This window comes from Cobetia sp. MB87 (genome assembly GCF_011319755.1).
Taxonomy (GTDB): domain Bacteria; phylum Pseudomonadota; class Gammaproteobacteria; order Pseudomonadales; family Halomonadaceae; genus Cobetia.
Genome location: NZ_VFBC01000012.1, coordinates 1 through 114,430, shown reverse-complemented (window position 1 = coordinate 114,430; position 114,430 = coordinate 1). Strand labels below are relative to the sequence as shown.

Annotated in this window: 94 protein-coding genes, 3 tRNA genes and 1 pseudogene (1 of these 98 cut by a window edge); 58 read left to right on the top strand and 40 right to left on the bottom strand. The window is 63.8% G+C overall.

Annotation, left to right across the window (positions count from 1 at the left end; all coding sequences use genetic code 11):
* The 9 genes and pseudogenes from CDPAHKCJ_RS13235 to nadA all read left to right on the top strand — a co-directional run.
* Window positions 1-380, top strand: the 3' portion of a protein-coding gene (locus CDPAHKCJ_RS13235; protein ID WP_166020216.1) for a crotonase/enoyl-CoA hydratase family protein. 442 nt of this gene lie to the left of the window's left edge; the window shows 380 of its 822 coding nt (coding positions 443-822); its start codon lies off the left edge, out of view; the stop codon is at window positions 378-380.
* A 215-nt stretch (window positions 381-595) separates the two neighbouring features.
* Window positions 596-2,386, top strand: a complete 1,791-nt coding sequence (locus tag CDPAHKCJ_RS13230; RefSeq protein WP_166020214.1) for a DEAD/DEAH box helicase — start codon at window positions 596-598, stop codon at window positions 2,384-2,386.
* A 130-nt stretch (window positions 2,387-2,516) separates the two neighbouring features.
* Window positions 2,517-3,731, top strand: a complete 1,215-nt coding sequence (locus CDPAHKCJ_RS13225) for a tryptophan--tRNA ligase (protein ID WP_166020212.1) — start codon at window positions 2,517-2,519, stop codon at window positions 3,729-3,731.
* Between the two features lie 126 nt (window positions 3,732-3,857).
* Window positions 3,858-4,895, top strand: coding sequence for a ScpA family protein (locus CDPAHKCJ_RS13220; RefSeq protein ID WP_166020210.1), 1,038 nt, complete (start codon window positions 3,858-3,860; stop codon window positions 4,893-4,895).
* Window positions 4,892-5,419 (top strand): annotated as a pseudogene (scpB, locus tag CDPAHKCJ_RS13440) (SMC-Scp complex subunit ScpB); the annotation flags it as partial. The gene CDPAHKCJ_RS13220 and the pseudogene scpB, both read left to right, overlap by 4 nt.
* Window positions 5,420-6,291: 872 nt before the next feature.
* On the top strand, window positions 6,292-7,152 hold the full coding sequence (gene rluB / locus CDPAHKCJ_RS13210) for a 23S rRNA pseudouridine(2605) synthase RluB (RefSeq protein WP_043336411.1): 861 nt from the start codon (window positions 6,292-6,294) through the stop codon (window positions 7,150-7,152).
* 256 nt (window positions 7,153-7,408) lie between these two features.
* Window positions 7,409-7,483, top strand: a tRNA-Lys gene (locus CDPAHKCJ_RS13205).
* Between the two features lie 36 nt (window positions 7,484-7,519).
* A tRNA-Lys gene (locus tag CDPAHKCJ_RS13200) sits at window positions 7,520-7,594 on the top strand.
* A gap of 316 nt (window positions 7,595-7,910) precedes the next feature.
* The gene (nadA, locus tag CDPAHKCJ_RS13195; RefSeq protein WP_166020244.1) at window positions 7,911-8,969 is read left to right on the top strand and encodes a quinolinate synthase NadA; all 1,059 of its coding nucleotides are present in this window, start codon (window positions 7,911-7,913) and stop codon (window positions 8,967-8,969) included.
* Window positions 8,970-9,079: 110 nt separating this feature from the next.
* Here nadA and CDPAHKCJ_RS13190 read toward each other — a convergent pair whose 3' ends face one another.
* Window positions 9,080-10,582 carry a M48 family metalloprotease gene (locus CDPAHKCJ_RS13190; protein ID WP_166020206.1) on the bottom strand — a complete coding sequence of 501 codons (1,503 nt, stop codon included), beginning with the start codon at window positions 10,580-10,582 and terminating at the stop codon, window positions 9,080-9,082.
* 255 nt (window positions 10,583-10,837) lie between these two features.
* Between CDPAHKCJ_RS13190 and CDPAHKCJ_RS13185 the strand changes: the two genes are divergently transcribed.
* Complete coding sequence (locus CDPAHKCJ_RS13185; RefSeq protein ID WP_166020204.1) at window positions 10,838-11,104, top strand: sulfurtransferase TusA family protein; 267 nt, start codon at window positions 10,838-10,840, stop codon at window positions 11,102-11,104.
* Entirely contained in the window at window positions 11,101-12,192 is a 1,092-nt protein-coding gene (locus CDPAHKCJ_RS13180) for an AI-2E family transporter (RefSeq protein WP_043336373.1), read from the top strand. The genes CDPAHKCJ_RS13185 and CDPAHKCJ_RS13180 overlap by 4 nt, the downstream gene beginning before the upstream one ends.
* 126 nt (window positions 12,193-12,318) lie before the next feature.
* On the opposite strand, the gene CDPAHKCJ_RS13175 is transcribed toward CDPAHKCJ_RS13180, so the two are convergent.
* Window positions 12,319-12,795, bottom strand: coding sequence for a peroxiredoxin (locus tag CDPAHKCJ_RS13175; protein WP_166020202.1), 477 nt, complete (start codon window positions 12,793-12,795; stop codon window positions 12,319-12,321).
* A gap of 447 nt (window positions 12,796-13,242) precedes the next feature.
* Between CDPAHKCJ_RS13175 and dapA the strand changes: the two genes are divergently transcribed.
* The 4 genes from dapA to purC all read left to right on the top strand — a co-directional run bounded on the left by dapA (window position 13,243) and on the right by purC (window position 16,914).
* Window positions 13,243-14,127: a 4-hydroxy-tetrahydrodipicolinate synthase gene (gene dapA / locus CDPAHKCJ_RS13170; RefSeq protein WP_043336386.1), complete on the top strand. Its 885-nt coding sequence runs from the start codon at window positions 13,243-13,245 to the stop codon at window positions 14,125-14,127.
* Window positions 14,127-15,065, top strand: a complete 939-nt coding sequence (locus CDPAHKCJ_RS13165) for a hypothetical protein (RefSeq protein ID WP_054556839.1) — start codon at window positions 14,127-14,129, stop codon at window positions 15,063-15,065. Before dapA ends, CDPAHKCJ_RS13165 begins: the two co-directional genes overlap by 1 nt.
* 155 nt (window positions 15,066-15,220) lie before the next feature.
* The gene (locus tag CDPAHKCJ_RS13160; protein ID WP_166020199.1) at window positions 15,221-16,003 is read left to right on the top strand and encodes an MBL fold metallo-hydrolase; all 783 of its coding nucleotides are present in this window, start codon (window positions 15,221-15,223) and stop codon (window positions 16,001-16,003) included.
* A gap of 194 nt (window positions 16,004-16,197) precedes the next feature.
* Window positions 16,198-16,914, top strand: coding sequence for a phosphoribosylaminoimidazolesuccinocarboxamide synthase (gene purC, locus CDPAHKCJ_RS13155; RefSeq protein ID WP_043333774.1), 717 nt, complete (start codon window positions 16,198-16,200; stop codon window positions 16,912-16,914).
* A 161-nt stretch (window positions 16,915-17,075) separates the two neighbouring features.
* Here purC and CDPAHKCJ_RS13150 read toward each other — a convergent pair whose 3' ends face one another.
* Window positions 17,076-17,654, bottom strand: coding sequence for an NAD(P)H-dependent oxidoreductase (locus CDPAHKCJ_RS13150; protein ID WP_043333775.1), 579 nt, complete (start codon window positions 17,652-17,654; stop codon window positions 17,076-17,078).
* Between the two features lie 186 nt (window positions 17,655-17,840).
* Window positions 17,841-18,581 (bottom strand): tRNA (N6-threonylcarbamoyladenosine(37)-N6)-methyltransferase TrmO, encoded by a 741-nt coding sequence (gene tsaA / locus CDPAHKCJ_RS13145; RefSeq protein WP_166020243.1) that lies wholly within the window; start codon window positions 18,579-18,581, stop codon window positions 17,841-17,843.
* 359 nt (window positions 18,582-18,940) lie between these two features.
* On the opposite strand from tsaA, the gene CDPAHKCJ_RS13140 reads away from it, so the two are divergent.
* The 4 genes from CDPAHKCJ_RS13140 to CDPAHKCJ_RS13125 all read left to right on the top strand — a co-directional run bounded on the left by CDPAHKCJ_RS13140 (window position 18,941) and on the right by CDPAHKCJ_RS13125 (window position 21,491).
* On the top strand, window positions 18,941-19,606 hold the full coding sequence (locus tag CDPAHKCJ_RS13140; protein ID WP_166020197.1) for a methylthioribulose 1-phosphate dehydratase: 666 nt from the start codon (window positions 18,941-18,943) through the stop codon (window positions 19,604-19,606).
* Window positions 19,603-20,199 carry a cupin gene (locus CDPAHKCJ_RS13135; RefSeq protein WP_166020195.1) on the top strand — a complete coding sequence of 199 codons (597 nt, stop codon included), beginning with the start codon at window positions 19,603-19,605 and terminating at the stop codon, window positions 20,197-20,199. The genes CDPAHKCJ_RS13140 and CDPAHKCJ_RS13135 overlap by 4 nt, the downstream gene beginning before the upstream one ends.
* On the top strand, window positions 20,196-20,876 hold the full coding sequence (gene mtnC, locus CDPAHKCJ_RS13130; protein WP_166020193.1) for an acireductone synthase: 681 nt from the start codon (window positions 20,196-20,198) through the stop codon (window positions 20,874-20,876). Before CDPAHKCJ_RS13135 ends, mtnC begins: the two co-directional genes overlap by 4 nt.
* A gap of 93 nt (window positions 20,877-20,969) precedes the next feature.
* Complete coding sequence (locus CDPAHKCJ_RS13125; protein ID WP_240916811.1) at window positions 20,970-21,491, top strand: GNAT family N-acetyltransferase; 522 nt, start codon at window positions 20,970-20,972, stop codon at window positions 21,489-21,491.
* Window positions 21,492-21,630: 139 nt separating this feature from the next.
* Here the strand turns inward: CDPAHKCJ_RS13125 and CDPAHKCJ_RS13120 are convergent, their stop codons facing one another.
* From CDPAHKCJ_RS13120 to nadC, 3 genes are all read right to left on the bottom strand, one after another.
* On the bottom strand, window positions 21,631-22,425 hold the full coding sequence (locus CDPAHKCJ_RS13120) for an SDR family oxidoreductase (RefSeq protein ID WP_166020191.1): 795 nt from the start codon (window positions 22,423-22,425) through the stop codon (window positions 21,631-21,633).
* A gap of 137 nt (window positions 22,426-22,562) precedes the next feature.
* Window positions 22,563-23,222, bottom strand: a complete 660-nt coding sequence (locus tag CDPAHKCJ_RS13115; RefSeq protein ID WP_166020189.1) for a class I SAM-dependent methyltransferase — start codon at window positions 23,220-23,222, stop codon at window positions 22,563-22,565.
* Window positions 23,223-23,332: 110 nt separating this feature from the next.
* Window positions 23,333-24,196 (bottom strand): carboxylating nicotinate-nucleotide diphosphorylase, encoded by an 864-nt coding sequence (gene nadC, locus CDPAHKCJ_RS13110; protein WP_166020186.1) that lies wholly within the window; start codon window positions 24,194-24,196, stop codon window positions 23,333-23,335.
* A 171-nt stretch (window positions 24,197-24,367) separates the two neighbouring features.
* Between nadC and ampD the strand changes: the two genes are divergently transcribed.
* The 8 genes from ampD (at window position 24,368) to CDPAHKCJ_RS13070 (ending at window position 35,442) form a co-directional block, all read left to right on the top strand.
* Window positions 24,368-24,979, top strand: a complete 612-nt coding sequence (gene ampD, locus CDPAHKCJ_RS13105) for a 1,6-anhydro-N-acetylmuramyl-L-alanine amidase AmpD (protein WP_052384569.1) — start codon at window positions 24,368-24,370, stop codon at window positions 24,977-24,979.
* Between the two features lie 448 nt (window positions 24,980-25,427).
* On the top strand, window positions 25,428-28,103 hold the full coding sequence (gene aceE, locus CDPAHKCJ_RS13100; RefSeq protein ID WP_166020184.1) for a pyruvate dehydrogenase (acetyl-transferring), homodimeric type: 2,676 nt from the start codon (window positions 25,428-25,430) through the stop codon (window positions 28,101-28,103).
* A gap of 105 nt (window positions 28,104-28,208) precedes the next feature.
* Window positions 28,209-30,242, top strand: coding sequence for a pyruvate dehydrogenase complex dihydrolipoyllysine-residue acetyltransferase (gene aceF / locus CDPAHKCJ_RS13095; protein ID WP_166020182.1), 2,034 nt, complete (start codon window positions 28,209-28,211; stop codon window positions 30,240-30,242).
* 223 nt (window positions 30,243-30,465) lie between these two features.
* Window positions 30,466-31,227 carry a TerC family protein gene (locus CDPAHKCJ_RS13090; protein ID WP_043333781.1) on the top strand — a complete coding sequence of 254 codons (762 nt, stop codon included), beginning with the start codon at window positions 30,466-30,468 and terminating at the stop codon, window positions 31,225-31,227.
* A gap of 554 nt (window positions 31,228-31,781) precedes the next feature.
* Entirely contained in the window at window positions 31,782-32,438 is a 657-nt protein-coding gene (adk, locus tag CDPAHKCJ_RS13085; RefSeq protein WP_131432716.1) for an adenylate kinase, read from the top strand.
* A gap of 289 nt (window positions 32,439-32,727) precedes the next feature.
* A complete protein-coding gene (tsaB, locus tag CDPAHKCJ_RS13080; RefSeq protein ID WP_166020180.1) occupies window positions 32,728-33,423 on the top strand; it encodes a tRNA (adenosine(37)-N6)-threonylcarbamoyltransferase complex dimerization subunit type 1 TsaB in 696 nt (231 codons plus the stop codon).
* Window positions 33,424-33,628: 205 nt separating this feature from the next.
* Window positions 33,629-34,447 carry an undecaprenyl-diphosphate phosphatase gene (locus CDPAHKCJ_RS13075; RefSeq protein ID WP_166020178.1) on the top strand — a complete coding sequence of 273 codons (819 nt, stop codon included), beginning with the start codon at window positions 33,629-33,631 and terminating at the stop codon, window positions 34,445-34,447.
* Between the two features lie 296 nt (window positions 34,448-34,743).
* Window positions 34,744-35,442, top strand: a complete 699-nt coding sequence (locus CDPAHKCJ_RS13070; protein WP_240916813.1) for a class I SAM-dependent methyltransferase — start codon at window positions 34,744-34,746, stop codon at window positions 35,440-35,442.
* A 126-nt stretch (window positions 35,443-35,568) separates the two neighbouring features.
* Here CDPAHKCJ_RS13070 and plsB read toward each other — a convergent pair whose 3' ends face one another.
* On the bottom strand, window positions 35,569-38,169 hold the full coding sequence (plsB, locus tag CDPAHKCJ_RS13065) for a glycerol-3-phosphate 1-O-acyltransferase PlsB (RefSeq protein ID WP_166020176.1): 2,601 nt from the start codon (window positions 38,167-38,169) through the stop codon (window positions 35,569-35,571).
* A 288-nt stretch (window positions 38,170-38,457) separates the two neighbouring features.
* Between plsB and CDPAHKCJ_RS13060 the strand changes: the two genes are divergently transcribed.
* Window positions 38,458-39,579 (top strand): phospholipase D-like domain-containing protein, encoded by a 1,122-nt coding sequence (locus CDPAHKCJ_RS13060; RefSeq protein ID WP_166020174.1) that lies wholly within the window; start codon window positions 38,458-38,460, stop codon window positions 39,577-39,579.
* Window positions 39,580-39,696: 117 nt separating this feature from the next.
* On the opposite strand, the gene CDPAHKCJ_RS13055 is transcribed toward CDPAHKCJ_RS13060, so the two are convergent.
* Window positions 39,697-40,425 carry a YecA family protein gene (locus CDPAHKCJ_RS13055; protein WP_166020172.1) on the bottom strand — a complete coding sequence of 243 codons (729 nt, stop codon included), beginning with the start codon at window positions 40,423-40,425 and terminating at the stop codon, window positions 39,697-39,699.
* Between the two features lie 181 nt (window positions 40,426-40,606).
* Between CDPAHKCJ_RS13055 and CDPAHKCJ_RS13050 the strand changes: the two genes are divergently transcribed.
* The 4 genes from CDPAHKCJ_RS13050 (at window position 40,607) to CDPAHKCJ_RS13035 (ending at window position 45,617) form a co-directional block, all read left to right on the top strand.
* Entirely contained in the window at window positions 40,607-41,263 is a 657-nt protein-coding gene (locus CDPAHKCJ_RS13050) for a SprT-like domain-containing protein (RefSeq protein WP_166020170.1), read from the top strand.
* 276 nt (window positions 41,264-41,539) lie between these two features.
* On the top strand, window positions 41,540-43,486 hold the full coding sequence (gene acs, locus CDPAHKCJ_RS13045; RefSeq protein ID WP_166020168.1) for an acetate--CoA ligase: 1,947 nt from the start codon (window positions 41,540-41,542) through the stop codon (window positions 43,484-43,486).
* A gap of 283 nt (window positions 43,487-43,769) precedes the next feature.
* A complete protein-coding gene (locus CDPAHKCJ_RS13040; RefSeq protein ID WP_240916810.1) occupies window positions 43,770-44,726 on the top strand; it encodes a DMT family transporter in 957 nt (318 codons plus the stop codon).
* A 228-nt stretch (window positions 44,727-44,954) separates the two neighbouring features.
* Window positions 44,955-45,617, top strand: a complete 663-nt coding sequence (locus CDPAHKCJ_RS13035) for a response regulator transcription factor (protein ID WP_043333788.1) — start codon at window positions 44,955-44,957, stop codon at window positions 45,615-45,617.
* 178 nt (window positions 45,618-45,795) lie between these two features.
* Here the strand turns inward: CDPAHKCJ_RS13035 and CDPAHKCJ_RS13030 are convergent, their stop codons facing one another.
* Entirely contained in the window at window positions 45,796-49,794 is a 3,999-nt protein-coding gene (locus CDPAHKCJ_RS13030; RefSeq protein WP_166020166.1) for a NahK/ErcS family hybrid sensor histidine kinase/response regulator, read from the bottom strand.
* 553 nt (window positions 49,795-50,347) lie between these two features.
* Between CDPAHKCJ_RS13030 and CDPAHKCJ_RS13025 the strand changes: the two genes are divergently transcribed.
* The 10 genes from CDPAHKCJ_RS13025 (at window position 50,348) to CDPAHKCJ_RS12980 (ending at window position 62,032) form a co-directional block, all read left to right on the top strand.
* Complete coding sequence (locus tag CDPAHKCJ_RS13025; RefSeq protein WP_166020164.1) at window positions 50,348-50,605, top strand: DUF4212 domain-containing protein; 258 nt, start codon at window positions 50,348-50,350, stop codon at window positions 50,603-50,605.
* Between the two features lie 90 nt (window positions 50,606-50,695).
* A complete protein-coding gene (locus CDPAHKCJ_RS13020; protein ID WP_166020162.1) occupies window positions 50,696-52,498 on the top strand; it encodes a sodium:solute symporter family protein in 1,803 nt (600 codons plus the stop codon).
* A gap of 151 nt (window positions 52,499-52,649) precedes the next feature.
* On the top strand, window positions 52,650-54,626 hold the full coding sequence (locus CDPAHKCJ_RS13015; protein WP_240916809.1) for a DUF294 nucleotidyltransferase-like domain-containing protein: 1,977 nt from the start codon (window positions 52,650-52,652) through the stop codon (window positions 54,624-54,626).
* A 28-nt stretch (window positions 54,627-54,654) separates the two neighbouring features.
* Entirely contained in the window at window positions 54,655-55,299 is a 645-nt protein-coding gene (locus CDPAHKCJ_RS13010) for a 3'-5' exonuclease (protein ID WP_166020160.1), read from the top strand.
* 462 nt (window positions 55,300-55,761) lie between these two features.
* On the top strand, window positions 55,762-55,983 hold the full coding sequence (locus CDPAHKCJ_RS13005) for a hypothetical protein (protein ID WP_043333792.1): 222 nt from the start codon (window positions 55,762-55,764) through the stop codon (window positions 55,981-55,983).
* Between the two features lie 244 nt (window positions 55,984-56,227).
* On the top strand, window positions 56,228-57,193 hold the full coding sequence (ttcA, locus tag CDPAHKCJ_RS13000) for a tRNA 2-thiocytidine(32) synthetase TtcA (protein ID WP_166020159.1): 966 nt from the start codon (window positions 56,228-56,230) through the stop codon (window positions 57,191-57,193).
* A 218-nt stretch (window positions 57,194-57,411) separates the two neighbouring features.
* Window positions 57,412-59,190: a bifunctional isocitrate dehydrogenase kinase/phosphatase gene (gene aceK / locus CDPAHKCJ_RS12995; RefSeq protein ID WP_166020157.1), complete on the top strand. Its 1,779-nt coding sequence runs from the start codon at window positions 57,412-57,414 to the stop codon at window positions 59,188-59,190.
* A gap of 54 nt (window positions 59,191-59,244) precedes the next feature.
* A complete protein-coding gene (locus tag CDPAHKCJ_RS12990) occupies window positions 59,245-59,994 on the top strand; it encodes a Sir2 family NAD-dependent protein deacetylase (protein ID WP_052384572.1) in 750 nt (249 codons plus the stop codon).
* 82 nt (window positions 59,995-60,076) lie between these two features.
* On the top strand, window positions 60,077-61,021 hold the full coding sequence (locus CDPAHKCJ_RS12985; RefSeq protein ID WP_166020156.1) for a bile acid:sodium symporter family protein: 945 nt from the start codon (window positions 60,077-60,079) through the stop codon (window positions 61,019-61,021).
* Window positions 61,022-61,120: 99 nt separating this feature from the next.
* A complete protein-coding gene (locus CDPAHKCJ_RS12980; RefSeq protein WP_166020154.1) occupies window positions 61,121-62,032 on the top strand; it encodes a DTW domain-containing protein in 912 nt (303 codons plus the stop codon).
* Between the two features lie 100 nt (window positions 62,033-62,132).
* On the opposite strand, the gene CDPAHKCJ_RS12975 is transcribed toward CDPAHKCJ_RS12980, so the two are convergent.
* The 5 genes from CDPAHKCJ_RS12975 to def all read right to left on the bottom strand — a co-directional run bounded on the left by CDPAHKCJ_RS12975 (window position 62,133) and on the right by def (window position 68,357).
* On the bottom strand, window positions 62,133-63,581 hold the full coding sequence (locus tag CDPAHKCJ_RS12975) for a TrkH family potassium uptake protein (protein WP_043333794.1): 1,449 nt from the start codon (window positions 63,579-63,581) through the stop codon (window positions 62,133-62,135).
* Window positions 63,582-63,675: 94 nt separating this feature from the next.
* Entirely contained in the window at window positions 63,676-65,049 is a 1,374-nt protein-coding gene (gene trkA / locus CDPAHKCJ_RS12970; protein ID WP_043333795.1) for a Trk system potassium transporter TrkA, read from the bottom strand.
* A 160-nt stretch (window positions 65,050-65,209) separates the two neighbouring features.
* Window positions 65,210-66,661: a 16S rRNA (cytosine(967)-C(5))-methyltransferase RsmB gene (gene rsmB / locus CDPAHKCJ_RS12965; protein ID WP_166020152.1), complete on the bottom strand. Its 1,452-nt coding sequence runs from the start codon at window positions 66,659-66,661 to the stop codon at window positions 65,210-65,212.
* Complete coding sequence (gene fmt / locus CDPAHKCJ_RS12960) at window positions 66,658-67,662, bottom strand: methionyl-tRNA formyltransferase (protein ID WP_166020151.1); 1,005 nt, start codon at window positions 67,660-67,662, stop codon at window positions 66,658-66,660. Before fmt ends, rsmB begins: the two co-directional genes overlap by 4 nt.
* A 185-nt stretch (window positions 67,663-67,847) precedes the next feature.
* Window positions 67,848-68,357, bottom strand: a complete 510-nt coding sequence (gene def / locus CDPAHKCJ_RS12955) for a peptide deformylase (RefSeq protein WP_043333797.1) — start codon at window positions 68,355-68,357, stop codon at window positions 67,848-67,850.
* 255 nt (window positions 68,358-68,612) lie between these two features.
* Between def and CDPAHKCJ_RS12950 the strand changes: the two genes are divergently transcribed.
* Window positions 68,613-69,665 (top strand): LysM domain-containing protein, encoded by a 1,053-nt coding sequence (locus CDPAHKCJ_RS12950; protein ID WP_166020149.1) that lies wholly within the window; start codon window positions 68,613-68,615, stop codon window positions 69,663-69,665.
* Between the two features lie 102 nt (window positions 69,666-69,767).
* Window positions 69,768-71,036 (top strand): DNA-processing protein DprA, encoded by a 1,269-nt coding sequence (dprA, locus tag CDPAHKCJ_RS12945; RefSeq protein ID WP_346773927.1) that lies wholly within the window; start codon window positions 69,768-69,770, stop codon window positions 71,034-71,036.
* An 87-nt stretch (window positions 71,037-71,123) separates the two neighbouring features.
* Here the strand turns inward: dprA and CDPAHKCJ_RS12940 are convergent, their stop codons facing one another.
* A complete protein-coding gene (locus CDPAHKCJ_RS12940) occupies window positions 71,124-72,008 on the bottom strand; it encodes a 5'-nucleotidase, lipoprotein e(P4) family (RefSeq protein ID WP_166020148.1) in 885 nt (294 codons plus the stop codon).
* 305 nt (window positions 72,009-72,313) lie between these two features.
* Here CDPAHKCJ_RS12940 and CDPAHKCJ_RS12935 point away from each other — a divergent pair, with 305 nt between their 5' ends.
* The 3 genes from CDPAHKCJ_RS12935 (at window position 72,314) to aroE (ending at window position 74,872) form a co-directional block, all read left to right on the top strand.
* A complete protein-coding gene (locus CDPAHKCJ_RS12935; protein WP_166020146.1) occupies window positions 72,314-72,895 on the top strand; it encodes a Sua5/YciO/YrdC/YwlC family protein in 582 nt (193 codons plus the stop codon).
* 179 nt (window positions 72,896-73,074) lie between these two features.
* Entirely contained in the window at window positions 73,075-73,995 is a 921-nt protein-coding gene (gene hemF, locus CDPAHKCJ_RS12930; protein WP_166020145.1) for an oxygen-dependent coproporphyrinogen oxidase, read from the top strand.
* Window positions 73,996-74,038: 43 nt separating this feature from the next.
* Entirely contained in the window at window positions 74,039-74,872 is an 834-nt protein-coding gene (aroE, locus tag CDPAHKCJ_RS12925) for a shikimate dehydrogenase (protein WP_166020235.1), read from the top strand.
* Window positions 74,873-75,015: 143 nt separating this feature from the next.
* Here the strand turns inward: aroE and CDPAHKCJ_RS12920 are convergent, their stop codons facing one another.
* A complete protein-coding gene (locus tag CDPAHKCJ_RS12920; protein ID WP_166020143.1) occupies window positions 75,016-75,732 on the bottom strand; it encodes a response regulator transcription factor in 717 nt (238 codons plus the stop codon).
* Between the two features lie 276 nt (window positions 75,733-76,008).
* On the opposite strand from CDPAHKCJ_RS12920, the gene CDPAHKCJ_RS12915 reads away from it, so the two are divergent.
* Both CDPAHKCJ_RS12915 and CDPAHKCJ_RS12910 read left to right on the top strand, forming a co-directional pair.
* A complete protein-coding gene (locus CDPAHKCJ_RS12915; RefSeq protein WP_166020142.1) occupies window positions 76,009-76,500 on the top strand; it encodes a molybdopterin-dependent oxidoreductase in 492 nt (163 codons plus the stop codon).
* 48 nt (window positions 76,501-76,548) lie between these two features.
* Window positions 76,549-78,975: an ATP-binding protein gene (locus CDPAHKCJ_RS12910; RefSeq protein ID WP_166020140.1), complete on the top strand. Its 2,427-nt coding sequence runs from the start codon at window positions 76,549-76,551 to the stop codon at window positions 78,973-78,975.
* A gap of 213 nt (window positions 78,976-79,188) precedes the next feature.
* Here the strand turns inward: CDPAHKCJ_RS12910 and CDPAHKCJ_RS12905 are convergent, their stop codons facing one another.
* Window positions 79,189-80,376 carry an EAL domain-containing response regulator gene (locus CDPAHKCJ_RS12905; RefSeq protein WP_166020138.1) on the bottom strand — a complete coding sequence of 396 codons (1,188 nt, stop codon included), beginning with the start codon at window positions 80,374-80,376 and terminating at the stop codon, window positions 79,189-79,191.
* Window positions 80,377-80,734: 358 nt separating this feature from the next.
* Window positions 80,735-81,574, bottom strand: coding sequence for a M48 family metallopeptidase (locus CDPAHKCJ_RS12900; protein ID WP_205700875.1), 840 nt, complete (start codon window positions 81,572-81,574; stop codon window positions 80,735-80,737).
* 239 nt (window positions 81,575-81,813) lie between these two features.
* On the opposite strand from CDPAHKCJ_RS12900, the gene CDPAHKCJ_RS12895 reads away from it, so the two are divergent.
* Window positions 81,814-82,677 carry an ATP-binding protein gene (locus CDPAHKCJ_RS12895; RefSeq protein WP_166020136.1) on the top strand — a complete coding sequence of 288 codons (864 nt, stop codon included), beginning with the start codon at window positions 81,814-81,816 and terminating at the stop codon, window positions 82,675-82,677.
* 147 nt (window positions 82,678-82,824) lie between these two features.
* Here CDPAHKCJ_RS12895 and der read toward each other — a convergent pair whose 3' ends face one another.
* The 14 genes from der to CDPAHKCJ_RS12825 form a co-directional block, all read right to left on the bottom strand.
* Window positions 82,825-84,249 carry a ribosome biogenesis GTPase Der gene (der, locus tag CDPAHKCJ_RS12890; RefSeq protein WP_166020134.1) on the bottom strand — a complete coding sequence of 475 codons (1,425 nt, stop codon included), beginning with the start codon at window positions 84,247-84,249 and terminating at the stop codon, window positions 82,825-82,827.
* Window positions 84,250-84,641: 392 nt separating this feature from the next.
* The gene (bamB, locus tag CDPAHKCJ_RS12885; RefSeq protein ID WP_166020132.1) at window positions 84,642-85,802 is read right to left on the bottom strand and encodes an outer membrane protein assembly factor BamB; all 1,161 of its coding nucleotides are present in this window, start codon (window positions 85,800-85,802) and stop codon (window positions 84,642-84,644) included.
* Complete coding sequence (locus CDPAHKCJ_RS12880) at window positions 85,799-86,455, bottom strand: tetratricopeptide repeat protein (protein ID WP_346773926.1); 657 nt, start codon at window positions 86,453-86,455, stop codon at window positions 85,799-85,801. The genes bamB and CDPAHKCJ_RS12880 overlap by 4 nt, the downstream gene beginning before the upstream one ends.
* A gap of 87 nt (window positions 86,456-86,542) precedes the next feature.
* Window positions 86,543-87,877 (bottom strand): histidine--tRNA ligase, encoded by a 1,335-nt coding sequence (gene hisS / locus CDPAHKCJ_RS12875; RefSeq protein ID WP_166020128.1) that lies wholly within the window; start codon window positions 87,875-87,877, stop codon window positions 86,543-86,545.
* A 60-nt stretch (window positions 87,878-87,937) separates the two neighbouring features.
* Window positions 87,938-89,053 carry a flavodoxin-dependent (E)-4-hydroxy-3-methylbut-2-enyl-diphosphate synthase gene (ispG, locus tag CDPAHKCJ_RS12870; RefSeq protein WP_043333809.1) on the bottom strand — a complete coding sequence of 372 codons (1,116 nt, stop codon included), beginning with the start codon at window positions 89,051-89,053 and terminating at the stop codon, window positions 87,938-87,940.
* An 11-nt stretch (window positions 89,054-89,064) separates the two neighbouring features.
* A complete protein-coding gene (locus CDPAHKCJ_RS12865; RefSeq protein WP_166020126.1) occupies window positions 89,065-90,096 on the bottom strand; it encodes a RodZ domain-containing protein in 1,032 nt (343 codons plus the stop codon).
* Between the two features lie 336 nt (window positions 90,097-90,432).
* Entirely contained in the window at window positions 90,433-91,356 is a 924-nt protein-coding gene (pilW, locus tag CDPAHKCJ_RS12860; protein ID WP_166020125.1) for a type IV pilus biogenesis/stability protein PilW, read from the bottom strand.
* A 131-nt stretch (window positions 91,357-91,487) separates the two neighbouring features.
* A complete protein-coding gene (rlmN, locus tag CDPAHKCJ_RS12855; protein ID WP_107336017.1) occupies window positions 91,488-92,645 on the bottom strand; it encodes a 23S rRNA (adenine(2503)-C(2))-methyltransferase RlmN in 1,158 nt (385 codons plus the stop codon).
* A gap of 354 nt (window positions 92,646-92,999) precedes the next feature.
* Entirely contained in the window at window positions 93,000-93,425 is a 426-nt protein-coding gene (gene ndk, locus CDPAHKCJ_RS12850; RefSeq protein ID WP_043333812.1) for a nucleoside-diphosphate kinase, read from the bottom strand.
* 278 nt (window positions 93,426-93,703) lie between these two features.
* On the bottom strand, window positions 93,704-94,030 hold the full coding sequence (locus CDPAHKCJ_RS12845) for an iron-sulfur cluster assembly accessory protein (RefSeq protein WP_166020123.1): 327 nt from the start codon (window positions 94,028-94,030) through the stop codon (window positions 93,704-93,706).
* Between the two features lie 15 nt (window positions 94,031-94,045).
* Window positions 94,046-95,194 carry an aminotransferase class V-fold PLP-dependent enzyme gene (locus CDPAHKCJ_RS12840; RefSeq protein ID WP_166020121.1) on the bottom strand — a complete coding sequence of 383 codons (1,149 nt, stop codon included), beginning with the start codon at window positions 95,192-95,194 and terminating at the stop codon, window positions 94,046-94,048.
* A 125-nt stretch (window positions 95,195-95,319) separates the two neighbouring features.
* Window positions 95,320-95,793 (bottom strand): Fe-S cluster assembly transcription factor, encoded by a 474-nt coding sequence (locus CDPAHKCJ_RS12835; protein ID WP_043333815.1) that lies wholly within the window; start codon window positions 95,791-95,793, stop codon window positions 95,320-95,322.
* A gap of 142 nt (window positions 95,794-95,935) precedes the next feature.
* Window positions 95,936-96,934 (bottom strand): serine O-acetyltransferase, encoded by a 999-nt coding sequence (cysE, locus tag CDPAHKCJ_RS12830; RefSeq protein WP_240916808.1) that lies wholly within the window; start codon window positions 96,932-96,934, stop codon window positions 95,936-95,938.
* Window positions 96,935-96,943: 9 nt separating this feature from the next.
* A complete protein-coding gene (locus CDPAHKCJ_RS12825) occupies window positions 96,944-97,741 on the bottom strand; it encodes an RNA methyltransferase (RefSeq protein ID WP_166020119.1) in 798 nt (265 codons plus the stop codon).
* 442 nt (window positions 97,742-98,183) lie between these two features.
* On the opposite strand from CDPAHKCJ_RS12825, the gene CDPAHKCJ_RS12820 reads away from it, so the two are divergent.
* Window positions 98,184-98,978 carry an inositol monophosphatase family protein gene (locus tag CDPAHKCJ_RS12820; protein ID WP_043333816.1) on the top strand — a complete coding sequence of 265 codons (795 nt, stop codon included), beginning with the start codon at window positions 98,184-98,186 and terminating at the stop codon, window positions 98,976-98,978.
* 182 nt (window positions 98,979-99,160) lie between these two features.
* Here CDPAHKCJ_RS12820 and secF read toward each other — a convergent pair whose 3' ends face one another.
* The 5 genes from secF to queA form a co-directional block, all read right to left on the bottom strand.
* Window positions 99,161-100,066, bottom strand: coding sequence for a protein translocase subunit SecF (gene secF / locus CDPAHKCJ_RS12815; RefSeq protein WP_107336021.1), 906 nt, complete (start codon window positions 100,064-100,066; stop codon window positions 99,161-99,163).
* A 12-nt stretch (window positions 100,067-100,078) separates the two neighbouring features.
* Window positions 100,079-101,929 (bottom strand): protein translocase subunit SecD, encoded by a 1,851-nt coding sequence (gene secD / locus CDPAHKCJ_RS12810; protein ID WP_166020231.1) that lies wholly within the window; start codon window positions 101,927-101,929, stop codon window positions 100,079-100,081.
* Between the two features lie 71 nt (window positions 101,930-102,000).
* Window positions 102,001-102,336, bottom strand: coding sequence for a preprotein translocase subunit YajC (gene yajC, locus CDPAHKCJ_RS12805; protein WP_153636512.1), 336 nt, complete (start codon window positions 102,334-102,336; stop codon window positions 102,001-102,003).
* Window positions 102,337-102,466: 130 nt separating this feature from the next.
* The gene (tgt, locus tag CDPAHKCJ_RS12800; RefSeq protein WP_166020117.1) at window positions 102,467-103,603 is read right to left on the bottom strand and encodes a tRNA guanosine(34) transglycosylase Tgt; all 1,137 of its coding nucleotides are present in this window, start codon (window positions 103,601-103,603) and stop codon (window positions 102,467-102,469) included.
* Between the two features lie 161 nt (window positions 103,604-103,764).
* Window positions 103,765-104,796 (bottom strand): tRNA preQ1(34) S-adenosylmethionine ribosyltransferase-isomerase QueA, encoded by a 1,032-nt coding sequence (gene queA / locus CDPAHKCJ_RS12795; protein ID WP_166020229.1) that lies wholly within the window; start codon window positions 104,794-104,796, stop codon window positions 103,765-103,767.
* 407 nt (window positions 104,797-105,203) lie between these two features.
* Between queA and CDPAHKCJ_RS12790 the strand changes: the two genes are divergently transcribed.
* Window positions 105,204-105,289, top strand: a tRNA-Leu gene (locus CDPAHKCJ_RS12790).
* A 254-nt stretch (window positions 105,290-105,543) separates the two neighbouring features.
* Here the strand turns inward: CDPAHKCJ_RS12790 and CDPAHKCJ_RS12785 are convergent.
* The gene (locus CDPAHKCJ_RS12785; protein ID WP_166020115.1) at window positions 105,544-105,789 is read right to left on the bottom strand and encodes a hypothetical protein; all 246 of its coding nucleotides are present in this window, start codon (window positions 105,787-105,789) and stop codon (window positions 105,544-105,546) included.
* Window positions 105,790-106,727: 938 nt separating this feature from the next.
* Here CDPAHKCJ_RS12785 and CDPAHKCJ_RS12780 point away from each other — a divergent pair.
* Window positions 106,728-107,339 (top strand): LysE family translocator, encoded by a 612-nt coding sequence (locus tag CDPAHKCJ_RS12780; RefSeq protein WP_166020227.1) that lies wholly within the window; start codon window positions 106,728-106,730, stop codon window positions 107,337-107,339.
* Between the two features lie 223 nt (window positions 107,340-107,562).
* On the opposite strand, the gene CDPAHKCJ_RS12775 is transcribed toward CDPAHKCJ_RS12780, so the two are convergent.
* The gene (locus CDPAHKCJ_RS12775; protein ID WP_166020113.1) at window positions 107,563-108,114 is read right to left on the bottom strand and encodes a copper chaperone PCu(A)C; all 552 of its coding nucleotides are present in this window, start codon (window positions 108,112-108,114) and stop codon (window positions 107,563-107,565) included.
* A gap of 323 nt (window positions 108,115-108,437) precedes the next feature.
* Between CDPAHKCJ_RS12775 and CDPAHKCJ_RS12770 the strand changes: the two genes are divergently transcribed.
* From CDPAHKCJ_RS12770 to CDPAHKCJ_RS12750, 5 genes are all read left to right on the top strand, one after another.
* On the top strand, window positions 108,438-108,941 hold the full coding sequence (locus CDPAHKCJ_RS12770) for an NUDIX domain-containing protein (RefSeq protein ID WP_346773925.1): 504 nt from the start codon (window positions 108,438-108,440) through the stop codon (window positions 108,939-108,941).
* 126 nt (window positions 108,942-109,067) lie between these two features.
* Complete coding sequence (locus CDPAHKCJ_RS12765) at window positions 109,068-109,997, top strand: MoxR family ATPase (protein WP_166020111.1); 930 nt, start codon at window positions 109,068-109,070, stop codon at window positions 109,995-109,997.
* Window positions 109,994-111,013: a DUF58 domain-containing protein gene (locus CDPAHKCJ_RS12760; RefSeq protein ID WP_166020109.1), complete on the top strand. Its 1,020-nt coding sequence runs from the start codon at window positions 109,994-109,996 to the stop codon at window positions 111,011-111,013. Before CDPAHKCJ_RS12765 ends, CDPAHKCJ_RS12760 begins: the two co-directional genes overlap by 4 nt.
* Window positions 111,010-113,166, top strand: a complete 2,157-nt coding sequence (locus CDPAHKCJ_RS12755; protein ID WP_166020106.1) for a DUF3488 and transglutaminase-like domain-containing protein — start codon at window positions 111,010-111,012, stop codon at window positions 113,164-113,166. The genes CDPAHKCJ_RS12760 and CDPAHKCJ_RS12755 overlap by 4 nt, the downstream gene beginning before the upstream one ends.
* A gap of 217 nt (window positions 113,167-113,383) precedes the next feature.
* The coding region (locus tag CDPAHKCJ_RS12750) for a retention module-containing protein (protein WP_166020104.1) at window positions 113,384-114,430 on the top strand (1,047 nt) is incomplete at its 3' end.

The window sequence follows — 114,430 nt, the reverse complement described above, 5'->3', positions numbered from 1 at the left end:
GCCTGGCGGTGCTCGAGATCGACTGGGGCATCATTCCGGACATGGGCATCAGCGTCACTGCACGTGGCGTACGACCGGACTGGCTGCACGAGCTGACGTGGAGCGGACGCAAGATCGAGGCCAACGAGGCGCAGAGCGCCGGGCTGGTGACGCGTATCATCTCCAGCCCGCAGGAAGAGGCGTTGGCCTTGGCGCGCCAGATTGCCGGGCGCTCTCCCAGCGCCATCCGCGCCATCACGCGTCTCTATGACGAGGCCCTCGCTGCGCCGGAAGCCGAGGCGCTGGCGCTTGAGGCACAGCTGCAGTCCTCGTTGCTGGGGCGCGCGGAACAGACCGAGTGCATCAAGGCCAAGCTCGAGGGGCGCGCGCCGCGCTTTTGATCCTGACGGGCCAAGACTGACGGGCTCAGGTTATCCACACCCACTTTGCCGCTGCAGTCGCTGATGCGGATAATGGGGACATTGTCCCTTCCTGCGATTCGGCGGCCCCTTGATGTCAATGTTCCTGTCAGCCCTCACGTCCCTGTCAGCCCTCACTTCCCCGGGGCTGCCTGTCGGCAGCGTTCCCATTTTCCCGTCTTGCGGGACGACGCTGCATGTTTGAGCTGCGTCCGTATCAGCAGGAGGCCGTGCGGCGTACCGTCGAGCATTTTCGCAAGAGTGATGAGGCGGCGGTGATCGTGCTGCCCACCGGCAGCGGCAAGTCACTGGTGATCGCGGAGCTTGCGCGTATCGCACGTGGCCGTGTGCTGGTGCTGGCGCATGTGCGCGAACTGGTCGAGCAGAACCACGCCAAGTACGAATCCTATGGCAAGGAGGCCGACATCTTCAGTGCCGGCCTCAAGCGCAAGCAGGCCTCGCGTCAGGTGGTGTTCGGCTCGGTGCAGTCAGTGGTGCGCAATCTCGATGCCTTCACGCCGCAGGAACAGGCGACTGATGCTCAGGCAGCGCCCTTCACGCTGCTGGTGATCGACGAGTGTCACCGTGTCTCGCTGGAGAAGGACGCCAGCTACCGCAAGGTCATCGATCACCTGCGTGAGCACAACCCGCGCCTCAAGGTGCTGGGGCTGACGGCGACGCCGTACCGCCTCGGGCAGGGCTTCATCTTCCATCGTCACTATCATGGCATGGTGCGCGGTGACGACGACTGCTTCTTCCGTGATTGCGTCTTCGAGCAGCCGCTGCGCCTGATGGTTCGCCAGGGCTTTCTGAGTGAGCCGCGGCGCGTCGATGTCGCGGTGGCGCGCTATGATTTCTCGCAGCTGGCGCCCGGCATCGGTGGCAGCTTCCAGGAGGCGGAGCTCAACGAGGTGGTGCAGGGCTCACGCGCGACGCCGGGCATCGTGCTGGATATCGTCGCCCAGGCACGCGAGCGACGTGGGGTGATGGTGTTCTGTTCCACCGTCGAACATGCCGAGGAGGTCACGGGGCTTCTGCCCGACGGTGAGGCGGCGCTGATCACCGGCGAGACCCCCGGCGAGGAGCGCGAGCGGCTGATCCATGCCTTCAAGGCCCAGCAGCTCAAGTATCTGGTCAATGTCGCGGTGCTCACCACCGGCTTCGATGCGCCGCATGTCGATCTGATCGCCATCCTGCGGCCCACGGAATCCGTCAGTCTCTATCAGCAGATCGTCGGGCGCGGCCTGCGCCTGAGTCCCGGCAAGACGGACTGCCTGATTCTCGACTACGCCGGCAATCCCTGGGACCTCTACGCGCCGGAGGTAGCGACGCCGAAGCCGGCCGGCGACACCGAGATCGTGCAGGTCGAGTGCCCGGTATGCGGCAATGCCAATCTGTTCTGGGGACGCAAGGATGGCGAGCTGGTGATCGAGCACTTCGGGCGCCGCTGTCAGGGGTTGGTCGAGTCACCGGAAGGCGAGGGCAGGCCGCTGGTACAGTGCGACTTCCGTTATCGGGCCAAGGCCTGTCCGCAATGTGGTGAGGCCAACGACATTGCCGCGCGCCATTGTCACGCCTGTCAGGCACGGCTGGTGGACCCGGATGACAAGTTGCGCGATGCGCTCAAGCTGCGCGGCGCACGGGTGCTGCGCGTCAGTGGCTGGCAGCTGGAGGAGGCGCGCAACGGGCGCGGCCTGCCACGCTTGAAGGTGACCTACTACGACGAGGACGGCACCGATCTGTCCGAGTGGTTCGCGCTCGAGACCTCCGCCCAGCGCCACGCCTTCCGCTTGAGCTTCCTCGCGCGTCATCTGCGCGCGCCGGGCAGTGACTGGGCACCGAAGGACATCGCCGAGGTGCTGGCAGGCGAGGAGCGCCTCAAGGCACCGGACTTTGTCATCGGGCGCAAGAGTGGGCGTTACTGGCAGGTCCGCGACAAGCTGTTCGACTATGCCGGGCGCTATCGCACCGGCATCGCCGCCGGCTGACAGGTGCGCTGGCCGCTGCCTGAGCCATCAGCTGGCGCCTGTTGTCAGGGACACGACGTCGCGGGGATGCTGATCGGGGCCTCGGGTTGCTAGACTGACGGCTTCATACGCCTCAGGGAGAACTCACAAGGTGAGTGCCACCGATACCTCGGCCAGGCTGGTGTCCGGCTTACGCCCCACCGGACACCTGCAACTCGGACACTATCAATCAGTGATCCGGCGCTGGACCGAGCTGCAATACCATCACGATGCCTATTTTCTGGTCGCCGACTGGAACGCGCTGGCGGTCAGCGGTCACGCGCCTCACGAGATCGAGCAATACAGCTGGGCGATGGTGATCGATTGTCTCGCCTGTGGGGTCAACCCCAAGGTCGCTACCCTGTTCATCCAGTCCTGGGTGCCGGAGCTGACCGATGTGCACATGATCCTGGCCAGCGTCACGCCCAAGGCATGGCTGGAGCGTCTGCCCAGCTATCGTGAGATGGTCGCCGGGCTCGGTGAGCAGCAGGGAGCCAGCTTCGCGATGCTGGGGGCACCGCTGATGCAGGCGGCCGACATACTGGCGCTGCGGGGGCAGGTGGTGCCCGCCGGCCCTGAGCAGCGTGCGCATATCGAGTTCACCCGTGAGGTCGCCCGGCGCTTCAACCATCGCTATGGCCGCGATGCCGGCTTCGAGGAACAGGCCGAACGCGCCATTGCGCGCCTGGGCAAGAAGAGCGGCCGCCTTTACCGCGAATGGTTGAGCGACTATCAGGAAGAGGGCGATCTCGAGGCCTTCGAGCGTGCGCGCGGTCTGCTGGCCGAGACCAGCAAGCTCAACCGCAACCAGCAGGAGCGCTTGCTGGGCTATCTGGAAGGTGGCGGGCGTCGCATCCTCGGCGAGCCGGAACACTGGCAGGGCGATGTCGAGCCGCTGCTGGGCATGGAGCTCAAAACGCACAAGGCCGCACGCGAAGACGCCATCTTCCTGCGCAGCGGGCGCGACGATATCGCGGCCTGCGTGCGCGAGATGCCCACCGACCCTGCGCGCGTGCGCCGCCAGGACCCCGGTGACCCGCAGCGCTGTCCGCTGTGGACGCTGCATGAAAGCTTCACGCCCGCCTCGGACCGCCAGTGGGCGGCGGAGGGTTGCCGCGATGCCAGCATCGGCTGCCTGGACTGCAAGGGCTGTCTGATCGAGCATGTCGACGCGGCGCTGGCGCCGATTCGTGAACGTGCCGAGGCGCTGGAAGGGGAGCATGGCAAGGTGCGCACCATGATGACAGAAGGGGCCGAGCGGGCCCGCGACACCGTGCGTGACACCCTGGATGAGCTGCGGCGCGTGATCGGCCTGACCTATCGCTAGACACGGGCGGCGCCGAGCGCGGGCCCGGCGTATCACCGGCGGCGTAAAGACTTGGGGGATGGGGCGCGAGCCGCTAGAATGCCCGTCCCCCAGACCCATCTTCACCCGCCTCCTGCAGGAGATGTCATGAGCGACCTGCTCGATGGCGCCAGTTTTGCCCTCACCGATGGGCATCAGCCCGCACCTCTCGTCACGCCCCCGACGGCGTCGTCGACGGTGCTGGCGCGCGTCAACGACACCGCACTCACCGAGATGCCGCAGGATCTGTACATCCCGCCTGAGGCACTGCGGGTCTTTCTCGAGACCTTCGAGGGGCCGCTGGATCTGCTGCTCTACCTCATCCGTCGTCAGAATCTCGATATCCTCGCCATCAATGTCGCGGCCATCACCCATCAGTACATCGAGTATGTCGAGCTGATGCATGCCATGCAGATCGACCTGGCCGGTGAATACCTGCTGATGGCCGCGATGCTGGCGGAGATCAAGTCGCGCAGCCTGCTGCCGCGCCAGCCGAAGGAGAGTGATGATGACGAGGAAGAGGATCCGCGCGCCGAGCTGATCCGTCGTCTGCAGGAATACGAGCAGACCAAGCTGGCCGCCGAAGGGCTGGATGAGATGCCGCGTCAGGGACGCGACTGGTTCGTGGCCACGGCAGACCTGCCCGAGCTCGAGACGCGCGTGGTGCACCCTGATGTCGACCTGTCGGAATTGCTCGGCGCGCTGTCCGGTCTCTTGCGTCAGGCGGACCTCGTCCAGGCGCACACCATCTCGCGTGAGGTGATGTCGACCCGCGAGCGCATGCTGGCGATCATGAATCTGTTGAGTCATGAGCACTTCACGCCCTTCGAGAAGCTGTTCACGCTCGAGGAAGGGCGTGCCGGCGTGGTGGTCAGCTTCATGGCGATTCTGGAGCTGGCCAAGGAGTCGATGATCGAGGTCGTCCAGAATGCGCCGCTGTCACCGATTCACGTGCGCGCGCGCACGCCGGAACCGGATCCCGAGGATGATGAGGACTGGCTGGCGCTGGAATTCGCCGACGAAGATGAGGTGGCGGCCGATCAGGGGGCGTTCGATGACGCAGCGTACGATGACGCAGCGTCCGATGAGGCGCAGACGTCACCTTCCATACCCCCATCCGACGAGCAGGAGAACGCGGCGTCATGAGTTTGCGCGATGTCCCGCTGGACCAGATCATCGAAGCGGCCCTGCTGGCCGCCGGCGAGCCGCTGACGCTAGAGCGCCTGGCCGGTCTGTTCGATGAGTATTCAAGCCCGACCAAGCCTGCGCTGCGCGAGGCATTGGGCAAGCTGGAAGCGCGTCACCCGGCTGACACAAGCGCGCTGGAGCTGATCGAGACCGCCAGTGGCTGGCGGCTGCGCGTTCGCCAGCAGTATTCCCCCTGGGTATCGCGGCTATGGGAAGAGCGTCCGCAACGTTATTCGCGCGCCTTGCTGGAGACCCTGGCGCTGGTGGCCTATCGTCAACCGGTGACCCGCGGTGATATCGAGCAGGTGCGTGGCGTGACGGTCAGCTCCTCGATCATGCGTACCCTGGTCGAGCGCGGCTGGGTGAGGGTGGTCGGCCACCGTGATGTGCCGGGGCGCCCGGCGGTCTTCGCCACCACGCGTCAGTTCCTCGATGACTTCGGGCTCAAGACGCTGGAAGAGCTGCCGCCGGTGCATGAACTGAAAGGCTTCGAAGGACTCGAACAGCTCGAGGCAGACCTGTATGATGTGCCGCCCTCTCAGACCTTGCCATTGCCGGATGACCCGGACGGCGAGGTGGAGGAGGCGCCGGCAGACGGCGCTGATGCGGGGACTGGACCAGAGCATGAGACAGCGCCTGAGTCAGCATCTGACGCAGAGGCAGAGTCAAAGACTGAGTCAGCTCTTGAGACAGGTCTTGAGACAGGTCTCGAGACCGACACTGGCACCCCGGTACCTGATGACTGGCAACCGCCGGACGTCACCGCCGAGCAGCTGGAAGAGGCGCTGAAGATGCGCGCACTCGACACCTCCGGCGCATCGGATGACACACCGAACACAGCAGTACCTTCCGCCTCACAGGCGGAAAATGATCACGCCGGGATGGCGTCCACCGGCTCGGGGTTCGACTTCGCCACACTCGAAGCGCGCCTCAGCCAACGTTTGCGCGGTGCAGACGAGGATGACGACGCTGCCGATGCGCAGCCGCACGACTCCTCCGCTGCCGGGACCGTCGATGATGACGACCCTGCGTAGGCGAAACTCCTATAGATGAAATGGTTCATGTCATGAGCAAGACAGACTCTGATAAGCGCAAGACCTCTCGCCCCGGCAGCAGCCAGGCAGGCAACAAGCAGGCTGGCGGCAAGCACGCCGGTGGCAAGGCCTTTGCGGACAAGAACGTCGCGGACAAAAGCGCGGCAGATTCCGCCGACAAGCGTGGCGAGCAGGCTCGCCCGACCCGTGATACCGGCAAGTCCACGCGCGGCAGCAAGGCCAATGTCGGCAAGAAGCCGGCCGCCGCCGCCGACGCGCCGGAACTGCGTCCGCTGCCGCCGCAGGCCAAGGGTGACAAGCTGGTCGAGGACGAGAAGCTGCAGAAAGTGCTGGCGCGCTCCGGTCTCGGCTCGCGCCGTGAGATGGAAGTCGCCATCAGCGCCGGTCGCGTCAAGGTCAACGGCAAGGTCGCCCAGCTGGGCGATCGCGTCGGCCCGCGTGACCAGGTCAGCCTCGATGATCGCCCGCAGAGCCTGAAGGGCGCCGAAGAGACGGCGCGTCGCGTCATCATGTACAACAAGCCGGAAGGCGAGCTGTGCACGCGCAAGGACCCGGAAGGCCGCCGCACCGTCTTCGAGCGTCTGCCGCGCCTGAAGGGCGAGCGCTGGATCGCGATCGGTCGTCTCGACATCAACACCAGCGGTCTGTTGCTGTTCACCACCGATGGCGAGCTGGCCAACCGTCTGATGCACCCGTCGACCCAGATCGAGCGTGAGTACGCCGTGCGTGTCATGGGGGAGGTCAAGCGCGAGCACGTCGTCAACATGGTCAATGGCGTGATGCTTGAAGATGGTCCGGCACGTTTCACCGATGTGCAGGAATTCGGTGGCGAAGGCATCAATAGCTGGTTCCACGTCGTGATCATGGAAGGCCGCAACCGTGAGGTTCGCCGTCTGTGGGACTCCCAGGGCCTGACCGTCAGCCGCCTGAAGCGCGTGCGCTACGGCAACATCTTCCTCGACAAGCGCGCTCGCGCCGGTGAGTGGGTGGAGATGGAGCAGAGCGAGATCGATGAACTGTCCACGCTGGCAGGTCTCGAGCATCGCAAGGCGCCGGCTCTGACGCCGGACGAGCAGAACCGCTGGAGCCGCGACAAGCAGAAGCGTCGTCCGGTGCGCGCCATGAAGAAGCCGCCGCAGCGGACGCGCAAGCCGCGCTGATGGCGTAGTCGGTGAGGACGGCAACATGTCGTCATTCACTGACATGGCATAAGCTCGTGGACATGCCACAAGCTCGTGCGACCTAAGTGGTAGCCCGCAAGCCCGCGCCCATCGCGGGCTTGCGGGTCTTTGTCTCAGGCACTGGCGCGGGCGTTTCGCGAGGTGCCAGCGGACAAGCTGGTCATTTACTTGAAGTTTTTTTGCAAAAGGCTTGCGTCGAAACGGGATCGGCGGTATCTTACGTCCCGCTTCGCAAGGGTCGTTAGCTCAGTGGTAGAGCAGTTGGCTTTTAACCAATTGGTCGAAGGTTCGAATCCCTCACGACCCACCATTCTCTGGAATGGTCTCTTGCAAAGCACCCGGCGGCGGGTCGTTAGCTCAGTGGTAGAGCAGTTGGCTTTTAACCAATTGGTCGAAGGTTCGAATCCCTCACGACCCACCAGATCTTGCCCCGTGCCTTCATTGGCGCGGGGCAATTTTTGTTACGCGAAAGGAAAGAGTCCGTTGCCCCAGGTCGACTGGAGCCGCGATCGCGCCAGGCGTATCCTTGTGGGCGAGCCAAGGCTCATGTCCGCTCAGTGCGGACGCCGCTGCGGGCGATAGACGCCCAAGGCACACGCCGCAGTCTGGGGAGCCCAGCTGCAGCGCTGGCAGGGCCGCCACGGGCCGTTCGTGTCCGGGCCGAGTCCTGACCCACTCAGCACAGGGGGAGCCCCTGTGGGCTAGGTGAGAGACACATGAACAGCCTGACTAATGCCATGCCGGGTCGTGAGGCCCACAATGCCGTCCGTGAGCAGGTGCGCGAGCATCTGGCCCGCGCTTACTGCCCGACGCGCCTCGCCGCCGAAGATGCCGCGCTGATCGACGAGATCAAGCAGCTGCTCATCGAGCGAGATGCCGCACTGGTCGCGCATTACTACTGCGACGACGCCATCCAGCAGCTGGCCGAGGAAACCGGCGGCTGCGTCGCGGACTCCCTCGAGATGGCGCGTTTCGGCGCTCGCCATGACGCCTCGACGCTGATCGTCGCCGGGGTGCGCTTCATGGGCGAGACCTCCAAGATCCTGTCGCCGGAGAAGCGCGTGCTGATGCCGACGCTGGAGGCGACCTGCTCGCTGGACCTCGGCTGCCCGGAAGACGAGTTCGCGGCCTTCTGTGATGCGCATCCCGACCGCACCGTGGTGGTGTACGCCAACACCTCGGCGGCCGTGAAGGCGCGCGCCGACTGGGTGGTGACCTCCTCGATCGCCGTCGATGTCATCGAGCACCTGCACGCCCGGGGCGAGAAGCTGATCTGGGCGCCGGATAAGCATCTGGGCGCTTACGTGCAGAAGCAGACCGGTGCCGACATGCTGCTGTGGGACGGCGCCTGCATCGTCCACGACGAGTTCCGCGCCCAGGGCATCAGTGACCTGCTCAAGGTCTACCCGGACGCCGCAGTGCTGGTGCACCCGGAATCACCGCAGTCAGTGGTCGAGCTGGCCGATGTGGTCGGTTCTACCTCGCAGCTGATCAAGGCCGCCGTCGAGCTCGACAACCAGCAACTGATCGTCGCGACCGATCGAGGCATCTTCTTCAAGATGCAGCAGGCCGCGCCGCACAAGCAGCTGTACGAGGCGCCGACCGCCGGCAATGGCGCGACCTGCAAGAGCTGCGCGCATTGCCCGTGGATGGCGATGAACGGCCTGGAGAATCTGGCCGCCGTGCTGCGTCGCGATCCGTCGGAAGCGAATGCCGAGGAAGTCTTCGTCGATGATGGCCTGCGTGAGCGCGCCCTGAAGCCGTTGACGCGGATGCTGGAATTCAATCGCGGCTGAGCGCTGACGCTGATCGCGACCGTCTGATGTCTGCATGAACCAGAACCGCCGCTCCCGATTCCTCGGGGCGGCGGTTTTTGTTTACCTGGTGCAGCGATAGGGAAGGTGCCTCAGAACTCCTCGATGGCGTTGCGATAGCGCTTGAAGTCCTCCCGGCGTGAACTGATACGGTTGGCCATGCTGAAGTCGCCGTTCTTGCGCGCGGCCTCGTCGGCCAGCTTGAGCTGCGCGAAGGCCTTGTCCATGCGCCCCTCCAGCTGGTCGAATTCGGCGCGATACAGGAAGGCTTCGGCGGTGTGGCCGCTGCGGCCACTGGCTTCGGCGGCCAGGCTCCATACCTTGGGATCATCGGGATGATCGCGGCGCATGTCCTCCAGCTGCTGGCGCGCAGCGGCGGGGTCCTGTTGCAGCGCGACTTCCGCCATGGCCAGTCGCGTCGGCAGATAGTCGGGTTGCAGGCGCAGCAGGCGTCTGGCGCGCCGGGTCGCCTCCTCATAACGCCGGGCATCCCGCGCGACCTCGACCGCACTGGCGCTGATCAGGGTCAGGTCAGGATGCTTGTCGTGCAGGCGGTCCAGCGCGGCCAGCGCCTTGTCGACCTGGTTGTGCTCCGCCGCGGCCAGCGCCTGATAGTAGGCAATCGCGTCGGGGTCGGGGTTGTCTTCGCGCAGTGTCGTCAGTCCCTGCTCGGGTTGGCGCAGGTTGAGCGCCAGCAGGGCGCGGGCACGGATCATCGCGTAGGCAAGCTGCGCGAGCGGGTCCGGTGTCACCTTCTGCATGGCGTCGGCGCGGGCCTGGGTATCGCCGATACGCGCCTCCGTCACCGGGTGCGTGAGCAGAAATTCCGGGGCATTGCCGCCCTGCAGGCTGGCCATGCGTTGCATGGCGCGGAACATGCGCGGCATGGCTTCGGGGTCGAAGCCGGCGCGTGACAGCGCATCGATGCCGACGCGGTCAGCCTCCTGCTCGAAGCGGCGCGAATAGGCCAGCTGATCGGAAATGGCAGCGGCCTGGGTGCCGGCCATGGTCGCGATGCCCGCTGAGCCACCACCGCCCGCCGCGATCACCATGCCGGCGAGGAAGCCGGCCAGCGTCGGCAGGCGTGTCTCGGCCTGGCGCTCCATGTTGCGCGCGAAGTGATGCTGGGAGAGGTGCCCCAGCTCGTGGGCGAGCACCGATGCGAAGGCATCGCGGTCCGGCGCGAAGGCGAACAGTCCCGTATTGACGCCGACCACGCCGCCGGGCACGGCGAAGGCATTCAGCTGGCTGCTGGCGACCAGAGTAATGATGAAATTGCGGTCATCCAGCTCGCTCCACGGTGCCAGTTGACGCACGATGCTACCGATCCAGTCCAGAGTGATGGGATCATCCCATTCACGCACATGGGCGCGGAACTGACGCAGCCAGGCGCGACCGATACGATATTCATCATTGCTGGAGATGCCGCCGCTCGCACTCCCCAGGTCCGGCAGTCCATAGTCGTTGTGGGACGCGGCTGGCGCACTGGCGACCGGTGCGCCCATCAGCAACAGGCCGAGCAGGGCGCTCGACAGGGTGGCAAGCCCGCGGCGTCCGATGCGGATGCGTCCGCTCAAGGGGGGCAGCAACGACATGCAGGCAATCCTCTTCGATATGGCGCAAGGTGCGGTCGGCCCACAGGATTGCCGGGCGCCGCACTGGCGTTGGCGGCCCTGCGTAAGGCCGGGCAAGACGCAGCCGCGCAGGGCGGAAAGTTGCTTTGTCAGGCAAGGTGCCCTTAAATCGGGGCGTTTTCAAGTTGCACCCTCCATGGCGTGCGGCAGAACATCATAACGAGAACGGAAGGGCAGATGGCATTCGAACGACCTGGCGCTGAGACTGCGAATCCGATGGCTGACTCCACGGCCGATACCCACCTGCAGACGCTGGATGCGCGCGGCCTGCACTGTCCGTTGCCGCTGCTGCGCACCAAGCTCAAACTGGCTGGCATGAGTGCCGGCGAGCAACTCGAGGTCCTCGCCAGCGACGCCGGCGCCTGGGGCGACATTCCTGCCTATCTGGCGCTGAGCGATCACGCGCTGGTCTCGCGGGAAGAGACGCCAGAGGGCGATTATTGCTTCGTGATCAAGGCGCTGTGCGAGGAAGATCCGTCATGACCATGAAGACGTTGTTGCGTGGCTGGATCGAGCGCTATTTCTCCGACGAGGAGGCGGTGGTGCTGTTTCTGGTGCTGGTGCTGGTGTTCGCCGCCGTCATTCTGCTCGGCAGCATGCTGGCGCCATTCTTCACCGCCCTGATCGTCGCCTTCCTGCTGCAGAGCGGCGTGAGCTGGATGGAGCGCCGTGGCCTGCCACGCCTGGCGGCGGTCAGCCTGATGACGCTGGTGTTCATGGGCATCATGCTGGCCAGTGCGCTGATCCTGCTGCCACTGGTCTGGCATCAGCTGGCCAATCTGATCCAGGAGATTCCCGGCATGTTCGCCTCCGGGCAGCGCTGGCTGGGCGAGCTTCAGGAGCGCTTCCCCGGCCTGATCACCCCGGAGCAGGTCCAGCAGTGGGTCGGCGCCGCCGGACGAGAGCTGACCCAGTTCGGGCAGCGCGCGGTATCGCTGTCGCTGGCGTCGCTGGGCAACCTGATGGGCGTGGTGATCTACCTGGTGCTGGTACCGATCCTGGTGTTCTTCATGCTCAAGGACCGCGAGCGGCTGGTGGACTTCACGCTGGCGCTGTTGCCGCGCAAGCGCCTGCTGATGAGTCGGGTCTGGAACGAGATGGATGACCAGATCGCCAACTTCGTGCGCGGCAAGGTGATCGAGATCGTCATCGTCGGCGGCGTCAGCTACGTCACCTTCGTCGCCTTCGGGCTGCCGTATTCGGCGCTGCTGGCGATCGTGGTCGGCTTCTCGGTGCTGATTCCCTACATCGGCGCGGCAGGGGCGACCTTGCCGGTCGCTGCCGTCGCCGGGTTCCATTACGGGCTGGGCGATACCTTCATGTACGTGATGATCGCCTATGGCATCATCCAGGCCCTGGATGGCAACGTGCTGGTGCCGCTGCTGTTCTCTGAAGCGGTCAATCTGCATCCGGTGGCGATCATCCTCGCGGTGCTGTTCTTCGGCGGTATCTGGGGCTTCTGGGGGGTGTTCTTCGCCATCCCGCTGGCGACCCTGATGAAGTCGCTGCTCTACGCCTGGCCGCGCCGGGCGCGCGCCGAGGAGAATCGGGTCGCGGACAAGAGCGCCTGATCGAAAAAGCCCCGCCAATCGGCGGGGCTTTTTCATGGCTGAGGCGGCTGGCACACAGGCGCTCTCTACCCAACTGCTTCCAACCAAGCTGCTGTCACTCGAGCTGCTGCCATTCGAGACTGGCGGTCAGCGGGCAGCGTTGAGCTCGCGGGCGGCTTCCAGCACCTCCTCGACGTGGCCCTTGACCTTCACGCCACGCCATTCGCGCGCCAGATTGCCGTCGGCGTCGATCAGGAAGGTGGAGCGCACCACGCCGAGACTTTCCTTGCCCATGAATTTCTTCATGTGAATGACGTCAAAGATCTTGCACAGGGTCTCGTCCGGGTCGCTGATCAGCTCGAACGGGTAGCCCTGTTTTGCGCGGAAGTTCTCGTGGGTGCGCAGGCTGTCGCGGGAAACGCCGAGGATCACGGTGTTGGCCGCATCGAATTCCTCGAGGTTGTCGCGGAAGTCACCGCCTTCGGTGGTGCAGCCCGGCGTGTGGTCCTTCGGGTAGAAATAGATGACGGCTTGCTTGCCCTTGAGGCTGGCCGGAGTGACTTCGGTGTCACTGGTGGCCTGGGCGGTAAAGTCGGGAATTGGCTGACCGAGGCTGACGCTCATCGTGCTCTCCTGGCGATGACTGACGGCCATGTGGCGGCTGACAGTCAAGAATGATGAAAAAAACCGGCAGTGATGGGCATCGCGCTTGCCCGCTTCTGCGGTGTGTCCTGCATTACACGCAGGGCGTCCTGACTTGTCAAAGACAGGGCAGAACTCTTGTGTTTCACCGTCTTGGCGACCGGCGCCATCGCGCCCATCCGGCGTGCATCCGTCCTGCGGACAGGCGAGGGAATCCACCGCTTTGCACAACCGGTGCAGATGGCGTCTGTACAGGCTTCGATGGTCTTTGTAACATCATCACCCTTGACGCGACTCGCGTGTCGGCGTGCCCACGCAATCAGAGTCCTGCGTCAACCAATTTATGTCAGATGTCTGTCCCCGGAATCTGTTGTTTCAACAGCGCAGGGACACGCCTGGCGCATCAGGCACCAGAGGAGAATTCGAGGGATGATCACAGGTAGCATTGTCGCACTGGCGACCCCGATGAAGGCCACCGGCGAGATCGACTGGGACGCCCTGCGCCAGCTGGTCGCCTTCCACCTCGAAAATGGCACCGATGCCATCGTCGCCGCCGGCACTACCGGCGAGCCGACCACCATGTCCTTCGCGGAGCACTTCGATGTCATCCGCTGTGTGGTCGAGACGGTCGCCGGCAAGATTCCGGTCATCGCCGGCACGGGCGCCAACGCCACTTCCGAAGCGGTCGAACTGGCGCGCTACGCCAAGGAAGTCGGTGCGGATTACTGCCTCTCCGTGGCGCCGTACTACAACAAGCCGACCCAGGAAGGGCTCTACCAGCACTTCAAGGCCGTCGCCGAGCAGGCCGGTATTCCGGTCATTCTCTACAACGTGCCGGGCCGTACCTGTTCCGATATCTACAACGAGACGGTCTTCCGCCTCGCCGAACTCGACAACATCGTCGGCCTCAAGGATGCCACCGGCAACCTGGAGCGCGGTCAGGAACTGATCGACCGCCTCAAGGGCACCGACTTCGCGCTCTACTCCGGCGATGACCCCACCGCCTGCGATTTCATCCTGATGGGCGGTCACGGCGATATCTCCGTGACGGCCAACGTCGCGCCGCGCCTGATGCACGAGATGTGTGAAGCCGCCGTGGCCGGCGATGCCGAACGCGCCCACCAGATCAACACGCGCCTGATGCCGCTGCACTCCGCGATGGGCGTCGAGTCCAACCCGATCCCGGTCAAGTTCGCCATGCACCGCATGGGCCTGTCGCCGGAGTCCGGCGTGCGTCTGCCGCTGACCTGGCTGTCCGAGCAGTATCACTCCACGGTCGAGGAAGCACTGCAACTGGCCGAGGTGCTCAACTAATGAGTCAGCGTTTCGTACCACTGGCCCTGCTGACGGCGCTCGCGGTCGCAGGCTGTTCCAGTGATGGCTACTACTACGATCGCAACAGCGAGTATGCCGATGCCAGCATCGCGCCGCCGCTGGAGCTGCCGGACACGATCAATCGTGGTGATTATCAGGATTCCATGCCGGTGCCGCAGGCCAGCAGTGACTTCCTGGCCAGCGACGACTTCGAGGCACCGCGTCCCCAGCCACTGGCGACCAGCGAGCAGGGTGGGCGTGAGTTCGTCGCCATGCGTCAGAGCGGTGACGCCCGCTGGCTGGCCGTGAACGCCGCGCCGGCGGCGGTATGGACGCGTCTGCAGTCCTTCGTGCGCGATCAGGGCCTCGATGTGCAGAGCATCGATGCCGGCAAGGGCGAGATCACCACGGCCCAGGGCATCATCAGCGTCAGCCAGGGGCTGCGTGCCGATGCCTCCGAAGTGCGTTGTCAGCAGGGCGGCGATGTCGCCGGCAGCTGCCTGAACGCGCTGAGCGGCTATCTGGCCGCGTCTTCCGCCGATAGCGGTGTCTCGCTGGCAGCCCAGTCGCTCAGTCGTGATGACCGCGTGCGCCTGGAAGGCCGCGATGGCACCTGGCAGGTCGATCTGGCGCTGGATACCGAGCGCAGCTGGGCCGAGCTGCTCTATCAGCTGCAGAAGAACTTCAACACCGACTACCAGACGCTGACCGATCAGGACCGCTCGCGTGGCGAGTTCATGGTCGATTACATCCCGCGTGAAGAGCGTGATGGCGGTTGGTTGGGTATCGGCGGCGATGGTGACCCGGTGCCGATGGTACTCAAGCTGCGCGCCGAGAATGACCACACCCTGGTCACGGCGACCCGTGCCGATGGTGAAGAGACCACGCCGGCACTGGCGCGTGAGCTGCTCGACGCCGTGGCGTCGACACTGCGCTGAGCATGTGGCTCGACACGCCTTGCGCCGCCTCATCTGACGACTCGTCGGGTGAGGCGGCCGCGTCGTTTCAGATCCCCCTCCCGGTGGCAGGCAGTGGGACGCTGGCGGCTGGCCTGACGGCCGCCCGTGGGTCGAGTGACGGCGCTCAAGGCGTGATGGCGATGGCTTCGCTGGGCAGCGGCAGCAAGGGCAACGGCACCTTGATCCGCACCCGCGAGGCACTGGTGCTGGTCGATTGCGGCTTCACCCTCAAGGAGACCGAGGCCCGTCTGGCGCGCCTTGGCGTGCATCCCTCGCAGCTGGACGCCGTGCTGGTCACCCATGAACATGGTGATCACCTGAGCGGCGTGGGGCCATTGGCGCGTCGCCACGCTGTGCCGGTGCATCTGACCACCGGCACCTGGCTTGCCGGGCGCGCGAAGAAGCTGGGCACGCTGCCGAGTCGCCATCTGATCACGCCGCAGCAGGAATTCGCGATCAAGGATCTCGAGATTCTGCCGGTCACGGTGCCCCACGATGCGCGCGAGCCGGTGCAGTTCGTGTTCAGTCGACGTGGCGAGACGGCCACGCGGCGTCTGGGCGTGCTGACCGATCTCGGTCACGTCAGCGAGCACGTGCTGAGCTGCTTTGCCGACTGCGATGGTCTGGTGCTGGAGTTCAACCACGACCCGCAGATGCTGGCCAGCGGGCCGTATCCGCCCAGCCTCAAACGGCGGGTCGGGGGGCGGCTCGGCCATCTGGCCAATGCCCAGGCATGCGCCGCCTTGCCCCATCTGGGGCTGTCGCGCCTGCAGCGGCTGGTGGCCTCGCACCTGTCGGAGAGCAACAACCATCCGTCCTTGGCCCGGGAGGCACTGGCCCCCTGGCTTGCGGATGACGATAGTCGCCTGATCATCGCCGCGCAGGACAGCGGCTTTGGCTGGCAGGCCATCGCCTGATATTCATGACGCCCGGTCGCTTCGCGATCGGGCGTTTGTGATTCTGGATGAGCTGACCAGATGGACAGCTCTCGAATCACGCCATACACCAACGCCACGGTCCTTCTCGACTGGGCGTGACAGACTCAAGCGTGATCGATTCATCGTCGACCGCCTCAACACTCGACGCGTCTAGCGTCATCAGGGGGAATCTCATGGAAAAGCGTGAAGAGCTCTACGCTGGCAAGGCCAAATCCGTCTTCGTCACTGACGACCCGGATCTTCTGCTGCTGGAATTCCGCGACGATACCAGCGCCTTCGACGGCAAGCGTATCGAGCAGCTGGATCGCAAGGGCATGGTCAACAACAAGTTCAATGCCTTCATCATGGAGAAACTCAAGGCGGCCGGTATTCCGACCCACTTCGAGCGTCTGGTCAGCGACAACGAGTGTCTGGTCAAGCGTCTCGACATGATGGCGGTGGAGTGCGTGGTGCGTAACATCTCCGCCGGCTCACTGGTGCGTCGTCTGGGTGTCGAGGAAGGCATCGAGCTCAATCCGCCGACCTTCGAGCTGTTCCTCAAGAACGACGAGAAGGGCGACCCGATGATCAACGAGTCGCTGGTCGAGACCTTCGGCTGGGCAGAGCCCAAGCACCTGGCGCGCGCCAAGGAACTGACCTTCCAGGTCAACGATATCCTCAAGCAGCTGTTCCTCGACGGCGGCATCCTGCTGGTCGACTACAAGCTCGAGTTCGGCGTCTTCAAGGGTGAAGTCGTGCTGGGTGACGAATTCTCGCCGGACGGCTGCCGCCTGTGGGATGCCGAAACGCGCGAGAAGCTCGACAAGGACCGCTTCCGTCAGGGCCTGGGCGGCGTGATTGAAGCCTACGAGGAAGTCGGTCGCCGTATCGGTATCGATTTCTCGGCCTGAGCCTGAATCCGAGGCCAGGTCTGAGGTGATGCACTGACGCTCTGACGTCACAGATAGCGCATCAAGGAACGGCCCCCTGCCAATGGCAGGGGGCCGTTCCTGTTTGGCAGGCGCCAAGTGTCTGGCCGGGAACGTAGCTGTGAGGAAAGCGGCGTGGCGCTTCAGGAGGCGCGCAGGCTGGCCAGGTCGATCACCTGGCGGGCGACAGCCGCGAGGGCGTGGTCCTGGCCTTCGTCATCCAGGCTGCCATCCTCGTGGAAGGCGCTGGCGGCACGCGAGACCGCGATCTGCTGGGGCGCGACCAGCATGCCGAGGTTGTTCAGGTACAGGCGCACGAAGGGCAGCGCCCGCATGCCGCCCATGGCACCGGGTGAGGCCGAGACGATGCCGACCGGCATGCCGCGCAGGGCGTCCATGCCGCTCTGGCCATCCGCCGCCGGGCGTGACAGCCAGTCGAAGGTGTTCTTGAGCAGCGGGCTGAAGAAGCCGTTGTACTCCGGCGTCGCCAGCAGCAGCCCCTGATGGCTGGCCAGCATCTCCTGCAGGCGGTCGGCGCTGGCGGGACGGCCATTGGCCTCTTCGCTGTCGCCATCGTAGAGCGGCATCGGGAAGTCGTTGAGGTCGAGCAGACTGACCTCGGCACCTTCCTGTCGGGCGTGGTGTGCCAGGCGCTCGATCAGGCGTCGATTGACGGAGGCCTTGCGGGTACTGGCGGCAAAGGCAAGCAGACGGATACTCATGCGGCGGACTCCCGGTGAAACGAGTGGAGATGAAGGAACGCACGCCCAGTATGGTCGGGTCTCGTGACGGTTTGCCAATCCAATCTGGCATTGTCTTGATCTGGCGCGCGCAATCCTTCGATCCGCTTCATGCAAGGCGTTGACCCCACTGCGCAAGGCGCTGCTCTGACCCGCGCAGGGGCTTGTTCAGACGGCCACGATGGCCGCGACCTCCATCGTCAAGGAGCCATCGGGTTGCGTGCGGGCCGTGAAGCGCACATCCACGTCCACCAGCCGCACGCCATACTGGCGCTTGCCGTCGGCGGGCCTGGCGGCGTGATAGGCGGGGCGCGGGTCCTGGGCGAGCACTTCCTCGATCAGTGCGCGCAGCGTGGCGCTGTCAGCCCGGGCCGCCAGTGTCTGCTCGGCCTGTGCGCTGAAGACGACGCTGTGACGCGGCGGCGACGCAGGCGCATAGCCGGCACGTGCCTGGGGCACGGCATCGACCCACGGCAGATACGGCTTGATGTCCATCACCGGCGTGCCATCGAGCAGGTCATGGCCGCGCAGCAGCAGGCGCACGCCGTTGCGCTTGCCCGACTGCCCGCCATCCGGCGTGGCGTTGACCGCCGTCTCGACGCCTGCCAGTTCGACCACCGACTGCCCCAGCCGGTTGGGGCGGTGGGTGCTGCGTGAGGCGAAGACGCCGGTGCGCGCATTGCCCCCCAGGCGCGGCGGGCGGATCAAGGGCGTCCAGCGTGTGGGGCTGGCGTGGAACAGGAAATGGACCCACAGATGGCTGAAACCCTCGATGTCGCGCACGCAGTCCGGGTCATCGAAGGGCGGCAGCAGATGCAGGATGGCGGTGGCGTGGCGCGCCAGCCCCGGCTGGCGGGGAATGCCGAACTTGTCCGGGTAGCAGCTTTCGATGATGCCCACCGGCTGCATGGCCTGTTGCCCCAGCGCCGCGGCCTGCTCACGCAGATGAGGGGGCAGCAGCGGCAGGCGTCTGGCCAGTGCGGCATCGCTCATCGGGCGCTCGGCCGTGTCGGCGGTCGAGTGGGGGCTGGCGGGCTGATCGGAAGAGGACATGGCAGGACCGTGGCAGAGGCTGAAGTGATGATGGCGCAGAATGTCGTGTGACATTCCAGGCCGCCATGATGCCATGCCTGTCGTCGCACGGCATGACTGGTCTCACTGGGTCGGCTTGTGTAGTCTGCCGCGAGAGCAGCGCCGCATGGCGCTGAATCGTGATGCTGGCGACGGGGCGTGAATGCCCCGCGCGACTCTTGAGGGCAATTTTGATCATGTCAGACCCTATCGCCATTGCCGCTGCCGATGGCCTGCCGTCGACACTGGACCTCGACCGCCTTGCACTGGCGAGCCAACAGCTGATCGAGGCTGGTCAGGCGCTGGACGCTGCCGGGCAGGTGCCGGCCACCGGTGGCAACTTCTCCTGTCGTCTCAGCGATCGCCTGATGGCGGTCACCGCCTCGGGCTGCCACAAGGGCCGCCTGACCAGTGGCGACATTCTGGTCAGCGATTTTGCCGTTAGGCTGCAGGGCACCTCCCGAAAGGCCTCTGACGAGGCGCGCCTGCATGGTCAGCTCTACGAAGACCTGCCCCACGCCCAGGCGATACTGCATACCCACTCCAGGGCTGCCACCGTGCTGTCGCTGTGCCATGAGGGCGACACCCTGAGCCTGGAGGGCTTCGAGCTCAACAAGGCGCTGGAAGGCGTCAAGAGTCATGAGACGGCGGTACGTCTGGCCGTCTTCGACAATACTCAGGATATTGATGCGCTGGCGCTGGACGTGCGTGCTCGCCTGGCCGCTGATGACAACCTGTACGGCTACCTGATCCGCGGCCATGGCCTCTACACCTGGGCCAGCAGCATGACGGCCTGTCGCCGCCATATCGAGGCGCTCGACTTCCTGATGGGTTGTGAACTGGAACTGAGGAGACAGCGATGAGCTTTCTGGCCATCTATGCCGAGCAGGACGCCTCGCGTCCGCAGTTGATCACCAATGATGGCGCGCAGATCGCCAGCGAACTCGAGGCCGAAGGCATTCGCTTCGAGCGCTGGACGGCGGGCTGCGAGATGAGTGATCCCACCGACCAGACGCAGGTGCTGGCGGCCTACGCCGACGATGTCGCGCGCCTCAAGTCCGAGAACGGCTTCGTGACCGCCGACGTGATCGGCCTGACGCCGGATCACCCTGACCGCGACACCCTGCGCGGCAAGTTCCTCGATGAGCACCGCCATGCAGAGCATGAGGTGCGCTTCTTCGTGCGTGGCAGCGGTATCTTCTATCTGCATCTGGGCGAGCGCGTGCTGGCGGTCGGTTGCGAGAAGGATGACCTGATCGCCGTGCCCGCCGGCACGCCGCACTGGTTCGACATGGGGCCGACACCGGACTTCACCGCCATCCGTCTGTTCACCAATCCCGAAGGCTGGATCGCCAACTTCACCGACAATGACATCGCCGTCCGCTTCCCGCGTCATGAAGCGCTGGCCGAGCATTTCACCCAGTCCGCCGCCCCGCATTCCCAGGAGTCCGCATGATTCGCGCCATCGTCACCGACATCGAGGGCACGACCGGCTCGATTCGCTTCGTGCATCAGGTGCTGTTCCCCTATGCGCGCGCCAACCTGGGCGATTTCGTGCGCGCCAATGCCGAGCGTGAGGACGTCGCCGAGCAGCTAGTCGTCACCCGTGAGCTGGCCGAGGCGCCGAAGGCCGATCTCGAGGCCGTGATCGCCATTCTGGAAGGCTGGATCGACGCCGACCGCAAGGCCACGCCGCTCAAGGCGCTGCAGGGCATGGTCTGGGCACAGGGTTACGCGGACGGCGACTTCACCGGCCATGTCTATCCCGATGCCGTGAAGGGATTGCGTGACTGGAAGGAACGCGGACTGTCCTTGTATGTCTACTCTTCAGGCTCCATCCAGGCCCAGAAGCTGCTGTTCGGGCATTCCGATGTCGGCGATCTGACTCCGCTGTTTGCCGGCTACTTCGACACCACCACGGGCCCCAAGCAGGAAGCCGAGAGCTATCGCCGCATTGCCGGTCAGCTGGGCATCCCGGGCGCGGAGATCCTGTTCCTGTCGGATGTCGTCGCCGAGCTGGACGCTGCCGCTGCCGCCGGCTTCCATACCTGGCAGCTGGTGCGGGAGCCGGACATGGTCACGGGCGATCACCCCCGGGCCAGCCGCTTCGATGAGGTTTCCTTCAGCGGTTGAGCGGGACGCTTCAGTGACAGGTGTCTGCCATGAGCCTGTCAGGTTTTCCATGATTACATCGTCCTCGTTCGAGGACACAAGGAGGACGAACGATTGCACAGCCAGACCGATAGCCGTGAAGTGGCCAGGGAGCGTGTTCATATCGTGCCGGCGCAGCCGCAGCATGCCGCGGACCAGGCCGAGGTGTTCTACCAGGCCGTCATGCAGGGCGCTGCCGGCCACTATGATCTGGAGCAGCGACAGCAGTGGGCCGCGCGTGTTCCGCGCGACGCCGAACGCTGGGCCGCGCGTCAGCATCGCTTCGAGGTGCTGGTCGCGGAGCGTGATGGTCGCTGCATCGGCTTCTGCGAGTACGCCCCCGAATGGCCGCTGGCGCGCATCGAGATGCTTTACGTCTATCCGAGTCTGATGGGGCAGGGCATCGGCAGCCAGTTGCTGGCGGCGGCCGAGCGCGATCTGCGCGAGCGCAAGGTGCGCGTGATGAGTCTGGAGGCCAGTCTGACGCTGTCGCCGGGCCTGGCCCGCCGTGGCTGGCACAGCCTGGGGCTTGAGCACGTCAAGCGCGATGGCATCTGCCTCAAGCGCGAGCGCTTCGAGAAACGCCTCGACGAGTGACGCGTGCGTCACGGTGATATCGGAAATGAAGACGCCCCCGCCGGTCATCCGGCGGGGGCGTCTTGTGTCTGGCATGGTGTTGCGTCTGGCACGGTGTTGCGTCTGGCAGTGTGTCAGTCATGCCGCGTGATCAGATCGATCACGCCATGGTATCGACGATGCCGCCTTCCACGCGCAGTGCGGCGCCGGTGGTGGCGCTGGCCTGCTCGGAGGCAGCGTAGACGCTCATGTTGGCGACTTCCTCGGGGCTTGCCAGGCGTTGCAGGATGGAGGTCGGGCGGGCCTGCTTGACGAAATCGGCCTCGACCTCCTCAAGTGCCTTGCCTTGCTCCTCGGCATTCTTCTTGAGCATCTCGAGCACGCCCTCGGAGCGGGTCGGCCCCGGCAGGATGGCGTTGACGGTGACCTGCGTGCCGGACAGCACCTTGGCGAGCCCGCGCGAGACAGACTGGACGGCCGACTTGGTCATGCCGTAGTGGACCATCTCGCTGGGGATGTTGAGCGCCGATTCGCTGGACAGGAACTGGATGCGGCCCCAGTCGCGCTCCTTCATGCCACGTGCATAGTGGCGGGACAGGCGCACTGCCGACATCACGTTGACCTGGAAGAACTGCTCCCAAGTGTCGTCATCGGTGTCGAAGAAATCCTGCGGGGCGAAGATGCCGACATTGTTGATCAGGATATCGGTGTCCGGTACGGCGTGAATCAGCGTGTCACAGCCGTCGCGAGTGCCCAGATCGGCGGCCACGCCCTGTACCTCGCTGCCGGGCACCTTGTCTTTGAGGCTAGCGACGGCCTCATCGACACGCGCCTGGGTGCGGCCGGTCAAGGTGACGCTGGCGCCTGCACGGGCAAGCCCCGTGGCGATGGCGAAGCCGATACCGGCAGTGGAACCACTGATGATGGCGCTGCGGCCGCGTAGATCAATCTGCATGCAAACCTCCTGGCAGGAAGCGACGACGGGGACGAGAGCCCAGGCCGATGCCATGCGCCGTGTCGCTTTCGTCATCCGAGTGTTCTCACTGCGTGGCGATGCCGGGCGCACAATGCAAGGGGGAGTGGCGATGCAGATCAGATCTTGCGCAGGTGCATGTGGCGCAACGCCCCGCCGGGGCCGAGGTCGCGGTCCTCGAGTCGCTGCACCGCATGGCCCTCCAGCAGGTTGTCCAGTGGCACATTGAGATTGGTCGCCACCAGCCGGGCCAGTGGGTTGAGCAGACGACGCAGTCGCCCGGCCGGGCGATTGCCGCGCAGGCCCTTGTCGAGCAGCGACAGCTCGCCATCGCTGGCCAGCACGCGCAGCGCTTCATCGAAGGCGCGCTGAGGCTGGGGCACCACGGCGATGATCAGGTGGGCGATGACCACATCGAAATAGCCATCGGGGAAGTCGAGCGCCATGGCGTCGCCCGGCTTGACGTTGGCATCGAAGCCCAGCGTCTCGGCGCGCTCGCGACAGCGGCTCAGCATGGCGGGGGAGGCGTCGATCACCTCGAGTTCGATGTCGCGGGGCAGGAAAGGCAGGTCGAGCCCGGTGCCGCCGCCGAGCAGCAGCACGCGGGTGCCCGCCTGGATATCCAGGGTCGCGATGGCGTCGCGCCGCGCGGAGCGCAGGATGCGAGCGGCCACACGGTCATAGATCGGCGCGTAGAGACTCCAGCGGCGCGTCTGCCAGCCGCCGCCTGATGCCCTGGGGGCTTCAGACGGCGGCTGATGAGGAGATGGCGGGGACATGGGGCGCCTCCCTGGCGGCATGGCAATGCGTCGTGACAGATGGGCCGGCGTCAGCGGCGATCTCTGCAGGACAGGAGCTGGCCAGCAGGGAGGCATTCCCCTGTCGTTGGCTAGCGGGTCTCGACAGTGTAGATGCGCATCGACAGGTCGATGGAGGTCACGTCCTTGGTCAGCGCGCCGATCGAGATGCAATCCACGCCGGTGGCGGCGATACCCGGCAGGGTCGACTCGCTGACGTTGCCGGAGGCTTCCAGCACGGCCGGCTTGGCATGCGCCTTGTTGCGCGCCACGGCCTCGATGAGCTGATCGTTGTCGAAGTTGTCGAGCATGATGACGTCGGCACCGGCATCCAGTGCCTGGGCCAGCTCCTCGAAATTCTCGACTTCCACTTCGCAGGTGACGTCGGAGGCGATGTCGCGCGCCTCACGCACCGCTGCCGCGATGCTGCCACAGGCGGCGATATGGTTTTCCTTGATCAAGAAGGCGTCATAGAGGCCGATGCGATGATTGTGGCCACCACCGCAGCTGACGGCATACTTCTGCGCGACACGCATGCCCGGCAGGGTCTTGCGGGTATCGAGCAGGCGCACGCCACTGCCCTCGACCAGCGAGGCATAGTGGTTGGCGCGAGTCGCGGTGCCGGAGAGCGTCTGCAGCAGGTTGAGCGCCGCGCGCTCGCCGGTCAGCAGCGAGCGTGCCGGGCCTTCCAGCTCCAGGAAGGGCGCGTCGGCCTCGAGGCGATCACCGTCGCTGGCCAGCCACTTGAGGCTGACGCGCGGATCGAGGCGACGAAACAGCTCATCGACCCAGGGCACACCGCACAGGATGGCCGGTTCACGGCTGATCACGCGCGCCTTGGCCCACTGGCGCTCCGGAATCAATTCGGCAGTGATATCGCCACCGCCGACATCCTCGGCGAGCAGGCGGGCGGCGCTGGTACGGATATCCTCGGCGAGGGCGTCGTGGAAGTTCATGCGCGTCTGATCCTTGTGCGAAGAGTGCTGCCGGTGCAGGGGTCTGTCCGTGTGCCGAGGCAGCGGCACAGACCCGTGGCTGCCGAGCATGCCATAATGTGCGCCATTATAGGAAAAGCCACGCGAGCGGTCAGTCCCCGCGTGCGACGACCTTCCCGTCTGGAGTCTTCGATGCCCCCCTTGTCCTCTTCCCCGCGGTCGGGCCACCTGACGCGTCTGGCGGTCACCCCCGAGCACTGGCTGGAGAGCGCCCGTCAGGTGCCGTCTCCCAATCACAATGCTCGTCCCGAGGGAGAAGTCTCGGCGCTGGTGCTGCATTCCATCAGCCTGCCGCCCGGACGCTTCGGCGGCCCGGCCATCGAGCAGCTGTTCACCAACCAGCTCGATCCCGGCGCCCATCCCTACTTTGCCGATATCCATCAGCTGCGCGTCTCGGCGCATGTGCTGATCCAGCGCGACGGTCGCCTGGTGCAGTTCGTGCCCTTCGACCGCCGTGCCTGGCACGCCGGTCGCTCGCGCTGGCATGACGGTCAGCGTGAGCGTGTCGAGCTCAATGACTTCACCATCGGCATCGAGCTCGAGGGCGATGAGGTGCATCCCTATCGTGATGTCCAATATCGCACCCTGGCACGCACCGTGGCCGGTCTGATGGCGAGCTATCCCGCGCTGACGCGCGAGCGCATCACCTCGCATGCGCGGATTGCGCCGTTGCGCAAGACGGATCCTGGCCCGGCCTTCGATTGGGCTTACTTCGATCGCCTGCTGGACGACATTCAGGACTAAGGTCGCAGGTGCCTCGCGATGGTGCATTGCAGCATCGCGAGGCCTCTCCAGGCAGGAAACGCCCAGTGGCGGGGCGCGTTGGTAGTTTTACTACATCATGGCCGTCGAGGGCGGCTCAGTCTGGGGTATGAGTGCCGACCGCAAGGCGCATGAGGCCAGTGCTGCCGCGGGGCAGCCAAGCGTTGCACCTGCCCGGTGAGTCTTGCTGCCCTGAATTGGCACGCGGGGGTGTTTGCGGTATCTTTCACGCCAAATGACTGCATCTTGTGCCCTGCTTTGGCGCAGGATGCGCGTCGAGATTGACGGCCGGCAAGACCCGGTCACGACAGGTCTATCGGAGATGCGACCCACTCAGAAGGTCGTGCCCACACTGAAGAGCGCCACTGGTTTCGATATCGCTGTTCGTCGAAACGTTTGACAAAAAATTTCTTCACTCGGAGAGACGTCTATGAGTCTGGAGGCAAGAGAAGATCTCGATCCGATCGAAACCACGGAATGGTTGGACTCCCTGGAATCGGTTCTGGATCGTGAGGGTGAGGATCGTGCCCAGTACCTGATGTCACGCCTGGCCGACCGCCTGCGTCGTGATGGCCATCAGGTGCCCTTCTCGGTGACCACGCCCCATCGCAACAGTATCCCCGTGCACCGCGAAGCGCGCATGCCGGGCGACCTGTTCATGGAGCGTCGTATCCGTTCGCTTATCCGTTACAACGCCATCGCTCAGGTGATCCGCAACAACCGTGCCCACAAGGGCCTGGGCGGTCACATCTCGAGCTTCATGTCCAGTGCGACGCTTTATGACGTAGGTTTCAACCACTTCTTCCGTGCACCGGAAGGAGATTTCGAAGGCGATCTGCTTTACATCCAGGGTCACGTGGCGCCGGGCATCTACGCCCGTTCCTTCCTGGAAGGTCGTCTCAGCCAGGAGCAGATGGACAGCTTCCGTCAGGAAGTCGACGGCAACGGCCTGTCTTCCTATCCGCACCCGTGGCTGATGCCGGATTACTGGCAGTTCCCGACCGTCTCCATGGGTCTGGGTCCGATCCAGGCGATCTACCAGGCGCACGTCATGAAGTACCTCAACTCGCGTGAGTTGAAGTCCATGTACGACCGCAAGGTGTGGTGCTTCATGGGTGACGGCGAGTGTGACGAGCCGGAATCCCTCGGTGCCATCTCGCTGGCTGGCCGCGAGAACCTCGACAACCTGATCTTCGTCATCAACTGCAACCTGCAGCGTCTTGACGGTCCGGTGCGCGGCAACGGCCGTATCATGGACGAGCTGGAAGGCGTCTTCCGTGGTGCCGACTGGAACGTGCTCAAGGTCACCTGGGGTCGTTTCTGGGATCCGCTCTTCGAACAGGACAAGAAAGGCATCCTGCAGAAGCGCATGGACGAAGCGGTTGACGGCGACTACCAGAACTACAAGGCCAATGGCGGCGCGTACACGCGCGAGCACTTCTTCGGCAAGTACCCGGAGACGGCCGATCTGGTCAAGGACATGTCAGACGACGATATCTGGCGTCTGAACCGTGGTGGCCATGACCCGTACAAGGTCTACGCGGCGTATCACGAGGCGGTCAACAACGCCAATGGTCGTCCGACCGTCATCCTGGCGCACACCGTCAAGGGTTACGGCATGGGCATGGGCGATGGCGAAGCGGCCAACGAAGCCCACCAGGTCAAGACCATGGAACACGAAGCGCTGAAGACATTCCGCGATCGCTTCGGTATTCCGCTGACCGACGAACAGCTCGAGGAAGTGCCGTACTACAAGCCGGCGGACGACAGCCCGGAAATGAAGTACATGCACCTCATGCGCGAACGTCTGAACGGCTACCTGCCGCAGCGTCGCACCGAGTACGAAACGCTGGAAATCCCGCCGCTGGACGACAAGATCTTCGCGTCCCAGCTCAAGGGTTCCAACGGGCGTGAGGTGTCCACCACCATGGCCTTCGTGCGCGTGCTCAACGGTCTGGTCAAGCACAAGACCCTCGGCGAGCGTGTCGTGCCGATCATTCCTGACGAAGCGCGTACCTTCGGCATGGAAGGCATGTTCCGTCAGCTGGGCATCTACACCGCGGCAGGCCAGAAGTATGAGCCGGTCGACAAGGGTCAGATCATGTATTACCGCGAGGACCAGAAAGGTCAGGTCCTCGAGGAAGGTATCTCCGAAGCAGGCGCCATGTCTGCGTGGGTGGCGGCGGCTACGTCCTACGCCAACCACAACCTGCCGCTGATGCCGTTCTACGTCTACTACTCGATGTTCGGCTTCCAGCGCATCGGTGACCTGGCGTGGGCCGCAGGCGACCTGCAGGCACGTGGCTTCCTGGTCGGCGGTACTGCCGGTCGTACCACCCTGAACGGTGAAGGTCTGCAGCACCAGGATGGTCACAGCCATATCCTGGCCTCGACCATCCCGAACTGCCGTACCTACGACCCGACCTACGCTCACGAAGTGGCGGTCATCGTGCAGGACGGCATGAAGCGCATGTTCGAGCAGCACGAGCCGGTCTTCTACTACCTGGCGGTGATGAACGAGAACTACGAGCAGCCGGCACTCGAGTCGGTGCCCGCAGAGGACATCATCAAGGGGATGTACCTGCTCAAGGAAGGCGGCAAGGACGGCAAGGCACGCGTTCAGCTGCTGGGTTCCGGCACCATCCTGCGTGAAGTCGAGGCAGCCGCCGAGATGCTCAAGCAGGACTACGGTGTTGACGCCGACATCTGGAGCGTCACCAGCTTCAACGAGCTGCGTCGCGAAGCGCTGGAACTGGATCGTCAGGCCTTCCTCAAGCCGGAAGAGACCCCGGCCAAGCCGCACATTACCCAGTGCCTGGAAGGACGTGACGGCCCGGTCGTGGCTGCCACTGACTACATGAAGCTGTTTGCTGATCAGGTTCGTGCCTGGGTGCCGGCTGACTATCACGTGCTCGGTACCGACGGTTTCGGTCGTTCCGATACCCGCGAGAAGCTGCGTCACTTCTTCGAAGTCGACCGCAACTTCGTCACCGTCCAGGCGCTGAAGGCGCTGGCGGATCGTGGTGAGATCGACCGCAAGGTGGTCGCGGAAGCGATCAAGACCTACGGCATCGACCCCAACAAGCCGAATCCGCTGAACGTCTGAGCGGAGATCGCGGAACAGGCGAGCGGCACTCCCTCCTCGACATCATGATGATGCGAAGGTGAATCGGGTGCCGCTCCCCGTGCACGTTTTGGAAGGAGCACGATCTTGAGCAGCGAAATCATCAAGGTTCCCGACATTGGCGGTAGTTCCGATGTCGAGATCATCGAGATAGCGGTGGCGGTCGGAGATGTCATCTCCGCCGAAGACACCATGATCACTCTTGAGTCCGACAAGGCCAGCATGGATGTGCCGGCACCGAAGGGCGGCAAGGTGGTGAAGATTCTCGTCAAGGAAGGCGACACCGTCTCCGAAGGCGACGATATCCTGGAGCTGGAAGCCGAAGGCGGTGGTGACACCTCCTCTGACGCTTCTGACGAGCAGGAAGCGCCCAAGGAAGAGGCTCCCAAGCAGGAAGCCTCTGAGCAGCAAGCGTCGAAAGAAGAAGCTTCTGCACCGAAGGCCGCTTCCAGTGGCACCCGGACCGTCGACATCGTCGTGCCGGACCTGGGCGACTCCGAGGCCGTGCCGATCATCGAGATGGCCGTCTCCGAAGGCGACGAAGTCGACGCCGAAGATGCGCTGATCACGCTGGAATCCGACAAGGCCAGCATGGACGTCCCGAGCCCGCACAAGGGCAAGATCGTCAAGCTGACCGTCAAGGAAGGCGACAGCGTCTCTTCCGGTGATGTCATCGGTCAGATGGAAATCGCCGGTGAAGGCGGCGACAGCGCGTCTGATTCCGCGCCGGCCGAGCAGGCGTCTTCGTCCGAGTCCACCTCTGAAGACACGTCCTCCGAAGCGCCGGCTGCTGAAGAAGAACAGGCCTCCGGTGAGCCGGAGCGCAAGGAACTGCGTGTTCCGGATCTGTCCGGCAGCGACAGCGTGCCGATCATCGAGATGGCCGTGGCCGTCGGTGATGAGGTCAACGAAGAAGACGCGCTGATCACGCTCGAGTCCGACAAGGCGACCATGGACATCCCGAGCCCCTACAAGGGCAAGGTGGTGGAGCTTTCCGTCAAGGAAGGTGACACCGTCTCCGAGGGTGACCTGATCGGTTACATCGAGGTCGCGGGTGCCGCGCCTGCGCCGAAGGCTGCCAAGTCCGAAGCGCCGGCTGCTCCCAAGGCGGAGAAGAGCGAGCAGAAGCCGGCTCCGACACCGGCCGGTGCGCCGAGTCCGGAAGCCCAGATGGCCGCTCACAAGCCGAGCAAGGGTGCCAAGGTCCACGCAGGGCCTGCGGTTCGCCTGCTGGCACGTGAGTTCGGTGTCGATCTGGCAGACGTCTCCGGCAGCGGCCCGAAGGGCCGTGTGGTGAAGGAAGATGTCCAGGCCTACGTCAAGCAGATGATGCAGAAGGCCAAGTCCGCACCGGCAGCCCCTGCCGCGCAGGCCACCGGCGGTGCCGGTATCCCGCAGGTGCCGGATCAGGACTTCAGTCAGTTCGGTGAGATCGAAGAGAAGAAGATGGGCCGCCTGATGAAGGCCGGTGCCACCAATCTGCATCGCAGCTGGCTCAACGTCCCGCACGTGACCCAGTTCGATGAAGCTGACATCACCGAGCTCGAGGCCTTCCGCAAGTCCATGAAGGCCGAGGCGGAAGCGGCAGGTGCCAAGCTCACGCCGCTGCCGTTCATGATCAAGGCGGCGGCTCACGCGCTGGCCAAGTATCCGCAGTTCAACGTCAGCCTCAAATCTGACGGCGAGACCCTGGTGCACAAGAAGTACGTGCACATCGGTATCGCGGTGGATACGCCGGACGGCCTGATGGTGCCGGTGATCCGCAATGCGGATCAGAAGAGCCTGCTGGAGCTGGCCCGCGAATCCGTGGAACTGGCCAAGAAGGCGCAGACCAAGAAGCTCAAGCGCGAAGAGATGACCGGTGGTTGCTTCACCATCTCGAGCCTTGGCTCCATTGGCGGTACTGCCTTCACACCGATCGTCAACACGCCGGAAGTCGCCATCCTGGGCGTCTCCAAGGCGCAGATGAAGCCGGTGTGGGACGGCGCTGCCTTCCAGCCGCGTCTGATGATGCCGCTGTCACTGTCCTACGATCACCGTGCGGTGAACGGGGCGGATGCAGCACGCTTCACGGCGTATCTGGCTCAGGTGCTGACCGACGTGCGTCGTCTGCTGCTCTGATCCGTACCTTGCATGACAAGGGCAGGTGCCAGATGGCCTGTCGACAGAACGGCCTCCTTCGGGAGGCCGTTTTTTTGTGCGTGTGCGTTGGCGTGGCAGGGCGGCGACGGCTGTTGCTGCCCTGCACAACATGCGATGCTTCCCGCCAACCTGCCGCGATCTGCCGCATCGTGCTGGCACGACCCGGGAAGGCCGGTTCTCGCAACACACAAGGAGCAAGACAATGGAATGGTTGATGGACCCTTCGGCATGGGTGGCTCTGGCGACCCTGACCGCGCTCGAGATCGTGCTGGGCATCGACAACATCATCTTCCTGTCGATACTGGTCGCGCGGCTGCCCGAGTCCCAGCGTCAGCGCGGGCGCATGATCGGCCTGGGCCTGGCGATGGGCATGCGCATCGTGCTGTTGATGTCGTTGTCATGGCTGATGTCGCTGACCGCGCCCCTGTTCAGCGTGGCCGACTTCAGCTTCTCGGGACGTGATCTGATTCTGGTCTTCGGGGGCCTGTTCCTGCTCGGCAAGAGCACCCACGAGATACACGCCAATCTGGAAGGCGAAGACCCCGCCGAAGAGGGCGCGAAGAAGGGCAGCGCCAGCTTCATGGCGATCATGGTCCAGATCGCCTTGATCGATATCGTCTTCTCGCTGGATTCGGTGATCACGGCGGTGGGCATGGTCGATCACCTGATGGTGATGGTCATCGCCATCGTCATCTCGGTGGGCATCATGATGGTGGCTGCCAAGCCCATCGGTGATTTCGTCGATCGTCATCCGACCATCAAGATGCTGGCGCTGTCCTTCCTGATCATGGTCGGCATGATGCTGATGGTCGAAGGCTTCGGTGTTCACGTGCCCAAGGGCTACATCTACGTGGCGATGGCCTTCTCGCTGGCGGTGGAAATGCTCAACATCCGTCTGCGCAGCAAGCGCGCCAAGGCCGTGCGCCTGCGTCGCAGCAGCCAGGCGGAAGACGTGACCGAGTGAGGCATTGGCACACCAACGGCTGACATGACTCAGCCTGATCACGCCATGGCGACTGAGCAAGGTGGCCCGGCGTGAGTGGAAAGACGCCCTCTGCGACCGCGTGCCGCAGGGGGCGTTTTCGTGTCATGACAGCCGTGTATGGCAGGTCGTGAACCGGCGAGGAGGACGACAGGCCCTCCTGCGCGCCAAAACAGTGCCAAAGGGCGGCATACGCGCCTTTGGTGTGCTTGTGCCGGCGTCGTGTGAACGGTATCGTCAGCTCTACATTGCATGGCGATGACATAATGAGATCATCCGTGCGCGCCGTCGCTTCGCGCAGCACATATTGGTCCGCTACCCATATTCATCCTGGTCATCGATACGCTCGATGCGTTCGGCCCTCATGAGGTAGTCGAGCGTCTCGACGCCGCGAGCTTCGCCGCTTCACCTCGATCGTGTCGACGACCAGAGCGCCTTGGATGGCTATCTGCCGCCGAGGGCAAGGTGCACCAGCGCCAGATGACCCTTTACACCCGTTTGATGCTTTTCATCTGCACACTCAAGGAGCAGTACCGATGCGTTTGATCCTGTTGGGCGCCCCCGGCGCCGGCAAGGGCACCCAGGCCCAGTTCATCTGCGAGCGTTTCAATATCCCGCAGATCTCCACCGGAGACATGCTGCGCGCCGCGGTCAAGGCCGGCAGCGAGCTGGGACTCAAGGTCAAGGAGATCATGAATACCGGCGGACTGGTGTCCGACGAGATCATCATCGCCCTGGTCAAGGAGCGCATCAGCCAGCCCGATTGCGAGAACGGCTTCCTGTTCGACGGCTTCCCGCGCACCATTCCGCAGGCTGACGCCATGAAGGAAGCAGGCGTGAAGCTGGACCACGTGGTCGAGATCGCCGTCGCTGACGAAGAGATCGTCAAGCGTCTGTCCGGTCGTCGTGTGCACCCGGATTCCGGTCGCGTCTATCACATCGAGTACAACCCGCCGCGCGAAGAAGGCAAGGACGACGTCACCGGCGAAGCCCTGATCCAGCGTGAAGACGATCGCGAAGCCACCGTACGCAACCGTCTGTCCGTCTATCACGAGCAGACGGAACCGCTGGTCGAGTACTACTCCAGCTGGTCTGCCACTGGCGATGCCCAGGCACCGGCCTACCACCGCATCGAAGGCGTCGGCTCGGTCGACGACATTCGTGCCCAGCTGGTCAGCGCACTGGAGCACTGATTGCCTGGCACGTTTCAGGTGGCTCAGATGGAACAGGTCTGATCGCGCTGGTGAAGCCGGCCGCCTGACGAAGAACGCCCGCAGACATTGTCTGCGGGCGTTTTTTGTTCTTCGCATACTGGCGCGAATCAGGAATCAGGCGTTGCGGCAGGCCGCTTGCCGGCGTGGGCTTGGGGGTTGCAGCAGGAGTGACGCCCGTGGCCGACACCTGCCGTGGACAGCCTGCGTCTTTTGCTGCCCGCGGGGGACGGGTAGAATCGCGTCACATTTTTCTGACGACGAACCGCCCATGACCACGCTTCTGGCCATCGATGCATCCTCTTCCGCCTGTTCCGTTGCCCTGTGGCAAGACGGCGTTGTTACTGCCGAGCGCTGTGAGGCTCCCCGTCAGCACACCCAGCGCATGATGCCGATGATCGAGGCGCTGCTGGATGCCGCCGGTCTGACTCTCAACGACCTCGATGCCCTGGCCTATGGCCACGGACCGGGTTCGTTCACCGGATTGCGCATCGCTGCTGGCACCATCCAGGGGCTCGCCTTCGGTCTCGATGTACCGGTGATCGGCGTCTCGACGCTGGCGGCCCTGACACTGCAGGCCCACCGCCTGCATCACGCGCGTTTCGTGCTGCCGATGCTGGATGCACGCATGGGCGAGCTCTACACCGGCGCCTATCGCGTCGTGACGCGCGCTGACGGCGAGATCGAGGTCGAGCAGGTGCTGCCCGAGCAGGTCTGCGCTCCGGGCCTGCTGGAGCTGCCTGCGGCGCTGCGTGAGCATGACTGGCTGGCGGTCGGCTCGGGTCTGGTGATGCACGACGAGCTGTCCCAGAGCGTGCGCGCCAGCCTGGCACTGCAACTGCCCGAGCCGCAACCGGATGCCGAGGCCATGGTGATGCTGGCCGCCCAGGCGTATGCCCGCGGTGAAGCGGTGTCGGCGGTCGAGGCCCAGCCGGTCTATCTGCGCAATGAGGTGGCATGGCGCTGATGGCATCAGGGATTGCCATCTCGTTGCGTCATCGTGGGTTCAGCCAAGGCTGACATAAGGTTCACGCATCATCATGTCGCGCCCGACACTCGCGGCGCGGCTTGATGCAAAGCGTTGTCCTGTCACTACGGCACGTGCAGTGCCACAGACGATGTCTGTCGTCCGTGTGGGCCAATGAGGCCCGTCTCTCTTAAAAGGATGTTTCATGGAACTCATGCATGTGGTGGCGTTGGCCGTCATTCAAGGTCTGACGGAATTTCTGCCGATTTCCTCCTCCGCTCACCTGATTCTGCCCTCCCAGGTGTTCGGCTGGCCGGACCAGGGGTTGGCGTTTGATGTCGCGGTACACGTCGGTACCTTGCTGGCCGTGGTGATGGCCTTCCGCAAGGACGTCGCCAATATTCTCGTTGGCTGGTTTGGTCAGTTCAGTGGCGGCGGCACGCTGGCGGCGCGCCAGACCGAAGACAGCCGCCTGGGCTGGGCGGTGTTGCTGGCGACGCTGCCGGCCGTGATCTTCGGCGGCCTGCTGGGCGATGTGGTGGAAACGGCCGGGCGCTCGATCGCGGTGATCGGCACCACCACCATCGTCTTCGGTCTGCTGCTGTGGTGGGCGGACGTCAAGGGCACACGCACGCGTGATCTGGCGACGCTGACGCTCAAGGGCGCGTTGATCATCGGCCTGTTCCAGGCACTGGCCCTGATTCCCGGCACCTCGCGTTCGGGCATCACCATCACTGCCGCGCTGCTGCTGGGCTTCGAGCGTCAGAGCGCCGCGCGCTTCTCCTTCCTGCTGTCGATTCCGCTGATCGTCGCGGCCGGCCTGCTCAAGGGCCTGGAGCTGATCGAGACCGGCAGCGAGGCCCAGTTGTTCGATGTCGCCCTCGGCGTGGTGCTGTCCTTCGTCTCCGCTCTGGTGTGCATAAAGCTGTTCCTCAAGGCCATCGACAGCATCGGTATGTTGCCCTTCGTCATCTACCGCCTGCTGCTGGGCATGATGCTGTTCGGCATGCTGTTGCTGCTGTAAGCCGTGCACGCGATGACGTAAGCTTGTCCACTGACGGCGTCGCTCTTGCGGCGCCGTCGGCGTTTGTCATCCTGATCGCATGCCATGCGAGTTTCCCTTTCCCTGCGTTCACCGTTTCTCTTCACCGTTTCTCATAGAGCCCATCCATGCTGCCACCCGAAGACTCCCTTGCTGCCCATGATGCAGCGGCCGATGCCGCTCCCGTGATCGCCATTGCCCGTTCACGGCTGCAGGCGCGCCCGGAACTCGCCATGCTGGCGGCGCATTTCGGTATCGCGCTGCGGGAAGATGACGAGATGCCGGCGCTCAGACTTGAGGTGGCGCTGGACGAGCAGGGCGCCCCGCGCCTGGTGATCGCCGGAGACGAGCGCGAATACGGCAAGCCGTTGTGCGTCGATTTCGTCGCCGGTCGTGCCGATCATCGCCGGCGTTTCGGCGGGGGGCGCAACCAGCTGATCGCACGCGCCTGTGGCCTGAATCGTGGCGCACTGCCGAGCATCGTCGATGCCACCGCAGGGCTCGGGCGTGATGCCTTCGTGCTGGCGAGTCTCGGGGCGCCGGTATTGATGATCGAACGCGTGGCAGCCACGGCGGCGATCCTGGTCGATGGTCTCACCCGAGCACAGTGCTGTGCGGATGACGAGATTCGCCAGATCGCGCTGCGCATGCAGGCGCTGCACGGTGATGCCACGCGGGAGTTCGGGGCGCTGATAGCGCAGTGGGACCAGCCGCCTCAGGTGGTGCATCTCGACCCGATGTACCCGCACCGTGACAAGTCGGCACTGGTCAAGAAGGAGATGCGTGTCTTCCGCGCTCTGGCCGGCGATGATGCGGATGCCCCGGCGCTGCTTGAGGCAGCGCTGGAGGTCGCGACGCATCGCGTGGTGGTCAAGCGACCGCGCAAGGCGGAGCCGATCGGCGGGCTCGCGCCGAGTCATGTGGTGGAGGAGAAGACCAGTCGCTACGACGTCTATGTGAAGCAGGCGCTGCGCTGATAGCTGATAGCGCTGATGCCTGACGATGGCGGTCCCAGCGCGCTCTCCCGCCAAACGAAAAAGCCCCCGCTCGCGATCTGATCGCGGCGGGGGCTTTTTTGCATCAAGGGGCCTCGGCCCTTCATCTCATTCGCGCTGAGAGGAGGTGTCGGACGGCTTGCGGTCTACTGACACGGGGTCGCCAGCGGTCTCGCTGTCGTCGAGGGCTGGATGCTGCTCCTCGGCCATGCCTTCAGTCGGGGCATCGTTCTCGCTGTCGCGCAGGCGCACATGCTGCAGGCGATGGCGCAGGGCGGGATCGAACAGGTCGCGGCCGTGCACCTGCAGGTCTTCCAGCGCATCGCCAAAGCACAGCTGGCCGCTCTCCAGCCAGATGAAATCCAATTCCAGCAGGGTATCGAGCAGGCCGCTGAACAGACGCTTGTCGAAGAACTCCGGCGCATTGAGGCCCGACAGCAGGGTCAGGCGTTCGGCCAGGGCGCCGGAATGGCTCTCGAGAGACTCGCGGTCCAGCGTGCCACTGCCGTGCTGCAACAGGGCGGCGATCAGCAGATAGCCGCGTTCCAGCGTCGGTTGTACCGGCTGAGCCAGCAGGCGCAGCTGCTCGGAAGGCTCCTGACTGGCCACCGGTCGTGACCAGCGCTGTGGAGTGTCGCCAGTTGCCGCTTGATGCTCCAGCAGGCCTTCTTCGCTCATCAGAGCCAGCGTGGCGGCGATATCCGCCTTCAGCTCAGGGGCCTCGGGGACGAACAGCTCGCGCACCAGCAGCGGCCAGGCGGGACTGATCTGGTCTTCCAGTGCCTCGAGGGTGTACTGGGCCGTATTGCGAAAGGCGAAGGCGATCAGCGCCGGCAGCGCCAGCAGGTGCAGCACGTTGTTGCGATACCAGGTCAGCAGACTGGCCTGCTCCGGGGTGGCGATCACCAGCTCGCCAAGGCTCTGCGGACGCAGGGTGACCAGCCCCAGATGCGCGCAGTGTGCGACCCACTCATCCGGCGTGCCCTCGGGCAGGCTGTGGTCATGGCGGCCCGGCAGCTTGTCGGCGAGACGCACCAGCATCGCCAGCTGGCGTTGCAGCAGGCTGGCCTCGATGGCGTGGTGGGCGGTGGACAGCAGCACCAGCGCCGTCAGTGAGACCGGGTTGAGCGCCGCGGCGGCATTGATGCGCGTGGCGATCTCATGCCCCAGTTGCGGCACCGCCTGGGTCAGCCATTCTGGGCGGCGCTGATGACGGCTGGCCTTCCAGTCCGGCGCGGTCTGATCCAGCCATTCGCCCAGCTTGAGCGGCTCACCGATGTTCAGGTAGACCTTGCCGAAGGGCTGCTTGAGCTGGCCGAGCACGCGGATGAGGTCCAGCGGTGATTCCTTCTTCTTGCTGGCCCCCGACAGTTCGCGCTGATAGCTCAGGCTCTCGAAGACTTTCTCGTAGCCGATGTAGACCGGCACGAAGGCCACTTCGCGGTGTGTATCCCGCAGGAAGGAGCGCAGGGTCATCGCCAGCATGCCCGGGCGCGGAGGCAGCATGCGGCCGGTGCGTGAACGGCCACCCTCGATGAAGTATTCCAGCGGATGGCCGCGGGTGATCAGCTGATGCACGTACTCGTCGAAGACGGTGGCGTACAGGCGATTGCCGCGGAAGCTTCTGCGCAGGAAGAAGGCACCGCCACGGCGCAGGATCGGGCCGATGATCGGCATGTCGAGATTCTTGCCCGCCGCGACGTGGGGCGTCATCAGGCCCTCGTGGAACAGCACGTAGGACAGCAGCAGGTAGTCGATATGGCTGCGATGACAGGGCACGTAGATCAGCTCGCAGTCGCCGGCGATGGCCTTGACCTGCGACATGCCACGCACCTCGACGCCGTCGTAGAGCTTGTGCCACAGCCGCTTGAGGGCATGCGCCAGAAAGCGCTGTACCGGATAGCCCATGTTGGAGGCGATCTCGCGACCATACTGCAGGGCGCGCTTCTCCAGACGTGCCGGTGGCTGATTCTGCTCGCGTGCCAGCTCGCTGATCACGTCCTGCACGGCGGGCGCCTTCTGCAGGTTGCGAATCATGGTGTGGCGGTGGGAGAGGTCTGGCCCCAGCAGGCGGGTACGCACGCGCCGGAAATGCACGCGCAACAGGCGGGAGATGCGGCGGTGCGCCAGCGCCGAGTCCTGCGGGCCTTCCCTGAGCGCTTCATGCAGCTTGAGTGGCTGTCCGAAATGCACATCCACCGAGCGGCCATGGGCCAGAATCGCGATGGCGCGGCGCAACACGCCCGTCACCCGCCAGCTATCGGCGGAGATGAACTTCCAGAAGCCGAATTCCTTGCCCGGGGCGCGTCCCCAGAACACGCTGACCGGCACCAACTGCACCTCGACATCACTCGGGGCATCTTCCAGTGCGGCGATCAACTTCTCGAGCCGGCGAGACAGCAGACGCCTGTCGCTGCGCGAGCGTCGCAGCAGACGAAGACGAGAGTGCCTCAGACGCAGGTCGCCTATGCTCAGAGACAGGGTCGGAGAGGGCAGGCCGCGCGCCTCGCACAGCTGCTCGACCACCAGCTCGTCGGACAGCGCCTGGTACGGGAAGACGTAGACCACCGGCAATGTCGGATCGAGATTCAGGGCGCTATGGTCCAACGCATTGATATCGGGCTCCACCGCACGCAGCTCCACCCACTTGTCGAGCAGGCGGCGACTGACATTGCGCAACGGGCGCAAGACTAAGGTGACTGGCGACATGGTGAGGCTCTCGAAGGTGTGGACAAGGACGGACTACCGGGAACGACAATCTGTCGGCGTTCACGAATAAAGCATCGGGACGATGAATGAGGGTTGATTGCGACGTTTTCATGGTCTGGCTGGTAGTGCTCAGCGCGAGCATGATATTGAACATTATACGCATTCTGCCCGCAGACGCCGTGGCAGGGTACGTAATGACAGAGCGCACAGTGGCAGCATCTGGCGGTGCATCGTCATGAGCACCGACATGGGCATCGTGTCGTGCAGGGGAATGACGGGAGGCAAGGCATGCTGGGGATGTGGCGATCAGGCAATCGATTCACCTTGCTGCCGGAAGGCGCGCGTTTTCTGCCCAGCATGCTGGAGGCAGTGGAGTCCGCGCGCCATTCCATTCTGCTGGAGCTGTATCTGGCCGAGAGCGGCCACCTCAGTCGCGTACTGATCGATGCCCTATGTGGCGCGCGCCGCCGCGGCGTGACGGTGCTGGTGCTGCTGGATGGCTTCGGCTCGCTGGGCCTTGAGGCAGCTGACCGCCAGCGCATGATCGAGGCGGACATCCAGCTGCGGATCTACAATCCGCTCTCCTGGTGGCGGCTGGGGCGCAATCTGACACGTGACCATCGCAAGCTTTTGGTGGTCGACGGGGAGGTGGGGTTTACCGGCGGCTTCGGTGCGGTGGATGTCTTCGCCGAAGCCTGGTCGGAAGTCGCGATACGCATCGAAGGGCCGTGCATCAGTGACTGGGTGCGCCTGTTCGCACGCGTGTGGGACTCCGCGGCCAGTCGTGGCCATGGCAGCCGACTGGCGGTGCGCAGCATCAATGTGCGTGCGTGCCGGGTCGAGGGCTATCTGAGCATGCGTGGGCGGGTGGTCTGGGGGCATGGTTTCCGCTATCAGGCCATCCGTCATTCCCTGCAGCATCAGGCCAGCAGCTCACGCAAGCGGCTGTGGATCTGCACGCCATACTTCGTGCCGACCTTCAGCATGCGGCGGCGTCTCAAGCGTGCGGCGCGCCGGGGTGTCGATGTCCGGTTGCTGATCGCCGGCCAATATCATGATCACCCGGGCGTGCGCTCGGCGGGACAACGCTTCTATGCCGGGCTGCTCAAGGCGGGCGTGCGCATCCATGAATTCCAGCCACGCTTTCTGCACGCCAAGTTCTCGCTGGCGGATGATTGGGTGACGCTGGGATCGTGCAACTTCGATCATTGGAGCCTGCAGTGGAATCTGGAGGCCAATCAGGAGGTACAGGACCATCGCTTCGCCGCCGACGTCGCCACGCTGTTCGAGCATCACTTCGCCCACAGTGTCGAGATCACCCAGGCTGCCTGGCAGCGTCGGCCGCTGATGCAGCGCTGTCGCGAGTGGGGCTATGGCACCCTGGATAGCCTGGTGACGCGGCTGCGCTGACCGGCTCTCAGCCGTTCCAACAGGCGCGGCTGCGTGGAACCAAAACGCCGGACGACCCATGAGGCCGCCCGGCGTTGTCGTTTTCAAGGCTGCATGGCGAAAAGCACCATGGCGGGCTCAGCGTTTCTTGCCGCCGCCCTTGCCACCGTTCTTGTTGCCACCCTTGCCACCGTTCTTGTTGCCGGCATGCTTGCTGCGCGGAATGCCGGCCGCACCCGGTGCGGCGGAACCCTTGCGACGCGGCGACGGCTTGGGGCTCTCCGGCGGGACACGGTAGAGCAGGTAGAGATCCAGCAGCAGTTCCGGCAGCTGGTTGACGAAGCGCTGGGCACCGATCGGGTCGGCAATCAGTTCGCCGATTTCCGGGTCTTCATCGTCGAACACGCCGGAGATGGCCATGAACGGCAGCAGCAGTTCGGCGGCCGCCTCTTCCTGGGGGCCGAACCAGGCCTCCTCGTCCATGAACACGCCTTCCATGAAGCCGGCACACCAGTCGCCGATCGGCGTCTCGACCGGGTCGGCACCGCCCAGTTCCAGCTCGAACAGCAGTTCCGGCAGCACGCCGTGCTCGAGGGCATCGATGGCGTTGGCGCGCATCTGCTCGAACAGGGAGACGACTTCCGCTTCCTGCTGCGGGCTTTCATAGCTTGGCTGTCCCTGGAAGAGTTCCGGCAGCCACAGGCTGGAGGGCACTTCGCGCGGCGCGATGGCCAGTGCCAGCATGAAGCCATGCGCACTGATGATATCGAGAGCTTCCGGGCCGACGATGTCGGACTCGAGGAATTCGTCGAGGATGTCGAGGGATTCATCATCCAGCAGCGGCTGGGTCTGGACAGGCTCGGCCATGGGGGAGTCTCACGTGCGATAAGGGGAGAAGTCGAACAGTGCCACCAGGCTACCGGGGTGAATCAAGGGGAACCGGGCAGGCGTGAATGGCGCTAGTGTATCATTTCACGCCTCGAGGAGTGGTACGCTCGCTCATCATCAGCTCATCCGTTTCTTCGCTCTGCCGTCTGGTCATCGTGTCATGTCATCATCCACTCGTCGTGTCGTCAGTCGTCACCGCTTTCCGCCCGATCATGCCCTGGCCTGTCTGGGGGAGACCCCCGCGACGCCGCTGCCGCTGGCCGATGCCGCGGCGCTCGAGGCGCTGACGGCGCCAGCCCTGCACGCGACGCTGGAGGCGCAGGTACTGGCATGTCTGGCACGCGCGCGTGTCCTGTTCCCAGAGCTGCGCATGCCATCGGTCTCCTGCCGCCTCAAGGGGCGCACGGCGGGCACGGCGGATTCGGCGCGCCAGCGGCTGCGCTTCAATTGGCAACTGCTCAGCGAGAACCGCCATCACTTCCTCAGCCAGACCGTCCCTCATGAGGTCGCGCACTGGGTGGTGATGGAGGTGGTCGAGCGCGCCGGCAAGACACGCGTCAAACCGCATGGCCCCGAGTGGCAGCAGGTGATGACCAACCTCTACGGCATCCCGCCGGAGGTGACGCATCGCATGGATGTCTCGACTGCCAGCCCGACGCCCTGGGCCTATGGTTGTGGCTGCGATACCGCGCACTATTTCAGCTCGCGACGCCATGCCAATGCCCAGCGCGGTCACCGCTATCGCTGTCGACGCTGTGGCCAGGAATTGAGCGGGCCATTGAATGACCCGGCGCGCAATACGTCGACTGCGCGTTGACGCGCATTTCGCTCGCCAGGGCGTCATTGCAAAGTGCGAGTCGTGCCAGTAGGTGTCTTTTCAGGCGGTTTCTGTCCTCCGAACGTCGCTGTGACCTTGGTGTAATTTGTTGATAAACAGTTGAAATAATTAACAAAAATTTATCTACCAAGGTCTAGTGTGTGGCCCCCCCATGCTTGGGTTTAAGCTGAAATGGACTTGCCTCGGCTCGCTTGCGCTTCACGCATGCCGCGTGGGACAGCGAGTCGCCAGCCAATCCGTCAGAGGTCACGCCACATGAGCGAACATGCCAAGGTTCATCCGGTCACTCCCGATGTCGCCGCCCACGCCTGGGCAGACCGCGAGCGTTATCAGGCCATGTATCAGCAGTCCGTCGAGGCGCCGGAGACATTTTGGGCTGAGCAGGCCCAGTCACTGGACTGGTTCGATGCGCCATCGGTGATCCGCAATACCAACTTCGGTCCCGGTGATGTCGATGTGCGCTGGTTCGAGGACGGCAAGCTCAACGTGGCGCACAACTGTCTCGATCGCCATCTGGCCGAGCGTGGCGATCAGGTCGCCATCATCTGGGAAGGGGATGACCCGAACGAGTCCCAGTCGATCACCTATCGCGAGCTGCATGCGCGTGTCAGCCAGTTTGCCAATGGCCTCAAGGAGTTGGGCGTCAAGCGGGGCGATGTGGTCACGCTGTACATGCCGATGATTCCCGAAGCCGCGATGGCGATGCTGGCCTGTACGCGCATCGGTGCCGTGCACTCAGTGGTGTTCGGTGGTTTCTCGCCGGACGCGCTGGCGGGGCGTATCGTCGATTCCAGCTCGCGCATCGTGATTACCGCCGATGAGTCACTGCGGGGTGGCAAGCGCGTACCGCTCAAGGAGAACGTCGATGAGGCGCTGGAGCGTGATGGCACCGACTGTGTCGACCACGTGCTGGTGGTGCGGCGTACTGGCGGTGAGGTGAGCTGGGGCAGTCGCGATGCCTGGTTCCATGAGCTGGTGGACCGTCAGTCCAGTGACTGCCCGGCCGAGGCGATGGGCGCGGAAGACCCGCTGTTCATCCTCTACACCTCCGGTTCCACCGGCACGCCCAAGGGTCTGAAGCACACTACGGGTGGTTATCTGCTCTATGCCGCGATGACCCATCGTTACGTGTTCGATTATCACGATGGCGATATCTACTGGTGCACGGCGGATGTCGGCTGGGTGACGGGCCACAGCTACATCGTCTACGGACCGCTGGCCAATGGCGCGACCACGCTGATGTTCGAGGGCGTGCCCAGCTATCCGACCCACGGGCGCATCGGTGAGATCGTCGACAAGCACCAGGTCAACATTCTCTATACCGCCCCGACCGCCGTGCGCGCGCTGATGGCACACGGTGACAGCGTGATGGACTCAAGCTCGCGCACGAGCCTGCGGCTGCTCGGCTCGGTGGGCGAGCCGATCAACCCCGAGGCCTGGGAGTGGTTCCACCGCGTGATCGGCAATGGCAATTGCCCGCTGGTGGACACCTGGTGGCAGACCGAGACCGGCGGCATCATGATCGCGCCGCTGCCGGGCGCGACCGATCTCAAGCCTGGCTCCGCCACGCTGCCGTTCTTCGGTGTGCAGCCGGCGCTGGTCGACAACGAGGGCAATATCCTCGAGGGCGCGACCGAAGGCAACCTGGTGATTCTCGACAGCTGGCCGGGGCAGGCACGCTCGATCTGGGGCAATCACGAACGCTACGTGCAGACCTACTTCTCCACCTATGCGGGCATGTACTTCACCGGCGATGGCTGTCGTCGTGACGAGGATGGTTACTACTGGATCACCGGACGCGTGGATGATGTGCTCAACGTCTCTGGCCACCGCATGGGCACCGCCGAGATCGAGTCCTCGCTGGTGGCGCATGAGGCGGTCGCGGAGGCGGCGGTGGTGGGTTATCCGCACGACATCAAGGGCCAGGGCATCTACATCTACGTGACGCTCAACGACGGCATCGAAGCCAGTGATGAGCTCAAGAAGACGCTGACCCAGTGGGTACGCAAGGACATCGGCCCGATCGCCTCGCCGGATGTCATCCAGTGGGCGCCGGGGCTGCCCAAGACGCGTTCCGGCAAGATCATGCGCCGCATTCTCAGGAAGATCGCCGCCAACGAGACCGACGGCCTCGGCGATACCTCGACCCTGGCGGACCCGTCAGTGGTGGACGACCTGATCGAGCAGCGCGCCAACCGCTGAACGCGTCGGGTGACGGTCATCGAGGCCTGACAAGACACGCAGCGACAGCGAAGCGCGGGAGCCTGGCTCCCGCGCTTTTTTGTGCGCGTCTGTCTATTCATGTCTGCCTGTGGGGATCGGCCAGTTCACTTTCATAGCCCGCGCTTTTGCGCCGTGCGAGACGTGAAAGGTTGGCCATCTGGGAGGCGCTGGCTTGATAATGACGCGGCAGCGCATGTGTCAGCGGAGGCCGTTCGCGCCTCGCTGCGCATTTCCCCATCAATTCAAGATCAAGGCCGCCCCCATGTCAGCAGGCAAGTCGGATGCATCCTGCCCCGCCTCTCAGCCAGCCAGTTCTCCCGCCGCGTCGTCATCCCATGAGGGCGAGAATCGTCCTCGCGCCGTCGTCCTGATGTGCCTGTCGGCGATCTCGTTCGCGCTGATGGGAGCGATGGTCAAGCTGAGCGGCGACCTGCCGCTGTTCGAGAAGGTCTTCGTGCGCAACCTGGTCAGTCTCGGCGTGGCGGTGGTGATGGTGCGCATGGCGGGCGCGCGCCTGCTGGGCCAATGGCATCACCAGCCGATGTTGATGGCGCGGTCACTGATCGGGCTTGGCGGCGTGATGAGCTTCTTCTACGCCATCGATCACCTGCTGCTAGCAGATGCGACTATTCTGAATAAGCTATCACCGTTCTTCGTCAGCCTGTTCGCCGGCCTCTTCCTGGCCGAGCGCCTTGGTGGCTGGCGGCTGGTCGGCATGCTGGTCGCCTTCTCCGGCGCGGCGTTGGTCATCAAGCCGCAACTGGCATTTGCCGAGGGCGGCGTGGAGGCATTGTTGCCCGCCATGGTCGGGTTGGGTTCGGCAATGCTGGCGGGGGCGGCCTATACGCTCATCCGTGCGATGAGAGGGCGCGAAGCCTCGGCGACCATCGTGCTGCATTTCTCGCTGGTCTCCAGCGTGGTGACATTGGTGCCGATGTTGATGAATCCGGTGATGCCGAGCGGTCCTCAGGCGCTGGCCTTGCTGGGTATCGGCATCTTTGCCGCCGGCGGTCAGATTCTGATGACCACGGCCTATCGCCTTGCACCGGCGGGGGAAGTGTCGATCTATTCCTATCTGACCATCGTGTTTTCGGCGTTGGCGGGCTGGGCCATCTGGGGGGAGGTGCCGGATATCGCCAGTCTGATCGGCTTCGTGCTGATTGCCGGTGTCGCACTGATCGGCTGGCATGCCAGTCGCGTTGCGGGTAGGGTTGTCTGACTCACCATCCCCAGGATGCTGTCAGAATCAGCGCACGGATTGTTCGCTCGCCGGGCATCAATCCGTGCGATACTCGTGTTCCCCGAGCGAAACATCAGTACATCTTCCGATGGTGGGCTGCTTTGTTAAACGCACGTTTTATGGGGTAACATGCCAGAAAATAACGGCGATTGTTGACCGGCCAGGAAGGTCGGTGATGATCACCATCGGGGTTTTGGAGGAGACTCAATGGCCTTTGCCCAGAAGTTCATCGTTGCAGACGATCACCCGCTCTTTCGTGCCGCACTGACCCAGGCGCTTAGACAAGTCGCCTCTCAGGCGGAGATCGTCGAGGCTGACAGCATGGAAGCGACCAACGAAGTCGTTGCCCGCCATCCCGATGCCGACCTGATCCTGTTGGACCTGCACATGCCGGGAGCCCACGGCTTCTCCGGTCTGATCCAGTTGCGTGGCCAGACACCGGACATCCCGGTGGCGGTCGTGTCCGGTAGCGAGGAGCCTTACGTGGTGCGCCGCGCCATCGATTATGGCGCCTCCGGCTTCATTCCCAAGTCCGCCAGCCTGGATGTCATCGCCGAAGCCATCGGCGAGATCCTCGAAGGTGAGGTCTGGCTGCCGACGGACATCGCCGAGGCCATGGGCGAGTCTTCCGAAGATGAATCGCGCTTCGCCGAGGCGATCGCGTCACTGACGCCGCAGCAGTTCCGCGTGCTCAACATGCTGACGGAAGGTCTGCTCAACAAGCAGATCGCCTATGAGCTGAATGTGTCCGAGGCCACCATCAAGGCCCACGTGACCGCCATTCTGCGCAAGCTGGGCGTGCATTCGCGCACCCAGGCCGTCATCGCGGCCCAGCGTCTGGAAGTCGAGCCGCCGAAAGTCCGCTCCTGATCCTGCGTCAGTGCTTGAGCTGAGGCTCTTCACGAGAGTCGCGCCTTCAAGCCACAAAAAGCCCGCCCTGTCGCTGACAGGGCGGGCTTTTTGTGGCTTGGATGAAAGGGCTAGAAGGCTAAAGAGCTAAAGGGTGAAAGAGCTGAAGGTCGAAAGAGCGACAGGCCAGCCCACCTGATCAGGGGGCTGGGGCATCCGTCTCGGCGTCGGGGGCATCACTCGCGCCACTGGTGTGCTTCTCGGCGCGGTTGGCCTGCAGGGTGCGCGTCAGCAGCGCACGCAGCGCGGCGGGTCGCACCGGCTTGAGCAGCAGATGATAGCCCGCACGGCGCACTTCCTCGGCGACCTCATCGGTGCGGTCGGCGGTGATCACGATGCCCGGCACCGAGCCCGCCAGACGTTCATCCAGCGCGTCCAGCGCCATCAGGCCAGTCACCTCGTTGTCGAGGTGGTAGTCGGCGAGGATGGCATCCGGATCACCATCCAGGTTGCGGATCACCGACTTGGCGCCGCCGATCGAGGTCGCCGTGAACACCTCGCACCCCCAGCCGGACAACATCGCCTTCATGCCCTCGAGAATCAGGCTCTCGTTGTCGATGCACAGGACGCGAGTGCCGGTCAGCTTGTTGCCGGCGCGCTTGCGAGCCGGGATGGCATCCGGCAGCTCGGCCGCCGGCAGCTCCTTGCTGATCGGCACGCTGACGGCGAAGACGGTGCCGATGCCGACCCAGCTGCGCACCGTGATCGGGTGGTCGAGCACCCGGCTCATGCGTTCGGCGATCGACAGTCCCAGGCCGAGGCCCTTCTCGCTCTCCTTGTGACGCTCGGTCTGATCGAGACGCCGGAATTCCTGGAAGATCTCGGTCAGCTTCGACTCGGGAATACCGGGTCCGGTGTCCCAGACCTCGATGCGAATGCGATCACCCAGGCGGCGACAGCCCAGCAGCACATGGCCCTGGCGGGTATAGCGCACCGCGTTGGAAAGGAAGTTCTGCACGATGCGTCTGAGCATCTGGCCGTCGGAATCCACCGCCAGCTGCGTCATCACCACTTTCAGGTCCAGCCCGCGGTCTTCCGCCATCACCTCGAACTCGGCCTTGAGCGGCTTGAGGATGTCGGAGAGGCGGAACACGCTGCGGCGTGGTGCCAGCGCCCCGGCATCCAGCTTGGAGATGTCGAGCAGGGTGCTGAGCAGTTCCTCGGCGGCCTGCAGCGAGTTGTCGATGTGGTTGGTGGTGGTCTTCATCTCGCCTTCGACCTGCTGGGCGAGGGCGGAGGTGAACAGACGCGCCGCATTCAGTGGCTGCAGCAGGTCGTGGCTGGCCGCGGCCAGGAAGCGTGTCTTGGAGGCGTTGGCATCCTCGGCCAGCTGCTTGGCCTGACGCAGTGCCTGCTCGGCCTCGGCGCGCACGCGGTTCTCGGTACGTAGGGCCTCGTTGACCTGCGACAGTTCCTGGGTACGCACGCGCACGCGCTCCTCCAGGTTCTCGTTGGTCTCCTTGAGGGCGATCTCCGCCAGGCGTCGCTCGGTGATGTCCTGATAGAGCGCGAAGAAGCCGAGGATGTTGCCCTTGGTGCTGAAGTGCGGCGTATAGGTGACCAGCATGTAGCGCACGCCGCCTTCCGGGGCTTCCAGCGAGATCTCGAAGGAGACCCGCTCACCGGACAGCGCGCGCGTCATCCACGGTGCGCGCTGGCGATAGATGTCTTCCGGCATCGCCTCTTCGGCGGGTTCGCCGATCACGGCGGTACGGTCGATGCCCATCACCGCTTCATAGGCACGGTTGGTGAAGAGGTAGCGACACTCCTTGTCGAAATAGGCGATCAGCGCCGGCACGTTGTCGGTGTAGATGCGGATGTTGTTTTCCGAGCGGATCAACGCCTCTTCGGTGCGCTTCTGCTGGGTGATGTCCTGATAGGTGTAGACGAAGCCGCCACCGGGCATCGGGTTGCCCTGGATCTCCATCACGCTGTCATCCTGGCGATAGCGCACGTAGCGGTGCGGCTCGCCGTTGCGGATGGCATCCAGCAGCTGGTCGACGTGCTCTTCGGGGTCGCCCGGGCCGTATTCGCCGTTGTGGGCGTTGTAGCGGAAGATGCGATCGATGGGCGCGCCGACCCGGATCAGGTTGTCAGGGAAGCGGAACATGTCCAGGTAGCGCTGGTTCCATACCACCAGGCGCATGTGCTGGTCGACCACGCTGATGCCCTGGTGGATGTTCTCGATGGTCGCCTGCAGCAGGGCGCGGTTGAATTCGAGCACCTGCGAGGCTTCATCGACGATGGAGATGACATCCGAGATGCCGATGCCGCGACCCTGCAGCGCCGAGTTGACGACGATGCGTGCCGAGGAGGCGCCGAGCACCGAGGCCAGGAAGCGTTCGGTGAACTGGATCAGGTCGATGGAGGCGCGTGCATGCAGCTCCAGCGGCTGGCCACTGCGGCGCGCGTAGTCCTCGAAGGCGCGTTCGACCTGCTCGTGGCTGAGGAAGCGCTCGCACAGGACGCGCAGGTCCGAGACGGAGGTGGAGCCGGTCCAGGGGCGCGAGACGCTGGTCTGGCGGGTCTCGACACTGTCGACGAACAGCGAGGCCTGGATGCGCTCGACCACGCGCTGCGGCGTCATCTGCGAGACGAAGATGTAGCAGAACAGATTCAGGCCGAGCGACAGCATCACGCCGTGGGTCAGCGGGTCACTGAAGCGGAAGCCGAACAAACCATGCGGCGACAGCCAGTCGATGCCCAGCGGACCATGATTGACGATCTCGGCCGGCATCAGCCCCGCCTGTGCCAGTGCCGGCACGAGCAGAGTCCAGGCCCAGACCGCGAAGCCGACATTCAGGCCGACGATGACGCCGAGACGATTGCCGCGCTTCCAGTAGAGGCCACCCATCAGCGAGGGCGCGAACTGGGCGACGGCGGCAAATGACAGCAAGCCGATGGCCGAGAGGGTGCTGTATTCGGCGATCAGCAGATAGAAGCCGTAGGCCAGCGCCAGGATCATCACGATGGTCAGGCGGCGCGCCAGCAACACGATATGGCTGTAGTCGCGGGCTTCGGTATCGAACCAGCGCAGGCGGAACAACAACGGGATGACGATCTCGTTGGAGATCATGATCGAGACCGCGACGGCGGCGACGATCACCATGCCGGTGGCGGCGGAGAAGCCGCCGATGAAGGTCAGCAGGGTCAGCCAGGTCTGGTCTGCTGCCATCGGCAGCGCCAGCACGAAGCTGTCCGGTGACACCGAACCATCGGGGAACATCGTCAGGCCCGCGGCGGCGATGGGCAGCACGAAGAAGGAGATGGCGACCAGATAGATCGGGAACATCCAGCGCGCACGTCGCGCGTCATCGTGGTGGGTGTTCTCGACCACCGCGACGTGGAACTGACGCGGCAGGCAGAAGATCGCCAGCATCGCCAGCAGCGTCTGGGCCCAGAAGCCGGTGCCGAAGGTCTGGGTCTCCAGCTGCTGTTGCAGCTCCAGATAGGTGTCGGCCTTGGTGAACAGGTCCCCCAGGCCATTGAACATGCCCCAGGTGACATAGACGCCCAGGGTCAGGAAGGCGACCAGCTTGACCAGCGATTCGAAGGCGATCGCCTGCAACAGACCGACATGGTGCTCGGTGGCGTCGGTGTGGCGGGTGCCGAACAGGATGGCGAACAGCGCCATGATCGCCGCGACATAGAAGGCGGTATCGCCCAGCCAGGCGGTCCGCGTGACATCGCTGGTGTCGGTGAGTACCTGATAGGCACTCGAGACGGCCTTCAGCTGCAAGGCGATGTAGGGCAGGGTGCCGACCAGGGCCACCAGCGAGGCGAACACCGCCAGCGACTGCGTCTTGCCGTAGCGCGAGGCGATGAAGTCGGCAATCGAGGTGATGTTCTGGCGTTTGGCGACCCGAATCATCTTGAGCAGAATCGGCCAGAACAGCAGACAGGCCAGAATCGGCCCGATGAAGATGCTCAGATAACTCCAGCCGCTGGTCGCGGCCTGCCCGACGCTGCCGTAGAAGGTCCAGCTGGTGCAGTAGACCGCAAGCCCCAGACTGTAGACCGCTGGGCGCCGATTCGGCGACCCGTGTTTCTTGGCGTTGCGATCCCCCCGCCATGCAATCGTGAACAGCACCGCGATATATGCGAGTGCCACTGCGATCAGCCACCAACCCTGGAACATGTCGCTCTCCTCTCTGGAAGCGCCATTCTACGCAGCCCCGCCACGAGTCCCAAGCACTGTGGATGGCAGGTGCCGCGCTCCGGCAGCCATGCCGGGCATATCTCACTCTCCATTGACACGCAGATGCCTGAATCCCTGCACTCAAGACGTCGCATCTGGCGTCTGGACGATGAGCCAATCCTTCGTCATCGGCGAGTCTCCTGCGCAGAACATGTCGATCGATCCGCCCATCATTCTTCGCCCATTTGGCCAATAGACCAAGGGATTGCACCTTTAGGATATGGAGCAACCTGTTGATTTATAATGATATGTATCGGTCTTGATATTGGTTGATCAGGGCGGGCTAACATTCTCGACTAAAGTCAGCCTGCAGCGTTGCAGGGGCTTGTCTACTGTCAGATTCGAGTCGCCAAGTTTCCTGTCATGCCTGAAAAGGCACAGGAAATACCCATCAACCTCTGAGCTAGGATCATCCGCTGACGGATGATCATCGATCTCTGGATCGCCAATCACTTCATTTCGCCAATCACAATAACAATGCGAGAACACCATCATGAAGGAAGCGAATGCCAAGGCGTATTGGTCCGCCAATATCAAACTGATCATGGGCTATCTCGTGGTCTGGTTCATGGTGTCCTATGGATGCGGGATATTGCTGGTGGACGTGTTGAACAACATCCAGTTCTTCGGTTTCAAGCTGGGCTTCTGGTTTGCGCAACAGGGAGCGATCTACTTCTTCCTCGCACTGATCATTCTGTATGCCCGTTCGATGAACAAGCTCGATGAGCGCTTCGATGTTCACGAGCAATGAGTCAGTGACACGCCGGGCGCAGGCCGCTCGTCGTGACGCGCCGTTGTGTGAATAAGAACAATATGATCGACATCGCCAAGGACACTGCCAATGGATGTTCAACTGCTGACCTATCTGTTCGTGGGCGCATCATTTGCGCTCTATATCGGGATCGCGGTGTGGTCGCGAGCCGGTTCCACCAAGGAATTCTATGTCGCCGGGGGTGGCGTTCACCCCATCGCCAACGGGGCAGCGACCGCCGCTGACTGGATGTCGGCGGCCTCGTTCATCTCGATGGCGGGCATCATCGCCTATGTCGGCTATGACGCCTCCGTCTACCTGATGGGCTGGACCGGTGGCTACGTCCTGCTGGCCATGCTGCTGGCGCCGTACCTGCGCAAGTTCGGCAAGTTCACGGTGCCTGACTTCGTCGGTGACCGTTACTACTCCAGCGTCGCGCGTACCGTGGCGGTGGTCTGCGTCATCTTCATTTCCTTCACCTATGTCGCCGGCCAGATGCGCGGCACCGGCATCGTCTTCGCGCGCTTCCTCGAGGTGGACGTGAATGTCGGCGTGGTGATCGGCATGGCCATCGTCTTCTTCTACGCGGTACTCGGCGGCATGAAGGGCATCACCTATACCCAGGTCGCCCAGTACTGTGTGCTGATCTTCGCCTTCCTGGTACCTGCGGTCTTCCTGTCGATCATGATGACGGGGCACGTGCTGCCGCAGACCGGCTTCGGCGGCACCCTGGTGGATGCACAAGGCAACGATACTGGCGTCTATCTGTTGCACAAGCTTGATCAGGTGGTGACCGATCTCGGCTTCCGCGAGTACACCGAGGGTTCCAAGTCCACCATCGATGTCTTCTTCATCACCGCCGCGCTGATGTGCGGTACCGCTGGCCTGCCCCACGTCATCGTGCGCTTCTTCACGGTGCCGACGGTCAAGGATGCGCGTATCTCCGCCGGTTGGGCGCTGTTCTTCATCGCACTGCTCTACACCACTGCGCCGGCCGTTGGCGCCTTCGCGCGGGTGAATCTGGTCGAGACCGTCAACGAGACGGCCTATGAGGAGCTGCCGGGCTGGTTCTACAACTGGGAGAACACCGGGTTGATCGGTTGGGTCGACAAGAATGGCGACGGCATCATCCAGATGCGTGGCGGTGACCCCTTCGCGGGCAAGCCGAGCTATGAAGGCAGCGCCGACAGCCAGGCAGCACGCGGTGAGCACGGTCAGCGTCTGGTGAGCAACACGCCCACCGACAACGAGAGCGAGGTCTACATCGACCGCGACATCATCGTGCTGGCCAACCCGGAGATCGGCAACCTGCCGGCATGGGTCATCGCACTGGTGGCGGCAGGTGGGGTGGCGGCAGCACTCTCGACGGCGGCCGGTCTGTTGCTGGTCATCTCGTCAGCCATCTCGCATGACCTGCTCAAGAAGACCTTCAAGCCTGATATCAGCGAGAAGCAGGAGCTGGTGGCGGCACGCATGGCGGCGGCCGTGGCCATTGTGATCGCCGGTTACTTCGGCATCAATCCGCCAGGCTTCGTGGCGCAGGTGGTGGCCTTTGCCTTCGGGCTTGCGGCGTCGAGCTTCTTCCCTGTCATCCTGCTGGGGATCTTCTCCAAGCGCATGAACAAGGAAGGTGCCATCGCGGGCATGCTGGTCGGCCTGGTGTTCACCTTCAGCTATATCGTCTACTTCAAGTTCATCTCGCCGGAACTCAACAGCGCCGAGAACTGGTTGCTGGGCGTGTCGCCGGAAGGGATCGGCTCGCTGGGCATGGTGCTCAACTTCGTCGTCGCGGTCATCGTCTGCAAGATGACCCCGCCGCCGCCCGAGCACATCCAGCATATCGTCGAGGACATTCGTGTTCCGCGCGGGGCCGGAACAGCAGTGGATCACTGATTCAGGCAGCAGGGTCTGTTCGCGAGCACGCAGCAGCGGCGCGAGCAGGCCCCCGTTTCCCGAAGCCCCGTCTTGCACCTGCAGGCGGGGCCTCGTGGTTTGAGGGCTCGTGCATCGATCAGCGGTGCGTGCGCAGAGGGGAGTCGCTGTCATGCAAGCGTCACTGGTGGATATCGCGTTCGAGGAGCCGCCGTTCAGCCTGCTGGATGAGCGTCTTCGGCAACGGCTGGCCGAAGGGGTGGACCTTCACTATTTCGAGGCGCTGGCGCAGCCGCTGGTGCCGGGGGCCGTCGGTGAGGCGGTCTACATCATTCACAAGGGCGAGGTGGCGGAACTGGCCGCCGATTCGGCACTGCCGGACGCCGCCACGCTCGACAAGGCGCAGCGCGAGGGACTGGATGCCTGGGTCAGCCTGCGCATCGGTCATTACACCGCGGGGGACCTGTTCGGGGCGCTGACGCTGCTCAATGGCCATTGCCGTACCCGCTTCGTCTGCGAGCAGGAGACGCTGTGCTACCAGCTGCCCGCAAAGCTGTTCTTCTCGCTGTGCGAGGAGTGTCCTGCCTTCGGTGAGTACTTCCAGCACAGCCTGAGTGACAAGGCGCGGCTGCTGGCGGCGCAGCGTGATACCCGTCAGGGGGCGAGTCGCGACCAGGCGGGCTTCATGCTGGCGCGGGTGATGGACTGCATGCGTCCGCCGCTCAAGCTGGCGGCCAGCGCCAGTATCGAGCAGGGCGTCAAGGCCATGCAGACGGCGGGGGCGGACAGCCTGATCATCACTGTCGAGGGGCGTCAGGGCGTGGTGACACGCACGGACCTGCTCAATGCGCTGGTGATTCAGGGCTTGGCGCCCAGCCATCCGCTCGCCTCGCTGGGCAGTTTTGCGCTGGTGGCGGTCACGGCGGAGGAGTATCTGTTCCAGGCGCTGGTGCAGATGACCCGCCACCGGGTCGCGCGAGTCGTGGTCAAGGAGCGCCTGACGCCTGACGCGGCGGTCGTCGGGGTCATCGAGCTGACCGACGTGCTGGGGTTCTTCTCCAATCGCAGTCAGCTGGTGAGTCTCGAGATCGAGCGTGCCTCTGACATGGCGGCGCTTGAGCAGGCCAGTGCGCGTCTGCCGGAAATGGTCAGAGCGCTGGCGATGCAGGGGGTGCACATGCGCCATGCCATGGCGCTGTTGAGTGCGCTCAACGGGCGCCTAATCGAGCGCACCTTCGCCATGCTGGTGGAGGAGGAGCACCGAGCCTCGAGTTGCCTGATGCTGATGGGCAGCGAAGGGCGCGGCGAACAGATACTCAAGACCGATCAGGACAATGGGCTGATCATCGCCGATGGCCACCAGTGGCCTGAAAACGAGGACACTCTGCAGCGCTTCAGTGACGCCCTGGCGGGCCTCGGCTATCCACCATGCCCGGGCAACATCATGGTCTCCAATCCGGAGTGGGTCGCCACCGAGTCGCGCTGGCGCGGCAAGATCGCACGCTGGTGCGCCGGGCGCGATGGCGAGGCGCTGATGAATCTGGCCATCGTCTTCGATGCGCGCGCCAGCGGCGGCAATGAAGCGCTGGTCGACAGCTTGCGCGCACACCTGGTGCGCCACTCCACGCGCGATGAACTGCTGCTGTCGCACTTCGCGCGCCCGGCGCTGCATTTCTCGACCCCGCTGACGCTGTTCGGCTCCTTGCGCTCGCCGCGCCACGGCATCGATATCAAGAAGGGCGGCATCTTCCCCATCGTGCATGGTGTTCGCACCATGGCGCTGGAACGTGGAGTGATGGCCACTGGCACCTTCGCGCGGCTTGAGGCGCTGGTCAGTGATGGGCGTATCGAGGCCAGCGACAGTGCCGACCTTGCCGAGGCACTGTCGCTGTTCGCCGAGTTGCGTCTGCGCCAGCAGCTGCGCCATCTGGAAGAGGATGAACATGGCGCGGCGGCTGGCGCTGGCGGGAAAAGCGACTCGCGAAAGGATGGCCAGGACACGACCGCGGCGGCGCGTGAGGCGAAGAGTCGCAACCTGATCATCACCCAGTCGCTGTCCTCGTTGGAGCGTGATCTATTGCGAGATGCCCTGAGTCGGGTCAAGGACTTCAAGCAGCGCCTGTCACATCGTTATCACCTGGAATACTGAACCGGCCTCATGGCCGAGGGGAGGTGGCATGTTCGAACAACTGAGACGCGCCAGTGATCGTCGTCGCCATGCGCAGGGCGAGTTCGCCGAACTCTTTCGTCCCTGGCATGCCGCCGAGCGGGGCGGGGAGCGTGTGGCGCTGGACTGCGAGACCACCAGTCTCGATGTCGGCCACGCCGAGCTGGTCTCGCTGGCGGCGGTGCGTTTCGATGCGCGCCATATCCATACCTCCAGTGCGTTGTCGCTCTACCTGCAATGCCCGCAAGGTCTGCAGGGCGATTCGATCCGTATCCATCGTCTGCGCGGTATCGATCTGCATGGTGGAGAAGCGCTGGGGGATGCACTACGGCAGCTGCTGGAGTTCATCGGCAATCGCCCGCTGGTGGGCTGGTGCATCGACTTCGATGTCGCGGTGATCAACCGTCACCTGCGGCCACGTTTCGGCTTTGCTCTGCCCAACCAGCGTCATGATCTCGCGCGTGATTACGCTCGGCGCTGCAAGCATGAGCAGCCGGATGCCGCCCCGGACCTGCGTTTCGAGGCGATGGCTGACGCCCTGGGCGTGCCGGTGATCGGTCGCCACAGTGCGCTGGGGGACGCAGTGACCAGTGCGCTGATGGCGCAGCGCCTGATGCAGGCACCGCTGTCGCCCTCGCTGGCCAGCCAGGCCTGAGCGGGGCCTATAGGCCAGGTATCAGAGGTCTCATCAGCCGACATCATCCTCAAGGCTATTATTCCAAGGTCTGTTGCCGGAATGTCCAATGGCCCGGCTCACTGCCTTTGTCCACACTGGCTCCCATACGACACGCCCGCTGCGGCGAGAGGTCGACTCTGATTACACGCCAGTGCACTACCGGCCAGCAGGACGGCCAAGCCATGCAGGATGCAAGACCGAGCAGCTTTGATAACCATAATGAAGCGGCGACAGCGAGCAAAGGCCATGCGTGACAAGGACCTGCTGTCAGCCAGCCTCTGTCAGGCCTGAGGACGGAATCATTCTCTTCAGGATCGTCATCACTGCGCCAGGTGATGACTGTCGGGCCCCGGGCATCTGCTCGGGGCCCGGCTTCAGATAAGGCATCCGCCCGCGATTGCCTTCCTTATGACTCAGGGGTACTTGCCCACGAGGTGCGACATGCTGATCGCGACCAATACGCTGTTGATTCTCGGCCTGGCCATCGTGCTGTTTGCCTACGGCCTCTATATTCGCCGGACACAGGACATGCGCGGTGTGCTGATGTTCTGGTCTCGCAAGCTTGCGCTCACTGCGCTTGAATTCAGACTGCAACGCTTCGGTATCCTCGTGATGCTGGGCGGGGTGGTGATCCGCTATCTGGAAGTGCTGCGTCTGTTCTAGCCTGCGCCCGTTCTAGTCTGCGCCTTTTCTAGCTTGCACGGACGTCCTGCAAGCGCCGCGCTTCCCCACGGCGCATGCCATACGCCAACGCCCGCTGACTGCGGGCGTTGGCGTATCTTGCGTCGGCGTCACGCCACCTTGCCTGACAGCTGCAGGCCACACCGCCTGAAGCATGCTGCCTCTGTGACCGTCTACTGGCCAATGCTAGACTGTGCGCCCTTCCAAACTGCCAGCCTGATGCCCCATGTTCACACCCGATAGCGAGCTTTCGTCCAGCCCCACTGATGCGGCCACTGCCAAGCGCGAACTGAACAAGTTGCAGAAGCGCCTGCGGCGCAATGTCGGTACCGCCATCACCGATTACGGCATGATCCGTGATGGTGACAAGGTGATGGTGTGCCTGTCCGGGGGCAAGGATTCCTACACCATGCTGGATATCCTGATGAACCTGCAGCGCAATGCGCCGGTGCAGTTCACGCTGGTGGCAGTGAATCTCGATCAGAAGCAGCCAGGCTTCCCGGAACATGTGCTGCCGGCATGGCTCGAGTCGGTGGGCGTCGAGTACCACATCCTCGAGCGCGACACCTATTCCATCGTCAAGGAGAAGGTGCCGGAGGGCAAGACGACCTGCGGGCTGTGCTCGCGCCTGCGTCGCGGCTCTCTATATGGCTTCGCCACCGAGATCGGTGCGACCAAGATCGCCCTCGGCCACCACCGCGACGACATCCTCGAGACGCTGTTCCTGAACATGTTCTTCGGTGGCAAGCTCAAGACGATGCCGCCCAAGCTGCTCTCCGACGACCAGCGCCATATCGTGATCCGTCCGCTGGCCTACTGTCGTGAATCGGATATCGAGGCCTATTCCAACGCCCGCGAATTCCCGATCATCCCCTGCAACCTGTGCGGCTCGCAGGAGAATCTGCAGCGTCAGGTGGTCAAGGAGATGCTGCAGGACTGGGAGAAGAAGCATCCGGGGCGTCTGGAAACCATGTTCCATGCCGTCACCTCGGTGGCGCCATCACATCTGGCAGACCGCGACCTGTTCGATTTCGCGGGCCTGGACGAGCAGCGTGACCGCTTCCAGGCATCGCGTATCGATGCGCTGGACATGAATTCCGAGCAGGCCGGCATGGCTGATGATCTGTTCGAGGCCGAGCGCCGCGTCAAGCCGCTGGCCGACTCGGCGGCCTCGCTGGGGCATGAGCTGTAAGCCACGCACCCCTGGCCATCGTCAGACATCATGAGCGCCACCTCGCTTGCGGGGTGGCGTTCTGCATTTCGGGCGCCAGGTTGCCATTCCGATCTTGGAGGATGTCGCACGTAGCGTGAGTCAGGGTTGAAGGCCCGCGACCATTGTCGTCTCGCTTGCTGGCGCGACAGTCCGCATGCTTTGGTCATGTCAGGTGACTGAAGGGCAGGGAGGCGGCGATGGGCAATGATGTGGACAGTGACGAGCGCGGCAATGGCCAGCAGGGCCAGCGACTGGCGACGACCGTGCTGCATGGCTTCGATGAATATCGATCACGCTTCAAGCAGATTTCCAGCGACGCGCGGCGGCGCTTCATCGAGGCCGACTGGCGTGAGGCACAGCAGGCTTCCGCCGCGCGCATCAACCTCTACGATGAGAAGGTCGCCGCCACCATGGAGCGGCTGGAGCGTGCCTTCGAGCCCGAGCGCCTGTGCGAGTGCACCCTGTGGGGCGAGGCCAAGCGGCAGTACATGGCCCTGATCGATCAACGCCTCGACTACAAGCTGGCCGAGACCTTCTACAACTCCATCTTCTGCAGCGTATTTTCCCATCGCCACATCCGCGATGACTGGATGTTCGTCTCGCCATCCCGCCAGGGGCCGGCACGCCATTCCGGCTTGAGCATCAGCCATCGCGTTCCGGTCGAGGGTGACTGGGCAGGGGCACTCGAATCCGTGCTCGACGAGGCGCCGCTGGGGATCGCCTTCGAGCACCAGGGGCGCGATGTGACGCTGGGCGCCGAGATGTTGCTCGCGACGCTGCCTGAGGCGGTACGCGATGCGCCGGACGCCGCCTTCGAGATGCTGCGCAGCGTCTTCTATCGCAACAAGGGGGCCTATCTGGTCGGGCGCATCGAGGGTGGCGGCCAGACCCTGCCACTGGTCTTGCCGGTGCTGCATACCGAGCGCGATGGTGTCTATCTGGATACCGTGATCATCGAGCCGGAAGAGGTCTCGATCATCTTCTCCTTCACGCGGGCCTATTTTCAGGTCGAGATCGAAGTACCCGGTGAGGTGGTCGGGTTCCTGCAGACCTTGATGCCCGAGAAGCCCATCGGCGAGCTGTACGCCGCCATCGGCTTCTACAAGCATGGCAAGACCGAGCTGTTCCGCGGCCTCAACCAGCATGTGGCGAGTCGCTCCGATCAGTTCATCATCGCGCCCGGCGTGCGCGGCATGGTGATGGCGGTCTTCGTGCTGCCCAGTTACCGGCTGGTGTTCAAGCTGATCAAGGACCGCTTCGCCCCCGGCAAGGACATGAGTCGTGATCAGGTGCGCGAGAAGTACCGTCTGGTGAAACGCCATGATCGCGTCGGGCGACTGGCCGATACGCAGGAATTCTCGAACTTCACCGTCGGCAAGGACCACTTCGACCCGGCCTGCCTTGAAGAGCTGCTGGAGGTGTGCAGTTCCTCGATCAGCCTGCGCGGCAACAAGGTGCTGATCCGACACTGCTATACCGAGCGCATGATGACGCCGCTCAACCTGTATCTCGAGGAGTGTGACGCCGAGGAAACCCGCGCGGTGCTCAATGATTATGGCAACGCGATCAAGCAGTTGGCTGCGGCTGACATCTTCCCCGGCGACATGTTGCTCAAGAACTTCGGCGTCACGCGCCACGGGCGGGTGGTCTTCTATGACTACGACGAGATCAGCTACCTGACCGAGTGCAACTTCCGCGAGATTCCCGAGGCACGTTACCCTGAGCAGGAACTGGCCAGCGAGCCCTGGTATTCGGTGGGGCCCAATGACATCTTCCCCGAAGAGTTCGGCCCCTTCCTGTTTGCCGACCTCCAGCTGCGCAAGCTGTTCTACGAGCTGCATCCCGAGATCTTCCAGGCCAGCTGGTGGCGTGGCCTGCAGGACGCCATCGCGCAAGGGCGCGTGATCGATGTCTATCCCTATCGCAACAAGCGGCGCTTCGGTGTCGATCGCAGTCAGGACTTCATCGATGACTGAATGTGATCGTCATGCCCGCTGTTCGATCCTGTCCAACGCCAGAGAGAGTGCTAGATGAGTGAAGGCTTCAAGGACCCCGGTGCACGTCACGGACGCCATCTGGTCGTGTTGAGTGGCGCCGGCATCAGTGCCGAGAGCGGCCTGCGCACCTTCCGCGCCGAGGATGGCCTGTGGGAAGAGCATCGCCTGGAAGACATCGCGACGCCGCAGGCCTTCCGACGTGACCCCCAGCAGGTGCTGCGCTTCTACGATGACCGCCGCACCCAGGTACGACGCGCCAGGCCCAACGCGGCCCACAAGGCGTTGGCGGAGCTTGAGCAGCACGGCTTTCGCGTCTCGGTCATCACCCAGAACATCGATGACCTCCACGAGCGAGCGGGCTCGCGCGAGGTCGTGCATCTGCATGGCGAGATTCTCAAGGCGCGCTCCAGCGTCGATCACGGCCTGCGCTATCCCTTGCCGCGTGGTGGCATTCGCCTCGGAGACCTGTGTGACAAGGGCAGTCAGCTGCGCCCGGACGTGGTGTGGTTCGGTGAGGCGGTGCCGCTCTATGCGGTCGCCGAGGAGATCGCCGCCGAGGCGGACCTGTTGTTGATCGTCGGCACCTCGCTCAAGGTCATGCCGGCGTCCAACCTCTATGCAGCAGCACCGCTGGATGCCCCCATCGTGCTGGTCGACCCGAATGCCGATGAACTGGCCGAGCCCGGCGTGCTGCCGCTGGCCGAAAGTGCCGGGCAGGCAGTACCGCGCCTTGTGCGCCATTGGTTGTATCAGGGCCACCTGGGGCTGCCTGATACGTTATGATGCGCGCCTTCAGGCCTGCCATGGGAGGCGGGCCAGCAATTTCCGGGAAATCGATGCCCCGGGCGACCGAAAAGTGAAAAGCATGTTCGAGACGCTGAATCGTTTCTTCCCCTTGTGGGCGCTGGTCTTTGCCGGCATCGCCGTGGTGGCTCCGACGCCGTTCGTGGCGCTCAAGGACACCATTCAGCCTCTGCTGGCGCTGATCATGTTCGCCATGGGCCTGACCCTGTCACGTGACGACTTCATGCGCGTGGCACGCCGACCGGGGCCCATCGCGCTGGGGCTCTTGCTGCAGTACAGCGTGATGCCGCTGGCCGCCTTCCTGATCGCGCGTCTGCTGGGGCTGGACCCGGCCCTGACGGTGGGCATGGTGCTGGTCGGCGCCACGGCAGGGGGGACCTCCTCCAACGTGATGACCTGGCTGGCTGGCGGACACGTGGCGCTATCGGTCTCGATGACCATGGCCTCGACGCTGCTCTCCATCGTGATGACGCCGCTGCTGACCTGGTGGCTGCTGGGCACCGATATCGACGTGCCGGTTAGCGGCATGCTGCTGAGCATCGCCAAGCTGGTGGTCGCCCCCATCGTGCTCGGCGTGGTCGTGCATCACTTCGCGCGTGACCTGATCCGCGAGTGGGAGTCGGCATTGGCGAGTCTGGCCATGCTGGCCATCGTGCTGATCATCGCCATCGTGGTCTCGCTCAACGTCGGGCGCCTCGCCACGCTGGGCCCGCTGGTCGCGCTGGCGGTCGTGGCACACAATGCCATCGGCCTGAGCGCCGGCTATGGCCTGTCGCGCCTGTTCGGACTGGATGAACGCACTTCGCGCACCATCGCCATCGAGGTCGGCATGCAGAATTCCGGCCTGGCGGCGTCACTGGCCAGTCAGTTCTTCTCCGCCACGGCGGCGCTGCCGGGGGCGATCTTCTCCATCTGGCACAATGTCTCGGGGTCGCTGCTGGCAGGCTACTGGAAGCGTCGCCCGCCCAAGTTCGTGACCGGCAGCAAGCACCGCTACGAGGTCTGATCCCGCGAATCGGCAGCCTGAGTCGGAACAGAAGAATGGGAGAAAGGGACGCGCATGCTAGAATGCGCGTCCCTTTTTCTTTGGTTCTGACTGCTCATCATGTGTGATTCCCGCCCCCCGCCGGCTGATGGCGACGATATCGCCGCCTGTGCGCCTCACTCTGCTTCCGCTGTCGCCTCCAGCACCGATGGCGACGCTGTGGCAATCGACACCGTCGCGCCAGGCGAAGGCAGTGGCATCACCACGCTGCCCAGTGGCGAGCCGGAGGCGTGGCACGGGCGGCACCCGCGCCGCGAGTTCAAGGCGCGCGGCAGTCAGGTGATTCGCTGTGAGGCGTGCCGCCTGCCCAGGCTCAATTGCCTGTGTCCCTATCAGGTCACCGCCGAGTCGCGGATCAAGTTCTGGCTGATCACCCACCCGCTGGAGCATTACAAGCCGACCAATACCGGGCGCCTGATCACGGACGTGCTGGCGGGCACCGAGGTCTTCAGCTGGTATCGCGTCGAGCCGGACCCGCGCCTGCTGGCGCTGCTGGAAGATGAGCGCTATCAGCCCTTCATCATCTTCCCGGACGACCAGCCCGACTACGCCGATCGCGTGGTCGACGTGAACGCCATCGCCGGCGTCGGCACCGATGTGGCGACGCATACCGCCAGTGGCGAGGCACGCATTCCGGTGTTCATCCTGCTCGATGGCACCTGGCGCCAGGCGCGGCGCATCTTCCGCAAGAGCCCCTATCTGGACGGCCTGCCGGTATTGCCGCTGCACACTCAGCGCCTGACCCGCTATCACCTGCGCAAGCCTGCTTCCGAGGCGCACCTGTGCACGGCGGAAGTGGCGGCGGAGCTGCTGCGTCAGGCGGGGGAGGAGAACGCGGCCAGCGTGCTGGATGACTACTTCGATGCCTTCAACGATTGCTATCGTGCCAGCCGCATCCACTATGTGCTGGAGCCGACCGCGCCGATGCGCCGCCTGCTGGCGCGCCGTGACGCCACTAGCGGCGAGTCATAGTCGAAGCGTCACAACGAAACGCCCCCGTCGGAGTCCTCCGGCGGGGGCGTTTGCGTTCAAGGTGATGCTCTCGGCGCGTTGGGGGTTATCAGCGCGGCTGTCAGCGCCGCCAGAAGGCCGGCGTGAACAGCACCAGGATGGTGAAGATCTCCAGACGTCCCAGCAGCATGGCGAGAATCAGGATGCCCTTGGCGGCCCCCGGGATATCGCCGTAGTGGGTCGCGACTTCACCCAGCCCCGGCCCCAGATTGTTGAGCGCCGAGCCGACCGCTGACCACGCCGTCACCTGGTCAAGCCCGGTGGCCAGCATGCCCAGCATCATCAGCACGAACAGCATCAGGTAGACGGAGAAGAAGCCCCACACCGCTTCAGCCACGCCCTCGGAGATTCGCATCTTGCCGACCTTGACCGACAGGATGGCATTGGGGTGGATCAGACGATGGATCTCGCGCACGCCCTGCTTGAGGATCAGCAGGATGCGGATGACCTTCATGCCGCCACCGGCGGACCCGGAGCAGGCGCCGATGAAGGCGGCGATGAACAGCATCATCGGCAAGACGCCCGGCCAGCCGGTGAAATCGGCGACGCCGAAGCCGGTGGTGGTGGCTACCGAGACGGCCTCGAACAGGCCGTGGCGCAGTGCCTTGCTGTCATCGTAGCTGCCGGTGAGCAGCAGGCCGGCGATGGTGACGCAGGTCAGGATCAGCAGCAGGATCAGGAAGAAGCGTGTCTCCGGATCACGCAGATAATGGCTGATTCGGCCCTCGCGCCAGGCGGCGAAGTGCAGGCCGAAGCTGATCGAGGACACCACCATGAAGAACACGCAGATCATCTCGATGCTGGCGGAATCGAAGTAGCCGATGCTGGCGTCGTGGGTCGAGAAGCCACCGACCGCGACGGTCGAGAAGCTGTGGCCCAGGGCATCGAACCAGCTCATGCCGGCCGCCCAGTAACTGGCGAAGCACACCAGCGTCAGCGCAGCGTAGATGTACCACAGCGCCTTGGCCGTCTCGGTGATGCGCGGCGTCAGCTTGGAATCCTTCAGCGGGCCGGGAATCTCGGTGCGGTAGAGCTGCATGCCGCCGATGCCGAGTGTCGGCAGGATCGCCACCGCCAGCACCACGATCCCCATGCCGCCCAGCCATTGCAGCTGCTGGCGGTAGTAGAGGATGGAGTGGGGCAGCAGATCGAGCCCCGTCATCACCGTGGCGCCGGTAGTGGTGAGCCCCGAGAACGACTCGAACATGGCATCGATGATGGTCAGGTTCGGGTCTTCGGCGAGCAGGAAGGGCAGCGAGCCGAAGGCGCCCAGCACGGTCCAGAACAGCACCGTGATCAGGAAGCCATCGCGGTTGCGCAGCTCCTTGCGGGCGTGCCGATTGGGGTAGAACAGCGCGAAACCGGTCAGCAGGGTGATGCCCATCGCCACGGCGAAGGCACTCAGGGTGTCGTCCTCGAAGACCCTCGAGATCAGCATCGGCGGCACCAGCGTCAGGCTGAATAGCATCAGCAGGATACCGAGGATGCGAGAGATCACGCGTAGACTCATGCGGCGCCTCCCCGGGAGAGGCGCAGGGTGGCGAAGCCGCCGAATGATGTTCGGGGCGGGCGCGAGCGGGGGGCGGAAGTCATGGAGGCCGGCATCAGAAGAAGGTCAACCCGACCTGGAACAGACGCTCCACCTCGCGGATGCGACGCTTGTCGACCACGAACAGGATGACGTGATCGTTGGATTCCACCACCAGGTCATGATGCGCCACCAGCACTTCCTTGCCGCGTACCACGGCACCGATGGTGGTGCCCTCCGGCAGGTTGATATCCTCGATGCGTCGGCCTACCACCTTGGAGGAGCGCTCATCGCCGTGGGCGATGGCCTCGATGGCCTCCGCCGCACCACGGCGCAGCGAGTGGACATTGACGATGTCGCCCTTGCGCACGTGGGTCAGCAGGCCGCCGATGGTTGCCTGCTGGGGCGAGATGGCGATGTCGATCTCGCCGCCCTGCACCAGGTCCACGTAGGCTGCGTTGTTGATCAGCGTCAGCACCTTCTTGGCGCCGAGTCGCTTGGCCAGCATCGACGACATGATGTTGACCTCGTCGTCGTTGGTCAGCGCGCAGAAGATGTCGCAATCCTCGATGTTCTCCTCCAGCAACAGACGCTTGGAGGTGGCGCTGCCGTGCAGGACCACGGTGCGATCGAGGCGCTCGGAGAGGTCGGTGCAACGCGCCAGCGAGTGCTCGATGATCTTGACCTGATGACTGTGCTCCAGCGTCTCGGCCAGACGCTCACCGATATGGCCGCCACCGGCGATCACCACACGGCGGAAGTTGCGATCGACGCGTCGCAGCTCGCCCATCACGGTACGGATGTCCTTGCGTGCCGCGATGAAGAAGACTTCATCATCGGCTTCGATCACGGTGTCACCGCGCGGGATGATCGGGCGGTTGCGACGATAGATGGCGGCGACGCGGGTATCCACGTTGGGCATGTGGCGACGCAGGAAACCGAGCTCCTGACCGACCAGTGGCCCGCCGTAATAGGCCTTCACCGCGACCAGCTGGGCGACGCCATTGGCGAAGTCGAGCACCTGCAGGGCGCCGGGATACTCGATCAGGCGGCGGATGTGGTCCGTCACCACCTGCTCGGGGCTGATCAGCACGTCGACCGGAATGGCGTCATGCGAGAACAGGCCCTTGCGGGTCAGATAGGCGGTCGAGCGCACGCGCGCGATCTTGGTCGGCGTGTGGAACAGGCTATGGGCGATCTGACAGGCGATCATGTTGACCTCGTCAGAGTTGGTCACCGCGATCAGCATGTCGGCATCCTCGCCACCCGCCTGCCGCAGGATCTGCGGATAGCTCGCCGGCCCCGTGACCGTGCGGATGTCGAGTCGGTTGTGCAGCTCGCGCAGCCGTTCGCTGTCGGTATCCACCACCGTGATGTCATTTTCTTCATGGGCCAGGTGTTCGGCGAGCGTACCGCCGACCTGACCTGCGCCCAGAATGATGATTTTCATGTCCGGCTCGTCCGCTGTTGCTCAGTCGGCACAGGATAAACCAGTGCCAGGACGGAAGACAGCCGCGCCCCGAGAGTCGGGGCGCGGCTGTCCGGGAATGTCAGGCGTGGCGTCTCATGTCATCACGGACGTCGCGCCGACACGGCTCACCTGGCTGTGGTCAGGCGCTGGCCTTGGTGATGTGGGCCAGGTAGAAGCCGTCGTGACCATTGACCTGTGGCAGCATCTGGCGGCCAGCACCGGAGACACGGCCCCAGTCGGCCTTGATGGTCTCGGCCTTGGCGTCCGGTGTCGCGGCCAGGAAGCGGTCCATCACGCGGGCGTTTTCCTGGGTGATGATGGAGCAGGTGCCGTAGACCAGGGTGCCGCCGGGCTTGAGCATGCCCCACAGATTGGCCAGTAGCTTGCCCTGCAGGCGTGCCAGATCGCCGATGTCATTCGGGCGACGCAGCAGCTTGATGTCCGGGTGACGACGGATGACGCCACTGCCGGAGCAGGGCGCGTCGAGCAGGATGACGTCGAAGGCTTCGCCGTCCCACCAGTCGCGTTCGCTGGCATCGGCACACACGACGCCGGCACCCAGCTCCAGACGCTCCAGCGTCTCTTCCACGCGCTCGAGGCGCTCGCCGTCGATGTCGATGGCGGTGGCGTCCAGGCCCGGGAAGCGCTCCAGCATGTCCGCCAGCTTGCCGCCCGGCGCGGTGCAGGCATCCAGCAGGCGCACGCCTTCCCCTTCGGCGTTGATGGCGGTCACGGCCGGTGCCAGCAGCTGACCGGCCAGCTGTGCTGCTTCATCCTGCACGCTGACCAGACCTTCCTCGAAGCCCGGCAGGGCGCTGACGTCGCAGGCGCTGGTCAGGGTGATGCCGTGCTCGGCGAACGGGCAGGCCACGCCTTCGATCTCGGCTTCCGCCAGCTGGGCAAGGTAGTCGTCGCGGCTGATGGCGGAGACATTGACGCGCAAGGTCATCGGCGCCTGGGCATTGTTGGCCTCGGCGATGGCCTGCCAGTCGTCCGGCCAGTTGCGCTGGAAGGTATCCAGCAGCCACTGGGGATGGGACAGGGCGACGGCGGGGTCCTTGTCGACCTCGGCTTCCAGCGCTTCCTGCTCACGCTGGAAACGACGCAGACAGGCGTTGAGCACGCCGGTGGCCCAGCCCTTGCCGAGGCCACGGGCGGCGCCAGCGGTCTCACCGACGGCGGCGTGCGGGGCGATGCGCATGTACAGCAGCTGATAGAGGCCGAGCAGCAGCAGGGCGTGGATGTCTTGATCCTGCGACTTGAAGGACGACTTCAGCAGCTTGCCCGCCAAGGCATCCAGACGCGGCAGCTGACGGCAGACGCCGAAGCACAGTGCCTTGTAGAGCCCCTGGTCACGCCCGGCGACGCCGGACGGCAGGCTGTCCAGGTTCAGTGAGGTGCGCGCGGCCAGCACCGGGGCCAGCGTCCGCGCAGCGGCAACACGCACCGCAGCGCCCGGCGAGGCCGGTGCATTGTCAGGCTTGCGACGGGCGCCGCCATGCTTGTGAGCGCCGCCCTTGCTGCGGGCCGGCGGCAGGGAGTTGCGCTTCTTGCCGTTGCCCTTGGAGGACGGGGTGTCTGACTGGCTCATGCGGAAGTCTCGGTCTGGGAATCGGTATCAGGGGCGTGATCTGCGCCGAGGACGAGGCCCTCGGGGAAGCGCGCCGCACGGGAATTGAGCAGGTCCTTGACGGACAGCGGCTTGGCGCCGGGCAACTGGGCGCGAGTGATCTCGAGCACCTCATGGCCATTGCCGCAGGCGATGCGCAGGCAATCCTTGCCGGGTGCCAGCAGGGTGCCGGGCGTCACGCTGTCGGTGAGGCGCTGCTCGCCGGTGCGCGACATCCACAGGCGCAGCGGCTCGCCTTCAAGGCGTGTCCAGGCCACCGGCCACGGATTGAAGGCGCGGATGCGCGCGTCCAGCTCGGCGGCAGGGCGGGTGAAGTCGAGTTCGGCCTCGGCCTTGGAGAGCTTGGCGGCGTAGGTCACGCCGTCTTCCGGCTGGCGGGTCGCGGGCAGGTCGCCGGCGGCGATGGCGTCGAGAGCCGTGACGATGGCCTCACCTCCCTGGGCCGCCAGCGCATCGTGAAGCTCGCCACCGGTGGTGCTGGCGGTGATCGGGGTGCGGCGGATCAGCAGCATGTCACCGGTATCCAGGCCGGCATCCATCTGCATGATGGTGACGCCGGATTCGCTGTCACCGGCTTCGATGGCACGCTGGATCGGCGCGGCACCGCGCCAGCGCGGCAGCAGAGAGGCGTGGATGTTCAGACAGCCCAGGCGCGGGATATCGAGCACCGCCTGCGGCAGGATCAGCCCGTAGGCCACCACCACCATGATGTCGGCCTCGAGGTCGCACAGAATCTGACGATCGGCCTCGTCCTTGAAGTTGAGCGGCTGATGGACAGGGATATCGTGCTGGAGTGCCAGCTGCTTGACGGGGCCCGGGGTCAGCTTGCGACCACGCCCGGAGGGGCGGTCAGGCTGGGTGTGGACACTGATGATCTCGTGGCGACTGCCCAGCAGGGCGGACAGACACTCGGCGGCGAAATCGGGGGTGCCGGCAAAGGCGATGCGCAGGGCTTTCGACATGTGCTATGACTCATGTAGGAGCACGGAGGCGGCCGTGCTCAAGGTGCTGACGGTTGCGGCAGGACGGCCAGCGCGGCAGGCGCGGCTGATGGACCAGTAACCGCACGAAGGCCGAGGGGATGCCCTCGGCCTTCGTGCGGTGCCGCCATGCGCTCAATATCGGCCGTGTGGCCGAGCGTGAGGGATCAGGCTTCTTGCAGCTTGTGACGCTTCTGCATCTTCTTCATCACCCGATCACGCTTGAGCGGGGAGAGGTAGTCGACGAACAGCTTGCCTTGCAGGTGGTCGTGCTCGTGCTGGATACAATGTGCCAGCAGGCCATCGGCTTCCAGTTCGTAGGCATCGCCGTTGCGGTCCTGAGCCTTGAGCCGTACCTTCAGATAGCGCGGGACTTCGGCATAATATTCAGGAATCGACAGGCAGCCTTCCTGCATCGGTTGCTGTTCATCACCGATCGGGGTGTATTCCGGGTTGATCAGCACCAGCGGCTGGGACTGATCTTCGCTGACGTCGATGACGATGAGACGGCGATGCTCGTCGACCTGTGACGCGGCGAGGCCGATGCCGCGGGCGTCATACATGGTCTCGATCATGTCGTCGATCAGGGTCTGCAGCTCGGCGTCGATCGTGTCGATCGGGGCGGCAACGTTGCGCAGACGCTCATCAGGGAATTCAAGGATTTCGCGTTTGGCCATGGCTGGTGTAATTACCGTTGTGCTGTCAGAAAGGATTTGCCTGATATTGTAGTGTGCGCAAGCGAGGAACGGAACCGAATGCCGTCAATGCTGCTACTATCGCGGCAATAGTCAGGATTGATCTGACATGGCGATGGACAGGGGTCAGCAGCCACCAGGCGCGGGGCAGAGCGGGTCTGCGCGGTGCGGAGTTCAGAACAAGACCATCACCACCGAGCGATGGGTGGCAATAACGCAAGGGACGCAGGAATGGGCATGAAACGACTGGTCGGCAATGCCGTCTTTACGGCACTCCTCGGCATGGCGACGCTGGGGGCAAGCGCAGGGATGTCGCTGGCACAGGCAGCAACCGTGCGTGATGACGTACCTTCCACCTACGTGGTGGTGCGTGGCGATACGCTCTGGGACATCTCCGGGCGCTTTCTGCGTGAGCCCTGGCTGTGGCCGGAAGTCTGGCGCGCCAATCCGCAGATAAAGAATCCGCACCTGATCTATCCGGGCGATCGCATCTCGCTCTACTACGAGAATGGCGAGCCACGTCTGCGTCTGGAGCGCGGCCAGGGCGGTGTCGTCAAGCTGTCTCCCCAGATTCGCAAGATTCCCAAGCGCGAGGCGGTGCCACCGATTCCGCTGGAGAAGATCTCGGCCTTCTTGAAAGAGCATCGCGTGATTGACCCGGCGTTGCTCACCGATGCGCCCTATATCGTGGCCGGGGATGACACCCGCCTGATCAGCGGTGCCGGCGATACCATCTACGCCCGTGGCAACTGGTCCTCCAATGACACCTACAGCGTCTACCGCAAGGGGCAGCGTTACCTGGATCCGGACACTCAGGAGTTTCTGGGGCTGGAGATGATCAGCATCGGCGACATCAAGCTTGAGCGTCGCGAAGGCGATATCGGCGTGCTGCGTGTGCTGTCGGCCAATCGCGAGATTCTCAATGGTGATCTGTTGTTGCCGGCGGACGGTGGTGCGATCACCACCAGCTTCCAGCCGCAGCCGCCCGAAGAAGATGTGGGGGGCGTCATCCTCGCGGCCCCCGATGGGCTGCGCAACATCGGTCGCAATGACATCGTGGCGCTCAATCGCGGCAGCCGAGAAGGCATCCAGCCGGGATACGTCTTCGGTATCGAGCGCCGTGGCGAGACGATCACCGACCCCGTCACCGGTGAGCCGATCACCCTGCCCGGTGAGGAAGGTGGCCTGGTGATGGTATTTCGTATCTACGACAAGGTCAGCTACGCGCTGGTGATGCAGGCAGCACGCCCCTTGAGCGTCGGTGACAAGTTGCTGGAGCCCCACGGCTGATCGAAAGCTCCCTGTCACTCGCAAGCTTCGGCGTGGTGAAACGACTCGTCGTGCTGAAGTGAACAACCAGGGTGAGTCAATAATCCGCTCGGGAGGTGTGGCGTGTCGATCGATGTCGAACAACGCGGCCCCTCGCGGGCGGATTTCGTCTTTCTGGCGCGCCTGCCGGGCTTTGGCACGCATACCGCGGCCAAGCTGCGTGAGCGGGCCGACTGGCCGCAGGGCTGGCTGGCCGTATTGCCGCCACGCCTCGCGGCACCGCTGCGCCTGTGGTGCGAGCGCCCCGAATCCTCGCCGCTCTATCAGCAGGTGATGACAGACCTTGCCTGGCATGCGCCGGCACAGGGCTATCACCTGCTCACCCCCGCTGACCACGAGTGGCCAGCCATGCTTGATACCCTGCCGGACCCGCCGTTGGCGCTCTGGGCGCTGGGGCGGCAGTCGCTGCTTGAGTTGCCCATGCTGGCTATCGTCGGCGCGCGCAAGGCGAGCCAGGCAGGCCTGCGGCATGCGCATGACTTCGCGGCGGAGCTGGTCTCTCGTGGCTGGAGTGTCGCCAGTGGGCTGGCGCTGGGAGTCGATGCCGCGGCGCATCAGGGGGCCCTCACGGCGTCAGCGCGCCTCGGCGCACACGACTATGCGGCCAGTCCCTCGACGTTGGCGGTGCTTGGCTGTGGGGTCGATGTGGTCTATCCCGCTCAGCATCATCATCTTCGCCAACGGTTGTTGGAGGGCGGCGGCCTGCTGCTCTCGGAGCACCCGCCTGGCACCGGCGCGCATGCGCGTCATTTCCCACGCCGCAATCGGCTGATCACTGGCCTGTCACTTGGCGTGCTGGTAGTCGAAGCCACGCTGCGCAGTGGCTCGCTGGTCAGTGCTCGGTTGGCGATGGAGCAGAATCGCGAGGTGTTCGCGCTGCCGGGACGCATCGATGACATCACTGCCAGCGGCTGTCTGGAGCTGATTCGTCAGGGGGCAACGCTGGTACGCGATGTCGATGACATGCTGGCGGAACTCGAGCATCTGCTGCCGGCGCACTCGACCGAGCCGCCGTCAACGCAGGCCCGGGTGGCGTCATCCAGGCAGCCCGCTGCCGTCTCTGCGGGCTCTCTCTCAACCTCGCGTTCAGCCACCCGCGACGCTGCATTGTCACTGCCCCTGCCATCGCTCGAGATGCCAGTCTCGCAGGCAGCCACACCCCCTGTCAGTCAGGAGGCGGCACCGTTGTGCTTTCTGGGGGCGGTGCCGCTGGCGCTGGACAAGCTGGTCGAGCTGAGTGGCACCTCGGTCAGCGAGCTGAGCATGCAGTTGCTGGAACTGGAACTCGAGGGGCGAGTCATGCAGGCGCCGGGTGGCTGGAAACGGCTCTGACGTTCTGAGCAAAAGTCGCCGACCTGGCAGTGATGATCCGAGATAGCCGACCTGACAGCGATGATCCGGGAGGCCGGCAACCTGAACTCATTTGCCTTGGCTGACCGTGCCGCTCTCGGGCTGCCAGGCATTGAGCGCCGCGTCACGCATGGCGCGTTTCTCGCGCTCACTGGCACTCCAGTTGCCATCGTAGAGCACGCCTTCCCACTCGCCGTAGGTCGGGTTGGGCAACAGCACGAAGCGACGGCCGAACTGATCCGCCTGGCGGGCGACCTCGGCATTGCGTGCGCGGGTGGTCGACTGCTGGAAGGCCTGATCGAAATCGCCGAGGTTATCGCCCATCAGCAGCGCGATGTCATGCTCGGCCGTGACCCGCGCGCGACGCGCGGTCTTGTCGGAGCTGTCGGTGCGCGGCATCACGTGCTCGGCATTGGCCTGCGGGAAGCCCAGCGCGGCAAGATTGGCGATGGTGGCCTGCTTGCCAGCCGCCTTGCGGTTGGTGATGTAGTAGACATCGACGCCGCTTTCGTGTGCGTAGTTGAGGAACGCCACGGCGCCCGGTGAAGCCGTGGAGACGGCATCATCCACCCAGTCAGCCCAGCTCTGGCTGTCGTAGGTACGACCTTCACGCAGTGCCCAGCCGCCGTAGCTGGTGGTGTCGAGCACGGTGTCATCGACATCGACGACCACCGCCAGCGGCTTGTCCTGTGCGTGACGACGTGCCAGCGCCAGATTCAGGCGGTCGTGGGCCACGTTGAAGGCTTGCAGTGACAGGGCATGAAACTCCGCGCTGCGCTGTATCCACAGGGTCGCCAGCATCGCCTGGTCGCTCAAGGGCGCCTGCGCCGCGGCATCCTGCAGCGGGGCAGGGCGTGGCGCCGGGGCGGTCGGCGCCTGGGTGCCAGAGCTGGCGCAGCCAGCCAATGCCAGCAAGAGAGCGGCTGAGGTCGTCAGTGAGAAAGCGCGGCGCATGGATCACATCCTTGTCTGAAGAAAAGAGGAAAGAAAAGCGGGGTGAAACGCCATCAGGCCTGGCGATGGAGACTGTCCAGCAAAGCGTCCAAATGACCTCGATAGTCTTTTGAAACAAGCCTTTGCGTCAGTTTCGCAATACCCTGAGGGCGATGGGCACCTTCATCATGCCGTGAACCGAGCGGTGCGCCTATGCCACCCCGACGCGACGCCGTGTTGCGTCGATGTGCAGCGTCGGTCTCGCGCCGATGAGCGTGCTAGAATCGCCGCCATCGTGTTGCCGCAGCTAGGAGTTCGAGCAGATCATGAATGTCAGTGATGTTTCGCTGGATCAGCGTGCCCTCGACGGCGCCGCTGCCTGTCTTCGCAATGGGGGCATCGTTGCCTATCCCACCGAGGCCGTCTGGGGGCTGGGGTGTGATCCTGACGATGGTGAGGCCCTGGCTCGGCTGATCAAGCTCAAGTCCCGCGACGCCGCCAAGGGCTTGATCCTGATCGCCGGTGATATCGCCCAGCTGGAACCCTGGCTGGCGGGAGTCACCGTCGAGCAGCGTGAGCAGCTGCTGGCCAGCTGGCCGGGACCCTATACCTGGCTGGTGCCTGACAATGGCCGTGCGCACCCCTTGCTGCGCGGTGAACACGTCAGTCTGGCCGTGCGCGTGACCGATCATCCGCTGGTCCAGGCATTGTGCGCTGCCTTCGGCGGCCCGCTGGTGTCGACCTCGGCCAACCGTGCCGGCGAGGCACCTGCCATGACCGCAGACGAGGTGCGTGACGCCTTCGGCGACGCGCTGGTCAATGACGTGATCCTCGAGGGGCCGCTCGGTGGCAATCCGCGTCCCAGCACCATTCGTGATCTCGCGACCGGCAAGGTACTGCGCGCCTGAGCAGCAGGATCGTCGCTCGGGTTGATCCAGATCAGTGCCGCGTCATCCAGGCGCCCAAGAGGGGCATTTTCCGACCTGCCGAGCGCAGCGTGTCGCGGTAAGCTGGCAGTTCACCGCCAGCAGCGGCCAACGACGGGTGTCGCCCCGTCACCATTCATTCCCGTGTTACCGGAGGCATCGTGGCCCACGCCAATCTCGAAGACGTCAAGGTCTACCTGCTCGATCTGCAAAACCGCCTGTGCGAGGCGCTGCAAGCCTGCGATGGCCAGGCAAGTTTCCGTGAAGACAGCTGGGAGCGTGCCGAGGGTGGAGGCGGTCGCTCACGGGTCATCGAGAATGGCGGCGTATTCGAGAAGGGGGGCGTCAACTTCTCGCATGTCTTCGGACATGAATTGCCGGCTTCCGCGACGGCGGTGCGTCCGGAACTGGCCGGGCGCAGCTTCCATGCCGTCGGGGTCAGCTGGGTGCTGCATCCGCACAACCCGCACGTGCCGACCAGCCATGGCAATGTGCGCTTCTTCATCGCCGAGAAGGAGGGCGAAGCGCCGGTATGGTGGTTCGGGGGCGGCTACGATCTGACGCCGTTCTACCCGCATGAAGAAGACGCGCGTCACTGGCACCAGACGGCCTACGATGCCTGCATCGCCTTCGGCAGTGATGTCTATCCGCGTTACAAGGCCTGGTGTGACGAATATTTCTACCTCAAGCACCGCGACGAGACGCGGGGCGTGGGTGGCCTGTTCTTCGATGATCTCAACGAGTGGGGCTTCGAACGCTGCTTCGCCTTCCAGCAATCCGTCGGCGACAGCTTCCTCGAGGCGTATCTGCCCATCGTCGAGCGCCGCCGCGACACGGCCTATGGTGCGCGTGAACGCAACTTCCAGCTCTATCGTCGCGGGCGCTACGTGGAGTTCAACCTGGTCTGGGACCGCGGCACGCTGTTTGGTCTGCAGAGCGGCGGACGCACCGAGTCGATCCTGATGTCGATGCCGCCGGTAGTGCACTGGGAATACGGCTACGAGCCCGAGGAAGGCAGTGCCGAAGCGGTGCTGTATCGTGACTTCCTACATGCCCGCGACTGGCTGGGCGAAGAGGCCTGATCGCCGCATTGACCTGACGCTTTTCTGTGATTGTCCCGGAGTCCTGATGTCCCGTTACGCTGTATTCGGCAACCCGATTGCCCACTCGAAATCCCCGTTGATTCATCGATCCTTCGCTGAGCAGCTCAAGGACTCCCTGAGCTATGAGGCACGACTGGCGCCGGTCGATGACTTCGCGGCCGGTTGGGCCGAGTTCGTCGCTGAAGGTGGTCAGGGGGCGAATGTCACCATGCCCTTCAAGGAGCAGGCTTTCCGGTTGGTCGATGTGCTGAGTCCGCGTGCCCGTCGCGCCGGTGCCGTCAATACGCTGATACTCGGCAAGACCGGCCAGCTGTACGGCGATACCACCGATGGTGTCGGCTTGACCCGTGACCTCGAGCGTCTCGAGGCGCCGCTCAAGGGCGCGCGCATCCTGATTCTCGGTGCGGGTGGCGCCGTGCGTGGGGTGCTGGAGCCTTTGCTGGCCAAGCAGCCGGCGGCATTGGTGATCGCCAATCGCACCGCCGCCAAGGCCAGTGCGCTGGCCGAGGACTTCGCCGATCTGGCGGGGGAAGGCTGCCAGCTGTCCGGTGGCAGCTATGCGGCCATCGAGGGCCAGTTCGATCTGGTCATCAATGGCACCAGCGCATCGCTGGGCGGCGAGCTGCCGCCGTTGCCGGACTCGCTGTTCTCTCCGCAGGCGCTCGCCTACGACATGATGTATGCCGCCGAGCCGACCGTCTTCATGCGTTGGGCCAGCGAGCGCGGGGCGCGGGTCGAGGATGGACTCGGCATGCTGGTGGAGCAGGCGGCCGAGTCCTACTTCCTGTGGCGTCACAAGCGCCCGGAGACGGGGCCCGTGGCGGACATGTTGCGCAGGATGCTGGCGGAGGGATGATCCCCGTGCCTTGCCGGGGATGCACGTCGATTCAGATGGTCAGCCAGACGACAGACGATGAAAAAGGAGCGGGGGACTCGATGGAGTCCCCCGCTCCTTTTTGTTGGCCACGGCCCAGCGTGCTCACGCCTCGCTATTGGCGCTCAGCTGCTCTTGGCGGGGGTCGTGGCACAGGATTCGAGTCGATATCCGTACTGATAGACACTTTTCAGCCTGAGTCCACGGCTGCCGTCCAGCCCCAGCTTGCGCCGCAGGCGGCTGACGTGGGTGTCGACCGTACGGGTCGAGATATCCCCGTTGACCCCCCAGATCATCTCCAGCAGGTAGGCGCGTGAGTAAAGCTCTCCGACGTGGCGCAGCAGCAGGGAGGCCAGCTGGTATTCGCGCTGGGTCAGGGCGACCGGCTCCTCGCCGCACCAGATGGTGTGTTCATCCGGCTCGATCCGATATTGATCGCTGATGGCCACCTTGGGCTGCAGGTAATTGGTGTCGGAGGTGACGAAGCGCCTACCCAGCGCTTCCACACGCGCCGTCAGCTCGGCAGGGCGGATCGGCTTGGCCAGGAAGTCATCGGCGCCGTGCTGAAGCGCATGCACGACATCCTCCACACCCTGGCTTGCGGTGATGAACAGGATCAGCCCCCGCCAGCCGTGCTCGCTGCGCAGTGTGCGCGTCAGCTCCATGCCGCAGGCATCCGGCAGCTGCCAGTCGATGATCAGCAGGTCGAAGCTGCGCTCGCGCAGCGCGCGCAACAACTGGCTGGCGCGCTCGAAGCCTGCCAGCTCATGTCCCTGGGCCTCGAGACACAGGGTCAGGTAATCACGTTGATCATGATCATCTTCCAGAATGCCGATTTGCATGTCATTGCCTCCCCGCATGGGTATCGCAAGCAGTCTACGCGTCTCTTGCGTGAGACCGCGTCACAATGGTTCACGTTTGGCATGACGATGGCGACATATACTCGTGTTCATCCCCTCTCGCTGCTTCATGGCGCGGTGCCGCTACTGGCTCGTGAATGGCGAGGATGAAACGAGACGGTGAACCTCCGGCCGTCATCCATGGTTGTCCATGACCCCTGGAGTCTTCCCATGCCGCTTCTCATTCTCCTGCGACGCCTCACCACGGCGTTACCTCGCATGCGCCACTGGCTTCTGCTGCTGACACTGTCGTTTTCCCCTTTCGCCATGGCCCTGGAGGCGCCGCAGGGGCCAGTGGTACTGCGTGTCACCGGTGATATCACCCATGCCAATGCCGGAGGCGAGGCGCATTTCGATCGCGCCATGCTCATGGCGCTGACGCAACGGGAAACCGTGACCACCACCCCCTGGCATGACGGCGAAGTGAGCTTCAGCGGTCCGCTCGGTTCGGCGTTGATGGAGGCGGTCGGTGTCGAGGATGGCACCATGCGTATCGTGGCGCTCAACGACTACGCCGCCAGCGCGCCAGTGCAGGACTATTTCGATCATCCGGTGATACTGGCCATGGAAGTCGATGGCAAGCGACTACGTGTGCGTGACAATGGTCCTATCTTCATCATCTACCCCTTCAGTGAGCAGCCGGATCTCCTCAACGAGGAAATCATGACTCGCTCTGTCTGGCAGGTGAAGCGCATTGAAATTGAACGCTGACCCCGTTTTTACCGCTCAACTTCATGAGCTCTGGCAGGATGCCCGTGCATGAATCCACTTCGTTCTCTGCATTTCAGAACCGCCATCGCCATTGCCGCGACGTTGTTCTTCGTCTCGGCATTGGTGACTGGCGTTCTGGTCTATCAGCGTCAGCAGGCACTCGAGCACAAGCTGCGTGAGAATCTGATCTGGGCGGTCTATCAGTTCGACAGGGAAGTGCGCGAGCTGCGCATGGTGGTGGCCGAGGAACAGAAGACCCCGACGCCGCCCGCCTTGATGGATGACAGCGAGCTGCTGTTGCGGCTCGACATCCTCTATAGCCGGGTGCAGCTGCTGCAGAGCGGCCAACTGGGCAGCATGCTGGCGGGAATGCCCGACCTGCATTCCCAGCTGATGGCCATGCTGCCCAGAATCGAGGTGCTGGACAGCGCCATCATGGACCTGGCGAGTCGTCAGGAGCGTGATGCGTCCCTCTATGTGCAGATACTCAGCCGGCTTGCCTCGCTACAGGAGCAGACCGGCGAGCTGCTGCTGAACATCAATGCAGAGGCCGCTATCCAGCGCACGAAGGAGCGCACGGAGCTCCTCAACCTGTATGCCCTCGCACTGTCGCTGGTGCTGCTGATGACCCTGAGCGGCATCGTGCTGGTGGTCGCGCTGATCGTCGAGAGTCGTGGGCGGGCCTCCAAGACCCGCAAGCTGGAGGAGCGTACCCAGGAGCTGGATGGCATGGTGCAGCTGGCTCAGGCAGCCAGTCGTGCCAAGTCGGAATTCATGGCGATCATGAGCCATGAGATTCGCACCCCGCTCAATGGCATGGTCGGCGTCTCGGACCTCATCGGCGAGGAAGTCTCGACCCGGCGTGGCCAGCAATACCTGACGATGCTGCGCCAGAGTGCCGAGAGCCTGCAGGCCGTCATCAATGATGTGCTGGATTATTCCAAGATCGAAGCCGGCAAGCTGGAGCTGGATCCGCGCTGCTTCTCGTTGCCCGAATTCCTCGATTCCCTGGCCGCGCATTACCATCGCCAGACAGGCAGTGCCGGCAAGGGATGCTCGCGCATCTTCCTCGAAGAACGTACCGATGACCTGCCTGTCTGGGTCAAGGGGGACGTCAATCGCCTGCGTCAGGTACTGACCAACCTGCTCAACAATGCCTTCAAGTTCTGTCCCCAGGGGACCATCCGGCTGAGGGCATCATTGGAAGAGGGCGAGATGTTTCATTTCGAGGTTCACGACAGCGGTTGCGGGATCGCCGCCGACCAGGTGAGCCACTTGTTTGCCCCCTTCACCCAGGTGGATACCTCGATTGCGCGTCGTCATGAAGGCACCGGGCTCGGGCTTGCCATCTGCAAACGACTGGTGGAAGCGATGGGGGGGGAGATCGGCGTCGAGAGCCATCTCGGGCTCGGCAGCCGCTTCTGGTGTCGTGTGCCACTGCCGGTATTGACCGCCGCCGAGGCTTGCCCGCAGCAGGCGGTAGGAGACGCACCCTTGCCCCACACAAGCGTGCTGGTGGTGGAAGACAACGAGGTCAATCAGTCGCTGGCGCGGGCCATGCTCGAGTATCTGGGGCAGCAGGTCACGGTGGTGGAGGACGGTGAGCAGGCACTCGAATGGCTGGCGCAGGCTGGCAACGATGTCGATCTGGTGTTCATGGACATGCAGATGCCGGTACTGGATGGCGTCGAGACGACACGTCGCTGGCGTCAGCACGAAGCCGAGCAACCCGCCAGCGCTCGTCTGCCGATCATCGCGATGACCGCCAACGTGATGCAGGAAGATGCCCGCCGCTGCATCGAGGCCGGCATGCAGGGGGTGCTGCACAAACCCTTCACGCGTGATGATCTGCATCGGGTACTGCAACAGTATCTGGTCCAGGCCTCTGATTCACAGGAGGCTGAGTCACAGAGGACTGATTCACAGAAGTCTGATTCGCAGCAGGAGGCGCTTAAGCCAGACAAGCCAGAGGCTCCGGCTGGCGAGCCGTCTACCGCCGTGCAGGGGCCAGGCGATGATGCCTTCAGACCGACAGCGGCGGATGATAAGAGCGCGCAGATCGACCCGTCTCCGGCGCTCGATGTGGCAACTGACGACTCAGCCGCGCGCGCCCTGCCCGATGCCGCGCCTTCCTTGCTGCAACACGCGATCTGTCAGGAGCTGCTCACGACCTTGAATGGCGAGGCCTATTCACGACTGCTGAACAATTACCTGGCGCGCCTTGAAGGACGCCTCGACGTGATGGTGACCTTGCTGAAGCAGATGGACCTCACGGAGCTCAAGCGCGAGGCGCACTCCCTGAAAGGGGCGTCAGCTTCGCTGGGCTGCAGTGGCATTGCCAGTGGCGCCAAGGCGCTGGAAGAGGCCGTGATCAGCGGGGACATGACCCAGGTACACCAGCATGTCGCTATGTTGCGCTCCTTGAGTGTGCCGACGCGGGACAGCCTCCTCGAGGAGGGCTATCTGTTCTCCTGATAGTTGGGACGTGATGGCGTGATAGACAGCCGACAGCATTTCACTACCGCCCCTCTTGTTCTCCCGCTCCCGCCTTCTCTCGCTCTCTTCACCCTTTCTTCACCCTGTCCTCCACTACACAGACGCCACCCATGGTGGCATGGGTGGCGTCTGTGTAGTGGGGGGTGCGGCATTCCCGCTGCCTGTCCTGCGCTGCGCGGGACGCCAGTCTTCTCAATGGACTGCGGAGGCGTGGCGCTGGCTGAGTGCATTGACGGCGCTGGGCGGGCAGCGGCTCCAGGCATTGAAGTCGCTGACGGGCATGGGGCGCGCGAACAGATAGCCCTGGCCGATATTGCAGCGGGTATCGCAGAGGTAATCACGCTGTTCCGCGGTCTCGATGCCTTCGCCGACCACGGCGAGATTCAGACGCTGACCCAGCTCGACGATGGTACGGGTGATGGCGCGCGCTTCCGGGTGACTGTCGCTGCGCCCGACGAAGCATTGGTCGATCTTCAACTCGTCGAACGGCAGGTTGTAGAGCTGCATCATCGAGGAGAAACCGGTGCCGAAGTCATCCAGCGCCAGGCGATAGCCGCGGTCGCGAATGGCGTTCAGCAGGTGGCGAGCGTAGGTGAGGCAGTCGATCCCGCAGCTCTCCGTGAGTTCGAGCGTGATGGAGTGCGGATCGACATGATGCTGACTGGCCAGCGCATCCAGCGTCTTCAGCATGTCGCGGGTGCGCAGCAGCTGGGGTGACAGGTTGAGCGCGAGATCAAGGTGGAGTCCCTGGGACTGCCATTGGCCCTGCTGGCGGAAGCCATGCTCGATGACCTGCCAGGTGAGTGCCTCGATACGATTGCTGCGTTCCGCCAGGGCGATGAACTGGTTGGGCATGACCATGCCGCGCAGAGGATGCTGCCAGCGCACGAGAGCCTCCGCGCCGCTGAGCCGGCCGCTGGCGAGGTCGATCTTGGGCTGGTAGACGAGGTGCAGCTGGCGCTCGGTCAGCGCATCATCCAGTTCATCGAGTGACAGCGGATCGCGTTGCTTGTCCAGCTCTGCCAGCAGCGAGGCCAGGTGCATGATGTCGAAGGGCTTGCCGAGCTGGCCCAGCATCTCCAGGCCGCTGCGCTTGCCCCGGGCGACCATCGCTTGCATGTCGTCGTTGTGACAGGCGCTCATCAGGATGATGCCCGCCTCGACATTGCGTTCGCGCAGATAGCCGAGCACATCATCGCCGGTGAAGTCGCCCAGTTCGTAGTCCACCAGGATGAGGTCCGTTTCCAGACAGGCGGGATTGCAGGCGATGTCCTGCAGCCCTTCGCTCTGCGTGCAGTCGAAACCATGGGCGGAAAGCAGCCCGCTGATGAGTTCACGAAAATCCGGATCGTCGTCAATGATGAGTGCGTGTCGAGTCATGTAAGCCATCCTCAAGCGAGTGTCGGGAATATGCTCGTGCCGCTGTGCATGAAGTGTCTGCATGAGCAGTGCAAAGTCGAGCAGGTGATCCCAGATTAGCAATGCGGTTACATGATTCGCGGATATCGACACATTTGGCGGCGTCTTTTTACATTCGAGCTGTCAGGGCGATGGATCAGAAGGCTGGCAGCGTGAGCCAGCCAGGGTGAGCCAACCAGGAAGAGGCGGGGAGGGGGTAGCAAACAAGGAAGAGGCGGGTAGCTGGATGGAGGGCGCCACATACTCGCGCAGCCCCGGGTTCTTCAGGGGCCACGCGAGTGTGTTACCTGAGACTGATGACGCTGCCAGACTGGCAGGTTCAGCGCAGTCGATCGCAGTCGGGCTTCTCGCCGTCGGCGCGAGCCTGCTGATAGGTCGGCAGAGCGGTCTCGAGGCGCTCGTTGAGGGCCGCCATGCGCTGCTCATCACTCGGGTGCGTCGACATCCACACCGGAGGTTGCGCGCCACCGGCAGCGTTCATGTTGGCCCACAGTTTGATGCTGGCGCGCGGATCGAAGCCGGCTTCGGCCATCAGGTCCAGCCCCAGCAGGTCGGCTTCGGACTCGTGGGAGCGCGAGAACGGCTTGAGCACGCCATATTCCGCACCCATGCCCAGCAGGCCCATGAGCTGATCACCACCGGTACCTTCGAGGCCGGCCAGTGCCTGGGTCAATGACAGCCCGGCGGAGGTCAGCGATTGGGTCGAGACGCGCTCGTTGGCGTGGCGCGCCAGCACGTGGGCGATCTCGTGGCCGATGACGGTCGCCAGCTGATCCTGATTCTCGGCGACCTCCAGCAGTCCGGTGTTGACACCGATATACCCGCCCGGCAACGCGAAGGCATTGGCGGACTCATCCTCGAATACCTTGACCTGCCAGCCGCTGATGCCATAGCTGGCGGGTACCTTGGCGGTCACCGCATCCGCCACGCAGCTGACGTAGGCATCCTGACGACCTTCCACCACCGGCAGCTCCTGTTGGTACTTGCTGAAACTGGCTTCTCCCATCTTCTCCAGCTCCTGATCCGAATAGAGCGTCAATTGGCTGCGGCCCAGAGGAGAACTGGCGCAGGCACTCAGGGTGACGGACGCCGCAAGGGCCGCCAGCGGGAGCAGACGACGCAGGGCGCGGGGAGATGAGAGATCGAGCAATCCTGGCATTTAGGCCTCCTGGCAATGGTGACGATGACAACCTTCGAGTGCACGGCAAGGCGGTGCTGAACGTGCAAGAAACGTGCAGACAGCATAACCGGATAGGCGCAGTGGTGCAGTCAGCGAAATGATACGTTGCTGAGATCACAGCAACGTCAGGCCAGACGGCCCCGCCGGACATGAGATACTGGGCGTGATCTGATGGGCCAGCCACGGCCCTTGCCCCATGTATCTGACAGGGAATCACCATGTCACCAGAGTTTGAACGCCGCCTCTCGCATCTGCTGGACCGACTCGAACCGATGCTGCCGCCGACGGCTGTCGAAGTGGACTGGACACGCGATGTCGCCGCCTTGTGGACCCGCCACCCCCTGGGAGGGCGCCTGACGCCGATCGCGCCGCGTGACGCCCTGACACTCGAGGACCTGCTCGGCATCGCACGCCAGAAGCGCGAGCTGCTGGCCAATACCCGCGCCTTCCTCGCGGGCAAGCCGGCCAACCATGCGCTGCTGTGGGGCGCGCGTGGCACCGGCAAGTCATCGCTGGTACGTGCGCTGCTCAATACTCTGGGCAGTGAAGGCCTGCGGTTGATCCAGATCGATCGTCACGACCTGCCGGCACTGCCGGCGCTGGTCGCCGAGCTGGCCCAGCAACCGCATCGCTTCATCGTCTACTGTGATGACCTGTCCTTCGAGGGCAGCGATGACGCCTACAAGGCGCTCAAGAGCGTGCTGGATGGCACTCTGACGGGGCCGCCGGAGAACGTGCTGCTGTATGCTACCTCCAACCGTCGTCATCTGCTGCCGGAGCACATGAGCGACAATCACGACACGCATATCGTTGATGGCGAACTGCATCATGGCGATGCGGTGGAAGAGAAGATCTCGCTGTCGGACCGCTTCGGCCTGTGGCTGGCCTTCCATCCCTTCAATCAGGATGCCTACCTGGAGACCTGCCAGCACTGGGTGGAGTGGCGCCTTGGCGTGGGAAGTTTCGATGATGCCGCACGTGCAGAGGCGCTGCGCTATGCCACCCAGCGGGGTGTGCGTAGCGGGCGTGCTGCCTGGCAGTTCGCCAATCTGTGGGCGGGGCAGAAGACGCTGGAGGCGTGAGCCCGGTGCTTGGGGTGCTTGAAACATCAGTACTCACGACATGAAAAAGCCGCCCCTGCAGTCATCTGCAGGGGCGGCTTTTTCATGGGGCAGGCTGGCGGATCAGATCCGCTGGCCTGCCATCACGCACAGGCGCAGTTCACGCCATCAACGGCGCTGCTTGCGTTCCTTGCGGGCTTCCTTGGTGCGCGCCAGTGAACGCTCTTTCGCGCGCTCGCGGTCATCAGCCCCCTGGGCTCCATCGAAGGGGTTGTCGCCGGAGCGGAACTCGAAGCGCATCGGCGTGCCCTTGACCTTCAGCACCTTGCGGAAGGTGTTGGTCAGGTAGCGCTTGTAGGCTTCCGGCAGACGGTTGGTCTGGTTGCCGTGCACCACGATCAGCGGCGGATTGGCGCCACCCTGGTGAGCCATGCGCAGCTTGATGCGGCGGCCGTTGACCATCGGCGGCTGGTGCGCCTGGGTGGCGTCCTGCAGCAGGGTGGTCAGACGCTTGGTCGACCAGCGGGCCACGGCGCTTTCGAAGGCGCGGTCGATGGACGGGTAGAGATCACCCACCGCAGTGCCGTGCAGCGCGGAGATGAAGTGCAGGTCAGCGTAGTCGGCAAAGCCCAGGCGACGCTTGATCTCGGAGCGCATCTTCTCCTTGGCTTCGCTTTCCAGGCCATCCCACTTGTTGACCACCAGCACCAGGGCGCGGCCGCTGGTCAGCACGAAGTCCAGCAGGTGCAGGTCCTGCTCGACCAGTCCCTGGCGGGCATCGAGCACCATCACGGCGACGTTGCACTTCTTGATCGCTTCCAGGGTCTTGATGATGGAGAACTTCTCCACCACTTCGCGCACGTTCTTGCGGCGACGGATCCCGGCGGTATCGACTAGCAGATATGGCTTGCCACGACGCTCGAAGGGAATCTCCACGGCGTCGGTGGTGGTGCCGGCCTGGTCAAAGACGACCACGCGCTCCTCGCCCAGCAGGCGATTGACCAGTGTCGACTTGCCGACGTTCGGGCGACCGATGATACCGATGCGCACGCCGCGGTCATCCAGCTCCGGATGCAGGTCCTCGTCTTCGCCTTCCTCGACTTCAGGGTAGGGCGAGAGCACCTCTTCCAATAGCGTGGTGACGTTGCGGCCATGCTCGGCGGCGATGGCACGCGGGTCACCCAGACCCAGGGTCCAGAAGTCGGACTTACCGATCTCCTCGTCCATGCCGTCGGTCTTGTTGACCACCAGCCAGGTCTTCTTTTGATTGACGCGCAGATGATTGGCGATGGCCTCATCCGCCATGTTGAGGCCGGCGCGCGCATCGACCATGAACAGCACGATGTCGGCTTCGTCGATGGCGGCCAGTGACTGGCCGGCCATCATCAGGTCGATGCCTTCCTCGTCACCGCTGATGCCGCCGGTGTCGATGACGGTGTAGGGCTTGCCGCCGACCTTGCCGGTGCCGTACTTGCGGTCACGGGTCAGGCCCGGGAAGTCGGCGACCAGGGCGTCACGGGTCTTGGTGAGGCGATTGAATAGCGTCGACTTGCCGACATTCGGGCGGCCGACCAGGGCGATCACGGGGTTCATGGAATCTCACAGCATTCGCAGGGATAGCATCGATGCCGGCCCCGTACGGTCTGCTTCGAACCATGATGGCTGGAAAGCACCTTGTGCAGGCAGGGCGATAGCGATGATATCGGACTTGGGGCACTGGATGACGACGCAGGCGTCGCATGCATCCAGTATGGTCCGCCGACAGGGGGTTAGCACTGTCGGCGGAAAGATCTCGTGGCTGAATCAATGGCTGCGTCGTGCGGCAGGCCTGATCAGCGGGGGCAGCATTCTAGCATTGACAGGGAGTTGCTACCAATGGCGCATTACGACAACGGCAGCCATCTGGCTGCCGTTGTCGTGACGAGGGCTGATCGAGGCGCATGGCAGATTGCGGGGCAGGCTGACGTGCGCGCTCGATCAGTGGCTTACGGCGCTTCGAGATCCAGCGCCGTCAGCTCGCCATCGTTGGTGTAGACATAGATGCGCTTGCCTTCGGTCAGCGGGGTGATGCTGATGCCATCGCCCCCCACGTCATAGCGGCCGGCCATCTCGCCGCTTTGGGCGTCGATCAGGTGCACATAGCCTTCGTAGTCACCGACCACCAGCTTGCCATCGACGAAGGCCGGAGAGGTCAGCCAGCGGCCTTCCAGGTCTTCGGACTTCCACAGCACGTTACCCGTGTTGGCATCCATCGCCAGCACATGGCTGGCGTTGTCGATGCTGAACAGGTAATCGCCGACCACGATGGGCGTCAGATAGCTGGAGGACGGCTTGTCCCACAGCGGCTCGCCGTTGCGGGCGTCCAGCGCGATCAGGCGACCGTTGTAGCTGGTGACGAACAGGCGGCCATCCTGGGTCAGCACCGGCTGGCCATCGAGGTCGACCAGCTGGTCCACCTCGGTACGACCGGCCGGCACGGCAACGCGCAGGTCCCACAGTTCCTGGCCTGAGCGGTTGTCGAGCGTGACCAGCTTGCCGTTGGCGAAGCCCGCGAAGGTGACCGGCTGGATGACACGCGGCGCACCGGTGCCACGCAGCGTCAGGGCCGGAATCGTGGCCGAGTAGGCCCACTGCTCTTCGCCGGTGAAGCGATCAAGCGCAGTCACGGTGCCATCGACGCTCTGCACCACGACCAGCTCGTCGTTGTACTGCGGCGCGGCCAGCACTTCACTGGAGACTCGCGTGCTCCATTCAATGCTGCCATCTTCCTGACTGATGGCACTGACCTTGCCATCGCGCGTACCGACGTACAGGCGGGAGGCATCCGCATTCAGTGCACTGGTGATGCCAGCCGGCAACCGTGTCTGCCAGATGTCCTCGCCATTGTCGGCAGCGAGGGCTTCCAGCTCACCGCCTTCGGCACCGACGAACAGCCTGTCGTTGGCGAAGATCGGTGACAGCGGATAGTGGGCACGGCCAAGGCCATTGCCGACCGATTCGCTCCAGACGGAATCCAGCGCGACCTGGCGGTCGAAATCGACCAGTTCCTTGGGCGCATATTCCGGTTGGGCACTGCTGGCACAACCGGCCAGCAGACTCACGGCCAGCAGTGAGGCCGGTACGCTCAGACGACGAGTGACGCTCATGAAGAAGACTCCGCAGCCAGATCGGCGAGTTTCAGGTCGAGACCGTAGACCGGCTGACCACTTTCCTGCGACAGGGCGCTGGCCTGCTGATAGGCGGCGATGGCCTCATCATGCTTGTCCTGTGCGGCCAGGGCATCGCCACGCACCGCCGCCGCCTGCGCTGCCAGCGGCGCAGGCGGGCTCTTGAGCAGGGCGAGTGCCGCATCATTGTCGCCACGCTCGACGTTGATGCGCGCCAGACGCAGGCTGGCCAGCCCCTGCAGATAGCTGTCATCGCTGTTGTCGATCACGCTCTGCAGCGCCGTGGCGGCTGCGTCGAGATCGTTGGCCTTGACCGACATGCTGGCATCCAGCAGGTGCGCCATCTGGGTGTAGAGGCTGTCGCCGTGCTCGCTTTCCAGTTCGCCGATCAGCGTACGCGCCTGCTTGACGCCGGCGTCTTCCAGCTTGGGCTGGCTGACGAGGCTGATCAGTTGCTGGTAACGCACGGAGGCCGCTTCCGACTGGCTGGCTTCGTAGTTCTGCCAGGCCTTGAAGGCAAAGACACCGGCGCCGGCCAGTACGACACCGGCAATCAGTGACTTGCCGTTCTCGCTCCACCAACGCTTGATGGCTTCAAGCTGTTCTTCTTCGCTTCTGAGCTCTTCCGCCACGGGCGGTCTCCTTGACCTGGCCGGCATGCCGGCACTTGCATTCGAGAGGCGGAGAGCTGGCTCTCCGCCCGATATTCATTGGCAGTCTCAGGCGCCGAAGACGCTGTCGAGACGTTCGCCCAGTGCACGCTGGTTCAGCGTTTCCTGGTCGCGTTCCTCGCGCAGGAACTTGAGCGCCACCGTGCCTTCGATGACTTCATTCTCACCGAGAATCAGCGCGATACGTGCACCGCTCTTGTCGGCCTTCTTCATCTGACTCTTGAAGCTGCCGCCACCGCAATGCAGTACCAGGCGCAGGTCGGGAAGTGCGGTGCGCAGCTCTTCGGCCAGACGCATGGCTTCGCCTTCGGCCTGCTCGCCCATCGACATCAGGTAGACATCGACAGTCTCGCGGACGTCCTGCGGAACCAGTTCCAGCGTCTCGAGCAACAGGATGAGGCGCTCGACGCCCATCGCGAAGCCGACCGCCGGTACCGGCTTGCCGCCCAGCTGTTCGAACAGGCTGTCGTAGCGGCCACCGGCACACACGGTGCCCTGGCTGCCCAGCGCGGTAGTGGTCCATTCGAACACACTGCGCGAGTAGTAATCGAGGCCACGCACCAGGCGCGGGTTGATGACGTATTCGATGCCAGCGGCGTCGAGTCGTGCCTTGAGGTCCTCGAAGTGCACGCGGGACTCTTCATCCAGGTGATCCCCCAGGCGCGGCGCGGCGTCGACGACGGCGGCCATGTCCGGGTTCTTGGTGTCGAGGATGCGCAGCGGGTTGCTGTGCAGACGGCGCTTGGAGTCTTCGTCGAGGACATCCAGGTGCTGTTCGAAGTATTCGACCAGCAGGTCACGATAGGCGGCACGCGCCTCGAGGCTACCCAGCGAGTTGAGCTCGAGGGTGACGTGCTCAAGCAGGCCCAGCTGGCGCCACAGACGCGCGGAGATCAGGATCATCTCGGCATCGATGTCCGGGCCTTCCATGCCGTAGGCTTCGACGCCCACCTGATGGAACTGACGATAACGCCCCTTCTGCGGGCGCTCATGGCGGAACATCGGGCCGGTGTACCACAGACGCTGGATCTGGTTATGGACCAGACCATTCTCCATCGCCATGCGCACGCAGCTGGCGGTGCCTTCCGGACGCAGGGTCAGGCTGTCACCGTTACGGTCGTCGAAGGTGTACATCTCCTTCTCGACGATGTCGGTGACTTCGCCGATGGAGCGCTTGAACAGCGCAGTCTGCTCGACGATGGGGGTGCGGATCTCGCGATAGCCGTACTGGCCCATCAGCGCTTCCACCTGGTGTTCGAAGTATTGCCATACCGGTGACTGGTCCGGCAGCAGGTCGTTCATGCCACGAATGGCCTGGATCTTGGTGCTCAACGTTCTCTCCTGAATCCTTGCGCATCTCCCCACGGCGCTCGCATGAGTCATGCAGGCGGGTGGGGAGACGAAGGCGCGTCACTCACGACGCGCAAGCCAGCCGAGACAAGCTCAGCTCTGGCGGATGATAGTGTCGGCCTCACGGGCCTCTTTTTCCGCGACCTTGTCGCGGATGAGTCGCTCAAGATCGTCAACCAGGGTGTCATTGGTCAACTTGCTGGCCGGCTTGCCGTCCAGGTAGACCAGGTTGGCGGGGCTGCCGCCGGTCAGGCCGACATCGGTCTCCTTGGCTTCGCCGGGGCCATTGACGACACAGCCGATGACCGAGACGTTCAGCGGCGTCATCACGTCTTCAAGACGTGTCTCCAGCTCGTTCATGGTCTTGATGACGTCGAAATTCTGACGTGAGCAGCTGGGACAGGCAATGAAGTTGATGCCCTTGGCGCGCAGCTTGAGGCTCTTGAGCATGTCGAAGCCGACCTTGATCTCCTCGACCGGATCCGCTGCCAGAGACACGCGGATGGTGTCACCGATGCCGTCCATCAGCAGCATGCCCAGGCCGATGGAAGACTTGACGGTGCCCGAGCGCAGGCCGCCCGCTTCGGTGATGCCCAGGTGCAGCGGCTGTTCGATGCGCGCTGCCAGGTCACGATAGGCGGCGACGGCCATGAAGACGTCGCTGGCCTTGACGCTGACCTTGAAGTCCTGGAAGTCGAGGCGGTCCAGATGGTCGATGTGACGCATGGCAGATTCGACCAGTGCCGCCGGCGTCGGTTCGCCGTATTTCTTCTGCAGGTCCTTTTCCAGGGAGCCTGCGTTGACGCCGATGCGGATCGGGATACCGTTGTCGCGTGCGGCGCTGACCACGGCACGCACGCGGTCTTCACGACCGATGTTGCCCGGGTTGATACGCAGGCAGTCGACACCAAGTTCCGCCACACGCAGGGCGATCTTGTAATCGAAGTGGATGTCGGCCACCAGCGGAATGTTGCTCTGCTGCTTGATGCGACCAAAGGCTTCGGCGGCATCCATGTCCGGCACGCTGACACGCACGATATCGGCACCGGCATCCTCGAGGCGCTTGATCTGCGCGACGGTGGCGGCGACATCGTTGGTGTCGGTGTTGGTCATGCTCTGCACGGAAATCGGTGCATCGCCGCCGACGGCCACATTGCCGACATGAATCTTGCGCGAGACGCGGCGCTTGATGGGGGAGTGACTATGCATGGGATTCCGGATCATTCACCGAGGGTAAGTTTGGCGACACTGCCGCGCGTGACGCGCGTGAGGTCGACCGCTTCATTCATGTAACGCAGCTCGACGCCAGAGGCATTGCCGATGGTCATCGTGAAGGGCGGCTTGCCTTCCAGCGTCGTGCTGGTGCCGGCCTCGTTGTTGCCGCGCAGCAGGCGCTTGCCATCGGCATCACGAATGTCGGTCCAGGAATTGATGTTGAACGTCAATTCGAGCTTGCGCGGGTCTGCCGCCGGTGCAGCATCCTCTGCTGCGCTCTCCTGTGAGGTGTCGGCACTGGCATCGGCGACTGCACTCACGTCAGTGCTAGCGGCGCTATCCGTGGCAGCGTCAGCCACTGAATTGTCAGCCTCTGAAGCGCCCTGCGCGCCAGCGTTCGTGTCGAGCGCGTCAGCACTCTGCGCTGTCGCCTCGGAGGATGCTGCTGCGTCGACGGCAGACGCATCACCGGTAGCAGTGGAGGACGGAGTCGCTTCACTATCGGTGGACTGCGAGAGCGAAAGCTCGATGGAGCCATCGGCATTCACGACCGGTGCGGTGTTGTCAGCATCGCTGCCACCTTCGAGGGCGGAGGTTTCCGCCGGCGAGGTGCGGCCATAGTCGCCGCTCTGCCACCACACGTAGCTGAGACCGATCAGGCCGGCGATGACCAGCAGGCTGACGAGGCGGAACAGATACTTGCCCATCTTGCCCGGCGGGCGCACCGACGGCGTGGAACTGGGGGTGTAGCGCTCGGCTTCGGTGGTGCCGAACTGGGCGTTGTACTGTCCGACGATGGCCTTCTCGTCCATGCCCAGCAGGCGGGCATAGGCACGCAGATAGCCGCGACGGTACGCGGCGATGGGAATCTGGTCGTAGTGGTCGCGTTCCAGGTCATCGACCAGGCTGGGGCGCAGGTTGAGCTGTGTCGCCACCTCATCACGCGACAACCCCTGATGCTCGCGCTCCAGCTTGAGGCGCGTGCCAGGCAGTGCATCACTGGCGTGCTGATCAGGGGCGGGTTGATGTTCGCTCATGGCGCATCCTTGTAAGGAAAAACTGTCTACCGAACGCACATCCGGGCGCTCTTCCGGTACTGCGGAAACTGCTCCTGACACTGATGCTGGAGCATACTGACTGATGCTGTCGCGCGATTGGCCGGGTGCTGCACGACTCGTTGATCATCATGCGAGTGAGCAGCGTGAAAAGCGATGACCCCCCATGCCAATCGACGCGTGCGAACACACGTTCGTCCGCGTCGGCACTATACCAAGCCCGCGCCGAGATTTTCACCGGCATTTCGGTCTTCTCGGTCCTGCTTGCAGCGACCCCGCCCATGAGGTGGCGCCATCAGCGGCGTCGTTGCACTTCGCTCAGGGAGTGCGAATCACCGCGCGACCGGATTCCCGTGTCATGACCTGCTCCAGCTGACGGCTGTAGAGGTCTGCCAGACGGCTGTCGCCACGTGCTGTGGCCACATCGACGGCCAAGGCGAGACTGTCGCTGTCGGTGCCTGCCAGGCGGAAGTAGCGGCTCAGCGCCGACTGGGCGGCGTCATTGTCACCGGCGTCATGTGACATGCGTGCCACCGCCAACCAGGCCTCTGACTCACGCGGGTTGATCTTGACGGCTCGCTCGAAACTCTTCGCGGCCTCGCTGGTCTTGCCCAGCTGCATCTGACAGCGGCCCAGATTGGTATAGAGCTGGCTACGATTGTCGTAGGTCAGGTCTTCAGCCGCGATCTCGAGCTGCCGACAGGCCTCGACGTATTCACCGCGAGAGTAGAGAAAGGCCGCGTAGTTGTTGCGCGCACGGGTAAAGGACGGATCGCTGGAAATGGCCTGATTGAAATAGTCATCGGCGAGCACGTTCTCCCCCTGGCGCTGATAGATCATCGCCAGCCCGGCCTTGGCCTCGGCATTGCTGCTCTGCAGCTTGAGTGCCTTCTGGAAGGCGCTGTCGGCGCGTTGCAGCTGATTACGACCCAGATAGGCTTCTCCGAGTTCCACGTAGGCGTTCGAGGCCTTGTTGTCATCCGGCGGGGCGTAGGGGTCGTTGGTTTCCACGCGTGTCGCGCAGCCTGCGAGGGTCAGGCCGGCAAATCCGAGGCACAGCAGCAGGGCTCTGGTGCGGCGAGTGATGCCGCGAGCAACGGTGCGGGTGTGGGAATCATGCTGGCAGGGGCCCTGTGTGACAGTGCCCTGTGCGACAGAGTGATGGGCGACAGGGTCATGCTCATTGGTGCGATGACGGGGCAGACGACTCGGCATGCAATCCTCGCGTGAATGAAGGCTCATGATGTGCCTGCGGGCGAGGGTCGCGGCAGGCAACAAAAGCGCCCCCATCAAAGCGCCGCACCTGCCACAAGTCAAGGTGGCAGGGCGGCGCATGGCTATGGCGATAGCGTCAGTTCAGGGCTGGCAGCCGCTCAGTCGGCGTCGAGCTGGATGGCGTTGATGTAACGCTCGGCGCGACGGGTGCGGTCCTTGACCTGCCCGACCAGCTGGCCACAGGCGGCGTCGATGTCATCGCCACGTGTGGCGCGCACCGGTGCGGTGTAGCCCAGCTCGTAGAGACGCTGCTGGAAGCGCATCACCTGGTTGCGTGACGGCTTCTCGTAACCAGAATGCGGGAACGGGTTGAACGGGATCAGGTTGATCTTGCACGGCAGTTCGTCGAGCAGCGCGGCCAGTTCCTCGGCGTGCTGGATCTGGTCGTTGACGTCCTTGATCAGGGTGTACTCGATGGTGACGATACGGGCATCGTCACACTTGGCCAGGTAGCGATGGCAGGAGTCGAGCAGCGCGCGGATGTTCCACTTGCGGTTGATCGGCACCAGCACGTTGCGCAGTTCATCGTTGGCCGCGTGCAGCGAGATCGCCAGGCTGACGTCCATCTCGTCGCCGAGCTGGTCCAGCTTGGGTACCACACCGGAGGTGGAGAGGGTGACGCGACGCTTGGACAGGCCATAGGCGTTGTCGTCCAGCATCAGCTTCATCGCCGGCACGACGTTGTCGTAGTTCATCAGCGGCTCGCCCATGCCCATCATCACCACGTTGGTGACCGGACGCTTGCGGGTGTCCTTGCGGTCTTCGGCGCCACGGGTGGCGACCCACACCTGGCCGATGATCTCGGCGGCGGTCAGGTCACGCTCGAAGCCCTGCTTGCCGGTGGAGCAGAAGCTGCAGTCCAGCGAGCAACCGACCTGGGAAGACACGCACAGGGTGCGACGGTTGCCGTTCTCGGACGGGATCAGCACGGTCTCGACGTAGCTGCCATCGCTGACTTCCAGTACCCACTTGCGGGTGCCGTCCTTGGACTCGCCTTCATAGACGATGCCCGGCGCACGGATCTCGGCGACCTGCTTGAGGCGCTCGCGCAGCGGCTTGGCGAGGTTGGTCATCTCGTCGAAGCTGTCGACACCTTCCTGGTGAATCCATTTCATCACCTGGGTGGCGCGGAATTTCTTCTCGCCGATGCTTTCGAAGAAATCTTCCATCGCCGGGCGCGGCAGGCCCAGCAGGTTGGTGAGCTTGACGGCGGCAGGGGCCGCGGCATCGGTGGCAGTTGCAGTGGTATCAGTCATGGTATGGGCCGGTCGTGTCAGGGATGGGCAGGCGTCACACAAAGGATAGACGTCTGCAGGGCGACGCTGTCAGCGGAGGTGGCGATGGCTCGCAGACCTCAAGAGGCTCTCATCATCAGCGCAGTGCGCGTGGGCGTCACATGGCGTGGGGAGAGGGCGCTGCAGCGGCTTTCAGAAAAGCGTATCGGACCTGCTCAAGCGTCGAATCTGCTTCAGGGGGTGCATGCTGTCGCGCGACGCTTCAGCACGTCCGATACCACGACGGCCCCGCCTCGCAGGCAGGGCCGTCGTGTCATGCACGGCTGGGATACGCGTGCCCCGAAGGGCCGGGCTTCTCAGTCGTACAAGGCGAAATCAACCGCGCGGGCAGATTTCGTTGTCGCCGAAGAAGTAGGCGATTTCGCGAGCAGCAGATTCCGGCGCGTCAGAACCGTGAACGGCGTTGGCGTCGATGGAAGTGGCGAAGTCTGCACGGATGGTGCCGGCTTCTGCTTCCTTCGGGTTGGTAGCGCCCATCAGGTCGCGGTTCTTGGTGATGGCGTCTTCGCCTTCCAGCACCTGGATCATGACCGGGCCGGAAGTCATGAAGCCGACCAGCTCACCGAAGAAGCCACGTTCGCTGTGCTCAGCGTAGAAGCCTTCGGCCTGTTCCTTGGACAGGTGAACCATCTTGGAAGCGACGATCTGCAGACCGGCCTTCTCGAAGCGAGAGTAGATCTCGCCGATCACGTTCTTGGCAACGGCATCCGGCTTGATGATGGACAGAGTGCGCTGAGTCATGGTGAATCTCCTGAGACAAGCTTTGAAGAGCCGCACGGCAGATGCCGCACGGCGGAAAACGGGCTCTGTCGGCATGCGCACGACAAAAGTGGGCGGCATTATAGCGGCAAGTGCCACCGGCTGCATCCATCATGCCTGAGTCGCATGACGCGCAGATGGCAAGCGCCTCGTCGGCACGGGCTGGCGAGGCGCTGAGGGTCGGCTCGGACGTTGCGCCTGGCCTGGACGCTGAAGCTCTATTTACAAGCTGAAGCCAGTCTCAGACGCTGAAGCCTGGTCTAGACGCTGAAGCTCTCGCCACAACCACACTCGTCCTTGACGTTGGGGTTGTTGAAGCGGAAGTAGCGGTTCAGGCCGTCCTTGACGTAGTCCACTTCGGAACCGTCGAGCACGGTGAGGGCTTCGGTGTCGACATAGACGGTGGCGCCGTGATCGACGAAGACGGCGTCTTCCTCGTTGGCCTCGTCGGCGAAGTCGAGCACATAGCTGTAGCCGGAGCAGCCGCTGGGCTTGACCGAGACACGCAGGCCAAGGCCGTGGCCGCGCTCGGCCAGCACGACACGGATCTGGTCGGCGGCGGAGGGGGAAATCGACAGGTGTGCCATGAGCAGTCTCCCGGGTCAGGCGCGCAGCGAGATCAGGGCATGCCTGAGTTCGCCGAGCGCGGATTCAATGTCGGTAGCGGTGGTGAAACGTCCGAAGCTGAAGCGCAATGACGCCAGCGCCAGTGGACGGGGCACCCCGATGCCGGTGAGGACGAACGACGGTTCGACGCTGGCGGAATTGCAGGCCGAGCCGGTGGAAATCGCGATGCCGCGCAGCGCCATCAGCATCGCCTCGCCATCCACACCCTCGAAGGCGAGATTGACGATGTTGGGCGAGCTGACCTCTATATCGGTATTGAAGTGCACGCCTTCAAGGCCGGCAAGCCCGGCGACGAACTGATCACGCAGCGCGACGAGGTGCTGGTGATCGGCATCGAACTGCTCGGCGCTCAGGCGGTAAGCCTCACCCATGCCGACGATCTGATGGGTCGGAAGGGTGCCGGAACGCATGCCGCGCTCATGCCCACCGCCATGGATCAGGGCATCGACCTTGATCTGCGGCTGGCGACGTACATACAGCGCGCCGATGCCCTTGGGGCCGTAAGCCTTGTGGGCGGACAGTGACAGCATGTCGATGGGCTGACGACTGACATCGATTCGTATCTTGCCGGGCGCCTGGGCGGCATCGACATGGAAGGCCGCGCCATGCGAGTGGGCGATGTCGCCCAGCGCATCCAGGTCATTCAGACTGCCCAGTTCGTTGTTCACTGCCATCAGCGACACCAGGATGGTATCGCTGCGCAGGGCGTCGCGCAGGCTGTCCGGGCTGATGCGTCCGTCAGGCTGCGGCGCGATGCGCGTGACCTCGAAGCCTTCCGCCTCCAGCGCGCTGGCGGTATCCAGAATCGCCTTGTGCTCGATGGTCGAGGTGATCAAATGGCGGCCACGCGCGGCATTGGCACGCATGTAGCCGGTCAGCGCCAGGTTGTCGGCTTCGGTGGCACCGCTGGTCCAGACGATCTCGCGCGGGTCGGCACCGATCAGCTCGGCGACCTGACGACGCGCGCCCTCGACGGCCTGCTCGGCCAGCCAGCCCGGCATGTGACTGCGCGAGGCCGGGTTGGCGAAGGTGCCGTCCTGCGTCAGATGACGCATCATCAGCTCGGCGACGCGAGGGTCGACGGGCGTGGTGGCGGCATAGTCAAGGTAGATCGGCTGGGACATGGTGACTTCCTGAAGACACGACGGACAGTGATGACGGTGAACGTGATGAAGGCGATCTCGAAGGCGGTGGGGCGCGGCGAGCATCGCCTCGGTTGGCCGTGCTCAGCCTGGCTGGCAAACGCCGCTCAGCTGCCTTGCATGACGGTGATCGGTGTCGGCTCGCACGCTTTGCGCTGACGACTGGCGATCTGGCGAATCTCTTCGCGCGCGACCAGGTCGGCCAGGCTGATGCCGTCGAGAAAGCCGTGGATCTCGTCGGACAGATCACACCACAGATGGTGCGTCAGGCAGGTGTCACCGGCCTGACAGTCCGACATTCCCTGACAGCGTGTGGCGTCGACTGACTCGTTGACGGCGTCGATGATGCACGCCACCGAGGTGGTCTCGAGTTCGGTGTCCAGCAGATAACCGCCACCGGGGCCACGCACGCTCTTGACCAGACCGGCACGTCGCAGACGCGCAAACAGTTGCTCCAGGTACGACAGCGAGATGCCCTGGCGTACGGAAATATCGGCCAGGCAGGTCGGGCCACAACTGGCATGCAGGGCCAGATCGAGCATCGCGGTGACGGCGTAGCGTCCCTTGGTGGTCAGGCGCATGACAGAGTCCGTGAGCAGATGGAGCCTGCGACGTTGAGGACGAGGCCGGGCACAGTCGCCGCCTCTGGCGAGACGGCGTATCAATGCGCCCCATTATGGTGGGGTGGTCTGGCGGGGTCAATCCCGACTGAATTGGTCAACTTTAGCCATGCTGACGTTCGGCGGGCTCCTGCGTATCGCTTGCCTGCTCGGTCGGCGGCTGCTCAGTCGGCGCCTGCTGGGTCGAGGTCTGCTCGGAGCGCGGCTGGTCATCCGGAGCAGTGCCCTGCGATGCGTTGGATGCAGCGGCGCGGGCCTTGGGCGAGGTGCTGCCCTGGGCCGCGGCCACGTCAGCGACGGTCGTCTCGCCACCGCAGGGCCCCAGCTCATCGATCAGCTGGGCAAAGTCGGCGTCGTCGAGCTCGGGCAGGCGCCCGGCGCGATAGCTGGCATCCAGCTTGCGCAGCGTGCCGCACATCTGTTCGATGCGCTTGTCCACGGCATGCATGTGATCGAGCATCGCGTGCATGGAGCGCGCGACCGGATCGGGCATGTCCTGGCCCATGCCGTAGGCATCGAAGCCGAACTTCTCCTTCATGGCCTCGCGGCTTTCCGGGTCGACCGACGGCTCCTCCGCCACATCCGGCTCGGCGCGCTTGACGATCTTGCCGGGAATGCCGACGACGGTGGCGCCGGCAGGCACTTCACGCGTGACCACGGCGTTGGAGCCGACCTTGGCACCGGCGCCGACGGTGAACGGGCCGAGAATCTTGGCGCCGGCACCGACGATGACGCCATCGCCGAGGGTCGGGTGGCGCTTGCCGGCGTTCCAGGTGGTGCCGCCGAGGGTCACGCCGTGATAGAGGGTCACGTCATCGCCGATCAGGGCTGTCTCACCAATGACGACGCCCATGCCGTGGTCGATGAAGAAGCGGCGGCCGATGGTGGCACCCGGGTGGATCTCGATGCCGGTCAGCCAGCGCATCAGGGTCGAGCCGGTGCGCGCCAGCCATTTGGCATTGTGGCGCCATAGCCAGTGATTGATGCGGTGGGCCACCAGGGCATGCAGGCCCGGATAGTTGGTCAGGACTTCAAAGAAGTTGCGCGCCGCCGGATCACGGGCAAACACGCTATCGATGTCTTCACGCAGTCGAGTGAACATGGCGTGTCCTCAGGAAGTGCGGTTGGCCGTGTCGGCTTGTGCCAGGCGAACCTGCTTGTCCACCGCGGAAAGAATGCCGCGCAGAATGTTGATTTCCATGCTGTCCGGACGCGCGCGCAGATAAAGGCGACGCAGGCGTGCCATCAGCTGGCGCGGCTGTTCCGGATCGAGGAAGTCGACGCTGATCAGTGTCTTCTCGAGATGCTCGAACAGGCGCTCGAGGTCGGCATGGCTGGCCAGCGGGCTATCCCAGTCGATACCGAACGGCTGGGCATCCTCGGCACGCGGCGTCTCGCCGGCGGCTTCCTGGTCGGCCAGCCACGCCTGGCGGCACTCATAGGCCAGCACCTGTACCGCCGCGGCCAGATTCAGCGAGCTGAAATCCGGATTGGTCGGGATGTGCACGTGACGGTGGCAGCGCTGCAGCTCTTCATTGGAGAGCCCGGAATCCTCGCGGCCGAAGACGATGGCCACGCGGGCATCCGGCAGGCGGGCTTCATCGGCCAGGGTGGCACCGAAGGCGCGCGGCGTGATCATCGGCCACGGCAGGTTGCGCGAACGTGCGCTGCAGCCGACCACCAGACTGCAATCCGCCACGGCCTCTTCCAGGGTCTCGTGCACCGAGGCGCTGGCAACCAGCGCATCGGCACCCGAGGCGCGTGAGGCGGATTCCTGGCATTGCACCTGACATCGCGGCGCGACCAGTGCGAGATCGGCCAGGCCCATATTGAGCATGGCGCGGGCTGCACCACCAATGTTGCCGGGATGGCTGGTGCCAATCAGGACAATGCGCAGACGTTCAAGCATGAGGACTTCCAGGATAGCGATTGAAGGGCAGGGCAATCGACGCGGCCCGGTCACCGGGCTGGGCGAGACGTGCGCCAGAACCCGATATCCTAGCATGAAGCCAGCGCAGGGAGCAGTCAGCCGTGGCGTGATCCCGCCGTCTCTCTACGGCGAAGGTCGCGTGTCGCGATGGCAGCTCGAGCCGAGCTCTGATAGACTACGTCGTCCCGTCATGTCGCAACATGTATTCGCCCTCGTTGGCGCCGCGTGCTGTGGCGGCTGGCAGCCTGCATACATTGCACTATGCAGCGTGCCCCGCGCCGTATCAGGATTCCTGTACGGGCTACATGACCACCTGATCTGATTGCACCCAGTTTCGCTCGATTCGTGTTGCGCCGCGTTGATGTCTCACGCGCCGTGGCACCCGTTCTTTAACAGCTCCCGACTCGTCAAGGCCTTGATCATGCATCCGATGGTCCAATTTGCGCTGCGTGCTGCACGCGGTGCCGCAGAGCAGTTCGTCCGTGCTCGTGAACGTATCGAAGTCGCCCGTGGCGACAACGATCTCGACACCTTCATCGCAGACACTGCACGTCGCGCCGAAGCGCACATCGTGCGTCAGCTGGAGCGCGGTTATCCGCAACACGGTCTTTCCGGCCGTTATACCGACCATCGCGATGGTGAAGGTCAGGGTTCTGACTACCACTGGCGCATCGAGCCGGTGCACGGTTACTCCAACCTGGCATCCGCGGCCTCCGGCTTCGCGCTGTCCGTGGTCTGCCTGTTCAAGGGCCGTGCCGAGCACGCGGTGGTCATCGCGCCGTTCACTGATGAAGAGTACATCGTCAGCCGCGGTCGTGGTGCACAGCACTCCGGTCACCGTATCCGCGTGACCAACGCCACCTCCATCGAAGGTGCGCGTCTGGCGATGGGCCTGCCGGAAAGCTGGCAGCGTCCGCGTCACCTGCCGACCTACCTCTCCATCGTTCAGCAGGTCGGCCCGCAGGTCGAGATGCTGCGCACCAGCGGCTGTGCGCTGCTGGACGTGCTCGAGCTGGCCTCCGGCCGCGTCGATGCCGTCTATGTGCTGGGTCTGGATGCTGGTGACAGCGAGATCGTCAGCCTGTTCCTGAAGGAATGTGGTGCTCTGGCAGGCAGTGCCGACGGCACGCCGGTCGTAGTCGCCGAAGGCACGCTGATGGCCGCTGGCGCGCGTCTGTACAAGGCGCTGGCGCAGACCATGCAGCCGCACCTGTAAGACTGCACTTGGCAAGACGGTATGATCTGATGGCTCTGTCAGTATTGAGCCTTCTGGAGAACGAAAAAAACCCCACCTCGCATGAGGTGGGGTTTTTTTGTGCCTGGCATTCGTGGCGCTACCACCGTATCTCTTGCCTGTGGTGGTAGCGCCGACTGCCCTGGTGCAGTCGAGTGCAGCGCTTACGGTGCGCCGTCCTCGAACTGCTCCTTGGGCGGGGGGATCAGATCCACACGCTTCAGGCCGACCACCAGCAACAGCGCCGCTGCCACGTAGATGGAGGAGAAGGTCCCCGCGACCACACCGATGATCAGTGCGATGGCGAAGTTGTGGATCATGTCACCGCCGAGGAAGTACAGCGCCAGCAACACCAGCAAGGTGGTGCCGGAGGTGGACAGCGTACGTGACAGCGTCGCGTTGATGGCGTCATTGAAGATCGACGGCATGTCATCGGTACGCGATTTGCGGATGTTCTCGCGAATGCGGTCGTAGACGATGATGGTGTCGTTCAGTGAGTAGCCGATCACGGCCAGCACCGCGGCCAGTACCGTCAGGTCGAAGTCGAGTCCGAACAGGGCGAAGATGCCCAGCAGGATGATGACGTCGTGACCCAGCGAGATGAGTGCGCCGAGGGCGAACTTGTACTGGAAGCGGAAGGCCACGTAGACCATCACCACGGCCAGGGCGAGCAGCATGCCGAGACCCGACTGGTCGCGCAGCTGATCACCGACCTGGGCGCCGACGAACTCGGCGCGGATCAGGTTGACGCTGTCACCGGTGGCCTGAAGGTGCGCCACGATGTCATTGCCGATACCGGCTTCGAAGCTCTGCTGCAGACGCACCAGAATCTCGTTGCTGGCACCGAAGGTCTGGACCGAGACATCCTTGTAGCCAGCGGCCTCCAGTGTCTGGCGCACGCTGTCCAGTGCCGGTGCCGCCTGGTATTTCACTTCCACCAGGGTGCCGCCGGTAAAGTCGAGGCCCAGGTTCAGGCCATGAATCACAAGGGCGCCAATGGCCACGATCGTCAGCACGATGGAGACGATGAAGGCCGCGCGCCGCTTGCTCATGAAGTCAAACTGTCGCATCACGATGGCCCCTCAGATCCAGAGTTTCTTGAGTGTCTTGCCGCCAATGGCAAGATTGATGATGCCGCGCGAGACCATGATCGCCGTGAACATCGACGTCAGGATGCCGATGGACAGCGTGACCGCGAAGCCCTTGACCGGGCCACTGCCGATGGAGAACAGGATCACCGCGACCAGCAGGGTGGTGATGTTGGCATCGACGATGGAGGTGAAGGCGCGCTCGAAGCCGGTATGCACCGCTTGATGCAGCGGCATTTTGGAGCGCATTTCCTCGCGGATACGCTCGAAGATCAGCACGTTGGCATCCACCGCCATGCCCAGCGTCAGCACGATACCGGCGATACCCGGCAGGGTCAGGGTGGCGCCCAGCATCGACATCGCGGCAATCAGGATCGCCAGGTTGGCGGTCAGGGCCACGTTGGCGACGACACCGAAGGCCTTGTATCGCGCCAGCATGAACAGCACGACCAGCAGCAGGCCCAGCTCGACGGACAGGATGCCGCGCGAGATGTTCTCGGCACCCAGGCTCGGGCCGATGGTGCGTTCCTGCACGAAGTAGATCGGCGCGGCCAATGAGCCGGAACGCAGCAGCAGCGACAGCTCCTTCGCCTCGGTCGGAGAATCCAGACCGGTGATGCGGAAGCTGTTGCCCAGCGCGCTCTGGATGGTCGCCAGACTGATCAGCCCTTTCTCGGTGTACGGGATGCGCTTCTCGACCTTCTCGCCGTCTTCCATCACGGTGCGAGTGCGGGTCTTGTGCTCGATGAACAGTACCGCCATGTTGCGGCCGATCGCGGCACGCGTGACGCGGTTCATGATCGAGCCACCGGTGCCGTCCAGGTTGATGTTGACCTGCGGGCGGCCACTTTCATCGAAGCTGGTGCTGGCGCTGGAGACGCTGTCACCGCTGATGATCACGTCCTTCATGATATTGGCGGTGCGGCTCGGCTGGTTGCGGAACGCGAAGCTCTCCATCTCGCTGGCCGGCGTGTCGCTGGCCGCTTCGAGACGGAATTCGAGGTTGGCGGTGGCGCCCAGTACGCGCTTGGCGGCGGCCGTGTCCTGCACGCCCGGCAGCTCGACCACGATGCGGTTCGGGCCCTGGCGCTGAACCAGCGGCTCGGACACGCCCAGCTCGTTGACGCGATTGCGGATCGTGGTCAGGTTCTGATTGACCGCGTAATCCTGAATCTCCTTGACGGCGGCGGCGGTCAGGGTGAGGTCCAGTACGGCCCCACGCTCGATATCGCGCTCGTCGTATTCGAAGTTCTGGAAGTCGCGCGAGATCAGTGAGCGCGCCTGCGAGCGGTCTTCCTCATCGGAGAACGTCAGGCTCAGGGTACCGTCGTCGACTTCGCTGCCGCGGTAGCGGATACGCTCCTCGCGCAGGGTTTCCTTGATGGCGCTGGCGTTGACTTCCAGGCGCTGCTTGACCGCGGCGTCCATGTCGACTTCCAGCTGGAAGTGGACACCGCCACGCAGGTCAAGGCCCAGCTTCATCGGTGAGGCACCGAGGCTGGCCAGCCACGACGGCGTGGCATCGGCCAGGTTCAGCGCGACGATGGCGTCATCGCCAAGGGTGTCGCTGATCAGTTCCTTGGCACGCAGCTGCTGGTCGTTGCTGGTGAGGCGAATCAGGCCGGTGGAACCATTGAGTTCCTCGGATTTGGGCGTGATGCCGGCGTTTTCGAGGGCGCTGGTGGCGCGATCGAGATCTTGCTGGTCGATGGCCTCGGCGCCGCTGGCGGCACTGATCTGCACGGCCGGGTCTTCGGGGTAGAGATTCGGCAATGCGTAGATCACGCCGACGGCAAGTACCAGGCAGATCACCAGGTACTTCCAAAGCGGATAGCGGTTGAGCATGGCAGCCCTGTCCTTGGTGGAGCGGGAGAGAAAAAGCATGCTGCCGGCACAGGGGCCGGCAGCAGGAGGGATCAGATGGACTTGATGGTGCCCTTCGGCAGGACTGCAGCCACGGCAGACTTCTGCACGTTGACTTCGTTGCCTTCGTTCAGCTCCATGGTGATGAACTGCTCGCTGACCTTGGTGATGCGGCCAACCAGGCCACCACCGATGACGACTTCGTCACCCTTGGCCAGATTGCTGATCAGGTTCTTGTGTTCCTTGGCGCGCTTGGACTGCGGACGCCACAGCAGGAAATAGAAAATGACCACGAAGCCGACCAGCATGACGATCTGGCCGATGGCGCCGCCGCCGGCGACAGCCGCTTCGGCTTCCGCGTGTGCGGCAGGAATCAGGAATTCCAGCATGTGTATCTCCAGAGGTTACGAGTGAACTGTTGTTATGCAATGAGCGTGATTCAGGCTCTTCTTCACGTCTGGCTCGAGTCGAATATCAAGACGACCGGAGGATTTGGCCCCCGGTCGTCATTCGCCTCGATCAGTCGGCCAGCGGCGGCACCGGCAGGCCGCGCGCGGCATAGAACTGTTCCACGAAGTCCTGCAATGTACCCGCTTCAATTGCACCGCGCAAACCAGCCATCACGGTCTGGTAGTAGCGCAGATTGTGGATGGTGTTGAGCATCGAGCCGAGCATTTCCCCACAGCGATCAAGGTGATGCAGATAGCCGCGCGAGAAATTGGTGCAGGTGTAGCAATCGCAGTCCGGGTCCAGCGGTGAGGTGTCACGCTTGTGGACGGCGTTGCGGATCTTGACGGTGCCCGTCGGCGTGAACAGGTGGCCGTTGCGCGCGTTGCGGGTCGGCATCACGCAATCGAACATGTCGACGCCACGCCGCACGCCCTCGACCAGGTCTTCCGGCTTGCCGACGCCCATCAGATAGCGCGGCTTGTCTTCCGGCATCCACTCGGGAAGGTAGTCGAGCACCTTGATCATCTCGTCCTTGGGCTCGCCCACGGACAGGCCGCCGATGGCGTAGCCGTCGAAATCGATCTTCTTCAGTCCCTCGAGGGACTTCTCGCGCAGGTCCGGGTACATGCCACCCTGGATGATGCCGAACAGCGCCGACGGCGTGTCGCCATGCGCATCGTAGGAGCGCTGCGCCCAGCGCAGGGACATCTCCATCGACTTGCGCGCTTCATCATGAGTGGCCGGATACGGCGTGCACTCATCGAAGATCATCACGATGTCGGAGCCCAGCGAGCGCTGAACGGCCATCGATTCTTCCGGGCCCATGAAGACCTTGGAGCCATCGACCGGTGAGCGGAAGTGAACGCCCTGTTCGGTGATCTTGCGCGTCTTGCCGAGCGAGAAGACCTGGAAACCGCCGGAATCGGTCAGGATCGGCTTGTCCCACTGCGCGAAGTCATGCAGGTCGCCATGCGCCTCGATGACTTCGGTGCCCGGGCGCAGCCACAGGTGGAAGGTGTTGCCGAGGATGATCTCGGCGCCGATGTCCTTGATGGATTCCGGCGTCATGCCCTTGACGGTGCCGTAGGTGCCCACCGGCATGAAGGCCGGGGTTTCCACGGTGCCGCGCGGGAAGGTCATGCGGCCACGACGTGCACGGCCATCGGTCGCGAGCTTTTCAAAGCTCATGAAGCATTCTTTACGCATGGTGCTCTCTTTGCTTGGCGGCGAAACAGGCCGCAGCTGGTGTGTCGATGCCATTATGTCATCAAGCCACTAAGTCGCTATGCCGCAGCATAGCGCGGGGCGCGTTAACTGCGCATGACACGGCCCTCGGCGAATGCCGGGGCCATGTCAGAAAAGGGGAGTCAGGCGCGTTCCAGCAACATGGCATCGCCATAGCTGAAGAACTGGTAGCGCTCTTCCACCGCCGCCTGATAGGCCGCCATGGTGTGCTGGTAGCCGGCGAAGGCCGAGACCAGCATCAGCAGGGTCGATTCCGGCAGATGGAAGTTGGTGATCAGCAGATCCACCACCTGCCATTCGTAGCCCGGGTAGATGAAGATGTCGGTGTCACCGGAGTAGGGTGCCAGCTCACCACCATGGGCCTTGGCAGCACTTTCGAGGCAGCGCACGCTGGTGGTGCCGACGGCGACCACACGACGGCCGGCGGCACGGGCACGGGCGATCTTGTCGCAGGCTTCCTGACCGACCTCGATCCATTCGCTGTGCATGTGGTGCTCGAGAATGCTGTCGACACGCACAGGCTGGAAGGTGCCGGCACCCACATGCAGGGTGACGAAGGCGGTCTCGATGCCTTTCTCGGCCATGGCGGCCATGATCGGCTCATCGAAGTGCAGGCCCGCCGTCGGCGCGGCCACGGCACCATCACGCTTGGCGTAGACCGTCTGATAGCGCTCGCGATCCGATAGCTCGTCGTCGCGGGTAATATAGGGCGGCAGCGGCATGTGGCCGTGCTGGTTGAGCAGCTCGATCATCGGCGTCTCGCCGTGGAAGCGCAGCTCGAACAGCGCCTCCTGACGACCTTCGACCACGGCCGTGATGCCGCCTTCGAAGATCAGCTCGGTGCCAGGCTTCGGTGACTTGCTGGAGCGGATGTGCGCCAGGCCACGATGGGCGTCCAGCGGACGCTCCAGCAACATCTCGATCTTGCCGCCGGAGGCTTTCTGGCCATGCAGGCGCGCGGGGATCACGCGGGTGTCGTTGAAGACCACGACATCGCCGGGTTCCAGCTGCTCGAGCAGATCCGGGAAGCGGCGGTGCACGATCTCGCCGCTCTTGCCATCCAGATGCAGCAGACGGCAATCGCTGCGCTGCTCTGACGGGTAGCGTGCAATCAGCTCATCCGGCAGGCTGAAATCGTAATCGCTGCGCTGCATCGGGCGCGCGTCGGAAGGTGTGGCAACGCCCGAGGCATCACCGGAATCGATACGTGACATGGCCAACCTGACACTCTGATAGCACGAGGCGCGTGGTGCGCTCCGTGGCATGCGTACATGCACAATGGGGAGATGCCGCCCTGAGACACTGGCGCTCTCGTCGCGAGCGCACGACTCCCTTTCTGCGGGTGGGGCAGTCCGGTGCGACACTCTCGAGGCCTTGGATGTCTGGGCAGACGAAAAAGGTCGTCCATGATACCCAATGCCATCGTTCACGCGAAGACCCGTTTGCGGGCGACACGCCTCAGTCCACTGCGGCGTGGGGTGTGAGGAAGCGCTCCATGTGTCTGATCTGACGCCAAAACTCGTTGACCTTGGCGCAATGTCCCGTATAATTTCGCTCCGTTGCCGGTGTGGCGGAATTGGTAGACGCAGCGGATTCAAAATCCGCCGCTTAATAGGCGTGTCGGTTCGAGTCCGACCACCGGCACCAGAATTGAAAAAGTCGCTTTCGAGCGGCTTTTTGCGTTTCTGGCTCCCACCGATTCATCTTCCTTGTGGTTCTTCGCTCGCTCAGTCTCTGCCCCGAATACCAGCTTTTTCTAATCTCATCACGCCTCGCCTGTCTTGGCGCTGGCGATAGCTGCTGCTTGTCTGTGCGCTGTACGTGACCGCAGGGGGCCAGACACAGGAAAGCCCCGATCGAATGTCGGGGCTTTCCTGTGTCTCGTGCATCCAGACGGCGACTTAGGCCTGATATGGAACGCTCTTTACGCGTCGATAGAGGCTGTTGCTGGCGAGGGAGGGATCGAGGAGCGCGATGCGGGTGTTCTGGATCGCGAGTTCCTGGCGCAGGGTGAACCACTTGCCGACGTATTCATGACAATCCTGGCAGTGCACCAGGTGGTCGGCTGATGGAGTGTGGTACTGATACTCCATCTTCAGGCCGGAGCAGGCCGGACAACACAGTGCGGCTTGAGCTTTCCCTTTCATTCCTCCTCTCCCTCTCAGCATTCGACTGAATTCGGTTAGGTTCAGCGTAGCGGTCTCTTTCCTTGAGTTCGCAAACCCGCCAGTCATCAAGGCCCATGAATCAATCGCTCAGACTCATGGATCTTGCTGGCTGGGGAGTGAAGCTTCCCATGCTTGCGCGTCATCCTCTGACAGGGCCTGTCCCTGGCTGCACTTCCTGTGCACTTGGCCCGTCGCTACGCTGAACCTGCCGCTCTTCCTGAGCAGCGATCGGGCGCTGCTGACCCGAAAAATCTTGGACACCTTTCAGAAACTGACTGAATTCGGTGTCATTCAGCGTAGTGATCTCTTTCCCAGAGCTCGCAGGCTGCCAGTCATGAAGATTCGTAAACCTACCCGCTCAGGCTTACGAATCTCCCTGGCCGGGAGCGAAGTCCCCAAGCCTGCGCGTCATCCTCTGACAGGGCCTGTCCCTGGCTGCACTTCCTGTGCACTTGGCCTGTCACTACGCTGAACCAGCCGCTCTTCCTGAGCAGCGGTAGAGACGTTACTGGTTATCTAAAACTTGTACAACTCATGATTTGTTGCACAAGTTTTCAAATGTGTAAATTTCTGTACTTTATTATTTTCTCATATAAATCCATGCACGATGGCCGCCTTCGAGGGTGGACTCTCCTGCTCGTGTGACCCCCATCGTGAGGGGCATGTTCAGGTGGTCCATATGGCCTGCTGCCGCATCAGCACGGCGCTTGATACACTTTACCGCTTCCGCCCGAAGACCTGGTGGTAGCCGTATGCGCCCGAGGCTCGCATCCCATCAGCAACTCAGGATGGGTAGGGTGGGGATCCTTCACGAGCGCCAGGCCACTGTCATTTGATGCCCCTAGGTGGTTGTCCGAGGCCGGCGCTGTGGCGCTTTCACCAATTGACTGGAACATGGAATGACCATCATGCATTGGATGCCGCTGAATCTGTGGTTGTCACTGGTTGCGCTATGCGCCATGGGGGCGATGTCGCCCGGGCCGAGTCTGGCGATGGTGCTGCGCCATACCCTGGGCGGCGGGAGGAGGGCAGGGGTTGCCGCCGGGATCAGTCATGCGCTGGGAGTCGGGTTGTACGCCGCGCTGACTGCCTGGGGGCTCGGCGCCTTGATCATTCATTATCCGGGGGCCTTCCATGCGATCATGCTGCTGGGTGCAGTCTATCTGGCCTGGTTGGGGCTCAAGGCGCTGCGGGCAGGCCGCGGTGGAGCGCTGGAGGCACAGGCCGTCACGACGTCCCGCTCCATGGCGATACGCGATGGTTTCATGGTGGCGCTGGCCAACCCCAAGTTGATCCTGTTCTTCGTGGCGCTGCTCAGTCAGTTGATTACGCCGCAGATGAGCGAGATGGGCAAGTGGCTGGTCGTCGTGACGGCCATGGGCATCGACGGCCTATGGTATGTGCTGGTGGCACTGGTGCTGTCGCACTCGCGGGTGCTGCCCTGGTTGCAGGCGCGCGCGATGTGGATCAATCGTCTGACGGGCGTGGTCTTGCTGGGGCTGGCGTTGCGGGTGGTCTGGGGGCTTTGAGATAGCCTGTCAGCCTGCTGGGGATCTGGTGATTCGTCATCTGGTAGAGAGAAAGGTGAGATAACCCTTGGGTGACAGCTGCAAGTCGATGACAGCTGCAGATGGCGGCGTATTGAAACAACACATTGAGAAAACGGCCCTGGCACCTTGTGTCAGGGCCGTTTTGCATGCGCGTCTTGCGGGTTGTGAGGCGTTTGTCGATAGAGGCGTATGCACGGTGCCGTTAATCGCTGAGCGGCATCATCTCGGCGTACTCCTTGATCGAGACCTCAAGGCTCGTGTCAGGTCTCGCCAGGAAATGCAGTGTCAGCGGCAGTTTGTCGCCCGCAGTGAGTGACTGAGACAGGCCGATCAACATCAGATGGGGGCCGCCGCCGGGAGCCATCGCCAGCGGCGCGTCAGAGGAAATCGCCAGTTGCTTGATTCTGTGCATCTGCATGCGCTCTTGCGTGAGTTGCATGCTGTGCAATTCGACTGTGGCGGCCATCGGCGTACTGGCACCTGTCAGTACGGCATCGCCCTTTGCGATCGACAGTGTCAGGTAGACGGCCCCGGTCGTGGCACCCGGTGGCGTCGGCAGCGCGAAGGCTTGCTCGACATGGGCGATGGCGGATGGGGCTTCCTGCGCCGAGGCGTGAATGGTGGCAAGGGAGAGCAGGGATAGCGTCGCCAGCCATCTGCTGGCGGTGGTGATGGTGGTGCGAAGGGCGGTGATGCCAGCCGATATCTGTCCGGTGCGTCGCGGCGCGCCATGTCCCTGGCGAGGTTGCCTCATGCTGTGCGCATCTCCTGTGTCGGCGTGTAAAGAGAATGACCCTGGGGGCGGTCCATGATGCCAGTGTGGTGTTTTCTGACGGCGATCGCCTCTAGTGTAGAGGCTAGTGCAGAGACTATTGCAGAGGGTTCTGTTTTAGGTGGTTTGCACGAATGCGAGCGTTACCTGTTGCCAGGGTGTGAAGGCAGGTGTCCGGGCCGCAGTTGAAGGCAGCTTCGTCGCATTCTGCTACCGTGGGACGCATTGGTCGATGCCATCCGGCGGTGTTGGTCGTCGCGGATGGCTATCGAAGTGATTCAAGGACAGGCAAGGAACAGGGAACGGTGATCCAGGACGAAATCATTCAGCTGGTCGATGCGCAGAATCGCCCTTGCGGCACGGCACCACGTCGCTTGATGCGACGCTACCGCTATTGGCACCGTGCGACCTATGCCTTCGTGCTCAATTGTCGCGGTGAGCTGTGCATCCAGAAGCGTACCCTGAGCAAGGAAGTGTTCCCCGGCTATTTCGATCTCGCCAGCGGGGGGGTTGTCGGAGCCGGTGAGGCCGTGCAGGTGGCTGCCCGACGCGAGCTGGAGGAAGAGATTGGCGTGCGTGGTGCGCCGCTCAAGCATTGTTTTGATTTCTGCTACACCGACGCGACCAACCATGTCTTCGGCAGTGCATATCTGGTGCATTACGATGGCCCGCTGACGCTGCAAACCGAAGAAGTGGCAGATGCCTTCTGGGTCACGCCTGCCGATGCGCTTGCGTTGCATCCTTCAACGCCTGATAGCCGTATGGCCCTTGAACGTCTGATCCGTGATGGCTTTCTGAGCAAGGCCTGAGCCGATGATCTTCGCTTTTCCATATCGAGGCTGCGCAGCAACGCTGCTGGCCCAGCGTCATCTGACGTGTGCTGCCCGTCGTGATGGCTGCATCTCCTCCTCCCCACTTTGTTCTGGAGTCTTTGCATGAATGCCAAGGTATCGCCACAGCAGCTGGAAGAGGTGGAAGCCGCACTGTCGACGGTGCTGGCGGGCAAGCCGCGCCAGATCCGTCTGGCGCTCTGTTGTCTGCTGTGTCGTGGTCATGTCCTGGTCGAGGATTTGCCCGGGCTGGGCAAGACGACGCTCGCCCAGGGCCTGGCGCGTCTGATCGGAGCGGACATGCAGCGGGTGCAGTTCACCAGCGATCTATTGCCGGCTGACATTCTGGGCGTGTCGGTATTTGATCCGCGTGAGGGCAACTTCCGCTTCCACCCCGGCCCGGTATTCCATTCGCTGGTGCTGGCGGACGAGATCAACCGTGCCACGCCCAAGACGCAGAGCGCGTTGCTGGAAGCGATGGAAGAGCGTCAGGTCACGGTGGAGGGCGAGACCCGTCGCCTGCCGGAACCGTTCTTCGTGATCGCGACCCAGAATCCGCTTCAGCAATCCGGCACCTTCCCGCTGCCGGAATCCCAGCTGGACCGCTTCCTGATGCGGCTGTCATTGGGCTACCCGGAACCCGCAGCCGAGCGCGAGATTCTCAAGGGCAATGCCGGGCGTCAGCATATCGAGGCGCTGCGACCCTTGTTGCCCGTCTCGGTGCTCAAGGAGTGGCAGGCCGCCGTGGACCGTGTGCGCCTGTCTGATCCGCTGCTGGATTATCTGCAGGCGCTGGTGGCGGCGACGCGCAGCTCGCCGGAAGTGGCCTATGGTCTCTCGACGCGCGGGGTGCTGGCGCTGGCCAGTGCTGCGCGTGGCTGGGCACTGCTGGCAGGGCGTGACTATGTGCTGCCGGAGGATGTGCAAGCGGTCTGGGCGCCCGTCGTGGGGCACCGCCTCAGCGAAGGCAGTGTTGCTGAGGGTGAAGCCGTGGCGCGCCATCTGCTCGGGCAGGTGGCGGTGGTGCCTGCATGACGCAGGTGGCGAAGCCCGGTGCCTGGGCGCGCGTGAAAGCCCGCATGCTGCGCAAGATGTCGATTGGTGGAGGCGAGGCGCTTCATCACGCGCGCTTGATGATCCTGCCGACGCCCTTTGGCCTGTTCTGGGCGGTGCTGGTGATCCTGTTGCTGCTATTGGGTATCAATTACGAGAACTCGCTGGCGCATGGCCTGTCCTTCTGGTTGTTCGCCGTGGCAGTGGTCAGCATCTTTCGCAGCTGGCGCAATCTGGCGGGGGTACGAGTGCAGCTGATCGCCGATGGCGAGGCGTTTGCGGGCAATACGTTGCGCGTCATGGTGCGCCTCACCGGGCGGGCTCGCTCACATGCCATCGATGTTCGGCTGGGAGAGGCGCGACAGCGACTCGAGATCCATGACGGTGAAGGCAGTGCGCCGCTGGAGCTGGCGGCCTTTCAGCGTGGCCAGTTCTCATTGCCGACGCTGACGCTGGAGTCGCGCTGGCCGCTGGGACTGGTGCGTCTGTGGGCCTGGGTCGCGATCGACACACCGGTCCTTGTCTATCCGCAGCCAGAACTCCCCTCCACCCCGCAGGGCAGTCGTCGCACGCTCGAGCAGATAGAGCAGGGCGATTTCGCCGGTCTGCGCCGCTATGTGCCGGGTGATGCGCCAGCGCATATCGCCTGGAAGCACTGGGGGCGCAGCGGCGAGCTGGTCACCAAGCGCTTCGAGACGCCAGCGCGTCCCTCGCTGTGGCTGGATTACGAGGCCTGTCGTGGCGACATGGAGCAGCGGCTTTCGGAGCTCACGGCACGCGTGCTGGCGGCGGAAGGCGCCCAGGCGACCTATGGTCTGCGGCTGCCGGGCCAGACATTGGCCATCGCCAGCGGCGGGGCGCATCGCCGTCGAGTGCTTGAGGCGCTGACGCTGTTCGGCGGCGAGCAGAGGTTGCCATGGTCCGCCCAGCTGGCGGCCAGTGAGGCCGCCGAGCGAGCCGGCGCGAGTCGTCCCTTGAGTCAGGAGGGCAGTGCATGAGCCTGTCGACAGCCAAGGCTTCCCCGGGACGTGCCTCCCTGGGCCGCTCCTCAAAGGACGAGCTCTCCAGTGGCGCATCTTCTCCCTCCTCCAGCGCCAGACGACGCTGGTGGCAGCGCAAACCGCTGACGCCTGATCAGGCATTGGGCTGGCTGGAACTGCGCCACCTGTTCATCGGCCAGTGTCTGGTGTTGGCGCTGCATGTGCTGTGGATGCCGGTGTGGCTTGCCTTGCCGGCCTTGCTGGCGGCGTTGTGGCGCTTTCAGCAACTCCGGGCGCGAGTTCCGCGCGCTGGCATCCTGTTGCGACTGGCGGCGGTGGCCATGGTCGCGGCGGGCCTGTTTCTCGAATACGGCCAGATGCTGCGCCTGGAGGCGATGATCGGTCTGCTGGTCGGCATCTATCTGCTCAAGCTGCTGGAGACGGACAGCCTGCGGGATGGTCGCGTGGTCTGTGGGCTGGGCTTCGTGGTGCTGGCAGCGGCCTTTCTGCACGACCAGGGGCCCTTGATGGCGGCGGCCTCGGTCATGGCCGCGGCGTGGCTGATCGGCGGGCTGGTATTGATCGCCGGCGCACGCGAGCGTCGCGAGGCCATGCGGGAGACTGCCTGGCTGATGGGGCTATCCCTGCCGCTGATGCTGGGCTTGTTCGTGCTCTTTCCCCGCTTGCCGCCGCTGTGGAACGTGCCGCAGCTCAACGAGGCCACCACCGGGCTTACCGACAGTGTCTCTCCTGGCGATATCGCCGCCCTGGGTCGCAGTGATGCTCTGGCGTTTCGGGCGCGTTTCGACAACGGACTGCCTGCGGCCTCCCAGCGCTACTGGCGTGTGTATACCCTGAGCCTGTTTGATGGCGTGCGCTGGTCGCGTGCCACGCCGGAGCGTCTTCAGGAGGCGCTGGGCGGGCCGCCTGAACGTTACGTTCAGCGCGGGACGCGCATCGATGGGGAAGTCGCGCGTCATCGCTATGAGCTGTTGTTGGAGCCGGACCCACGCCCCTGGCGGCCGAGTCTCGGCGCGCCACTGACGACCAGCCGCGAGGCCCGTTACCTGATTGATGGCACCCTTGAGGGGCAGGCGTCACTCAATACCCGCGAGTTGCTGGAGATGTCTTCCTCCGGCGCGCCACCGACCACGGCTCCGCAATGGATGCAGCGCCTTGATCAGCTGTTGCCCGATGATGGCAACCCGCGTGCCCGTGAGTTCGCTCGCGATCTGATGCGGGAGTCGGGGGGAGATCCTCAGGTCTTCCTGCAACGCCTTTTCCAGTATTTCAATCGCCAGCCTTTCCACTACACCCTGACGCCACCGCGCCTCGAGGGGCTCAGCCGTGTCGATGATTTTCTGTTCGATAGCTTGCAGGGCTATTGCACCCATTATGCTTCTACCAGCGTTTTTCTGGCGCGTGCTGCCGGACTGCCGGCGCGAATGGTCGCGGGGTATCTGGGCGGCGAGGCACAGGGCGATGGCATCGGTGGGCCACAGGAGTTGAGCATTCGCCAGTATGACGCTCACGCCTGGGTCGAGGTGTTCTATGCCGGCCGCTGGCATCGATTTGATCCCACTGCGGCGGTGGCTCCCGAGCGAATCTCGCAGGGGGCGCTGAGCCTGCAGGGGCAGCCGGGCTTCATGGCCGATGCTGGCTTGCGTGCCTTCACGCTGAATAATTCGTTGCTCAGTGATCTGAGACGGCAGTGGGAGCGTTTCGAATACCGCTGGCAACGCAGCGTGGTGGGGTTCCGTCTCGATGAGCAACGTAATCTCTGGAAGCGGCTGTTTGGTGACTTCCGCTGGGAGTGGCTTGTCTGGGGTGTGCTCGGGCTGCTGGGTAGTGTGGTGCTGGCAGGCGTGACACTGGTGTTATGGTCTGGCCGTAAGGTATCAGCGCACGCAGGTGTGCGAGCCTACCGCAGATTGGTGAAGCGACTTGAGCGCACGGGCCATGGCCCTCACGTGGGCGAGGCTCCCGGCAGCCACTTGCGCCGTATTGCTCAGCAGCAGCCGCAGAATGTAAAAGCATTGTTACATTTGGCAGATCTGATTGAACAATGGCTCTACAACGATGCTACGGTATTAGCGAGCCCTCATGATCAATCACCACCCTTGCGTAGTATTCGACGCCAGTGGTCTGTTCAGGCTCGCAAGATTCGCTGAAGCGCAACGACGACCTTCATGAGTGTGAGTCACTGATTGATAGAGGTTTTTTGTGATTAGACATCTAATCATCATGGCGCGATGCCACTACTGAAAATTGCTAGGTTGCAGTAAGTGATGTTGTGTATCAAAATGTAACTAACCGTCCTTGTCGATCATGCCATTGCCCCCCTTCGCAGCATGATGCAGCACCTTTCCCCAGCAGGAGTATGTCCCCATGGTCCAGGTCATCCGCACAGAAGGCACAGTACTTGTTGTTTCCTCCACTAACGAGGCGCAGCGTGTCGTCAATGGAATGACGCTTGAACCGACAGCTACTCTGGTCGCACCGCAGGGCGCGATCGTGGTGCTGGAAGACGGCACCCAGCTAGTGGTGCCGCAGGGAGCGCCGATTGGCGTAGAAGTCTTGCTGGCCGAGTCGCGTGGAGATGCGCCTGTTGACCCGGCAGTGGAAGCGTTGCGCGAAGCGATCGCTCGCGGCGAAGATCCGACCACGATTCAGGAAGCTCCCGCAGCTGGTGAGAATGGCGGTGCGCCGGGCAGCAGTCGTAGTGGTTTCCTGGATGCCTCTGGGGTGGGGCGTGAAGGGCGTGTTGAGCGGACCTCCTATGAATATGAGGGCGGCTTTACCGACCCGGAGTTCAATGATGAGGACGAAGATGGCCTGGGGCTGAATCTTGATCCGACACTGCCGACAGAGGTCGTGCTGTCCTTGTCGGTCGATGCCCCGGCGCTGACCTCCGACACCACGCCGACCATCGTGGGTACCACCGATGCGCCTGATGGCAGCACTGTCACACTCGTCATCACCGACAGCGACAGCAACGAGCAGACCGTCACCGCGACCGTCGAGAACGGCACCTACAGCGTCGACGCCGAGACGCCGCTGAACGAAGGCGAATACAGTGTCGAAGCCACCGTCACTGACCCGGCCGGCAACACCGCGACCAGCAATGACGTGGGCGAGATCGACGCAAGTGCGCCGGCGCTGACCGTCGACGCCCCGGCACTGACCTCCGACACCACGCCGACCATCGTCGGCACCACCGATGCCGAAGACGGCAGCACCGTCACGCTGGTCATCACCGATAGCGACGGCAACGAGCAGACCGTCACCGCCACCGTCGAAGATGGCACCTATTCCGTCGATGCGGAAACGCCGCTGAGTGAAGGCGAATACAGCGTCGATGCTTCGGTTTCTGATACCGCAGGAAACACCGCGACCAGCACCGATACCGGCGAGATCGACCTGACCGCGCCGACT

Excerpts from the sequence above, each read along its gene's own strand:
- CDPAHKCJ_RS13230 (WP_166020214.1), top strand. The coding sequence starts at position 596 with ATGTTTGAGCTGCGTCCGTATCAGCAGGAGGCCGTGCGGCGTACCGTC.
- CDPAHKCJ_RS13220 (WP_166020210.1), top strand. The coding sequence starts at position 3,858 with ATGAGCGACCTGCTCGATGGCGCCAGTTTTGCCCTCACCGATGGGCAT.
- nadA (WP_166020244.1), top strand. The coding sequence starts at position 7,911 with ATGCCGGGTCGTGAGGCCCACAATGCCGTCCGTGAGCAGGTGCGCGAG.
- CDPAHKCJ_RS13190 (WP_166020206.1), bottom strand. The coding sequence starts at position 10,582 with ATGTCGTTGCTGCCCCCCTTGAGCGGACGCATCCGCATCGGACGCCGC.
- CDPAHKCJ_RS13185 (WP_166020204.1), top strand. The coding sequence starts at position 10,838 with ATGGCTGACTCCACGGCCGATACCCACCTGCAGACGCTGGATGCGCGC.
- CDPAHKCJ_RS13180 (WP_043336373.1), top strand. The coding sequence starts at position 11,101 with ATGACCATGAAGACGTTGTTGCGTGGCTGGATCGAGCGCTATTTCTCC.
- CDPAHKCJ_RS13175 (WP_166020202.1), bottom strand. The coding sequence starts at position 12,795 with ATGAGCGTCAGCCTCGGTCAGCCAATTCCCGACTTTACCGCCCAGGCC.
- dapA (WP_043336386.1), top strand. The coding sequence starts at position 13,243 with ATGATCACAGGTAGCATTGTCGCACTGGCGACCCCGATGAAGGCCACC.
- CDPAHKCJ_RS13165 (WP_054556839.1), top strand. The coding sequence starts at position 14,127 with ATGAGTCAGCGTTTCGTACCACTGGCCCTGCTGACGGCGCTCGCGGTC.
- CDPAHKCJ_RS13160 (WP_166020199.1), top strand. The coding sequence starts at position 15,221 with ATGGCGATGGCTTCGCTGGGCAGCGGCAGCAAGGGCAACGGCACCTTG.
- purC (WP_043333774.1), top strand. The coding sequence starts at position 16,198 with ATGGAAAAGCGTGAAGAGCTCTACGCTGGCAAGGCCAAATCCGTCTTC.
- CDPAHKCJ_RS13150 (WP_043333775.1), bottom strand. The coding sequence starts at position 17,654 with ATGAGTATCCGTCTGCTTGCCTTTGCCGCCAGTACCCGCAAGGCCTCC.
- tsaA (WP_166020243.1), bottom strand. The coding sequence starts at position 18,581 with ATGCAGCCGGTGGGCATCATCGAAAGCTGCTACCCGGACAAGTTCGGC.
- CDPAHKCJ_RS13140 (WP_166020197.1), top strand. The coding sequence starts at position 18,941 with ATGTCAGACCCTATCGCCATTGCCGCTGCCGATGGCCTGCCGTCGACA.
- CDPAHKCJ_RS13135 (WP_166020195.1), top strand. The coding sequence starts at position 19,603 with ATGAGCTTTCTGGCCATCTATGCCGAGCAGGACGCCTCGCGTCCGCAG.
- mtnC (WP_166020193.1), top strand. The coding sequence starts at position 20,196 with ATGATTCGCGCCATCGTCACCGACATCGAGGGCACGACCGGCTCGATT.
- CDPAHKCJ_RS13120 (WP_166020191.1), bottom strand. The coding sequence starts at position 22,425 with ATGCAGATTGATCTACGCGGCCGCAGCGCCATCATCAGTGGTTCCACT.
- CDPAHKCJ_RS13115 (WP_166020189.1), bottom strand. The coding sequence starts at position 23,222 with ATGTCCCCGCCATCTCCTCATCAGCCGCCGTCTGAAGCCCCCAGGGCA.
- nadC (WP_166020186.1), bottom strand. The coding sequence starts at position 24,196 with ATGAACTTCCACGACGCCCTCGCCGAGGATATCCGTACCAGCGCCGCC.
- ampD (WP_052384569.1), top strand. The coding sequence starts at position 24,368 with ATGCCCCCCTTGTCCTCTTCCCCGCGGTCGGGCCACCTGACGCGTCTG.
- aceE (WP_166020184.1), top strand. The coding sequence starts at position 25,428 with ATGAGTCTGGAGGCAAGAGAAGATCTCGATCCGATCGAAACCACGGAA.
- CDPAHKCJ_RS13090 (WP_043333781.1), top strand. The coding sequence starts at position 30,466 with ATGGAATGGTTGATGGACCCTTCGGCATGGGTGGCTCTGGCGACCCTG.
- adk (WP_131432716.1), top strand. The coding sequence starts at position 31,782 with ATGCGTTTGATCCTGTTGGGCGCCCCCGGCGCCGGCAAGGGCACCCAG.
- tsaB (WP_166020180.1), top strand. The coding sequence starts at position 32,728 with ATGACCACGCTTCTGGCCATCGATGCATCCTCTTCCGCCTGTTCCGTT.
- CDPAHKCJ_RS13075 (WP_166020178.1), top strand. The coding sequence starts at position 33,629 with ATGGAACTCATGCATGTGGTGGCGTTGGCCGTCATTCAAGGTCTGACG.
- CDPAHKCJ_RS13070 (WP_240916813.1), top strand. The coding sequence starts at position 34,744 with ATGCCGGCGCTCAGACTTGAGGTGGCGCTGGACGAGCAGGGCGCCCCG.
- plsB (WP_166020176.1), bottom strand. The coding sequence starts at position 38,169 with ATGTCGCCAGTCACCTTAGTCTTGCGCCCGTTGCGCAATGTCAGTCGC.
- CDPAHKCJ_RS13060 (WP_166020174.1), top strand. The coding sequence starts at position 38,458 with ATGCTGGGGATGTGGCGATCAGGCAATCGATTCACCTTGCTGCCGGAA.
- CDPAHKCJ_RS13055 (WP_166020172.1), bottom strand. The coding sequence starts at position 40,425 with ATGGCCGAGCCTGTCCAGACCCAGCCGCTGCTGGATGATGAATCCCTC.
- CDPAHKCJ_RS13050 (WP_166020170.1), top strand. The coding sequence starts at position 40,607 with ATGTCATCATCCACTCGTCGTGTCGTCAGTCGTCACCGCTTTCCGCCC.
- acs (WP_166020168.1), top strand. The coding sequence starts at position 41,540 with ATGAGCGAACATGCCAAGGTTCATCCGGTCACTCCCGATGTCGCCGCC.
- CDPAHKCJ_RS13040 (WP_240916810.1), top strand. The coding sequence starts at position 43,770 with ATGTCAGCAGGCAAGTCGGATGCATCCTGCCCCGCCTCTCAGCCAGCC.
- CDPAHKCJ_RS13035 (WP_043333788.1), top strand. The coding sequence starts at position 44,955 with ATGGCCTTTGCCCAGAAGTTCATCGTTGCAGACGATCACCCGCTCTTT.
- CDPAHKCJ_RS13030 (WP_166020166.1), bottom strand. The coding sequence starts at position 49,794 with ATGTTCCAGGGTTGGTGGCTGATCGCAGTGGCACTCGCATATATCGCG.
- CDPAHKCJ_RS13025 (WP_166020164.1), top strand. The coding sequence starts at position 50,348 with ATGAAGGAAGCGAATGCCAAGGCGTATTGGTCCGCCAATATCAAACTG.
- CDPAHKCJ_RS13020 (WP_166020162.1), top strand. The coding sequence starts at position 50,696 with ATGGATGTTCAACTGCTGACCTATCTGTTCGTGGGCGCATCATTTGCG.
- CDPAHKCJ_RS13015 (WP_240916809.1), top strand. The coding sequence starts at position 52,650 with ATGCAAGCGTCACTGGTGGATATCGCGTTCGAGGAGCCGCCGTTCAGC.
- CDPAHKCJ_RS13010 (WP_166020160.1), top strand. The coding sequence starts at position 54,655 with ATGTTCGAACAACTGAGACGCGCCAGTGATCGTCGTCGCCATGCGCAG.
- CDPAHKCJ_RS13005 (WP_043333792.1), top strand. The coding sequence starts at position 55,762 with ATGCTGATCGCGACCAATACGCTGTTGATTCTCGGCCTGGCCATCGTG.
- ttcA (WP_166020159.1), top strand. The coding sequence starts at position 56,228 with ATGTTCACACCCGATAGCGAGCTTTCGTCCAGCCCCACTGATGCGGCC.
- aceK (WP_166020157.1), top strand. The coding sequence starts at position 57,412 with ATGGGCAATGATGTGGACAGTGACGAGCGCGGCAATGGCCAGCAGGGC.
- CDPAHKCJ_RS12990 (WP_052384572.1), top strand. The coding sequence starts at position 59,245 with ATGAGTGAAGGCTTCAAGGACCCCGGTGCACGTCACGGACGCCATCTG.
- CDPAHKCJ_RS12985 (WP_166020156.1), top strand. The coding sequence starts at position 60,077 with ATGTTCGAGACGCTGAATCGTTTCTTCCCCTTGTGGGCGCTGGTCTTT.
- CDPAHKCJ_RS12980 (WP_166020154.1), top strand. The coding sequence starts at position 61,121 with ATGTGTGATTCCCGCCCCCCGCCGGCTGATGGCGACGATATCGCCGCC.
- CDPAHKCJ_RS12975 (WP_043333794.1), bottom strand. The coding sequence starts at position 63,581 with ATGAGTCTACGCGTGATCTCTCGCATCCTCGGTATCCTGCTGATGCTA.
- trkA (WP_043333795.1), bottom strand. The coding sequence starts at position 65,049 with ATGAAAATCATCATTCTGGGCGCAGGTCAGGTCGGCGGTACGCTCGCC.
- rsmB (WP_166020152.1), bottom strand. The coding sequence starts at position 66,661 with ATGAGCCAGTCAGACACCCCGTCCTCCAAGGGCAACGGCAAGAAGCGC.
- fmt (WP_166020151.1), bottom strand. The coding sequence starts at position 67,662 with ATGTCGAAAGCCCTGCGCATCGCCTTTGCCGGCACCCCCGATTTCGCC.
- def (WP_043333797.1), bottom strand. The coding sequence starts at position 68,357 with ATGGCCAAACGCGAAATCCTTGAATTCCCTGATGAGCGTCTGCGCAAC.
- CDPAHKCJ_RS12950 (WP_166020149.1), top strand. The coding sequence starts at position 68,613 with ATGAAACGACTGGTCGGCAATGCCGTCTTTACGGCACTCCTCGGCATG.
- CDPAHKCJ_RS12940 (WP_166020148.1), bottom strand. The coding sequence starts at position 72,008 with ATGCGCCGCGCTTTCTCACTGACGACCTCAGCCGCTCTCTTGCTGGCA.
- CDPAHKCJ_RS12935 (WP_166020146.1), top strand. The coding sequence starts at position 72,314 with ATGAATGTCAGTGATGTTTCGCTGGATCAGCGTGCCCTCGACGGCGCC.
- CDPAHKCJ_RS12920 (WP_166020143.1), bottom strand. The coding sequence starts at position 75,732 with ATGCAAATCGGCATTCTGGAAGATGATCATGATCAACGTGATTACCTG.
- CDPAHKCJ_RS12915 (WP_166020142.1), top strand. The coding sequence starts at position 76,009 with ATGCGCCACTGGCTTCTGCTGCTGACACTGTCGTTTTCCCCTTTCGCC.
- CDPAHKCJ_RS12910 (WP_166020140.1), top strand. The coding sequence starts at position 76,549 with ATGAATCCACTTCGTTCTCTGCATTTCAGAACCGCCATCGCCATTGCC.
- CDPAHKCJ_RS12905 (WP_166020138.1), bottom strand. The coding sequence starts at position 80,376 with ATGACTCGACACGCACTCATCATTGACGACGATCCGGATTTTCGTGAA.
- CDPAHKCJ_RS12900 (WP_205700875.1), bottom strand. The coding sequence starts at position 81,574 with ATGCCAGGATTGCTCGATCTCTCATCTCCCCGCGCCCTGCGTCGTCTG.
- CDPAHKCJ_RS12895 (WP_166020136.1), top strand. The coding sequence starts at position 81,814 with ATGTCACCAGAGTTTGAACGCCGCCTCTCGCATCTGCTGGACCGACTC.
- der (WP_166020134.1), bottom strand. The coding sequence starts at position 84,249 with ATGAACCCCGTGATCGCCCTGGTCGGCCGCCCGAATGTCGGCAAGTCG.
- bamB (WP_166020132.1), bottom strand. The coding sequence starts at position 85,802 with ATGAGCGTCACTCGTCGTCTGAGCGTACCGGCCTCACTGCTGGCCGTG.
- hisS (WP_166020128.1), bottom strand. The coding sequence starts at position 87,877 with ATGACTCATGCGAGCGCCGTGGGGAGATGCGCAAGGATTCAGGAGAGA.
- ispG (WP_043333809.1), bottom strand. The coding sequence starts at position 89,053 with ATGCATAGTCACTCCCCCATCAAGCGCCGCGTCTCGCGCAAGATTCAT.
- CDPAHKCJ_RS12865 (WP_166020126.1), bottom strand. The coding sequence starts at position 90,096 with ATGAGCGAACATCAACCCGCCCCTGATCAGCACGCCAGTGATGCACTG.
- pilW (WP_166020125.1), bottom strand. The coding sequence starts at position 91,356 with ATGAGCCTTCATTCACGCGAGGATTGCATGCCGAGTCGTCTGCCCCGT.
- rlmN (WP_107336017.1), bottom strand. The coding sequence starts at position 92,645 with ATGACTGATACCACTGCAACTGCCACCGATGCCGCGGCCCCTGCCGCC.
- ndk (WP_043333812.1), bottom strand. The coding sequence starts at position 93,425 with ATGACTCAGCGCACTCTGTCCATCATCAAGCCGGATGCCGTTGCCAAG.
- CDPAHKCJ_RS12845 (WP_166020123.1), bottom strand. The coding sequence starts at position 94,030 with ATGGCACACCTGTCGATTTCCCCCTCCGCCGCCGACCAGATCCGTGTC.
- CDPAHKCJ_RS12840 (WP_166020121.1), bottom strand. The coding sequence starts at position 95,194 with ATGTCCCAGCCGATCTACCTTGACTATGCCGCCACCACGCCCGTCGAC.
- CDPAHKCJ_RS12835 (WP_043333815.1), bottom strand. The coding sequence starts at position 95,793 with ATGCGCCTGACCACCAAGGGACGCTACGCCGTCACCGCGATGCTCGAT.
- cysE (WP_240916808.1), bottom strand. The coding sequence starts at position 96,934 with ATGTTCACTCGACTGCGTGAAGACATCGATAGCGTGTTTGCCCGTGAT.
- CDPAHKCJ_RS12825 (WP_166020119.1), bottom strand. The coding sequence starts at position 97,741 with ATGCTTGAACGTCTGCGCATTGTCCTGATTGGCACCAGCCATCCCGGC.
- CDPAHKCJ_RS12820 (WP_043333816.1), top strand. The coding sequence starts at position 98,184 with ATGCATCCGATGGTCCAATTTGCGCTGCGTGCTGCACGCGGTGCCGCA.
- secF (WP_107336021.1), bottom strand. The coding sequence starts at position 100,066 with ATGCGACAGTTTGACTTCATGAGCAAGCGGCGCGCGGCCTTCATCGTC.
- secD (WP_166020231.1), bottom strand. The coding sequence starts at position 101,929 with ATGCTCAACCGCTATCCGCTTTGGAAGTACCTGGTGATCTGCCTGGTA.
- yajC (WP_153636512.1), bottom strand. The coding sequence starts at position 102,336 with ATGCTGGAATTCCTGATTCCTGCCGCACACGCGGAAGCCGAAGCGGCT.
- tgt (WP_166020117.1), bottom strand. The coding sequence starts at position 103,603 with ATGCGTAAAGAATGCTTCATGAGCTTTGAAAAGCTCGCGACCGATGGC.
- queA (WP_166020229.1), bottom strand. The coding sequence starts at position 104,796 with ATGCAGCGCAGCGATTACGATTTCAGCCTGCCGGATGAGCTGATTGCA.
- CDPAHKCJ_RS12785 (WP_166020115.1), bottom strand. The coding sequence starts at position 105,789 with ATGAAAGGGAAAGCTCAAGCCGCACTGTGTTGTCCGGCCTGCTCCGGC.
- CDPAHKCJ_RS12780 (WP_166020227.1), top strand. The coding sequence starts at position 106,728 with ATGCCGCTGAATCTGTGGTTGTCACTGGTTGCGCTATGCGCCATGGGG.
- CDPAHKCJ_RS12775 (WP_166020113.1), bottom strand. The coding sequence starts at position 108,114 with ATGAGGCAACCTCGCCAGGGACATGGCGCGCCGCGACGCACCGGACAG.
- CDPAHKCJ_RS12765 (WP_166020111.1), top strand. The coding sequence starts at position 109,068 with ATGAATGCCAAGGTATCGCCACAGCAGCTGGAAGAGGTGGAAGCCGCA.
- CDPAHKCJ_RS12760 (WP_166020109.1), top strand. The coding sequence starts at position 109,994 with ATGACGCAGGTGGCGAAGCCCGGTGCCTGGGCGCGCGTGAAAGCCCGC.
- CDPAHKCJ_RS12755 (WP_166020106.1), top strand. The coding sequence starts at position 111,010 with ATGAGCCTGTCGACAGCCAAGGCTTCCCCGGGACGTGCCTCCCTGGGC.